This is a genomic window from Geomonas edaphica, from assembly GCF_004917075.1.
In the GTDB taxonomy this organism is placed as follows: Bacteria; Desulfobacterota; Desulfuromonadia; order Geobacterales; family Geobacteraceae; genus Geomonas; species Geomonas edaphica.
Genome location: NZ_SSYB01000008.1, coordinates 1 through 114,296, shown reverse-complemented (window position 1 = coordinate 114,296; position 114,296 = coordinate 1). Strand labels below are relative to the sequence as shown.

Genomic DNA, 114,296 nt, shown 5'->3' with positions numbered 1-114,296 from the left:
TCGAAAACCTCACAGCTATCTGGAATTAGCACATTAACTTACAGAAGATTGAGAATTTAATCGAATCGCCCGCCCATGTCAAGACAAAAAACCGGGCAGGAGATTAAAGGACTGTTAAAAGCCTGTCATTCACCGTCCTGTTGGGGGTAAAAAACCTGCATAAGACAGAGCCCCTGCGGCGGTACCGTCATCCCTGCCTTTTGACGATCTCCCCCATTGAGAAGCCGCGTCACGTCCGCCACGGAGAGTCTTCCCTGCCCAACATCTATGAGCGTACCGGTGATGATGCGGACCATGTTTTTGAGAAAGCCGCTGCCGTTGATGTCCAGGTGAAGCAGGCGCCCATCCTGCAAAAGCTCCATGCTGTAGATGCGGCGCACCGTGGTCTTAGCGGCGCAGTTCGAGCCCCGGAAGGCGGCGAAGTCGTGCTCGCCCACGAAGACCTTGCACGCCGCACGCATCGCCTCGATGTCGAGTTTTCCCTTCACGCGCCAGGCGGTGTGGCGGGCAAGCGGTGAACGGAGGTCGTCAAGCAGCATGGTGTAGCGGTAGTGCTTCGCCTGCGCATCAAAGCGCGGGTGGAAGTCGAGCGGCACCTCGGCGGCGTCGCGCACCGCGATGTCGCTCGGGAGGATCGTGTTCAGCCCCTCACGGAAGGCGCGCAGCGGTATGGTGCGTTCGGTCTTGAAGCAGGCGACCATGCCGCGGGCGTGCACGCCCGCGTCGGTGCGGCCGGAGGCGTGCAGGAGGGTTCGCTCGCCGAGCATCTGCGCGAGTGCCTTCTCCACGACCTCCTGGATGGTGAGCGCGTTTGGCTGCACCTGCCAGCCGGCATAGGCGGTGCCGTCGTATTCGATTATCAGCTTGATGTTGCGCATAATTTTCCGGGGTCGGACCAGTCGGACCAGTCGGACCAGTCGGACCAGTCGGACCAGTCTGACTTTAAAGGCTACTTCAAATAATCTTCGACCAGCAGCTCGGCGATTTGCACGGCGTTGGTGGCGGCACCTTTTCTCAGGTTGTCGGCAACGACCCAGAGGTTCAGGCCGTTCTTGATGGTAGCGTCCTCGCGGATGCGGCCTACCAGGGTGAGATCCTCCCCGGCCACGTCCATCGCCATCGGGTACTCGCCGTTGCCCGGGTTGTCCACCAGCTCCACGCCGGGCGCATCCTCCAGAAGCTCGCGCGCCTTGGCGACGGTGATCTTCTTCTCCGTCTCGATGTTCACCGACTCGGAATGCCCGTAGAAAACCGGCACCCTGACGCAGGTGGCGGTGGTGGCGATGTCCGCCTCCATGATCTTCCGGGTCTCGTTCACCATCTTCATCTCTTCCTTCGTGTAACCGTTGTCACAGAAGGAATCGATCTGCGGCAGACAGTTGAAGGCGATGCGGTGCGGGTAGATCTCGACCTTCGGGGGACGGCCGTTCAAAAGTTCGCCGGTCTGGACGCGCAGCTCGTCGATCGCCTTGTTCCCGGTCCCGGAAACGGCCTGGTAGGTGGAGACGACGATCCTCTTGATGGAGCCGAAGTCGTGCAACGGCTTCAATGCCACCACCATCTGGATGGTGGAGCAGTTCGGGTTCGCGATGATCCCCTTTTTCTTGTAGCCGGCGATAGCGTGCGGGTTCACCTCGGGCACCACGAGCGGCACGTCAGGGTTCATGCGCCAAGCGCTGGAATTGTCGATGCAGACAGCGCCGGCCTTCACGGCTGAGGGGCAAAACTCCTCGGAGCGGGCCCCGCCCGCCGAGAAGAGGGCGATGTCGATCCCATCGAAGGAGTCGTGGGTCAGCTCCTCAACGGTCACCGGCTTGCCGTCGTATTCAAGCACCTGTCCGGCACTTCTCGAGCTCGCCAGGAACTTGACCTTCCCTACCGGGAAGTTCCGCTCCACGAGACACTCGATCATCTGGGTTCCCACGGCGCCGGTCGCGCCCACCACTGCTACGTTCCACGTTTTCTTCATACTTGTTACATCTCCTCAAGACAAAAACGGGAGCGCGCCACCCAAAAAGAAAGGGGCGACGCGCTCCGTTGTAGTTCGACCAGTCGGACAATCGTCAATTGTCCATCGCCAATTGTCCGCTGTTCCTAGCGCTCCTTCAGGATCTGCAGCATGCGGCGCAGCGGCTCGGCGGCACCCCACAGGAGCTGATCGCCACAGGTGAAGGCGGAGAGGTACTGCGGCCCCATCTTCATCTTGCGCACGCGGCCCACCGGTACGGTTAGCGAGCCGGAAACGGCTGCCGGGGTAAGCCCCGCCAGGGAGTCGGCCTTGTTGTTGGGGATGAACTTCACCCACTGGTTGTCATTCTTGATCATGTCCTCGATCTCACCGATCGGGATGTCCTTGGTGAGCTTCATGGTGATCGCCTGGCTGTGGCAGCGCATGGCCCCCACGCGGACGCAGAGTCCGTCCACCGGGATCGGGTTCGTCGCACCGAGGATCTTGTTGGTCTCGGCGTATCCCTTCCACTCCTCGCGGCTCTGCCCGTCCTCGACCTCGCGGTCGATCCACGGGAGCACGCTGCCGGCCAGCGGGAAGCCGAATTCCTTGGTCGGCATCTCGGCGCTTCTCAAGGTGGCGGTAACCTTCCTGTCGATTTCGAGGATCGCGGAGCCCGGGGTGGCGAGCTGATCGGCAACGGCGCCGTGCAGCACGCCCATCTGGGAGAGGAGCTCGCGCATGTTCGGAGCGCCGGCGCCGGAGGCCGCCTGGTAGGTCATCGAGGAGAGCCACTCCACAACGCCCGCCTTGAAGAGGCCGCCCAGGCCCATGAGCATGAGGCTAACGGTGCAGTTGCCGCCGATGTAGTCCTTGACCCCTTTGGAAAGCGCCGCGTCGATGACGTTGCGGTTGATCGGATCGAGGATGATGACCGCGTCGTCCTCCATGCGCAGGGTGCTTGCCGCGTCGATCCAGTAACCGTTCCAGCCGGCCTTCTTCAGCTCGGGACGGACCGCCTTGGTGTAGTCACCCCCCTGGCAGGTGATGATCACGTCCAGTTTCTTCAGCTCGTTGATGTCCGAGGCGTCCTTGAGCGTCCCCGCGTTCATGGGGGCTGCCTGACCTACCTGCGAAGTTGTGAAGAATACCGGCTCGATTCCAGCAAAATCGTTCTCTTCCTGCATGCGCTGCATGAGAACGGAGCCAACCATGCCACGCCAACCGACCATACCGACTTTCATAGGCGATCTTCCTTTCTGATGAATTGTTTTATAGACACCGGCAGGCGTACCTGCCTCCACTGTGATTAAAGGTTCGCGATGATGGCGTCGCCGATCTCCTTCGTGTTGACCAGCTTCTCGCCCGCCTTCTCCTGGTAGATGTCGCGGGTGCGGTACCCTTCGTCGAGCACGCGGGCGACGGCGTTGTCGATGGCGTCGGCCGCCTCGACCATGCCGAAGGAGTAACGCAGCATCATCCCTGCGGAAAGGATCTGGGCGATCGGGTTCGCGATTCCCTGGCCGGCGATGTCCGGGGCGCTGCCGCCGGAGGGCTCGTACATGCCGAAGGTCCCTTCGGCAAGCGAGGCGGAGGGGAGCATCCCGAGCGAGCCGGTGAGCATGGCGGCCTCGTCGGAGAGGATGTCGCCGAACATGTTCTCGCAGAGGATGACGTCAAATTGCTTCGGCCACCTTACCAGCTGCATGGCGGCGTTGTCCACATACATGTGGGAGAGCTCGACGTCCGGGTATTCCTTGGCGATGTTGATCACGATCTCGCGCCAGAGCACCGAGGTGGAAAGGACGTTCGCCTTGTCGATGGAGCAGACCTTCTTGCCGCGCTTTCTCGCCGCCTGGAAGGCGACGTGAGCGATGCGCTCGATCTCCGGCACGCTGTAGCGCATGGTGTCGACGCCGACGCGCTCGCGCCCTTCCCCGTCGATCCCCTTGGGCTGGGAGAAGTAGATGCCGCCGGTCAGTTCGCGGATCACCAGGATATCGAAGCCGCCCGCAATCACCTCTTCCTTAAGGGAGGAGGCGCTCGTGAGCGACGGGAAGATGATGGCGGGACGCAGGTTCGCGTAGAGGCCGAAGATCTTTCTGAGCGGCAAAAGGGCGCCACGCTCCGGCTGCTCGTCCGGCGGCAGGGTTTCCCACTTGGGCCCGCCCACGGAACCAAAGAGAATGGCGTCGGAAGCCTTGCATATATTTACGGTGGTCTCAGGAAGGGCGCGCCCCTCGAGATCGATGCCTGCGCCGCCCACGTTGGCGTGCGTCCGCTCGAATTTCACGTCGTAGCGTTTTTCGATCGCATCGAGTACCTTCAGTGCCTCTGCCATTACCTCCGGACCGATGCCGTCACCCGGCAGTACCGCTACCTTAAAAAGCTGTCCCATTGCACAACCTCCGATATGTATTAAATAGGCGATTCTATTTGCGGGACTGTCATATTGTCAACATAAAAAAGGCCGTCAAACATACGTTTAGCGTCCCAAACCTTGACGAGAGTTAAAACGGCAACGCCTCATCCAGTCGACGCATGAAAAAGAACACTGCGACAACCGTTTTATTAGAGAACGGTAAAACTTTCAGTTTATCTCAATGAAGTGTTGTGGTACATTCTCCGCACCGTTTCAGTAAAGCCGCACTTGCTATGCGGTGCAGCCTCACCCCCTCTTCGCCACCTCTCATGACGAGGGGCTGCTGGACAAGTTCATTAGAGAAGGTATCATTACCTGCGCAACCGAACAGCCTTTTCCGGAGCCGTGACATCATGCCGGCAAAACCGAAACGACTACATCTGATTCAGGAGACGCAATGCCATTCGCAGCTCGCTTGGGGCGGCTCGCCGCCGTCCTCTCCCTTCTTGCCATGACCGCCTGTTCCACGACCTCCGCCGGAAGCCACGTGCTCGGCAACCCTGAGAACCCATACCCGCTCTCCGCCCCTCCAAAGGTCGGCGACATCATCCATCTCCCGACCGGGATACTGGTGACACAGCAGCAGATGAACGCCGTGGTGACCGACGCACGGGTCGTCTATGTCGGGGAGACCCACGACAACCCGGCGGCGCACCGCCTGGAGCTGGACGTCCTGAAGGCGATGGAGGAGCGCAAACCGGGGAAGGTCGCGCTCGGGATGGAGATGTTCACGCGCTCGCAGCAACCGGTGCTGGACCGCTGGGTCGCAGGGGAACTGGACGAGAAGTCCTTCATCAAGCAGTCGCACTGGTTCGACACCTGGAGGATGGACTTCAGCTACTACCGCGATCTGCTCCTTTTCTGCAGGGACAAGCACATCCCGGTGATCGCCCTGAACGCCGAGAAGGAAATCGTGCAGGCGGTGCGCAGCGGCGATCTTTCCGCACTCACCGCCGAGCAGAAGGCCCAGCTCCCGGAGATGGACCTCACCGACCGGTACCAGCACGCCCAGACCGAAAGCATCTTCGCCGACCACAGCCACGGCAAGATGGCCGTCGAGGGGTTCCTGCGGGTCCAGACCCTGTGGGACGAGACCATGGCCGAGACGGCGGCGCGCTACCTTGCGAGCCCCGCCGGCAAGGAGCGCAGCCTCGTCATCATCGCGGGAGGAAACCACATAGGCTACGGCTTCGGCATCCCGCGCCGGGTGTTTCGCCGCGTCCCCACCTCCCACGTCACCATCGGCGGCCGTGAGGTGGTGGTTACCAGAAAGGAAGAGCCGGTGACCATGAACGTCGATCTGCCGGACTTTCCCGCGCCGCCGTACGACTTCCTGGTGCACTACGCCTACGAGGGGCTCCCGCAGCCCGAGGTCCAGCTCGGCGTCATGTTCGAGCCGACCGGCAAGGGCTCCGGCCTTACCGTGAAAATGGTACTCCCGGATTCCAACGCCTCGCGCGCCGGGCTCCAGGAGGGAGACGTGATCCAGGAGATGGACGGGGAGCCGCTGAAGGAATCGTTCGATCTCGTGTGGGCCATCAAGCAGAAGCACCCGGGGGACAAATCCAAACTAAAGGTGGAACGCAAGGGGGAGACGCTCTCCCTAGAGGTGCTCTACAAGGAAGGCAAACAGCATCAGCACGGCAAGCCGTGACCCGGCATGTAATCGCAAAAGCATCCAGGAGGATATGTCATGTACGCCATGAGTAATGTCGGGAACACCATCGCCATGGTGCTTGCCGGAGGCAAGGGGGAAAGGCTGAGCCCCCTCACCATCAGAAGGGCCAAGCCGAGCGTCATGTTCGGCGGCAAATACAAGATCATCGACTTCGTGCTGAGCAACCTCTTCAACTCGGGGATCAAGAAGGTCTACATCCTGACCCAGTACCGCGCCTATTCGCTCAACAAGCACATTCGCGAATCGTGGGGTAAATGGACCGGCCTCGGGGAGTTTTTCGTGGCCATATCGCCAGAGACCAGCACGGAAAACGAGGAGTGGTTCAAGGGAACCGCCGACGCCATCCTGCAGTACCTGCGCTTCGTTGAATCCTCCGACGCCGACTACGTCGCCATCTTCGGCGGAGATCACATCTACAAGATGGACGTAAGCCAGATGATCGACTACCACCGCAGGAACCGGGCCGATCTCACCGTTGCGGCACTCGAGGTGCCGGTGCAGGAGGCCAGCCGGTTCGGCGTTTTCTCCGTGGACGAGGACTACAAGATCACCGATTTCAAGGAAAAGCCGAAACAGCCCGAGAGCATTCCCGGCCGCGACACCTGCTTCGCTTCCATGGGGAACTACATCTTCTCCACTAAGAAGCTGATCGAGGTACTGCTGGAAGGGAAGAAGAGGCACGAGGATCTTGATTTCGGCAAGCACGTCATCCCGATGATGCTGGAAAACCGTGACAAGGTCTTCGCCTACAACTTCAACGACAACATCATTCCGGGCATGAAGGCCGAGGAGAAGGGGTACTGGAAGGACGTAGGGACCATCGAGTCTTATTACGAGGCGAACATGGACCTGATCCACGTCTCGCCACAGCTTAACCTGTACAACTACAAGTGGCCGATCCTGACCAACCAGGGGAACCTGCCCCCCGCAAAGACCGTTTTCGACGAGGAAGGAAGACGCGGCGTCAACATCGACTCCTACGTCTGCGCCGGGTGCATCACGAGCGGCGCCACGGTGACCCGTACCATCCTCGGGCCGCGCTGTAAGGTGAACAGCTACAGCACCGTGGAGGATTCCATCCTCTTCGAGAACGTGACGGTGGGGCGACACGTGAAGATCAAGCGGGCCATCATCGACAAGAACGTAGTAATCCCGGACGGGACGGAGATCGGCTACGATCACGAGAAGGACCAGGCCAAAGGGTATCGGGTGACTGAATCGGGGATAGTCGTCGTCTCGCTGGCTTCCTAGAAGTAAACAACAGAGATCACCTCCGGCCACCGCAGCCAGACGCCTTCCGGCGGGAGCACGCATGCGGGGAGCAATCAAGAAGAGCCAGCAACGCGAGATCCACAAGATCGTGGGGGTCTATGCCCTTTTCGGCAGCGCCTGGATCTACCTTTCCGGGTATGCCCTGATCTGGCTGGTCACCGACCGCCACATCGCCGATAAGATCGAGGTCTACAAGGGGCTACTCTTCATCCTGGTCACCTCGTTCCTGCTCTACCAGTTGATCGGGCGCTTCACCGGACGCCTTGCCGAATCGATGACGAAACTGGAGCAGAGCGAGGCGCGCTTCCAGGCGATCTACCACAACGTCAACGACGCCCTCTTCATACATGACGCCGCGACCGGTGCCCTCGTCGACGTGAACCGGACCATGTGCGACATGTTCGGCTATACGCAAGAGGAGGCCCTAAACCTCACGCTGCAGCAGCTGAGCCTCGGTGAGCCCCCCTACTCCGAAGAGGAGGCGCAGCGCCTGTTGAAGCTCGCGGCCCAGGGGACGGCGCAGACCTTTGAGTGGCGCAGCAGAAAAAAGGACGGCTCCCTGTTCTGGTCCGAGGTGAGCCTGCGCCGCGCCGAGATCGGCGGCATCGACCGGATCATCGTGCTGGTGCGCGACATCACCGCGCGCAAAGAGATCGAGGAGGCGCTCAGACAGAACGAGGAGACCCTCAAGGTGCTCATGGAGGAGATGCCGGCGGGGGTCGCGTGGGCCAACGAGGCGGGCGTCATCGAGTACGTGAACGGTTACGTGAGCGACTGGCTCGGCTTCGTCTCCGCCGACCGCCCCACCCTGGAGGAGCTCATGCAGCGGGCCCTTCCAGATCCCTCCTACCGCGACGAGATCCTCGGGTCCTGGCGCGCCGGGATCGGCGAGACCCTGGAGAGCGGCGTCATCGCCCCCATCGAAGCGAAGATCAGCTGCATCGACGGCACCTTGCGGCACGTCATCCTCAACACCCGCCTGGTTTACCACCGCATCCTTTTCACCTTCACCGACATCACCAAGTGGGAAGCGATGCAAAGCGAGATCCTGAAGGCCCAGAAGCTCGAGTCACTGGGGGTCCTGGCAGGCGGCATCGCACACGACTTCAACAACATCCTCACCGGGATCCTCGGCAACCTATCCTTCGCGGAACTGATGCTGGAGGGAAACCACCCTGCCCTGGCTCCGGTCAAAAACGCCGAGAAGGCGTCGCAGCGCGCCGCCGAGCTCGCGCACCAACTCCTCACTTTTTCCAAGGGGGGACAGCCGATCAAGAAGGTGGTCTCGGTCGTAAAACTGGTGCAGGAATCTCTCTCCCTCGCGCTGCACGGCACCAAGGTGCAGACCAAAGTGAACCTCCCCGCCGACCTGCACGCCATCGAGGCGGACGAGGGGCAGATAAACCAGGCCTTCAGCAACGTGATCATCAACGCCTGCCAGGCCATGCCCGGAGGGGGCGTCCTTTCGGTGCAGGCGGAAAATATCCCGCTACCCGAAGAGAACCCCGTGATGCTGCCGGCGGGGGAGTACGTGAAGGTATCCTTCACCGATGAGGGGTGCGGCATCCCGTACCAGGAGCAGAAGCAGATCTTCGATCCCTACTACAGCACGAAGCCCGGAGGGAGCGGCCTCGGGCTCGCCTCGGTCCACTCCATCGTCAGCAGGCACGGCGGCAAGGTGGAGGTCGATTCCGCACCGGGCGAGGGGACCACGCTCACCTTCTACCTCCCCTCGGCGGGGGAAGCCGCGCCGGAGCAGGAAGCGCAGGCGGAGCCCGCATTGTCTCGCGGCGGGGGCGGGGTAAGCGTACTGGTGATGGACGACGAAGAGCCGATAAGGACCCTGGCGCAGGAGATGCTGCAGTACCTCGGTTATCGCGTGGCGACCTGCGGCACGGGCGAAGAGGCGGTGCGGCTCTATCGGGAAGCGTTCGAGGGGGGAGAGGTGTTCGCGGCGGCCATCATGGACCTGACCATACCTGCGGGGATGGGGGGAAAAGAGGCGGCGCAGCGGATTCTGGAACTCGACCCGAAAGCGAAATTGATCGTATCGAGCGGCTACTCGAACGACCCGGTCATGGCGAGCTACACCGAGTACGGCTTCTGCGCTGCAGTGGTCAAACCGTACCGCTGCAGTGACCTGCAGCAGACGCTTGAAAAGGTGGCCTGCCGCCGGTAGCGCACCGGGAGCGGTTACCCGCCTATCCCTTCTTTTCGCCCCACAATTCCTTCAGGCGCCAGTTGCGGCCGCATCCATCATGGTAGCGCTGGTAGTGGTACGGGTTCTTCTTGTAGTACTGCTGGTGGTACTCCTCGGCCGGGTAGAACTCCGACGCCGGGCGTATTTCCGTCAGCACCGACGCCCCCAGAAGGTTCATCCGTTGCGCCTCGTCGCGCGATTCCTCGGCTTCCCGTCGCTGTTCCTCGTTTAGGTAAAAGACCGCGGTCTGGTACTGGGGGCCGTAGTCGCAGAACTGCCTGTTTTTCGTGGTGGGGTCTATGTTGCGCCAGAAGACCAGCAGCAGCTCCCGGTAACTCACCTGCGAGGGATCGAAGACGATCTCCACCGCCTCGAGGTGGCCCGTTTCACCCTCGCAGACCTGCTGGTAGCTGGGGTCGGGCAGAAAGCCGCCGCTGTAGCCGGGCATCACCGAGAGGACGCCGGGGATGCTGTCGAAGACCGGCTCCATGCACCAAAAGCAACCGCCGGCAAAGATGGCGGTCTGGGTGAGGCTGTTGTTCATGGTTTCTCCTTTGGCGCCAGCGGCACCGCGTCCGACTGGTCCGACGCGGCCAGCCTGGTCAGTGGTCGGCCCTACCCGGTCACCGCGATGACCTCTTCGTAGGTGGTGATCCCCTCCAGCATCTTCCTCACGGCAAGCTCCCGCAGGGTCACCAGGCCGTCTTTGTGGGCGGCCCCCTGCAGCTCGCCCAGGTCCATCCGCTCGGTGATCACAGCCTTGATCGACTCGTTCACGTCGAGCACCTCGAAGATCCCGGTCCTTCCCTTGTAGCCGGTGCCGCGGCACTCAGGACACCCCTCGCCCGCCCAGACCGCGGGGGTGCGCTTGAGCCCCAGGTACTCGGCCTCCTCCGCGCTCAGGTGACGCTCCTTCCTGCAGGCGGGGCAGATCTTCCGCAAAAGCCGCTGCGCGATGATGCCCACCACGGTGGAGGAGATCAAAAAGGAGGGAACGCCGAGATCCAAAAGGCGCGTCACCGAAGACGCGGCGTCGTTCGTGTGCAGCGTGGAGAGCACCAGGTGCCCGGTGAGCGCCGCCTGCACCGCGTTCTCCGCCGTCTCCTTGTCCCTTATCTCGCCGATCATGATGATGTCCGGGTCCTGCCTCAGCACGTTTCTCAGCACCTTGTCGAAGGTCACCCCGATCCCTGACTGCACGCCTACCTGGTTGAACTCCTCCATCACCATCTCGATCGGGTCCTCGACGGTCACGATGTTCACCTCCGGCGAGGAGAGCGTCCTAAGCGACGAGTAGAGCGTCGTTGTCTTGCCGCTGCCGGTGGGACCGGTGACGAGGATGATGCCGTTTGGTCGGCGCAAAAAAGAGCTGTAGAGCTGGTACTCCCTCGGGTAGAAGCCGATGGTGTCCAGTTCCTGCATCAGGACGTCGGGGTCGAATATCCTGATCACCACCTTCTCCCCGAAGGCTACCGGAAGCGTCGAGACGCGCAGTTCGACCTCGCGGCCGTCATGGCTCGTCTTGATCCTGCCGTCCTGCGGGCGCCTCTTCTCGGCCAGATCCATGCGGGAGAGCATCTTGATCCGGGAGACGATCGGGGGATGCAACTGCTTCGGGACCACGTGCACGTTGTGCAGCACCCCGTCCACCCGCAGGCGCACCAGGGACTTCTCCCGCTTGGGCTCGATATGGATGTCGCTCGCCCTCTGGTCGAAGGCGTACTGCAGCAGGAAATCGACCGCCGAGATGATGTTGCGGTCCGTCCCCTCGATCTCGTGCCCGCTTTTCAGGCGCACGAACTGCTCGAGATTGCCGAGATCGACGGAGGCGGCGACCTCGCTCTCGGCGGCCTGCACCGACGCCCTGAAACCGAAGAACTCCCTCAGGATCTTCAGGATGTCGTTACGCGAGGCGAGCACGCGGCGAAACTCCAGCCGCTTAATACTCCTAAGCTCCTCGATCACCTCGTCGTTGAAGGGGTCCGCGACGGCGAGGGTCACCACGCCGTCGGCACTCCCCACCGGGACGATCATGTGCCGCAGGGCGAAGGGTCGCGAGATGTGCGCCGTCACCACGTCCAGGTCGAGCTTCATCGGGTTGATCTTCATGTACGGCATCCCTACCGCGGCGGCCAGCACCTCGGTGATGGCGTCCTCGGTAAGGAGCCTGCCGCCGGAGCCGGGGACCTCCAGGTTGAGCGACGCGATGACCTCGGCGGGAGACGGCTTCTCCGGCCCCTGCTGCAGCCTGCGCGAATACCCCGCCTGCTGCGCCCCGGCCAGCCGACTCGCCTGCGCCTCCCCCTTCTGCATGAGCTCGTCGAACTGCTCGTGGCTGATCAGCTCCCGCTGCAGGAGGATAAGCGCCACGTTCTTTATGGTCACCGCTTTCTTTTTCTGCATAGCTCCACCTTCTAATGGGAATAAGCCTGCGAGTATCCGCGAGAAACATAGTGATGTCAAGGACGTGCAAGTTTGACAATGGAGGCCCCGCCGGTATCATTAATTGGCGCCTATGAGTAAGGCGATCCACTACAGATGCCAGAGGAGGGGTACCATGTTCGAACTGTTCGAGAAGGCAGTGCTGACGGCTCTCGGTGCGGCGGCGATCACCCAGAAAAAGGGCGAGGAGATGATCCAGGAGATGAAGTCGCGCTACAAGATCAGCGAGGAGGAAGGGCGGGCGTTCCTTGAGCGGATCCAGGAGATGGCGCGCACCGGGCAACAAAAGAGCGCCGAGATGGCCGAGACCGAAGTGAAGAAGGCGCTGGACCGGATGGGTATGGTGTCGCGGGAGGAGTTCGAAAAGCTGGAACGGCGCGTGAAGACGCTCGAGGCGCTGCAGGCCGAGGGCGTCAACTCGCAGCCGGAGGATGAGTGTTTAGGATAGTAAACATAAACCGCAACGTCAGGAGCATCAGGCGCTACCGCCAGATCATCACCGTCATCGGGGGGTACGGGCTCGGGCACCTGCTCGAGTACCTGAACCTCGGGCAGGTGGTGGATTTCTCACGCCGGGTCCTCAGGCGGCGCCCCCCGAAGGCGGCCCACCTGTCGGCGCCGGAGCGCCTGCGTCTGGCCCTCGAGGAGCTTGGCACCACTTTCATCAAGTTGGGGCAGCTCCTCTCCACCCGCGCCGACATCATCCCGGCCTCCTTCGTCCAGGAGCTCACCCACCTGCAGGACAAGATCCCGTGCATCCCCTTCGAGGAGATCAAAGAGCAGATCGAGCACGAGCTTGGTGTCCCGCTCGAGCAGCGTTTCCTATACGTGGAGCCGGAGGCGATCGCGGGGGCCTCCATCGCCCAGGTGCACCGCGCCACGCTCGTCACCGGCGAGGACGTGGTAGTAAAGGTACGGCGCCCGGGCGTGGTCGAGGCGGTGGAAACCGACATCGACATCCTCATGGGGGTGGCCCTTCTTTTGGAGCGCCACATGGCCCGCAGCGACATCTACGACCCGGTCGGGGTGGTGCGCGAGTTTTCCTACACCATCAGGCGTGAGCTGGACCTCACCCGCGAGGGGCACGCCATCGAGAAGATCCGGGACAACTTCAAGGGGGACGCGACACTCTACTTCCCGAAGGTCTACTGGGAGGCGACTTCGAAAGGGGTGCTCACCACCGAGTACGTGGAAGGGATCAAGGTGAGCGACACCCTGGCCATCGAGGAGGCGGGACTCGACCACCGCGAGATCGCCGCACGCGGCGCCAGGGTCTTCCTGAAGATGGTGCTCGAGCATGGCTTCTTCCACGGCGATCCCCATCCCGGCAACGTCCTCATCCTGAAGGACAACGTGATCTGCCTCCTCGATTTCGGGATGGTGGGGAGGCTCGACCCCGCCGTGAAGCGTTACCTGACCGACGTCCTCGTGGCGGTAATCAACCGCGACGTCGAGGGGCTTGCCTACGTCATCGTGGAGGCGGGCGACGCCGCGGAGACGGTCAACATGCAGGCGCTCAAGAAGGCGCTCGCCGAATTCATCGACAGCTATTTCGAGATCCCGCTCAAGGAGATCGAGGTCGGACGCATGCTCATGGAGTTCATCGACCTGATCTCCACGCACCGCATCAAGGTGCACCCGGACCTCACCATGCTGGTGAAGGTGCTGGTGGTGGTCGAGGGGATGGGGCGCCGGCTTGACCCGGACTTCGACATGGTGGGGCACCTGCGCCCCTTCCTGGAGCGCGAGTTCCGCCGGCAGCGCTCCCCGGGGCGCCTCTTCCACGAGATGGAGCAGGGGATCGAGGGGTACCTCACCCTCGCCCGCAACCTGCCGCGCGACGTGAAGGAGATCCTAAACAAGGTAAACCGCAACAAGTTCCGCATCGACCTGGAGCACCGCGGCCTGGACCGCTTCTCCAAGGAGCTGGACCGCTCGGCGAACCGGCTCTGCCTCTCCCTCATCATCGCCGCCCTGCTGATCGGCTCGTCCATCGCCATGCAGGGAAACCGCGGCCCCATGCTCTGGGGACTCCCCGCCTTCGCCTTCTTCGGCTACACCTGCGCCGGCCTGGTCGGCATCTGGTGGATGATCGCCATCCTCCGCTCCGGCAGACTGTAGCAAAAAAGCCACACCGCTCGTTGCGCTGACACCACAGGCGCATTTTTACCACACCCGTTTTCCCTCCCCCTCCTCGAAACGATCCCGTCTACAAGAGCGTAGCAGCGTGCTTTTTTCCAATGAGAAGCGCGGCGGCCGATTTGGCGCACAACTTGCTTGATGGTAAGCATACTGATTATCAGGAGCAAGCAGATGATATTCCAACAGACTTTAGGGAACAAGGTAACCTTCAGCGGCATCGGCCTGCACACCGGCAAGACGATCACCATCACGCTGCGTCCGGCAGATCCCGGCACCGGCATCGTCTTCCACAGGGTTGACCTCACCCCGGCAGTTTCCATAGAAGCACACGCGATGAACGTCGTGAACACGAAGCTGAACACCACCATCGGCAACGGCGAGACGACCGTCTCCACCATCGAACACCTCATGGCGGCTCTCTACGGCTGCGGCATCGACAACGCCCACATCGACATCAACGGCCCGGAGGTTCCCATCATGGACGGCTCCGCCGCCCCCTTCGTGGCCGCTATCGCCAAGGCCGGCATCAAGGAGTCGAAGAAGGCACGCAAGTACCTGGTGGTCAAGAAGCCGGTTTCCATCACCGAGGGGGACAAGAAGGCGTCCATCATCCCTTCGCGCCATTACAAGATCTCCTTCGACCTGCACTTCCCGCACCCGGCGGTAAAGAGCCAGGCCCGTTCGCTTGAGTTCACCCAGAGCAACTTCGCCGACGAGTTCGCCTCCGCGCGCACCTTCTGCTTCCTGGCCGAAGTCGAGATGATGAAGGCACACGGCCTGGCGCTCGGCGGCTCGCTGGACAACGCCATCGTCATCGGCGACCAGGGGGTGCTGAACCCCGAGGGGCTCAGGTTCCAGGACGAGTTCGTGCGCCACAAGATCCTTGACTCCGTAGGCGACATGTCGCTCGCCGGTCACCGCCTGATCGGCCACGTGAAGGCGTCCAAGTCCGGACACGACCTGAACCACAAGCTGGTCATGGAGCTTCTGAAGCGTCCGGACTGCTACACCCTGATCGAGTTCACCCCGCAGGCCTTCAACGCCCCCTTCAACATCGCCCTGCCGGAGCTTTCCTGGCTGGAGGCCTAGAGGCTGTCCGAGGGTCGGATCGAGATCGAGATAAAAAAGAAGCAGCTCCTTACGGGGGCTGCTTTTCTCGTTTCCAGTGTCGCGTCGAAGTGCTTGAAATCCCTAGCCCGTTCGTATAGAGTGGCCTGATGCCGATGTCTGCCCAAAAAGGAGGGCTTCCCCCGCACAGCCAGGGAAGCGATCTTTCCCCCAGCGAGATCAGAAAGAGAAAGCGCGAGGCGGTCATCGTCGTCGTTTCGCTCATCTCTATCGTCCTGCTCACCTACTTCGAGATCCACCTGTCGCGCCTCTCCTCCGAGGTGCCGATGGTAAGCAACATCGTCATCTTCGGCATCATCAACGTCATCATCCTCCTTATCATCCTCCTCGTTTATCTCGTGTTCAGGAACATCACGAAGCTGTTCCTCGAGCGACGCAAGAACACCCCCGGTGCCAAGCTGCGTACGAAACTCGTGCTCGCCTTCGTCACCCTGTCGCTCGTGCCGACCATGCTCCTTTTCTTCGTGTCGGCCGGTTTCATAACCAACAGCATCCAGAACTGGTTCAACAAACAGGTGGAGACCTCGCTGAACGAGTCGATGGAGGTGGCGCAGGTCTACTACAAGACCTCTGCGGCCAACTCCCTCTACTACGGCCAGCAGATCAGCGACACCATCAAGGAGAGAAAGCTCCTAAACGACGAGAACCTGCCCCAGTTGAAGGCCCTGGTACGCCAGAAACAGGAGGAATACAACCTGGGCGTCGTCGAGGTCTTCTCGGCGCAGCGCGAGGAGCTCTTCCGTGCCGCGAACCCGAAGCTCCCATTGAGCGAGTTCACCAACCCCTCCTCCGAGGACATCAACGTGGGGCTCGCCGGGCAGAAGCTCACCCGGGTGAACGCGATCGGCAAGGCGGACCTGATCCGCGGCATAGTGCCGATCCGTAGCAATTTCAACGACAAGGACGTCGTCGGCGTCATCGTCGTAAACTACTACGTCCCCTACTCCCTCGTCTCGAAGATGCGTGAGATCTCCGCCTCGTACCACGAGTTCCGTCAGCTGAAGATCCTCAAGCACCCGATCGCCACCGGCTACATCCTCACCCTTTTCCTGATCACCATGGTGATCGTGTTCCTCGCGGTCTGGTTCGGGGTGTACCTCGCCCGCAGCCTCACCATCCCGATCCAGGAACTGGCCGAGGCGACCCGGCAGGTGGCGGAGGGGAACCTGGACGTGCACCTCGGGGAGGGAAGCGGCGACGAGATCGGCATGCTCATCGCTTCCTTCAACCGGATGACCGAGGACCTGCGCGCAAACCAGCTCGCCCTGCAGCACACCAACGAGGAGCTGCAAAAGAGCAACACGGAGCTGGAGCAGCGGCGCCGCTACATGGAGGCGGTTCTCGCCAACGTGACTGCCGGCATCATCTCGGTGGACAAGGACGGGCTCCTCACCACGGTGAACAAGTCGGCTGAGAAGCTCCTGCTCATCAACACCGACAAGGTGAACGGCAAGAACTTCCGCGAGGTGCTGCAGCCGGATCACCTGGACATCGTCAAGGGGCTTTTGCGCGACATGGTGCTCCAAAAGCACGACTCCATCGTGCGCCAGGTGACCATCCCGATGCGCGACGGCGAGCTCACCCTGCTCACCAACCTGACCGTCCTGAAGGACGAGAACGACGCCTTCATGGGGATGGTAGTGGTGCTCGACGACCTCACTTCCCTGATCAAGGCCCAGAGGATGGCGGCCTGGCGCGAGGTGGCAAGAAGGATCGCCCACGAGATCAAGAACCCACTCACCCCGATCCAGCTCTCGGCGCAGCGGCTCAGAAAGCGCTACCTGTCACGCTTCGAGGGGGAGGAGGAGGTCTTCGACCAGTGCACCGCCATGATCATCAAGTCGGTGGACGAGTTGAAGGGGCTGGTGAACGAGTTCTCAAACTTCGCCCGGATGCCCGCATCGGTGCCGAAGCCAAACGACCTAAACGGCATCCTGAAGGAGGCGCTCACCCTCTACGAGGAAGGGCACCGCCACATACGCTTCTCGCTCAACGCCGACGAGAAGATGCCGCCCATCATGCTGGACCGCGACCAGATCAAGCGCGTGGTGATCAACCTCTTGGACAACGCGGTCGCCGCCATCGAGGGGGAGGGAGAGGTCGAACTAGCCACCTGCTACGACAGCACGCTCAAGATGGCCACCTTCACCGTCTCGGACACCGGCCACGGCATCCCCGCCGAGGACAGGCCGCGCCTGTTCGAGCCGTACTTCTCGAGGAAGAAGAGCGGCACCGGCCTCGGGCTTGCCATCGTGAACACCATCATCTCCGACCACCACGGTTTCATCCGTGCCAAGGAGAATTACCCGAAGGGAAGTCGCTTCATCATCGAGCTGCCTGCCGACGCCTGAGCGGCCGGCCGACACAGTTGACAATTACCATTCGGAACCGAGGACGGGGCGGGTATTGCCGCCGCTTCCTGCCACGGAGATATCGATATGACGCTTAAAAAGGTGCGCGCGTGGCTTTTGCCGCTCATCGCTACGATACTCACCATCGCGGTACTTGCGGCGAGCCTTCTCCCACGGCTGCTGGATCTCGACACCTACAAGGCCGACATCCTGGCACAGGTAAAGAGCGCCCTGAAACGTGACCTGCAGTACCAGTCCGGCGCCTTCACTGTCCGCCTCACCCCGGCCTTCACCTTCACCGGCGTCACCATCAAGGAGAAGGACGGTAGCTCCGACTTCGCGAGCGCTGACCGGCTCACCGTGCGCATCGCCATCCTGCCGCTTTTAAGCGGCAAACTCGTGCTCTCCCGTATCCAATTAGAACGCCCCGTTGTCCATCTCTGGCGCGACCGCCAGGGGGTATTCAACATCTCAGATATGCTGACCCCAAGCGGCGGCGAAACCCCGGGCATTCGGCGCGTCGAGCTCAAAAAGGCGAAGATCCGTTTCGCCGACTACGCATTTTCCGATCAGCCGGTGGTGACCGAACTCTCCGACACCGACCTGCAGCTAAGCCGCATCATCCGCGGCAAGGACTGCGACTTCAAGCTCTCCGGGCAGCTCGCCTCGGGGAGATCCATGGTCCCCATCGAGCTTTCCGGGGTCGCGGAGATCCCCGCAGCCGGCGCCTCCCTCGCGGCGATGCCGATCCACGGCAAGATCAAAACCGGCCCGGTCGACGTCGGGCACTTCTGGCCTTATTACAGCCGCTTCGTCCCCTTCAAGAGCCTGGCCGGTGAGCTGGCGCTCGAGGCGAGCATAAAGGGGCGCCTGAACGCCTTCACCGCGAAAACGGAATACCGCTTCACCAGGCTGAACCTCGAGTACCCGAAGGTGTTCCACGCCCGGCTCACCCCGAAGCTCTTCAAAGGCTCCTGTTCCCTAGAGCTTAGTAACCGCGATCTCGCCATCGACCACGTCAAGGTCGACCTGGACGGCTTCAAGGTGAACGGCAAGGTGAAGCTCTCTGACCTTCGTTCGGGCGATATCCGCATCACCGCCGAAGCCACCACGAACAGCTTCAACCTGCGCAACTACCGGCAGTACATCCCCTACGGGATCATCGTCGACGACACCTCGCATTTCATCGAGCAGAAGATCACCGGCGGCGTCTATCGACTGGACCAGGGGCGCCTGGACGGCCGGGTGAGCCAGATCCTGCACATGGAACGAGGACAGAACTACAACGTCCTCTACATCAAGGCGCACGTCGAGGATGGGGTGGTGAACTACGGCTCGGGGATCCCGGTTTTCACCGGTATCAAGGGGCAGTTGGAGCTCTCCGGCAAGGACTTCCTCCTGAAGGGGATGACCGGCCGCTTCGGCACATCCCCGATGTCGCTCGAAGGACGCATCACCGATTACCCACTCGACCACCCCTGCCAATACCCGTTCACCGCCAAGGTGCAGCCCAGACAGCCCGAGGTGGTGTGGCTGCTCGGGAAAGGGATCGCCTCGTTCACCACGAACGGCATGGTGAACCTCAAGGGGGAAGGGACCACCGCGCTGTACCGGCTCTCGGGTGACAGCGACCTCACCACCGCCTCCTACGCCTTCAAGGACCTAGTCGCCAAACCGGCGGGACGCCCGAACAGCATCTCCTTCAGCATGGACTTCGACAAGGAGAAGTTCCGCATAAACGCCCTCAACTACCAGCTCTACCCCGCCGCCCTTTCCGCCACCGCGCTAAGCCGCTACGACGGCCCGGTTAGCTTCGACATCCGGACCAACCAGTTCCAAAGCAACGAGGTGGGGCAGCTCGTCCCCATGGTGAAGAAGTACCACCCGACCGGCCAGGTACAGCTTGCCCTCCACGCCGCCGGCCCCGACATGGAGCGGCTTTTCTGGACCGGCAACGTGGGCCTCGCCGGGGTGACCCTGAAGCCCTGGGACAAGGGGAAATTGCTGACCGGGGTGAACGGGACGGTGAAGATCAACGGCGAGAGCTTCGAGACCTCCCAGCTCCAGGTGCGCCTCGGCAGCACGCTCTTTTCCGGTCGCGGCGTCGTTACCGGGATGCAGAACCCGATCTGGCAGATCACCTTCAGCTCCCCGTCGGTCGACCCGGCCGATCTCGGTTACGCCGGCGGCGCTCCGGCTCTCCGCGTAGAGCGGGTGCACGGCAGCATCACCTACCACAACGACAGCCTGCAGATCGCCTCGCTTTCCGCCATACTGGGCAAAAGTTCGCTGCAGTTGAAGGGGGGCGTGAAGGACCTGCAGCACCCGGCAATTGAGCTCCAAGTGAACGCTGGGTATCTAGACCCGGATGACCTGCTGCCGCTTTTCGGCGGCAACCAGGGGGGTGACAGCCGCGTGACGGTTCGTGCCCATGTAACCGCGACGGAAGGCGTCCTGAACGACTTCCCTTTCCAGCACCTGCGCACCAGCGTCTTCTACGAAAACCGTGTGCTGCAGTTGCTCCCCTTCGAGTGCGCCTCCTTCGAGGGAGAGATGACCGGCAGGCTGCGTACTGAGTTCACCGGCGGGCAACCCCGCCACACCCTGTCTTGCAGCGCGCAGAAGGTCTCCGCAGACCGGTTGCTGCATGCCCTTGGGGTGAAGAAACAACAGGTGACCGGCTCGCTGTCGCTGCAGGCCGAGCTGACCGCACGCGGCGAGACGGGTGCGGAACTGAAAAGAAGCATCCAGGGGAGTGCGAAGGCCCGCATCGAGCGCGGCACGATCCGTAAGTTCTCTACGCTCTCCAAGGTCTTCTCGATCCTGAACGTGTCGCAGCTCTTCAAGGGGGAGCTCCCGGACATGGTCTCGGGAGGGATGCCCTTCAACAGGATCACCGGCGACATTACCTTCAACAACGGCATCGCCTCCACGCAGAACCTGTTTCTGGACAGCAACGCGATGAACATCTCGGCGGTGGGAAAGATGGACCTGGTGAAAAACGAGGTGGACCTGAACATAGGAGTCCAACCGCTGCAGACCGTGGACAAGGTGGTGAGCAAGATCCCTATCGTCGGCTGGATCCTGACCGGCAAGGACAAGAGCCTTATCACCACCTATTTCGAGGCTAAGGGGCGCATCGACGATCCCCAGGTCACTGCGGTCCCGGTGAAGTCCCTGGCTAAGGGTGTCTTCAACATCTTCAAGCGGGTGTTCGAGCTTCCCGCGCGCCTCATAACCGACACCGGAGAGGTTGTCATCGGGCGCTAGCCGGGAACGGACGCCCGGTATACCAGACTTTTTTTAGTTGTAAAGTCAGAGACGGTTATGCTATTTTTTGCAGCGCTGTCCATTTCTTAAATCCATCCAACTTGGAGGAAACTGTGAAGAAGACTTTGGTTGTAATGTTGGCAATCGTTGCTGTGGCAGCTGCCGGCTGCAAGAAAAAAGAAGAGGCACCGCAGGCCCCTGCACAGGCACCGGCTGCAGCTCCCGCAACCCAGATGCCCGCAGTAGCTCCGGGCACCGACCCGCATGCCGGGCTCAAACCTCAGGAAGTCAAACCGGGCGCAGGCCACAAGGGCAAAGTCCTTGAGACCATGGACTCCGGCGGGTACACCTACGCACAGATCGAAGAGAAAGGCGAAAAAATCTGGGTCGCTTCCATGCAGACCCCGGTTAAAGTCGGCGACACCATCGAGTTCCCGGACTCCCCGCCGATGATCAACTTCCAGAGCAAGACTCTGAAGCGCACCTTCGACAAGATCATCTTTGCTCCGGGCCTTGCCGTCAACAAGTAGGCCTTCCGGCACAGCAGATTAAAAAAGGCGCCCCCCGTATGGGAGGCGCCTTTTTTACTGTTTCCGTTTTCCGCTTTTTCCGCCCCGCCCTCGCGCCGCAAGCGCCGCCCCCTCAAGCGCGGCCTCGTCCTCCGGTGCAAGCTCCAAGGCCCGGGCATAGTGCTTGGACGCGGTGTCCCTATCGCCTTTTGCGAGCGCCAGCTCCCCCAGGGCAAGCCAGGCGGGCAGATGCCGGGGGACCAGTTGCGCCAACTTTCCGTAACAACGCAGCGCCCCCTCAAGGTCCCCCTCCCTTCCCTGCAAGGCACCCTGTTGCAGCCACCCCCACGGGCTGTCCGGCTCCTTGCGCACCATGCTGCGGTAGATCCTGAGCGCCCCGTCCCAGTCCCCCTCCTGCTCGAGCGCCTCCGCCTCCAGCATCTCGGTCACGAATGAGTACCCGACCACTTTGCGTTGCGCCGCGAACTCCGCACGGGTAAAGGAAGCCTTTTCCCCGGCCTTTTCCAGCGCCTTCAGCATCGCCTGCCGGGAGCGTTCCACGAAGGGGTCCCGGCGCACCAGGAAGCCTTCCCCTTCCCGCTCCTCGAAGAGGTGTTCAGAGACCTCGCGCTGCCGCACTGCACGCATGAGAAGCTCTGTCCCGGGATAGTAGACGAGCGGGGAGACCTGCCCGTCCTGGGGCTTGATCCGTTCGATAAGCCGCACCGTCTCCTTCAGGTCGGCGTCCCCCTCGCCAGGTATCCCGGTGATGAGGTAGACCGAGAGGTTGATCCCCGCCCGGCGCACCGCCGCCGCGGCACGTTCCACGTCGGCCGGCAGGATCCTTTTCCCGAGCGCCTTCAGCATCTCCGGAGACCCCGATTCCACGCCGAACTGGATGCATTCGCAGCCAGCGCGCTTCATGGCGACGAGCATCTCCTCGTCCACCGCGTTGACCCGCGACTGGCAGTTCCAAAGGATGTGCAGGCGCTCCTCCTCGATGAGCCGACAGATCTCCATAACGCGCGAGCGGTTGGCTGTGAAGGTGTCGTCACGGAAGGAGAAGTAGATGAGGCCGTAACGCTCTTTGACCATGCGCAGCTCGTGCACTACCGACTCAGGGGAGCGAAAGCGCACGCCTCGCCCCCAGAAAAGGGGCGAGGAGCAGAACAGGCAGCTCGCCGGACAGCCACGCGAGGTGATGATGAACTCGAGCTGGCGCCTCAAGTCGACGCCGACCGTTTCCCCCAGCTCTTCCGCGGCAAGAGGGAGCGCGTCCAGGTCGGTAATCGCCCCGCGCGGCGCAGTCCGGACCGGCTTGCCCTCTTCGCACCAGGCAAGTCCGGGGACCAAAGCGAGACTTTTTCCCTCCCGTCGGGCCTCCACAAGCTCGACCAGGGTCTCCTCCCCTTCTCCGAGCACGACGGCGTCGATCTCGGGGTAGCGCTCCAGCTGTTCCTGCCAGGCATGCGTAGCATGTGGTCCGCCGAGCAGGGTGAAACATCCCGGGGCGATCTCCTTCACCAACCGCGCGAGCTCTACCGACTCGCTTCTGTTGTGGGTGAACTGGGAGATACCGACCAGCTCCGGGGCGAGCCGGCGGATCAAGGAGCGGATCGCTTCGGTGGAGAAGGAGGAGAGGTTGGCCAGGGTGACCTGGTGGCCGACACGCTTTAAGAGGGCGCTCAGGGAGAGAAGCCCCACCGGCAGAAGCGAGGTGTACGGGTCGGCTGCCCCTTCCGGATGGCATTTATAGGCGAGGAGTATCTTCATGCTGCGTCCATAAAAAAATCCGGCCCGAGGGCCGGATTCGTTGAATGTTTGTCAGGGACGGGGCTAGTTGCTGGAGAGGCCGTCCTCTTCCATGGCGTTGTCGGAGTTGTCCTCTTCGACACCGAGGATCAGGTCATCGAGCCTGAAGACATCCGGGTTTACCTTGGCGATGCGTTTAGCCCCCAGGAAACGGGAGCGGTAGTAGGAGGTATTGAGAGAGGAGATCACCACCTTGCGGTCGCGCGAGGAGGCATGGATCATCTTGTTGTTGCCGAGGTAGATACCGACATGGGAAGCGTACGAAGCGTAGGTGGCGAAGAAGATCAGGTCCCCCCTCTGCAGGTCCCCCGGCGCCACGGCGTTGCCGACCTCGAACTGCTCGCGCGCGGTGCGCGGCAAAGAGACTTCCAGTTCCTTGAAGACGTGCTGTACGAAGCTGGAACAGTCGATGCCGGAGCGGGAGCTGCCGCCGAAGCGGTAGCGGGTACCGAGGAAGCCGTAGGCCGACTTCTTCAGCTCCTTTATGCTGTCCACCTTCAACTCGGTGTTCTTGGCGAGGTCGACCTGCTGCTCCGGTTCGAGCGAGGCCAGCTCCTGCAGGCTTTGCTCGTAGTCCTTTTCGTTGAAGAGGTCCGGATGACGCAGCTGGAGCTTCTTTGTTACCTTGACCTTCGGCTCGTCCGCAGGTGCACTCTCCCTGAGTACCAGCATCTTCCCCGGCTTTACCCTCACGCTGCTGAGGCCGTTGAGCCTCTTCAGTTCGGCAACGGAAACCCCCGTCTTTTTGGCAATGCGGGTAAGGGTCTCGCCTTTTTTCACCTTGTACGTCTTGGCATCGCCGGCAGATGCGCTCTTACCTTCAGAGACGGAGCGCGGCGGGATGACCAGGAGCACGCGCGGCTTGACGCTGTTGCCCACCAGGTTGTTGGCGGCCTTCAGTTCTTCCACGGTGACGTTGTATTTCTTGGCGAGCGAATATAGGGTTTCGTGCTTTTTTACGCGATGGGTCTTTGCGGCGAAGGCGAGCGAAGGAAGGGAGAGCATGATGATGCACACGGTCAAGAGCTTCAGGCTTCTTATCATGAATCCTCCTTCATTGTTTTAGAAAAAACAGCGGGTGCGTCAATTTATATAACAAACGACACACCCTGTCAACTTTTATGACAACCCTTTCGCTTCATATCGGACAAATGGCCAGAACATTTAGGGAGTTATCGCTTGCGCCCCGACGCTTTCGGCTGTTTCTTCTCGGCCGTCACACGCACCAGTGAGCGGTCGAGGTTCACCACCACGACGCCCGGTGGAAGCTTTATCTGGTCCTTGCTGATCTGCACCGTGTTGGTCCCCTCGTGCACCTTGCCCAGGTCCAGATCGACTACGATATCGAGATTCTTCGGGGAGCCGACGAGGTTGGAGAAGGTCTTCAGTTGCAGGTCGATCTCATCGGGATAGCTGCGGGTGAGGGTCAGGTTCTCCGGGAGGTTGTGGAAGGTTACCGGCGCAGTGACGCTCAGGATCTCTCCCTGCCGATAGGTGATCAAAAGCCAGCTCGCAACCACGAAGCAAAAGATCGCGACCTTGGGCCAGAAGTTGGCAAAGAGCCGCCGCATGATCCCCACCCGCTCCGCCTCGCGCGACAGCGGCTGCAATAACGAAGTAAGCCGTTCATGCAGTTGCGCCTGCGTGTGTATCGCCTCGAGCCTCCCGTCCACGGCAAGAGACACGGCCCCACGCTCCTCGGAAACAACCACTACCGCCGCGTCCGAACGCTCCGACAGCCCCAGAGCGGCGCGGTGCCGCGTCCCCAGGTGCTGCGGCACTTCCGCGCTCACCGAAAGCGGCAGATGGCACGAGGCAAGGGCCACCCTGCCGTCTTTGACGAGTACCGCCCCGTCGTGCAGCGGCGCTCCGGGGATGAAGATACTTGCTACGAGGGAACCGCTCACCAGGGAGTCCATGGGGACGCCGTGCAGGATGAGATCGTCTAAGAGTTCCTCACGCTGAAAAACGACCAGGGCGCCGGTGCGCTGCGAGGCGAGCGAGAAGATGGTGGCGGAGAATTCCAGCAGGTCCAGGCGGACCGTGCTCTCCTGGTGTTCGAACAGGTTGCGCAAAAGGCTCAGGCGGTAAAGGGCCTGCCGGATCTCGGCCTGGAAAACGACGATCAGCAGGACAAGGAGCACGGTCCCCAACTCCTGCAGTATCCAACTGGTCATAAAGAGGCCGAGGCTCTTGGTGACGAAGTAGATCACACCAAGAAACATGAGCCCCATCACGACCTGAAGCGCTTTCGAGTTTTTGAACCAGCTGTAGAGCTGATAGACCAGGAAGGTCATGATCAGAATGTCAGCGATGTCCTGGGGCCTGATTTGCGGGAACAACAGGTGCCTCCTTGGGCGGCGCGGACGGATGGGCGTGCGGCGGCGGGGCGTGGGCGGTGAGGCGATAGCGGCCGCTTTTTGCTGGCATGCCGGTGCGCTTTGTGTTAAGAATCAAGCCTTGCGCTGGGCTCTCCCACAGGGAAGAGGCTAGATTTTATAGCATTTCAAGGACGAAAAAGGTAGGAAAAATGTACGCATTGTCGGAGAAGGGTGAACGAATTCGCGCCATGTTCGGGAGCATCGCCCCGCGCTACGATCTGTTGAACAGACTGCTGTCGCTTGGGATCGACCGGCGCTGGCGTCGCTTCGCAGTGGGCAAGATCGGTGTGAAGGGACCGGGCAAGGTTCTCGACGTTGCCACCGGCACCGGTGACGTCGCCCTGGAGATCGCCTCGCAGACCCCCGCCTCCGTCGAAATCGTCGGCATCGACTTCACCCCGGAGATGATCGAGCTCGGGCGCGTCAAGGTGCAGCAGTCGCGTCACGCGCAGCGCATCCAACTCCAGGTCGCCCCCTGCGAGGACATCCCGTACGAGGACGGCACCTTCGACGCCGCCACCATCTCTTTCGGCATCCGCAACGTCGTGGACCGCATCAAGGGGCTCACGGAGATGCGCCGCGCCCTCAAGGTGGGGGGCAAGATCGTCATCCTAGAGTTCTCCACGCCGACCCTGCCCGTTTTCAAGGACCTGTACCACTTCTACTTCCTTAAGGTGCTCCCGAAGATCGGCGGCGCCTTTTCCCGCTTCAGCGCCTACCAGTACCTCCCCGACTCCGTGCTGGAGTTCCCATCCCGCGACGAGTTCAAGGGGATGATGCGGCAGGTAGGGTTCAAAGACGTGCACCACTTCGACCTGACCGGCGGCATTGCCACGGTCTACGTCGGGACGAAATAACTCGCAAAGCTCCCCTTCCCCATGCGGGAGGGGGAGCCCAGCCCACATCAGCTCCGTTCCGGACCTTCCTTCTGAAACATCACCCGCGCCACCGGCATCTCCGGGGCGTCCACATCCTCCTCAAGGAGCAGCACCCTCCCCGGATACGCACCGAAGATCCTCCCCAACTCTCCCGGCTGCAACAAGAAATCCTTCCGATGTTCTCCCGGCATCCCGGGTGCGTCGAGGATGGTCTCCATCAAAAGCACACCGCCAGGGGCCAGCACCGCCATGAGGCTCGGGATCAGTTCCCGCATGAGAAAGTTGAAGTTGAGGATCAGGTCGTAGCTCTCGCTTGGACGCCACAGGTCAAGGTCCGCCTCGACAAACTCCACCGCAACCCCGACCTCGGCAGCACGACGTGCGCCCCGCTCCAATCCCCTAGGAGAGATGTCCACGCCGCACGCCTGGAAACCGTGCTGCGCGAGGAAGATGGCGTTACGCCCCTCTCCGCAGGCAAGGTCAAGGGCGCGCCTCCCGGGCACCAGGGCAAGGATCTGCTCCAGGCTCTTCGCCAGAAGCCGGGACGGACCGAAAGAAAAGAAATGCTCCGTCCCGCTGTAACGCTCGTCCCACTTGATACGGTCTGACTCCATCGCGCCCCCCCTCCCGAAGATGGCCCAATGTGGCATTTCCCGCGGAATTGTCAAGCTTTTCAACGCCGCGCCACGCCGCTTCCCACTCCCGTCCAACCACACGCCGCCGACTGCGACATATTTTGTCGCACACCCGTGGTTTCCTGTACAAAACAGGAGGTGCACCATGATCTATCTGACCAATGACGCGCTGGACCAGGTCGTGTATTTCGAAATGCGGAGCAAGGAAGCCCTCAGAAGCGGCAGGAGCATCCAGCGGGTCTACCACGGGCTGCTCGGCAACGGCGTGCACGAGGTGGACGTCACCATGAAAAAAAGAAGAGGCTCCGTCGAGATCGCCTTCGGCTCCAGTGCGCTTTTCTGCTTCGTCGAGGAGGATGCCCTGCGCCGCATGCTGGAAGGGATGGTGCGGGAAAAGACGGTGCACTGAGCGCATCGACTCGCAGTCCGTAGAGCTGACCGGAGAACTCGCCCACGAGGCCCGCGCTTCGGCATGGCAGATCCAGGCGGCCTTCCCTTGACTTCCCCCCGACCGGCGTTATCTTTGGCATGCGCTAATTATTTCCGGCCACTCGGGGTTCACATGGGACGACCTTGCCGTCAGATCCAGATCCCCCTCGGCCGTAAAAGGCCGCCTGGCGTGCCGCTGCAGCTTCGCAGTCGTGCGCTGCAGGCGATCGCCGCCAAGGGGGGATCACATGAGAAAGTGGCTTCTGTGTGCTTTGCTACTCTGTACCGGTTTGTCTCATGGCAGGGCATGTCAAGGCGCTGGGTTCAAGGTGAGCGAACAGGGGGCCAGGGCCATGGGGATGGCGAACGCCTTCGCCGCACAGGCAAGCGACCCGAGCGCCCTCTACTTCAACCCGGCGGGGATCGCGTTTCTGCCCGGCGTACAGGTGAACCTGGGAGCCTTGGGCATCATCGTCCCGCAGACCGAGTTCAAGGGGACCACGCCGCTCTCCGGCACCCCGCCCCTCGACACCGGCACCACTTCCGTCACAGAGCGCTCCCGGCGCGACATCTTCATCGCCCCGACCGTCTACGCCACCTACTCCCCGGACAACCTCCCCGTCTCCTTCGGCATCGCCGTCAACTCCATTTATCCGCTATCGAAGACCTGGGATGACTCAAGCGTCTTTAGAAACCAGGTGCAGATCGCGTCGATCAAGCCGATCAACATACAGCCGACCGCAGCGTACCGCTTCGACGACCTGAACCTCGCCGTGGCGGCGGGGCTCGACGTCACCTACGCCGTCGTTTCGCTGCAAAAGGCGCTCTACAGCCCGGTGATCGACCCGTCCTCGCCGGCGCCCCCCTTCGGCGCCTACGAGCTCGGCTCCATGGGGCTCGACGGCACGGCAACCGACCTCGGCTATAACCTGGGCCTTCTCTGGAAGCCGCGGCCCGAGGTGAGCCTGGGAATCGCCTACCGCAGCAAGATCACCCTCCATATCGACGGTGAGGCGAACTTCCTCGCCACCACGCCGACAGGTCTTGGTGCCATTGGCCTTACCGACACCGCCGTCTTCCCCTATACGCGTGCCAGGGCAAGCAGCAGCGCCTCCACAACGATCACCCTCCCCGACACCCTCGACCTCGCCGTCGCCTGGCGCCCCACCGACCGGGTTACCCTCGAGTTCGACGCGACCCGCACCGGCTGGAGCAGTTTCAACCAGCTCCTCATCGATTTTGACTCCTCAGAGTTCGCCGCCTTCAACGACCAGCCTGATCCCAGGAACTGGCGCGACGTATGGAGCTACAAGTTCGGCGGCGAGTACCGCGTCACCCCGCGCCTCGCCCTGCGTGCCGGCTACAGCTTCGACAAATCCCCCGTTCCCGACGCGACCGTAGACCCGCTGCTCCCGGACGCGGACCGGCACAGCTTCTCCATCGGCACCGGCATCGGCAACGCACTCGCCACCCTCGACCTCGCCTACATGTGGGTGCACTTCGTCGACCGCAAGGTGCACAACCAGGACATGGTCAATCTAAGGGGCGCAAACGGCACGTACAAGAGCGATGCCTACCTCCTCGCCGCCAACCTGAACCTTATCTTCTAGGACGGCCCCTTCGGGCCGCGAAGGAGAGCACATGAGAAAGCACCTACTACGCTTGTTTTGCGTCATCTGCCTGCTGTTCACCCTGGCCGGCTGCGGCTCGGACTCCGGCGTCCACCAGGAGGAGAGCCCCAACACCGCCCTTTTCGACCCGGGCGCCGGGGTCGTCCCGCTCCCGAACGTGCTCGCCACGGCTGTGGCGGCCGACCCCATCACCCAGTACGCCGACACGGCAACGGGAGTGGTGGGGCTGCGCCCGGCGAACCGCCCGATGAACCCTCTGGAGGCGCTCGCCTACGTGAACCGGTACGAGGTCGGGGGCACCGGCGCGGTGGCCGGGGTGAACGCCCCCATCTATATCCGTTTCGCACGGCCGCTGCGCCCGGACACGGTGAACGGCGCCAACATCAAGGTCTTCCAGATCGGCGCCGACAGCGCCCTCCCCGACGCCACTGAGAACGCGCCCCTTCGCTTCACCGACGTGACCGCCGGCTTCACCTTCAGCTACCGTCCTGGTGCTAGCGACGTCTCGCTCTTCCCGAGGTTCCCGCTCCTCCCTGCGACCCGGTACCTCTACCTGGTCACCAACCGGGTGAAGGACGCCGCCACCGGCGGCTCGGTGGGAAGTTCCGTCTACTTCTCGGCGCTCAAATCCACTACGGCACTGGGGGGGCCTTTCGCCCCCCTGGAGCGCATCCGGCAGAATACGACCGACGCCGACGGCAAGGTCCTCTTTTCGGGCTACGCAAAGGTCATGAACGACCTGATCGCGGCTCCTACCGAGAGTACGGTGACAAGCCGCAGCCAGATCGCGCTCCTCGGGCGTTTCATCACCACCGCTGCGGGCTTCGTTACCGTCGACCCCGCCGATCCGCTAGGAAGCATCCTCCCCGTGGAAACCGCCCTGAGGTCGTTCGCCGCCGGGAGCGATCTCCCCGGCGGACTTTCGGGCAAGAGCTGGCTCGGCGCCGGACTCAACGCCGCGACGGTCACGGCGACCCTCGCACCCTCCGTCTACTGGGGCGCGGTCCTCGCGGGGACCGGTCTCCCGGTCGTCGTACCGCCGGCGGTCGGGACGGTCGTCACCGGGAGCTTCACCAGCGCTGATCTCTCGATGAACCCGGTGGTCGCACGCGCTAACCCCGCCATGAACCAGAACCTCGCCTTCGGCAGCTACAGCGCGGCAAGCGCGGTGCTCCAGCCGTACCGCGAGCCGGGGACCGGGCGGCTCACCGGTTACTACTACACGGAGCGGCAGGTTCCCTTCGTCTACTTCGCGCCTGCGGGGACGCCCCCCGCCGGAGGATGGCCGCTCGTCATCTTCCAGCACGGCATCAACGGCAGAAAGGAGCAGGCCATCGCCGTGGCGGGTGCGCTCAACGGGGCCGGCTATGCCGTGGTCGCCATCGATCTACCGCTGCATGGCGAGCTCGCCCTGCCGGGGCACGTGACCGGAACGAAATGGGGCGAGGACTTTATAGCCCTGGGCGCGCCACTCGCCGCACGGACCAACATCCAGCAGGCCGCGTTCAACCTGGACCGGCTGGACCTGGTCCTCGCCACCCCGACCTTCGGCGCCCCCTTCGCGGCACAGGGGTTCGCCCCCCTTGGGGCGAACGCCCCCAACCCGGCGGTCAAACCGAAGTACGTAGCGCTTAGCTTGGGCTCCATCGTCGGCGCCTACTACCTGGCCGGCAACACCACCCTGTCCGGCGCCCCAGGCGCCCCCCCCTACACGCAGGGGAGCCTCGACGTAGACATGAAGGGGCTCTTCAGCGTCCCCGGCGGGCGCATCGCCTACCTGCTGCGCGACAGCGCCGACTTCGGCCCGAGCCTGAACGCGGGGCTCGCCGCGCAAGGGGTGATGTCGGGAACCCCGACCTACGAGCAGTTCTTCCAACTCACCCAATCCGTACTCGACCCGGTAGATCCGGCGACGATGACGACGCCCCTCCCGAACCTCACTACGGCGGACCTCCTCCCCTCGCGCCTTTCCGGACGCCTCCTGATGCAGGAGGCGACCACCACGAGCTTCGCCGACGGCCGGCCGCTAAACGGCGATCTGGTGATCCCGAACTCGGCGACCCGATACCTGGGTGACGCCCTCGGCGGACGCGGCGTGATCGGCACTGCCGCGGCGCTCGCCGTGGCGCCCGGCTTCGACCAGTTGAGCTACCTCTCCGGCCGCGTCCCGGCGCCGTTCATGATGACCCTCGCCGACGGCGTACCGGCCTTCAAGACCGCTACGGCGGCGGGGGTGGCCGCCTCGACCGCCCCGCGCGAAGGTTACTTCCAGTTCGACCAGCAGGATGCGACGCACGGCATGCTGATCGACCAGGCGAGCTCCCCGGTCACCTTCCAGCTCGCCCAGCGCCAGATGGTGTATTTCGTCCGCAACGGCATCGTCGTCGACCCGACGGTCACCTCTGCGGCACTGCCGCGCGCGGCAGCCGTCTCCGGGACGACGCTCCCTTACCGGGCGCTCCCCCCGCGCGTGATGAGGCTCTTCACACCGCGCGACTGACGCCCCTCCCCCCCTCCCAGCCTCCCCCTTCCGGGGGGAGGTGCTAAACGGCCTCGCGGCAAGACGCGATTCAACCTGCTCCACGGCCCGTCCGGCATTTCCGGACGGGCCTTTCTTTTTGAGCTTCCTTCGGGCCAACTTACCTCTCGACAAAGTAAGACATTTGCAATATATTCCGGCAGTACTGTATACAATTTTCTGCCGCACTCCCGGCAGGCCCCGATACCAGCCAATCACCATCAATCCCACGCAAAGGAGAACAGAACCGATGGCAACTCCAGAGTTCAAGTACCAGGAAGCTTTCCCGCTCGGGCCGGACACCACCAAGTACCGCCTCATCCCGGACTCCAAGCAGTACGTTTCGGTCGCCAACTTCGATGGCCAGGAGGTCCTCAAAGTCGCTCCCGAGGCCCTCACCGTGGTGGCTAACGCCGCCATGAAGGACCTCTCCTTCCTGCTTCGCCCCGAGCACAACGAGATGGTAGCGAAGATCCTGGCCGATCCGGAAGCTTCCCAGAACGACAAGGGTGTCGCCCTCGCCTTCCTGAGAAACGCCGAGGTTGCCGCCAACTTCGAACTCCCGATCTGCCAGGACACCGGCACCGCCATCGTCATGGGCAAGAAGGGTCAGCAGGTCTGGACCGGTGCTAACGACGAGGAGTACCTCTCCAAGGGGGTCTACAAGACCTATACCGAGGAGAACCTGCGCTACTCGCAGACCGTGGCGCTTGACATGTACAAGGAGGTCAACACCGGCACGAACCTCCCGGCCCAGATCGACCTCTACGCCACCAAAGGTGCCGAGTACAAGTTCCTCTTCATGGCGAAGGGTGGCGGCTCCGCCAACAAGACCTACCTCTACCAGGAGACCAAGGCACTCCTTAACCCGGACAGCCTCGTGAAGTTCCTGGTCGCCAAGATGAAGACGCTCGGCACCGCGGCCTGCCCGCCGTACCATCTGGCCTTCGCCATCGGCGGCACCAGTGCCGAAGCAAACCTTAAGACCGTGAAGCTTGCCAGCGCCAAGTACCTCGACGCGCTCCCCACCAGCGGCAACGAGCACGGCCAGGCCTTCCGCGACCTCGAACTCGAAAAGCTCCTCCTCGAAGAGGCGCAGAAAAGCGGCATCGGCGCCCAGTTCGGCGGCAAGTACTTCGCCCACGACGTGCGCATCGTCCGCCTGCCGCGCCACGGCGCATCCTGCCCGGTCGGCATGGGCGTTTCCTGCTCCGCGGACCGCAACATCAAGGCGAAGATCAACAAGGAAGGGATCTGGGTCGAGCAGATGGACGACAACCCGGGCCGCCTGATCCCCGAGCGTTTCCGCGGCAAGCACGAGCACGGCGTCAGGATCAACCTGAACCAGCCGATGAAAGATATCCTCGCTGAGCTGACCAAGCACCCGGTATCCACTCCGCTGCTGCTCTCTGGCACCATCGTGGTCGGCCGCGACATCGCGCACGCGAAGTTCAAGGAGATCCTCGACTCAGGCAAGCCGCTCCCCGAGTACCTGAAGAACCACCCGATCTACTACGCCGGCCCGGCAAAGACCCCGAAAGGGAAGCCCTCCGGCTCCTTCGGCCCGACCACTGCAGGGCGCATGGACTCCTACGTCGACCTCCTGCAGGCCAACGGCGGCTCCATGGTCATGATCGCCAAGGGTAACCGCTCGCAGCAGGTAACCGACGCGTGCAAGAAGCACGGCGGCTTCTACCTCGGCTCCATCGGCGGCCCGGCCGCAATCCTCGCCGAAGAGAACATCAAGAAGGTCGAGTGCATCGACTTCCCCGAACTCGGCATGGAGGCGGTCTGGAAGATCGAGGTGGAGGACTTCCCGGCGTTCATCCTCGTGGACGACAAGGGGAACGACTTCTTCAAGCAGCTTGGGATCTAGTAAGTAAGACAGACCGTAGGACAAAAAAAGCCCCCGTTGCCGTAATGGCAGCGGGGGCTTTTTCATGTGGATGGTGGAGGAGCCTTTTCAGTCGGCCCGGTGCGGTCCCACTTCCAGGCCTTCTCTTTACATGTAGACCATGACCCGGAAATGGAGCCTGCCGTCCATGGTGGTGAAGGGGATGGTAACCCCTTTACATTGCACGCTCATGCTCCCGTCCGTGGTGCAGGCCTCGGGGGGATCGGTCATAGGACGCAGCCGCCCAGACAGCACCAGGGGAAGCCCCAGGGCAACGCTGCCGTACTGTTCGTGGTACTTGGTCTTGAAGACGCCGGCGATGTTGTTCGCCACCTCGCCGACCGCATCCGAGATGGCTTCGTCATCGGCCTCCTCGATCATCAGCAGGTCCTTGGCGATCTGCTCCGCGGGCCCTTTCTCCGTGGCGAAGATGATGTAGCCGACACGGTCGCCGGCAACCCCCACGATACCGACCACGTCGGAGTGCAGCGGGTTGATCTTCTTCTCTACCTTGCCGGCAAAGATGTCCGTGTTCATGTAGCTCTTGAAGGTGTCCTGGGTGGCCGACATGATGGTGAACATGATCTCTTCGAACGTTATGCTGTTGCTCAAGGCAACCCCCTTTACAACAATTGATGATTGACGATGGACAATTGACAATGAAAAACAGTGAGGGCAATTGCGTCGCTACCTTTGCTATTCGTCATTCACCGAGAAAGCTTTAGCGATGCGTATACATGACACTCATTGCTTGTCATGTGTCTGCCGTGAGGCAACGTTGTCAATGGTCAACGGTCAATTGTCAATTGGTTCAGATCCCTGTAAGCTCCGCCACTTTAAGCTCTATATCGTCTCCGTTTACCCTCACGATCTTCCCGCCTTCTTCCTCGGTGCGGATCACCCCTTCGTCAATCCATACCTTCAGACGCTCCTCTTCCACGCCGAAGTGCTCGCAGGCTTGCGCCACCGTGAACCAGGTCTTCGATGCCAGCATGATATCCCCCTTTAACCTGCTCCGGCCCCAGCTTGGATGCGTTCTCATAGAAGGGCGCGGGCTCGGTTTTAATTACAGATTCCACCGTTGGATGGTACCGCTCTTGCCTGCCTTGTCAAGCACAGCGGCGAGCTAGCACCGCAAAAATACTACGGGTTTGCCGCACGTGCATTTTTTGCTTTTCCAATGAACGTTCCTGCCGATAAGTACAAGGTGGCTGCTTAATGAGCCATCGGAGACCTTGAAGATGCCGACCAGAGAGTTACAACGCGAGACGGTCTTGTTCGTCGATGACGAGAGGAGCTACCTTGCCTACACCAGCGAACTCTTCGAGAACCGGGGCCTCAACATCCTTACGGCCGGGTCGGCGATGGAGGCCCTTGAGATCGTAGAGCACCACTCGGTCGCCGTGGTGGTCTCGGACAACGAGATGCCGGGCATGCGTGGGATCGAGCTGCTGTCGCGGATCAAGGAAATCTCGCCGCACACGGTGAAGATCATGATGACCGGCAGCGCCGATCTCGCAACCACCCTTGCCGCGATCAACAGCGGAGAGGTCTTCCGCTTCGTGCTGAAGCCCTGGAAGAAGGCGGATATGCTGCGCGCGGTGAAGGACGGGCTGCGGCGCTACCGGGTGCTGCAGTCCCTCAAACGGGAAGACGAGTTCATCTTGCACTCCCTCGCGCAGACCATCGAACTAAAAGACGCCTCCACGAAGGGGCACTGCGACCGCGTGGCGACACTTGCGCTGCGCCTGGCGGAGCGCCTGGGGATCCCGGAGGACACCCAGCAGGAGATAAGGTACGGCAGCTGGCTGCACGACTGCGGCAAGATCGGCGTCCCGGAAGCGATCCTCAACGCTGAACGCGCCCTCACCCAGGAGGAGTTCTCCATCGTCATGAAACACCCGGAATGGGGGCGCGAGGTGGTGCGCAAGGCGAACCTCTCGAAGACGGTCCAGGAGATCGTCCTGTACCACCACGAGCGCTACGACGGCAAGGGATACCCCTTTGGGCTTGCCGGAGACAAGATCCCTCTGGAGGCCCAGATCGTCGCCACAGCCGACATCTGCGACGCGCTCACCATGGACCGTCCCTACCGCAAGGGTTTTGACCGAGACGAGCTTCTCTGTACCATGAAGGGGATGAGCGGGTCGAACCTCGATCCGAAGCTGATCGAAGTCCTTTTCGAACTGCTCGCCGAGGAGGAACCGAGCGAGGTGTGACGAGGGGCAATGAGGATTCAGGGCGCCGCCAGATGCAACCAGTAGTCACGGGACCGGCAAAGCCAGGTAGATCAATCATCCGTCGCGGTGCATGACTTCTCCATCGCGTTAGATTAATCATCAATCGTGTTGCACGACTTTTCCAACGCGTTAGATTAATCATCCATTCCGCTGCACGACTTCTCCATCGCGTTAGATTAATCATCCATCGCGCTGCACGACTTCTCCATCGCGTTAGATTAATCATCCATCGCGCTGCACGGCTTCTCCATCGCGTTAGATTAATCATCCATCGCGTTGCACGACTTCTCCATCGCGTTAGATTAATCATCCATCGCGCTGCACGACTTTTCCAACGCGTTAGATTAATCATCCATCGCGCTGCACGGCTTCTCCATCGCGTTAGATTAATCATCCATCGCGCTGCACGACTTCTCCATCGCGTTAGATTAATCAATCGCGGCCCGGGCAAACAAAAAGAGGGGGGAGCATCCTTCATGCTCCCCCCTCTTCGTTTCCGTGCAACCGACGCTATTTCTTCTTGCGCACCTGTTCGACCGCCTTCTCGAAACGTGTCACTTCAAACCCCTTGAGGATCTTGGCGTCGTCACCGATGATGATGACCGGAACGCCCTGGCTCTTGTACTTGCCGGTCACAAGCGCCATCGCCTCAGGCTCGACCTCGACGTCCCGGTTGATGAAGGGGATGTTGTTCTTGGTGAAGTATTCCTTGGCCGCCCTGCAGTGCGGGCACCAGGAAGTGGAGAAGAGGACGATCTTCGGGTATTTCGTTTCCTGTGCACGCGCCCCCAGCGGACTCTGAGGAAGTTGCTCGGCGCCGAAGCCGGAAAGCGGGAGCAGCAGGGATGCAGCCAGGATGGCGGTCAGCAGAATACGCATGTCAATCCCCCTTGGGTTGTGTTTTGTTACCACCGACGGTGAGCTGTCGCCGGATCATCTTGAAACTTAGCGTTTTCGGGTTGCCGGGACGGCGCACCAGGATCAGGACCGGTGTCCCGGCGTGCCCCCTCAGGCGCCGATCTACGATGAACTTGAAGTCGCTTCCAGCGGTGGGCGTGCCGTCCACCTGGACGATGATGTCGCCCGCCTTGATGCCGGCCAGATGCGCGGGGCCTCCCGCCACCAGCTGCCGCACCGCTATGGTGCCGTCGGCCCTTGGGACGCCGTCGATGCCGACCCCACCGAAAGCGGCCCCCTCGCTGGAGAGGGGCAGGGCGAGCAGGAGCAAAAGTTGTAATAGACACATTATCCTGGTCATGGGGCGTCAACTTATACGAAGGGTGCCCCGGCTGTCAACTATGCTTTTGCCGCGCTTTCCCCTCTGTGTTATAAATGATGCGTCCCAATCCACCAACGGAGCTACCTATATGACTCTTCGAACCAAGGTGAAAGAAGCCCTCTCCCAAGGACGCCCCGACAGCACCATCCTCGTGAAGGGGTGGGTGCGCACGATACGGAACAGCAAGGAGGTCACCTTCATCTCCTTGAACGACGGTTCCTGTCTGTCCGGGATCCAGGTGGTCGTCGAGCCGGACCTTGCCAACTACCGTGAGATCACCGGTATCGGAACCGGCAGCGCCCTGGCGATCACCGGTGTGCTGCAGGAGTCACCCGCCGCCGGGCAGGCGCTTGAACTGAAAGCGAGCGCAATCGAGGTGATCGGGGGCGCCGACCAGGATTATCCGATGCAGAAAAAGCGGCACACCTTTGAGTACCTGCGCACCATCGCCCACCTGCGGCTGCGCAGCAACACCTTCGGAGCCGTCTTCCGCGTCCGTTCCGCCCTCGCCCAGGAGGTGCATAGCTTCTTCGCCGAACGCGGCTTCCTCTACGTGCACACCCCGATCATCACCTCGAACGACTGCGAGGGGGCAGGAGAGCTCTTCCGGGTCACCACCCTCGACATGGCTCGCCCCCCGCTGAAAAACGGCGCGGTCGACTTCTCCGGTGACTTCTTCGGCGGGGCCACCGGTCTCACCGTGAGCGGTCAGTTGGAGGGTGAGCTTTTCGCCCAGGCCTTCTCCGACATCTACACCTTCGGCCCGACCTTCCGGGCTGAGAACTCCAACACGGCGCGCCACGCCGCCGAGTTCTGGATGATCGAGCCGGAGATGGCCTTCGCCGACCTATCCGACGACGCCGATCTCGCCGAAGCCTTCCTGAAGAGGCTCTGCCGATTCGCGCTCGACAACTGTCAGGAGGACATGAGCTTCTTCAACGCGCAGATCGACAAGGGGCTCATCGAGCGCATTGAAGGGGTTGCGGATGCCTCGTTTGCCCGCATGGATTATGGCGAGGCGATCGAGCGGCTGAAAAAGGCGCCGGTATCGTTCCAGTTCCCGGTGGAGTGGGGTCTCGACCTGCAGTCTGAGCACGAGCGCTACCTGACCGAACAGGTAGTTCGGGGGCCGGTCTTCATCATGAACTACCCGAAGGAGATCAAGGCGTTCTACATGAGGCAGAACGGCGACGGCAAGACCGTCGCGGCCATGGACCTCCTGGTCCCGAAGGTCGGGGAGATCATCGGGGGGAGCCAACGCGAGGAGCGGCTTGAACTTCTGGAGCAGCGCATGCTGGAGACGGGGATCGCGCCTGAGTCGCTGTGGTGGTACCTCGATACCCGGCGCTGGGGCTCCACGCCGCACGCCGGTTTCGGGCTCGGCTTCGAACGACTGATCATGTACCTGACCGGGATGGAGAACATCAGGGACGTCATCCCCTTCCCGAGGACACCGAGGCACGCGGAATTCTAGGGACGCATCGCATGCAGTGCGGGCATAAAAAGAGGCAAGGGCCGCGTGGCCTTTGCCTCTTTTGTTTCACTATGAGGGCAGCTTCCTAGCGCTGCGCACTCTGCGGCCAGTAACTCCCCCCGACCAGCATCGCCTTGATCCTGCCGATCTTCACCTTGGTGGTGACCATGACCGGGATCTTGAGCGCATCATCGGTGAGCCAGACCTTTATCTCGCCGGACCGGTTGAAAAAACCGTCCGCCTTCATGAGGGGCTGCACCACTATGGTCTTGAAGTGCCCGACCGGCGTGTCTATCTCCTCGCGGTTCAGGACCTTCACCTCGGTGTTCCAGAGTTTCTTGCAGTCATAGATGTCGACGTAAAGCGACTTACCTGGGGTGAGCTGCAGACTACGCACGTAATAGACGACTGAGAGTGGATCAAAGGTGTTCGGGCCGATATCGTCCACTCGCTGCGTCTTCTTAAGGAGATCCCGCGATTCGACCTTCTGTTTCTGCTGGTCGAAATGCGCCTCCTTGTGTTTCCTGTGGCTCCCTTCGCTGATCTTGTTGCGGAAATAGGTGGGGGCACCGAAGCGGTCACCGCTGCCGCGCTGCACGATGGATTCGGCACGGTCATCAACCTTGAAGAAGGTATCAAGCCACGGCATCGATCGGGTGGTGGTGACGATGTGGATCTCGCCCCCCTTGGTGGTCGCCTCCTGCACAGTGGTACCCGCCTTGACGCCGGTCCAGCTGACGTCATAGATCAACTTCTCGTTGGGACTCATGGCACTGGCAGGTATAGCGGACAAGGAAAGGACAAGGACGGTGAAAAAGGACAATAATGCTGAAAGTTTCATATCAACAGATTAGCCCCTCGCTGCTCATTTATTCAAGAGAAAAAACTTAGGGATTACCTAATGTTAGAGCGCTCACACGAAGTCAGCAGACTGCCGCACCGGGATCTCACCTGGACAGGTGGGAAGCTCTACGCGCCGCTGCTCTTGGTGATCATGATGACACCGATGGCAACCAGCACCGTGCCGGCCCAGCGCATGGGGTTCACCACCTCGTGCAGGAGGTACTGTGAAAGGAAGGCAACGAGGATGTAGTTGAGCGCCTGCATGGGGAGGGCGACGGAGAGGTCTTCCCAGGAGAGGACGGCGAGCCAGAGGAAGAAGAAGACGGCGAGCATCGCCGTGCCGAAGACGAGCTTCGGCGTGGTGAGTGCCTGCACGGCGACCCGGAGGATACCCTTCAGGTTCATGGTGGAAATGTCGCCCAGTTCCTTCATGCCGCTGGCAAGAAGCAGGTCGCCGATGGTACCGGCGGTAACCGCGACCAGCATGACCACTACCGTCTTAAACATACGTCTTTTCCTCTCCCCGGTAATTTCTCAGCTGAAGGCCGAGCCGGGCCATTTTCTCTCTCACGAGCGGGCTGGTGAGTGCCGCCAGTTCCGCCTCATGCTGGTAGTCGGGCATGCGCCGTTTGAGGGTGGGACATGGGTGGCAGCCGGGATGGAAGTAGATCTCGGTGAGCCCCTCCCCTACCCCGTCAAGTGCCGAGAGCAGGTATTCCTCGGTCATCTGCCCCGAGTTCAAAAGCCCTTTCACCTCGGCGGCATAGCGGATGCCGAGCCGGTCCAGGCGCGGACGACAGCGGTCGGCGAGCCGGGCGAAGATGAAGGCATCCGCGCACTTGCCGACGAAACGCTTTTTGTCCAGCGCAAGGTTCGCGGGAAGGTTTTCCCTGGTGAGCCGGAAGCTCTTGATGCCGTAGGTGGGGATCAGCTCGCAGAGGATGTCGAACACCACCGGGTGCATGTGGATGTTTAGGTGGCCGTCCACGTGGGTGAGCTCGACTCCTGCGTCCCGGCACTTCGCAAGCTGCGCGTCGATCTCCTGGCGAAGCTTCTTCCTGAGCCCTTTGAGGAAGAAATAGCGCATCCCGGCAAGCACCGGGTCATCGGTGAACTCGCCCCCGGCGTCGGTCAGGGCGGGAAGCCCCTGCTGCTTGAGGACCGCGCTCCCCTGCACTAGGGTGAGGTGCAGCCCCACCTGCAGTGCGGGGTTCGCGCGTGCGAAGGCCGCCGCCTCCTCAAAGGCGTCCCCTCCCACCATGAGGGAGGTGCTGGTCAGCATCCCTTCCTGCCATGCCTTGATGATGCCGCGGTTCGCGCCGGTACTAAGCCCGAAGTCGTCGGCGTTCAGGATCACTTCTTTCATAACCCGTTCTGCGTTCTATGTTCTAGGTTCTACGTAAACTACCCCACTACGCTCAGCAGGCGGCCTTCTTGCGCTTTTTCATGTAGCTTAGGTACTGGGCCCCTTCCTTCAGGAGCTTTCTGCGTACCTTCGCATCGACCAGCATGCTGTAGATGCTGCGCGCGATGTAGCGGGGGCGGAAGTAGAACTTGTTGTAGAAGAGCTCGACGGCGTCGAAGATCTCCTGGTTGGTGAGGTTCGGATAGTTGATAACGCACTTCTGGTGCCCGGTGGCGTCCAGGAAGCTGTCGGAGGCGATCCAGCCGTTCTCCTTGGCCATCTGGTAGAACTCGGTGCCGGGGTACGGCGAGGCAAGGGAGACCTGGATCGAGGTGAGGTCAAGGTCGATGGCGTAGGCGATGGTCTCTTTGATGGTTTCCCGGGTCTCGCCGGGAAGCCCGAGCACGAAGGCGCCGTGCACCGTGATGCCGAGCTTCTTGCAGTTCTTGGTGAACTCGATCGCCTGCGCCTTGGTGACCCCCTTCTTGATGTTCTTGAGGATCTGTTCGTTGCCCGACTCGTACCCGACCACGACGTGGTGCATGCCTGCTTCGGAGAGCTCCTTCAGGGTCTCATAGTCGGTGTTAGCGCGCGCGTTGATCACCCAGGAGACGTTCAACGGCTTGATGGCACGGGCGATGGCGATGGCGTGCTGCTTGTCGGCGGTGAAGGTATCGTCGTCAAAGGAGATGTCCTTCACCTGGGGGAGGTTCTCCTTGATCCACTTCACCTCCTCGTAGACGTTCTCGGGACTTCTCTTTCTGAGGCTTCTCCCTGAGAAGGTCTGCGGCCAGAGGCAATAGATGCAGCGCGACGGGCAGCCGCGGCTCGCGTAGATGGAGACGTAGGGATGCCGGAAGTGCGGGATGACGTACTCCTCGATGGGGAGGTCCCGCTTGTACACCTGGCTTGCGAAGGGGAGTGCGTCGAGGTCCTGAATCGGGGGACGGTCCTTGGTGTGCTGCACCTTGCCGTCCTTTATGAAGCTGATGCCGTCGACCTCTTCCCAGGGTTTCCCTTCGCATAGCTCCGCGGTGGAGTAGTCGAACTCGCCGCGGCAGACGATATCGACCGCGCCGTCGGCAAAGCGCAGGCTCTCCTCGGGTAGTACGCTCACGTGCGGGCCGGTAAGCACGGTCACCGTCTCGGGACGCTGAGCCTTGACCCGGCGCGCCGTTTCCACGTCGATCGCGAGGGTCGGGGTGGAGGTGTACATCACCACCATGTCGAAATCCTTAGCGATCTTCAGGCAGGCGTCGAGATCAAGCCGCTGCACCGGTGCGTCAACGACGCGCGCTCCCGGGATCATGCCCGCGGGGTAGGTTAGCCAGCCGGGAAACCAGAAAGAGGTTACCTCCCGAGAGGCTTGGTAGCGCGCTCCGGCGCCTCCGTCGAAATCCTCGAAGGTGGGCGGGTTCAAAAACAGCGGCTTCATGTACCCTCCAGATTAATGAAGTCAAACAAAAAAGAACCCTGACTATAAGACGGCAGGGGCGGTTTGTCAAGGCGAACCCTGGCCGGGTTCGGAAAGCGTTGCGGCGGTGCCTCCCCTCTGTTAAAGTGGCCGATCGAGAGGAACGAACCGCTATGACTACGGAAAAAAGAAGTCTGGGGGTGGTGGCCGCCATGCCCCAGGAGATCGCGCCGGTCCTGGCGCGTATAAAGGGTTTCCGCCAAGACACACTCGCCGGCCGGAACCTGTACCGCTTCCCGGTGGACGGCAGATTGGTCTTTATGATCGAGTCCGGCATGGGACCTAAGCACGCCGCGGCGGCAACGCGTGCACTCATCGCTCACGCGGCTCCCGAGGCGCTGGTGAACTTCGGGTTCGGTGGCGCCGTGCTCCCTGGGCTGGAGGTCGCGGAACTGGTGCTGGCCGAACGGGTTTTCCACCTGGACGGCGATGCCCTAAGTGAGCTCCCCCCGCCCGACCCGGCCCTTGCCACCCTCGCCTCGGAGCATTGCTGCAAAGTCGGGGTGCAGTTGCGGCGCGGCGGCTTCGTGACCTCGAGCGCCATCAAGAACAAGCGGGAGATGGCAAGCCGCATCGGCGCGGCAACCCCCTTGCCGCTTCTCGAGATGGAAACGGCAGCCGTCCTTCAAGAAGCTCAGCAGGCGGGGATACCGCTTTTCGCGCTTAGGAGCGTGAGCGATGCGGCCGACGAGGAGTTGGGGTTTGCCATCGAGGATTTCTGCGACGCGGAGCTGAACCTGAGCCCTTGGCGCGTGGCCCTTGCCATCGCGAAGCGCCCCTTGTTGGTGCCGCAGTTGATCAGGCTTTCAGGGAATACGCGCAAGGCGGGAAGAACGCTTGCCCTGGCGGTGGAACTCACCCTGCAGGCGCTCGCCAGGGAATCCTGAGCCGTCTCTAGTCGAAGCTCTCCGAGAAGCGCGCCGCGATCTCCCCTTTCAGGTAGGCGTCCGCCTCGGCCGCGGTGGCGAAGTTCAGTGCCTTCTGCGCCACGGCGCGCGCTTCCTCAAGGGTGCAGCGGCGCAGGATCTTCTTCACCCTCGGGATAGAGACCGCGTTCATCGAAAGCTCGTCGTAGCCAAGCCCGAGCAGGATGGGGAGATACTCCGGGTCCCCCGCCATCTCGCCGCAGATGCACGCGTCGATCCCGGCGGCATGGGCCGCGTCGACGATGGTCTTTAGCGACCTGAGCACCGCGGGATGCAGCGGCTGGAACAGCGAGGAGAGGTGCTCGTTGGTGCGGTCGATGGCGAGCGTGTACTGGATGAGGTCGTTGGTGCCGACGCTGAAGAAGTCGACCTCGGCCGCCAGGAGATCGGCGATCACCACCGCAGACGGGATCTCGATCATGATCCCCACCTGCACCTTCTCGTCAAAGGGGTGCCTGCCGCGCAGTTCCTCCTTCACCTCCTCCAAAAGCGCCTTGGCGGCGCGCACCTCGGCCACCCCTGACACCATCGGGAAGAAGAGCTTCACCTCGCCAAAGGCGCTCGCCCTCAGGATCGCTCTCAACTGGGCCTTGAACGACTCGGGCTGGCGCAGGGAAAGCCGTATCGCGCGCAGCCCCAGGGCGGGGTTCATTTCGTCGGAGAGGTCGAGATCGGTGAGGCACTTGTCGCCGCCTATGTCCAGGGTGCGGATGGTGACCGGCAGCGGCGCCATCTTCTTCACCAGGGCCGCGTAGGCCTCGAACTGCTCCTCCTCGGTCGGGAGCGTACTGCGGTTGAAAAAGAGCATCTCGGTACGGTACAGGCCGATCCCGTCGCTGCCGTGCTTCTCCAGGGATGCGGTTTCCTCGATGAACTCCACGTTGCCCTTAAGGCGCATGCGGTGCCCGTCGAGGGTCTGAGCCGGGAGGTCGCGCAGCTTCAGAAGCTCGCGCTCCACATACTCGTAGCGCTGCTTTTTCTGCAGGTATTCCTTAAACTCATCTTGGCTCGGGTTGATGATGACGACGCCGGTAGCTCCGTCGATGATCAGGGTGTCGCCGTCCTGGACCTCTCCCGTGATCCGCTCAAGCCCGACCACCCCCGGGATCTCGAAGGCGCGCGCGAGGATGGAGGAGTGCGAGGTCTTGCCACCCAGGTCGGTGATGAACCCCATCACCTTCTCCTTGTCGATCTGCAGGATGTCGGCCGGGGAGAGGTCGTGGGCCACCACGATCACCTTGCCGTCGATCCTCGTGAGCGGCTCCTGCTTTTCCCCCACCATGTTCCTAAGCACCCGTTCGACGACCGTTTCCACGTCGTTACCGCGCTCGCGCAGGTAGTCGTCCTCGACCCCCTCGAAGAAGGTCTTGAAGCGTCCGAGGGTGCGTTTCAGCGCCCCTTCAGCGTTGATGCCAAGCCGTTCGATGTACTGGGTGGTCTCTCCGACCAGCATGGTGTCGTCGAGGAGCATGAGGTGCGCGTCGATGACGCAAAGGTGCTCGGGGCCGTGGGTGCTGGCGAGCTGGTCCTTGAGGGCGTAGAGCTCCCCCTTCGCCCGCTCGAGGGCGCTCGTGAAGCGCTCCACCTCACAGGGGATCTCTTCCCGGGCCACCACCACCTCGGTCACAGCCACGCGGCGGCGGTCGGTGATGCGCACCTCGCCGATGGCGATGCCGGCGGAGGCGCCGATTCCCTTCAGTTGTCTCGACTCACTCCTCTCCAAATCCATTGCGGATAAGTTCCCCCAGTGCGGCGTAGGCCTCCACCTCGTCCGCTCCTTCACACTTGAGCGTGACGGTGCTCCCCTTTGCCGCCGCGAGCATCATGATCCCCATGATGCTCTTGCCGTTCACCTCGATCCCCTCCCGCTCGATCCTGATTTCGGAGGAGAAACCGCTGGCGGTTTTCACCAAAAGTGCTGAGGCTCTCGCATGCAGCCCCAGCTTGTTGGGTATGACGTATTCGCCTTCTATCATATCTGCCCTCACCCACCTACGCCAAGGCTACGGTGGGTAAACCCTCCTTGTTGTTACTTCTTCAGGAAATCGCCGGCTACGGTGATCCCTTCCTGGGCGCTCTCCTTCAGCTTCAGCGCGAGCTCGGCGACGCCACAGCGCGCACGCTCCTGGGTGAAGCGGATCAGCATGGGAAGGTTCACCCCGGTCAGTACCTCAACCTTCCCCTCCTGCAGGAAAGAGATGCTCATGTTGGAAGGGGTGCCGCCGAACATGTCGGTCATGATGATCGCCCCATCGCCGGAAACACGCCCCACCGCTTCCTTTATCGAGGCCATGACGTCGGTGGCCGACGCGTCAGGTGCGATCCCCACCGCCTCGGCGAGTTCCAGCTTTCCTACTATCATCTCCGCCGCGGCGAGAAGTTCCCCTGCCACGCCGGCGTGTGCTACCAAAAGCAGTCCTATCATCCCTGTCCCTTCTCTATATCCCGGTGGGATACCTTGATGTTCACGTTCCGTTGCCGGAAGTAGTGGTACAACTCTTCTGCTATGGCCACCGAGCGGTGCCTGCCGCCGGTGCAGCCGATTGAGACCGAGAGATACGATTTCCCCTCGCGCCGGTACCCCGGCAGCAAAAACTCCAGCATGTCCCGGAAGCGCTCCAGGAAGACCTCGGTCTCCTTCTGCCCCAAAACGTAGTCGCGCACCGCAGGCTCAAGACCCGAGTAGGGGCGCAGCGCCGCCACGAAATAGGGGTTCGGGAGGAAACGGACGTCCATGACCAGGTCGCTCTCCAAAGGCAGTCCGTAGCGAAAACCGAAGGACTGCAGGTTGACCTGCATCTCGAGCGCCCCCTCGCTCCCCTTCACGAGGCCGATCACCACCTCGCGCAGGCGGTGCACGTTCATCTCCGAGGTGTCGATGATGGCCGTGGCGATGCGCCTAAGCCCCGCGAGCTGGTCGCGCTCGAAGCGAATCCCCTCGGGAACGCTCGCCCCCTCAAGGGCGGGGTGGCGGCGCCGGGTCTCGGAGAAGCGGCGGATGAGCACCTGGTCGGTGGCGTCGAAATAGAGGATCTTGACGCTGTGACCGGCTGTGGCAATGGACTGGAAGACCTGGTCGTATCCCTTGATGAAGTCGCGGCTCCTGATGTCCATCACCAGGGCGACGTCCTTTATGTCCTCACGGGAATGTTCGACGAGCTCTATGAAGGTGGCAACGAGCGAAACCGGGAGGTTGTCCAGGCAGAAAAATCCCTCGTCCTCGAGCGCCTTCACTGCCGTCGATTTTCCCGACCCGGAGAGGCCGGTTATGATGACGATGCGCATCTACTCTACCTCGTTGCCCAAGGGGCGGAACTCCAGGCGTGCCAGGAGCTTCTCGTGGAACTCCCGGGCCGAATGGTATCCCATCCCCTTCAGGAGGAAGTTCCTGGCGGCGACCTCGATGATCGAGGTCAGGTTGCGCCCCGGTCGGACCGGGATCTTCACGTGCGGCAGGTCGACACCCAAAATGGTCTTCATCGGTTCATCGATGCCGAGCCGCTCGTACTCCTGGTTTGCATCCCACTCCACCAACTCCAGCACCATGTCGATGATCTTCTTCTCGCGGATCGAGGAGACCCCGTAGAGGTCCTTGATGTTGATGATGCCAAGGCCGCGGATCTCCATGTGGTACTGGATGGTCTCCCCCGCCTGCCCTACGAGTGCCGCCGGCATCTTCTTCTTGATGTGGATCACGTCATCGGCGACCAACCGGTGGCCGCGGATCACGAGGTCCAGGGCGCACTCGCTCTTGCCTATACCGCTTTTCCCAAGCAAAAGCACCCCCACGCCCAAAACGTCCACGAGCACGCCGTGGATGTGGGTCGAGGGGAGCAGGCTCTCCTCCAGAAATTTCGTGATGAGGCTTATGAAAGTGGAGGACTGGTGATGGGTGACCAGAAGCGGGATCCCAGCTCCTTGCGCCGAGCGCTTCAGGAATTCGGGGGGATCAAGCCCCTTGGTGACGATGAAACAGGCGATGGGGTAGGTGCAGAGCTTCTCGATATGGCGCGAGCCGACCTCCTCGGGGATCTGGCTCAGGTACGAGATCTCGGTGTTGCCCAGCACCTGGACCCGATCCGGGTGCAGATGCTCGGTGTAGCCGGTGAGGGCTAAGCCGGGTTTCTGGATGCGCGAGCTGTAAAGCCGGTTCGTGAGCCCCGCGTCGCCGCATAAAAGCTGCAGGTCGAGGCCGTACGCCTTGTCTTCCAGGAGGTCCTTAATGCTGAGGCTCATGCTTGTCAATGCTGCGACCCTTCCCCCGTGCAAGCGAAAAGCCCCAGAGGGGCCGTTATCGCAACGGGAGGCGCCACGGGGACGCCTCCCCTCGCTTCCTTGTCCCCGGGGCGAACCCCGGGGAGCTATCTAGATATCAGGAAGTTACTACGGGTTCTCCGGAGAGATGAGGCCGTAGTTGCCGTCCTTTCTGCGGTAAACGACGTTGATGGTTTCGGTGGAAGACTCGGTGTAAACCAGGAAGTCCTTGTGCAGAAGTTCCATCTGCATCACCGCCTCCTCGACGGACATGGGCTTCATGGTGAAACTCTTGGTCTTGATGATGACCGGAGCCTGGGTCCCTTCCTCGATCCCCTGGGCCTGAACGATCGCCTTCTGCACCTGGCGCTCGCGCGCGTCGGCAGCCGGTTTATGTGCCTTGATGCGCTCCTTGAAGCGGCGCAGCTGACGCTCGATCTTGTCGGATACCGCGTCGATGGAGGCGTACATGTCGTTGGTCTCTTCTGCGGCCTTGATGGTGATCCCTTTGGCGGTAATGGTCACCTCGGCCAGGTGGCGGATCTTTTCCACGGTCAAAAAGACCTGGACGACGATCGGGTCGTCGATATATTTCTTAACCCTCTCCAGCTTCTCCTCAGCGTAGCTTTTCAGGGCTTCGCTCGGTTCCATGTGCCTGAATGTCGTGGTTATCTGCATACGAAGTACCTCCCTTTATTGTCAATACACGCGACTCGCCCGCCGCCGCCGACGGCGGTGTCCGCGTTAGAAATGCTTCTTGCGCTCCGAGGAGGAGCCGATGCGGAGCATCTCGCGGTACTTGGTGACGGTGCGCCGCGCGATGACGATGTTGTGGTCGGAGAGAAGCTCGGCCAGGCGCTGGTCCGAATAGGGGCGCTTGGGGTCCTCGTTGTCGACGAGTTCCTTGATCTTACTCTTCACGCTCTCCGAGGCGATGAAATCCCCCTCGCCGGTGGAGATCCCCGAGTTGAAGAAGTATTTGAGTTCGAAGAGCCCCTGGGGGGTCTGCATGTACTTGTTGGTGGTGACGCGGCTGATGGTGGACTCGTGCATGCCGATATCCTCGGCGATGTCGCGCAAAACCAGCGGGCGCAGGTGCTCGATGCCGCGGTCCAGGAAGTCGCGCTGGAACTTCACGATGCTCTTCGCCACCTTGAAGATGGTGCGCTGGCGCTGCTGGATGCTCTTGATGAGCCAGATGGCGGAGCGCATCTTCTCGCCGATGTAATCCTCGGCTACCTTGTCGACCGGTCGGCTCGACTTGGCGTCCGGGGCGTAGAGCGGGTTGATCCTCAGGTTCGGCATCCCCTCGTCGTTCAGCATCACCACGTACTCGTCGCCAACCTTGTGCACGAAGATGTCGGCGGAGATGTACTGTACGTCGTCGCTGCCGAAGACGCGCCCCGGTTTCGGGTCGAGCTCCGCGATGATGCGGGTGGCGGCGAGGATGTCATTCACGTCCACCCCAAGCACCTTGGCGGCCTGCTTATACTTGTGGCTCTCCAGGTCCTTCAGGTGGTCGCGCAAGAGCGCCTCAACGAGACTTCCCCCCATACCGAGGCTCGCCACCTGCAAAAGCAGGCACTCACGCAGGTCGCGGGCACCGACGCCGACCGGATCGAACTCCTGGACCCTTTTGAGCACGGCATCGACGAGCGGTACGAGGACGCTCCCGGCGTAGCCGTCCAGCGCGTCGTTCACCTGCTCTTCCGGTGTGTTGCCGGCGACACCGCCCCACTCGAGCGCCTCCTCGCGGAAGGGGGTGGCCTGCACGCAGGCCTGCGCCACGTCGTCGAGCCCGGCCCGCAGGTAGCCGTCCTCGTCGATGTTCCCTATGATCTCGGCCCCTATCGCCATCTCACGGTCGGTGAGGCGGGTGAGGCTTAACTGCCAGATGAGGTGGTCGAAAAGGGTCGATTTCTTGGTGAGGAGATTCTCGAAAGAGGGACGGTCCTCGTCGTCGTAGTACTGCTCGCCGGAGCTGTAGTTGTAGCCGTCGATGTAAGAGTCCCAATCGGCCTCGCGGGTTTCCTCGCCGGCGCGCACCTCCTGGAAGTCGCTTGCGGCAGCCTCCGGTTCGGACTCCTTCTCGCGCAGTTCGAGTTGCTCGGGCTCGCGCACCTCCTCCTGTTCGATCACCTCGTCGAGGATCGGGTTCTCTTCCAGCTCCTGCCGCACCACGTCCTGGAGTTCCAGCCGGGAGAGCTGGAGCAGCTTGATGGCCTGCTGCAACTGGGGGGTCATCACCAGTTGCTGACTCATCTTCATCTGCTGGCGCATCTCAATTGCCATAAATCCTCGCTGCCGAAACCTGAAAACGTTCTACGTTATGTTCTACGTTTAAAAAACCGCCGTTTCCTGCGATTGTTTCCGAATTCCGTGCCGTGTAAGAAATGAAAAGCTTACATGTTCATGGAGTCCCGGCTCTCTTTGTTCTCATTATAGCGCAAGGAAGGAACTTTGGCGACCTGCCTCGCATTTTTAACGTAGAACGTAGAACCTAGAACATAGAACGTGCTTCTTCCTTACAGCCTGAACTTGTCCCCGAGATAGATCTCGCGTGCCTTCTTGCTTTGAGAAATCTGCACCGGATCGCCTACTTCGAGCACCTCACCGGCGTTCATAATGTAGGCCTTATCGCATACACCGAGCGTCTCGCGGACGTTGTGGTCGGAAATAAGAACCCCGAGCCCCTTCTCCTTCAACGCGGTGATGATGCTCTGGATGTCAATCACCGCGATCGGATCGATCCCCGCGAACGGCTCATCCAAGAGGATGAAGGCGGGATCGGTGGCAAGCGCCCGGGCGATCTCGACGCGGCGCCTCTCCCCACCGGAGAGGGCGTAGCCGCGGCTCCCCGCAATGTGACCAATGCGGAACTCGGCGAGAAGCTCCTCGACACGCTCGCGGCGCCTTACCGGGGTGAGATCCATGGTCTCCAAAACGGCCAGGAGGTTGTCCCTCACCGTCAAGCGCCGGAACACGGACGGCTCCTGCGGCAGATAGCTGATGCCGCGCCGCGCCCGCTGGTACATGGGGAGCCCGGTGATCGGATCGCCGTCGAGGAAGACCTCCCCCTCGTCCGGCCTGGTGAGCCCCACCACCATGTAGAAAGTGGTGGTCTTTCCGGCGCCGTTGGGGCCCAAAAGCCCCACCACCTCTCCGGAGTGGAGCTCGAGGTCGACCCCCTTTACCACCATCCGCTTGTTGAAACCCTTGGCAAGCCCTTTCGTGTAGAGGGTGCTACCGCTTCTGCCCGGCATCTTTACCCCCCGGATGGATGACCGCTTCCACCCGCTCCTTCGGACCGCTGGTGACGACGCTTTTCTGCTCGTTCACGTAATATACGATGACCTTTCCGGTGACGACGTCTTCGCCGGACACCACCCTCGGGTTGCCGTCCAAGGTGATGCGCGCCGTCTTCGGGTCGTACACGCCGTGCGCGCCGGTTGCCTGCCGCTCCTGCTGTACGATACGGACGTTACCGAAGGCCTCAACTTGGCTCACCTCGTTACCAGGGCCGCTGTAGGAGACGACGAGACGATCCGCGTAGAGCGTCATATCCCCCTGGCGGGCGACCACTTTACCCTCGAAGGAAGCGGTCTTTTTCTCGTTATCGGTGGTAAGCGTGTCGGACTTTACTTTTAAAGGCTCTTTGCTGCTGCCTGTCACCTGGGCGCCGAAGGCCGCCACCGTGAAAAGCGAGAGAGCGAGGACCAAACTGAAGAGGATACGTCGCATCATTTCCCCTCCTGCCGGTACACTGCGGTGACCTCTTTCATCAATTTGAACTTCCTCGTCTGCGTCTGATACTCCATTCCCGTTCCTTCCAACTGGCTCCCGACATCGGTGAGCCTAACCCGCTCCGCGGTGGTCAACAGGGTGCGCGCCGCGATGTAATCGACACGGGGGGCGGAAAAGCCGTACCCCTTGTCGCTTTTTCCCCGCACGTCTCCGATGAGGGCGATATCCCTGGTGCCGTTATGGTATTCGGCGTGCTGCGCGGTGATCGCGAGATCGCCCACGCCGCCCGCGCCGTGCACCAGCATCCGCACCCCGGTCAGGTAGGAGATGTCGGCTTTCTTATTATACTCGGCCCGGTCCGCGGTGAGTTCCCACCGTTTGACCCCCTGTTTGGTTTCCGTGTAATGGAACTTCTGCAGGGAGACATCCACCTGCAGGGGAAGCTTGCGCACCGCGAGCTTGGGTGCTGCTTCCTGCTGCATTCGGAAAACTATGGTGGCTATCACCAACAGGGAGGCAACTACTGCCAGGATGCCGAGGAATCGCTTGAAATTATTGAAGTTATGCATGATTTCGTGGCAAAGTATAGCATCTAAAAAATTCACTGTAAAGCGCATTTTGCTGCGCTGTGAAAGTTTTGGCACAAAGATTGAAAAAGGCAAAAGAACGTCGGTTCACGGCGCGGAGGATGCGGGGGCAGCGTTCTGGATGAGAGGTACCCGCCCCGGTCAAACCGGGACGGGAAGCAAGGTAGGATGTCGGAAAAGTTGCCAGTTCAGGTACGGTTTTCCAGGTACCACCGGTAGGTGCTCGCGAGTCCCTCATCGAGCTCGATCTCGTGGCGCCAGCCGAGCTCGTGGATCCGACTCACATCGCTTAGTTTTCTTGGTGTGCCGTCGGGTTTTGAGGTATCGAAGAGGATCTTTCCGGTGAAGCCAACGACGGCGGCGATCTTCTTGGCCAGCCCCCCAATAGTGAGCTCCTTGCCGCTCCCGACGTTCACCGGCTCCCACCCCTCGTAGCGCTCCATGAGAAAGAGCGAGGCGCGGGCCACGTCATCCACGTGCACGAACTCGCGGTAGGGGGTGCCGGTCCCCCAGATGGTGACATCTGCGGCGCCAGACGCCTTCGCCTCGTGGAACCTGCGGATAAGGGCCGGGAGCACGTGCGAGGTAGTGAGATCGAAGTTGTCGTTAGGGCCATAGAGGTTGGTCGGCATCGCGCAGATGAACCTGGTGCCGTACTGGCGGTTGTAGGACTGGCACATCTTGATTCCGGCGATCTTCGCAATTGCGTACGGCTCGTTCGTCGGCTCGAGCGGCCCGGTGAGTAGGGCCTCCTCCCGGATTGGCTGCGGCGCGAGCTTCGGATAAATGCAGGTGGAACCAAGTAGAAGCAGCTTCTTCACGCCGAAGCGGTAGCTCGAGTGAATCACGTTGTTCTGAATCATCAGGTTGTCGTAGATGAAGTCGGCCGGGAAGCTGTTGTTGGCAACGATACCCCCCACCTTTGCAGCGGCCAAGAGGACGTAATCCGGGCGTTCAGCCTCGAAGAAGGCCCGTGCCGCCGCCTGGTCCCTCAGGTCGAGTTCCGAGCTCTTGCGCAGCACCAGGTTTGAAAAGCCGCGGCGCTCCAGTTCCCGCACCAGGGCGGAGCCGACCAGGCCGCGATGGCCGGCGACGAAGATTTTCGCGTTATTTTCCATCCGCCCGCTGCTCCCTTTCGGCATAGGCCAGGTCGGCCTGCGTCATCATGCGCACCAGCTCGGCAAAGGAGGTCTTAGGCTCCCACCCTAACTCACGCTTTGCCTTGCTCGCGTCCCCAAGGAGAAGATCCACCTCGGCGGGGCGGAAATAGCGCGGGTCGATCTCGATGACGATCTTGCCGGTGTTCCGGTTGATGCCAACCTCCTTTTCCCCTGCTCCCTCCCAGGAAAGCGGCATGTCGAGACTGCCAAAAACGATTTCAGCGAACTCGCGCACGCTGTGGGTCTCGCCAGTCGCCACCACGTAATCGGCTGGCGTGTCCGACTGGAGCATGCGCCACATCGCCTCCACGTAATCGCCGGCAAAACCCCAGTCCCTCTTCGCATCGAGGTTCCCCAGATAGAGGCGCTCCTGCAGGCCTAGTTTTATGCGTGCCGCTGCGCGGGTGATCTTCCTCGTGACGAAGGTCTCGCCGCGGCGCGGCGACTCGTGGTTGAAGAGGATGCCGTTGCAGGCGAACATACCGTAGCTCTCGCGGTAGTTCATGGTGATATAGAAGGCATAGGCCTTGGCGCAGGCGTACGGTGAGCGTGGGTAGAAGGGGGTCGTTTCACGCTGCGGCGTCTCGACCACCTTGCCATAGAGCTCTGAAGAGGACGCCTGGTAGAAGCGGGTGTTTAGTCCCGCCTCGCGAATCCCCTCCAGAATGCGCACCGTGCCTAGCGCGTCGACTTCTCCGGTGTACTCAGGGACGTCAAAAGAGACGCGTACATGGCTCTGGGCCCCCAGGTTGTAGATCTCGTCCGGGTGGATTTCACGTAACAGGCGGTTGATCGAGCTCGCGTCGTTTAGGTCGCCGTAATGGAGAAAGAGGCGGGTGTCCTCCTCGTGCGGATCGCGGTATATGTGATCGATCCTGCCGGTGTTGAAAGAGGATGAGCGGCGGATCATGCCGTGTACTTCGTACCCCTTAGAGAGCAGAAGTTCCGCCAGATACGATCCATCCTGCCCGGTGATCCCCGTGATGAACGCTTTTTTCATGACCCCTCCGGGAAAATTAATAACTCAAAATGAATAACATAGAAGCGACGCACCTCAAGCCCGTGCGGCCTACTTATCAGTTCGAAGCCAGGATTTTTTCGATGATCCGTGTTGTGGAGCGACCGTCGACGAAGTCGATGAGGGCAACCCGCCCGCCGTTGGCCTCGACGATCTCGCGCCCGACCACGTTCTCGATGCTGTAATCCCCCCCTTTGACCAGCACGGCCGGCCGCAGCGCCTCAATCACGGTAAGCGGCGTGTCCTCGTCGAAGAGTACCACGTAGTCGATGCAGCCTAGCGCCGCTAGGATGTGCGCCCGCTCCGACTCCTGGATGAGCGGTCTCCCCTCCCCTTTAAGGCGGCGCACCGATGCGTCCGTGTTCAGCCCAACGACCAGCAGGTCTCCGAGCTCGCGCGCCTTCTGCAGGTACTTTACGTGCCCCACGTGCAAAAGGTCGAAGCAGCCGTTAGTGAAGACCACCTTCTTGCCCCGCGCGCGCGCCTTAGCAATCACGTGGGTGAGGACGTCGAGGTTCTTGATCTTCGCGTTGCTGTCGCCCGTGCCGTGCCCTGCCTCCGCGACGACCTCCTGCGGCGATACCGTGGAGGTGCCGAGCTTACCCACCGCGATGCCGGCGGCGACGTTGGCGAGCCAGGCCGCGTCCGCTAGGGGCAGGCCGCAGGCGAGCCCCAGGGAGAGGACCGAGATCACCGTGTCGCCAGCCCCGGTCACGTCGAACACCTCGCGGGCCACGGTCGGAATGTGCACCGCCTCGCCGCGGGCCGGGAAGAGCGACATCCCCGCTTCGCTGCGGGTGATGAGGAGTGCGTCCAGCCCGAGCTCGGAGAGGATCGATCCGGCCGCCTTTTCGAGCGACGCCATGTCGGTGATGGCGATCCCCGAGGCGATCTCCGCCTCCTTGCGGTTTGGAGTGAGGATGGTGGCGCCGCGGTATTTGCCGAAGTCGTCCCCCTTCGGGTCGACAACGACCGGTACGCCGAGCTCGCGTCCCTTAGCGCAGATAGCGGTAAGAATCGCCGGGGTGAGCACCCCCTTCATGTAGTCCGAGACGACGATGACATCGAAGCCGTTCAGGTGAGCGTCCACGTAGTCGAGGAGCACCCGCTCGCTCGCGCGGCCGATCGCCGATCTCGTCTCGCGGTCGATCCGCACGATCTGCTGGTGCGCGGCGAGGACGCGGGTTTTCTTGCTGGTCTTTCGTTCCGGGTCCTGGAAGAGCCCGGCAAGGGTCACCCCTTGGTCCTCGAGGGCGCGACGCAGCAGTTCGCCGTTTTCGTCGTTGCCGATTACCGAGCAGACCGCGACCTGGCACCCGAGCGCGATTAGGTTGTTCACCACGTTCCCCGCGCCGCCAAGGCGCAAGTCCTCCCGGGACACCTCGACCACCTGGACCGGCGCCTCCGGCGAGATGCGCTCTGCCTTGCCCCAGAGGTACTCGTCGAGCATCAAGTCGCCGATAACCAGCGCCCGCACTTCCCCGGCGCGCTCGAACAGGGATTCTATTTCTCGTCTTTCCATTGCTTCTCCCAAAAGCCGTTCAACGTTCAACGTTCAACGTTCGCCGTCGGTATTCCTTCGCGCCTATTATGCCTTACGTTGAGACGTCTTCAAAAATCTTATGAACCCATTTAGCATGTTGCTTATCCTGTTGCAGTGATGGATTACGATCTCAAACGAGTCGTGGCTAAAATGACCTATATCCAACCCTGCATAGGCTAGACTCTTTACTTCTGAAACAGATCCCCGCGAAATGATCAGGTACTGTATGAACTCCCGGTTGCTACCCCTATCAAAACCTTCAGCAATGTTGGACATGACAGAAACGGCTGCACGCTGAATCTGATCCCTGTATCCGTGTCTTTACAGGCAGAAAGCAGGCTATACACATCCTTTACCAGCAAGCGAGCTTGCTTCCACGAGTCAACATCTTCAAAACGCTCTATTCTCAAGACGTCACCTCCTATTCGGCCGACAGGTTGCAAATCTTGAACATTGAACGTTGAACGGGTTTACCCCATCCGGTCAAGGATGCCCGCCGCAAGCAGCGGGATCATTATCTCGTGATGGCCGGTGACGGTGTACCCTCGGCTGTCGCCGGCGGTGGGACGCCGGACCACGTTGGTCAACGGACGGTAGTGCTGCTGCATGTCGAAGTTCGCCGTGGTGAACCGGTCCACGTGGTGCCCCAGGTTCTGCGCGATGGAGAGCGCCTTCAAAAACACCTCGGGCAACAAGACGGCACTCCCCACGTTCAGATAGACACCGCCGTCACCTAGCTCAGAGACTACGGAGGTGAAGATCTTGAAGTCGGTGAAGGTCGCAGCCCCTATCACTGCGCCGTCAGCACTGGGATGCTGGTGGATGATGTCGGTCCCGATGGCGACATGCACCGTGACGGGGATCCCCCTTTTGACGCAGGAGGCAAGCAAGCTCTGCTCGTGAAAGGGGAGCTCACGCTCCACGATCATCCTCCCCACGGACTCCCCGTAGCCTAGCCCGTCGGCCACTCCGTTCTTCAGCGCCGCGTTGATATCGGCACCGGTCTCCTCAGCCATCCCGAAATTGCCGGCATGAAGGGCGGCGGCTACGTTCTCACTGGTGGCGCCGATGAGCGCGATCTCGAAGTCGTGGATAGAGCCCGAGCCGTTCATCGCGACCGCGGTTATGACGTCGGCCTCAATGAGCGACTTCAACACGGGCTGCAGCCCGCACTTGATGACGTGCCCGCCGATCCCTATCACCACCGGCTTTCCCTTCTCGCGGGCGGCGACCACTGCGTCGATCACACCGTTTAACGCCTTGGCCCCCAGTTGCGCGGGAAGGGCGGCAAGCAGCCCAGAGACGCTCATGCCGGGGAAAACGCCGGCGGCGAAGTGGTCGGCGACGCGGACCAGATTGCCACGCTCGGCGATCGGATAGGTGGTGATGCCTGAGAAGTCGATCTCTCGGTATGCCATGGTTTCCTCTTTTCGCCTCAGCGGGCGAAGAACCGCCCTGCCTCCTCCATCGCACTCTGGACGATCTTGGGGCGTATCACCGCGCCACTTAGGGGACGGTAGCGCTCGTCCATGATGTCGACTTCACCTGCCGAGAGTGAGACGGTGGTGCGGTCGGACTCGATGATGCTCATGGTGTCCCAGGAGCTCGCCATGAGGTACGGGCGCGGGGCGGAGTCGAACAGGTAGCGCCCGGTGCTGTACTGGGAAGGGGCGTTGGTGCACCCCAATAGCTCGTGCATCAGGGTTGGCACCACGTCGAGATGGCTTGTCGCACGGGACACTGGCACACCCGTCCTCCCCGGCCAGCTCACCACAAGCGGGGTCTGCACCTGATAGCGGGAGAAGTTGCCGTTATGCCCCCAGTAATTCATCTTAAGATCGTTGAACTCCTGACCATGGTCCCCGGTTATCATCACTACGGTGTCGTCCAGATGCCCCTCTTTTCTCAGGGCGGCAAGCACCTCCCCGACCAGGGCATCCACGTAGCGCAGGGAATTGCGGTACTTGTTAAGAAGCGGTACCGGGTCGGTCTCGTTGTTGAGGGTCAGGTAGTTCACCTCGGCGGCCGCCGGTTGGAACGGAACCGCCCCGGCGGGGTGGTCCGCCGCATGAGGAGCATCATAAAACAAGAAACCGAAAAAGGGTTTGCCGTCTTTTGGCCGGGCAAGGAAGCGGAGCATTTTGTCGGTGATAGTCCGATCCCGCTCCTGCGGCGTACGACCCTGCTGGCGCAACTCGATCCTGTCGCGCATCGTAGCGAACACGGTGTGGTCGTGTCTTTACAGGCAGAAAGCAGGCTATACACATCCTTTACCAGCAAGCGAGCTTGCTTCCACGAGTCAACATCTTCAAAACGCTCTATTCTCAAGACGTCACCTCCTATTCGGCCGACAGGTTGCAAATCTTGAACATTGAACGTTGAACGGGTTTACCCCATCCGGTCAAGGATGCCCGCCGCANAGAAACCGAAAAAGGGTTTGCCGTCTTTTGGCCGGGCAAGGAAGCGGAGCATTTTGTCGGTGATAGTCCGATCCCGCTCCTGCGGCGTACGACCCTGCTGGCGCAACTCGATCCTGTCGCGCATCGTAGCGAACACGGTGTGGTCGAATTCCGGGTTGACAAGCGGTGCACTCGCGTAGATCCCACTTACGTAGCACTGCCGCTCCAACTCCTGCATGAGAACCGGCGGCCGCTCCTCGGCGAGCATGGAATGCCAGTAGCTGCCGCTTATCCCGTAGAAGAGCGAGAAGATGCCGAAGCGCGTACAGTTCCCACCGCTGTAGTGGTGCTCGAAGCGGAACTTGTCCCGGGCGAAGCGCGCGATGTTCGGCGTCACCTCAGCCGTGAGGGAGTCAAAACGCCAACTGTCGATGACGATCAGCATGAGGTTCAGCTTCTTGCCCGAGGGGGGCGTGCAGGTGATGGGCTGCACGGGGTAGCGCAGCGCCGTCCCCCCCCTGGCCACCGAAAACCTCGGTCCTTGCTTGGGGTCGGCTAGCCCCAGCTTAACCAGGAGCTTCGTCATGGTGAGCGGCTTATAGCCGGGAAGGTAGCGGACCTGGTTGGTGATGGGGGTGTAGCTGTTGGCGCTCGCCCAGGCGTGCATGACGTGCCCACTAAGGACGACCATGAAGACCAGTACCGCGGTGAACCGTCCATAAGGCCTACCCACACGGCTACTGCAGCGCCAGACAAGCTGGGCTATACCCCACTGCAGGAGCAAGGCCTGGAGCACGGCGCCGGTGAGGATGGCGTAGAGTTTGCCGGTCACCGGGAGGACGTCGCCTGCGGCGCCGCTCGTAAGAAGGTTCCACACCATCCCATTTAGGTGGAACCGGTACTGGGCGAACACGAGCACGTCGACCACGATAAAGAGTAACAGCAGTGTTTCGAGAAGTATCCCCGTTCCAAAGACGAAGGCCCTCCGGGGCCAGACGAGGATGGCAACAGCGATGACAGGGAAGGCGAGTGCGGCGAGGGTGACACTGTGCCCCGGCAAGGAGAGCCCAAGGAAAGCACGCGCCGCGGTCGTTTCCGGGGGCGCCATGCTCTTCAGGTAACTCAAGGAAACCAGCATCAAAAGGGCCGCGTTAACGAGAACGAACCAGAGCGCCCAACGCAACAGGGGGCCACGCCCTTGCCGGGGCAAGGGAAGCGATTCCTTCGTCTTTTCCATACCGCTTACATCTTCAGCCGCCGTCATCAAGCTTTTCGGCCTCACTCTCCGCTAAACGCGGTAATACTCACGGTACCATTTCACGAAACGACCGACACCGTCCTCGATGGAGGTGGCCGGCTTGAAACCCACGTCGTGCATCAAGTCTTCCACGTCGGCGAAGGTGGCCGGGACGTCGCCTGGCTGGATCGGCAGGAGGTTCTTCACAGCCTCCCTCCCCAATTCCTTCTCGAGCACATTGATGAAGTGCATGAGCTCCACCGGGCTGTTGTTACCTATGTTGTAGATCTTGTATGGGGCGTAGCTGGTGCCCGGGTCAGGGCGGGCGCCGCTCCAGGCCGGGTTCCCATCAGGGACCCGATCGATGACGCGGCTCACCCCCTCGACGATGTCGTCTATGTAGGTGAAGTCGCGCTGCATCTTGCCGTTGTTGAAGACATCGATGGGGCGTCCCTCTAAGATGGCCTTCGTAAAAAGGAAAAGCGCCATGTCAGGGCGTCCCCACGGTCCATAGACGGTAAAGAAGCGCAAGCCCGTAGTGGGAAGACCGTAGAGGCTCGAATATGTGTGCGCCATGAGCTCGTTAGCCTTCTTGGTGGCGGCGTACAGCGAGACCGGGTGGTCGACGTTGTGGTGCACCGAGAACGGCATCGTGGTGTTGGCGCCGTAGACGGAGCTGGACGAGGCGTAGACCAGGTGCCCTACTTTGTTGTGCCGGCACCCCTCAAGGATGTTGATGAAACCGCTGATGTTGCTGTCGATGTAGGCGTAGGGGTTCTGGATGGAATACCGGACCCCCGCCTGCGCGGCCAGGTTCACCACACTGTCGAATCGCTCCTCTTGAAAAAGACGGGCGATCCCCTCGCGGTCCTCGAGGTTCATCCGGATGAAGCGAAACCCCTTCTTACCTTCCAGTTGCGCAAGGCGCGCCTCCTTCAGGCTCACCTCGTAATAGTCGTTCACGTTATCGAGGCCGACCACCTCCTGCCCCTGCTCCAGAAGTCTTTGCGCCAGGTTGAAACCGATAAAGCCGGCGGTGCCGGTAACGAGTATCTTGGCCATGTTCACCTCCGATCTTTGTATTTCGAATGTGCCGCTGAAAGCGACTGCTGCGGCCGTTTCAAAGGGTGTGATGGTATCACGGCATCCTCTGTTTTCAAAGCTTTCTCATTTGGGGGAGGCAACTGCCCCGGGGAGTCCGGCGGGGAGCAGCACGAAACCAAGGCGCATGGCGCGATCGGAGGCGTGCCGGTAGGTGGCCTCAACGTAGCGCGGCGGTGACGCCAGTTGTTGCGGCGAAGCGAAGCGTCCAAGCGCAAAGTCTCTCAACCCATCCGGCAGCGCCGCGTCCTTTGTGGCGTCCCATACGAGAAGCCTCGCCTTGTCTTGAGGCACGACGGAGGCCGGTGCCTCTGGGGCCACCACTTGGCTCTCCGGGAAGAAAAGGCGCAGGTTCCCGCCGACGAGTCTTCCTTGTGCAACGATGACTCCGTCCGCGAATCCCGCCTCGCGAAGGGCTGCGGCGAGTCGATCGTAGGGGGCGTTTAATCGCCCGAACTTACCAACCCGCGGCCCCCAGAGCACGTGTCCCGGCATCAGGATGAGGACGGTAACGGCGACGACGAGACAAAAGGAGAGGTAGCCACGGACCCGTGCCTGGGTGAAACGTTCAGGGTGCAAAGTGACGAGCCAGACCGGGGTGAGAAAGAGCAGGGGCTGCATCCACCGGTCCTTGAAGGCAGTGACCTTGAAGCAGATGATCATCACCACGCAGAGCGAAAGCCCCACCGCTAGGGTTCTGCGCACCAGCGCCGCGCCGTCGTCCTGAAGAGCGCTCTCGGTTTCACCGGGTGAGCGGCGAAAGAAGAAGAGGGCGTAGACCGCGACAAGCCCCCCTGCGAAGAAGGCGACAGCGAGGGCGAGGTCCTTGAAGCCCATCCCCAACGCGGCGAGGCGCCCGACGGCATGTGCCATCTTGAACTTCCCTGCATCGGTCATCGCCTTGTGCATATGGTCCAGCATCCAGTAAAGGTGCGGCGTGACCACGAGCAAGAGGCAGAGAAGGCTCAACAGCATTTTGCGGTTGCAAAGTCGCGGACGGAACGCCTTCAGGCTCCCTCCCGCGACTAAAATCGCGACGAGGAAGAAGGCGTAGTTGTACTTGGAGAGTATCCCGACCCCCGCGCACACACCGAAGATCACGTAGTAACGCAGCGCGCCCGTTTTCAGGAGCCTCAGCATAACGAACAGGGTGGCAGCGGCGAGTGTAGTCCCCATGACCGAGTGGGTCAGGTCGCGCTGCGATTCCCACATGATCTGCGGGATGAGCAAGAGCGAGAGCATGGCGACACTCGCCCGGTCCTCGTCGCCGGTCACCTCGAGGGCACTTTTGTAGACGAAGAGGTAGGTGGAGAAGAGCAGGACGTTCTTAACCGCGGCAAGGGTCGCCACCCCCGCTCCGAAGATGGAGAAGAGCCCGGAGAGAAGCCAGGTGTAAAGCGGCGGTTGGGAGCCGTACCCAAGGTCCAGATGCTGGGTAAGAAGCAACTGTTCCGCCTCGTCGAGTTCCGCGCTGTTGGAGACGAGGACGCGGAAAACGAACTGGAGGGCAAAGTAAAGCCCCAAAAATATGAAAAGACGCCTCCTATTAAGGAAGGCTACGGATTGTGATGCCATAAAGCGGCTGCCTTTCAATGTTTTTCATCCGGTGAGACTGCCGCGTGAGGGTGACCGGTGTTACCCCCTGCCAAGGGCGTCCTGAAACACCTCAAAGAGCCTTCGTTCCCAGCGAGGTGCGATGTCATCCCAGTTCCAAGTCTTGGACATGGTAACCCCGTTATCCCCCATGACCCGGACCTTTTCCGGGTTTGCAACGAGGTCCGCAATCCTGTCACAGAGCTCTTGTTGATCCCAAACGACGTGGCCGTTATGTCCATCAATTACAGTAGGAGACTCGTAGTGCCCGAAGATGATGACGGGGAGCCCGCATGCAGAGGCTTCCTGGGCAACCTTGGGCACCCCCTCGGAAAGAGAGGGAAGCACGAAGAGGTTCGCCTCCTTGAGCTTTTCTGCGAGCTTCGCATTGGCAATGGGACCCGGAAAATGCACGTTGTCCAAGCCGAGCTTCTTTGCCTGTTCCACCAATCCCTGGCGCATCTGCCCGTCACCGTACCACACGAAATTCACCGACCGGAATTTTGCACCCAGCTCGAGAAATACCTCCGGGCGCTTGCGTTGGTAGACGGTCCCGGCGGAGATTACGGTAAATTGCTTGCCAGGATTTCTTGCCCCGCCAAATTTGGCAGCGTCGATCCCTAAAGGGAGGACCGACACCTTTGGACCGAACAGCCTCTCGGCAACCTGTCCTAGGAAGTCGCTTATCGCGATGATCTGGTCCGCTTCTTTAAACACGAAGTCGCTACGTCTCAGCCTTTTTCTTGGAGCCATCGCGCAGACGACGGGATGGCCAAAATGCTCGCTCAGCAGGTTCTGGCGCGCCACGTCTCCGTTCAGGCCTTCAAGCGTGGCTATGACCGGCACCCTTTTCCCAAAAAGCTTTCGCAGACGCAGCAACTGGAGCTGGAACCCGCTTAGGTTGGGATAGAAAAGCGCATCGGCCTTCAAGGTATAGTAGAGGGTCTTGTAAAAGCTGTAGGTACGCTTCCGTGTCATCCGGAAGGGCACTACGTTCTGCTTGTTCAAAAGCCTGCGGTCGGGAGCTTTGTAATAGGGAACATACCATTGCATCCTGCTGTCGTTGAAGCGCGACAACAGCTCCTTGGTGTTCAAAGTCTGCGCGTTGTTAGAGTGCTCATCGCACCACTCGCCGACCAAAATCTTGATCCTCTGCATAACATTTCCTTGGTGTTACAGGGCTGCTTTAAAAAGCGATGTATGGGCTACCCCTCAATATCGGCCCAGCGCAGGAGGTCGTCCTCCTCGACATCACAGGCGGCCCTGCGACCGATGATGTCATCCCAGTGGATGGGACTAATGCCGTGCCCCGGCCTCTTAGCGATGAGGTTTTCCGCGCTGAAGGCTTCCCCCCTGGCGATCCTGCGGCTCGCCACCAGGCTACGCCTGGCATGCAGGCGGGCGGCGGCTTCATGCGAGAGGTCTTTCCCCGCCACCCCCACCAGCAGACGATAGGCCTCGACCTTCTCCATAAAGCGGGCGAGATCGTCCTTGTCCATCGCATGGTAGTGGTCGTTGCCAGGAAGGCTCTTGTCATGGGTGAAATGCTTCTCAAGGATGCAGGCCCCAAGCATCAGGGCCGCCTCGAGGGAGCTGATAGTGCGGTCCGGCACCACATGGTCCGAGTAGCCGATCAGGCATTGAGGGAACACGCGGGAAAGGACGGGGATCATACCGAGCTGGGCATGGTCTACCGGGGTGGGGTAATTCAAAACGCAGTGCAGCAGGGCGATTTCGTCAGCCCCATGCCCCCTGAGCTGCTCGACCGCGAACTCCACCTCCGGCATCGTGGCGGCGCCGGTGGAGAGGATGACCGGTTTGCCGGTGGCAGCCACGGCGCGCATAAGCGGGACGTTCGTGATATCCGCCGAGGCGATCTTGAAGACCGGCATGAGGGGGGCGAGGAACTCCACGGCACCCAGGTCGAAAGGGGTCGACAGGAAGTCTATCCCCACCTTCTCGCAGTGGCGGGCGAGCTCTAGATAATCTTCGCTCCCGAACTGGTCGTACTTCTTGAAGAGCTCGAACTGGCTCGTGGTCGGCTCTTTGGAGGTGTCCCAGTAGGCAGGGCTCTTGCGCGACGCGATCAGCTCCGCCTTGTAGCTCTGAAACTTTGCAGCGTGGGCGCCTCCCTCTTTGGCTTCCTCGATGAGACGCTTGGCAAGCTCCATAGAGCCGCCGTGGTTCACGCCGATTTCGGCTATGACGTAAGGTTTCAGGTTGTTTCCGACTTCATGCTTACCGATCTTCACCTTTATCTCCTCTGCGCATGAGGGCGGCGATGCGCCCTATGACCCTTTTCTTGCCGCCGGCCAGATTCAGCTTGGCCATCTTCCGTCTCATGGTCCCCCTAAGCTCCGCATCATCCAGCACCTTGCACACCGCTTCGAGGATCTGGGCGTCCTCCACGTTGTGGCGCAGGCCCAGGTTGATTATGCCGTTTTCACTCGAGGCGAAGGTGTGCGTGGTTTCGCGCTGGTTTTGGCAGATGGCCAGAGTAAGCACCTTCACCGAGGCGAGTTCGAGGACCGTTCTCCCAGCCGAGGTGATGGCCAGATCAGCCGCCAGCATGTAGTCGCTGATGCGCTGCGTCGCCCGTACCACGTGCACTCCGCGGGAGCCCAGCCGCTCCACCGCCGCCTCCAGCTCCTCGTGGTGCGAGAAGCCGGGGCCCAAAACGACGTCGATCTCAATGCCGCGCCGCAGCAGCTCTCCGCCGACGACACCGAGCGTCCTGACGGTGAGGTTCCCCTCGTCGACCCCCCCGAAGGTCACCAGCACCCGCTGCACCCCTTCCTTCTCGTGCCCCTCAGGGAGATACAGGAATTCATCCCTTAGGCAGAAGTAACGGGGACCAGAAAGGATGTGGTCGCTGGGCAACTGGTGCGGGTAGAGCGCGTTGAAAACCAGGTCGGCAACCTCAGCCCCGAGCCCCAGGTCCTCGAAGTTCACCACGGCCACCCCGGCCTTCTTGAGCGCCATCACGTAGTCCGCGCTGGTGTCGAGGATGTCGTTGATCACGAGGTCCGGCTCCAGTGATAGGATGGCCTCGAGCCGCGTCCCGTTCGCGCAGCTATGCACCGGGTAGTTGTGCTGCTCGATATAGCCCCTCGCCAGGGAGTCGTCCTCTTCGCAGACAAAGGAGAGTTCGTACCCCACCAGCTCACTCGCCAGCATGACGGCGCGGAAGGCATGGCCGAGCCCGGTTTCCTTGCTCCCTATGGCGGTGATGACGATCTTCTTCCGGCTAAGGATCTGCTCGCAGAGCCAGAAGTCTTGAAAACTGTCGATGTCGACGCTGCGCTCGGCCGGCATCAGGTAGAGCTTCACCTTAGAGCCGATGCGGGTGCCGGTCTGCAGCATATCCCGGTGGCAGGCGATGATCGCGCCGGTCTCCCGGTACACCGCGGGGAGCTGCTGACGATTCACGCGCGCCTCGTAGTCCGGGACGATCGCGCCGTCCACCTCCCGCCAGCGCAGGTGCCTGTCGTCGACGGCTGTGATCACGGTCTGCAGCGCGGCGTCGCCGGCGAACATGGCGATGACCTGATCGATGTCGTGGCTCGTGACCAGGGGGGACGTGGGCTGGATGGTTATCACCGTCCGGTAATGTTCCCCCCACTGTAGCTCTGCCTGCTCGGTAGTGTGCACGATGACGGGATCGATGGTCACCTTGTCGGTGGCAAGCTCCGCCGGGCGCCGCAGCACGTCGACACCGAGCCTGCGTGAGAAGAGCTCGATCTCATCGTCGTCAGTAGATACTACGACGCGCGCCGATGTGCCCACCCCTTTCGCAGCGGCGATGGAGTAAGCGATGAGCGGTCTGCCGCACATGGGGCGGAGGTTTTTCCTCGGGATACCCTTGGACCCGCCGCGAGCGGGGATGACGATAAGGACTTCAGGATTCATGCGAACCTCGACTGGACGAAGAAACGGCGCGTCCCTCGCGGGAGGCTACCATCTCTACGCCGACTTTCTCAAATACCGACTGAACCTTCGCTTTGCTAACCTGGTCCTTGTAGAAGACCTGGTCAAACCCGAAGGAGATCACCCGGCTGCTCTGAGGGAGAATCATGCGGGCGGTCAAAAGCGCCGTGCTATATATCCCGATCACGATGTCGTAATGGTTGTGCAGCAGGAAGGTCTCCAGGGCCTCGGTGGGAGTGATTTCAGTGTACTGCGCGCCAAGGAACTCCCGCACCGCCTCCCGGGGATGCGCTTTGTAGTCGACATGGGTCATGCCGCAGCGTTTCAGGTACCCCTCAAGAGCGCCGCTCAGTTCCGCGCGCTGCTCCTCGGTGAGACGCCGGTCCCGTTGCAGCGGCTGCCCTATCACCAGGGCCCGTAGCCCCACCCCTCCCGCAGTGCCCCCCGCTTTCTGGTGGAAGGGGGGCATCTCCACCACCTTATCCGGACAGTACTCATGCGGGAAGCCAGGCAACAGGTAGATCCTGTCCACGATAGCAGTCTCAGAGCCGGTGCGGTCACCGCGTAGCATGTAGTAATCGAGCCTACGCGAGTAAAGCCTGCGCACCTTGCGCACGTACTGCAGGGCCTCCTTGACCCGCCCCAGTGGGTGGCGCTGTATGTTGAGGACCCCGTCGGGAATGAGCCTCACCACCACCTGAGCCTGCGGAAAAGAACGGGACAGATGGTTGATGAAATAGTTGATCGCCTCGGTGTCGATGACTGGGGTATGGATGCGGATGGTCTTGAACCCGGAGCAGTAACCCTGCACGATCTCAAGGTTCTTAAGGGTGCGTTGCAGTCGCCCGAACACCCCCTTCTCCGGGTAGAAGCGCGGCCACGGGAGGAACACTGCCTCGGCACAGCAGGTATCCTGCACCATCCCGGCGAACTCTTCCTTGATGTAAAACAGGACGTTCCTTTCATCCCGGCAGAACACCTTGGCTATCTGCTCGCTGCAGATATAGTGCAGCGGTGAATACACAATAAACAGATTGACTGTATCGTTCATTCCACTGCTTTTCCTATGTTAGTTCAGACTTGACTGTGACACAGCGTGTCCAGATTGATCGCCGCGCACAGCGCATAAAGCGGGGCATCATACCATAACCGCAGGCGGCGGCGAAAGTAGATAATCTCCGAATAAGAAGGGGGATCGCGGGGGATAGTTCCCGCTGCGAGAAGGAAAAGCGCCGCCCGGTCGCTGTGCGGATGCTGGGCCGGTTGTAGGATTTCAGGTTTGCAGAAGCTTACGGATGCCGCTCATGATCGCCTCGACTTTAATGCTGTCGCGGCACTGGGCGTCCTTGTCGCAGCGGGTTCTGAAACAGCGGGCGCAGTGCATCGGCGATTGCACGACGACGTGGTGCTCGCCGCGCGGACCACTCCTCTTCCCGTCCGAGGCGCGGTAGAAGGAGACGGTTGGTGTTCCGACCGCGGCGGCAAGCTGCACGGGCCCGGTGTCCCCGCCAACGACGAGGTCGACCTTCTTAAGGACAGCAGTAAGCCCCTTAAGCGTCATACGCTCGAGCACACGGGCTCCGCGCCCGATACCAGCGGCGATGGCGGTGGCCGCTTCACGCTCAGAGTCGTTGCCCCAGGGGAGAAGAATCGAGGCGTCGTGGTAGTGATCTAGCACTTCCTTGCCCAGTTCGACCCAGTGCTCGATGCTCCAGAACTTGGTCTGCCAGGTGGTGCCGTACTGAAACAAGAAGACCAGCCCGTCCGAGAGGGTGGCGAGGAGCGCCTCGGCGTTCGCGTCCTCCTCCGCGGTGGTATGGATGCTGGTGGTGAGCTGCATGGAACGGAAGTCCTTGGCGAAGGGAACACTCACCAGGCGCAGGTACTTGTCGGTGATGTGGTAATCCTGCTTGCGCACCGGGATCTGGCGCGTGGTGAAGAACGCGTTGACCGACTCCTGCAGCTCCGCGCGGTCAAAACCGATACGGTCCGAGCACCCCGAGGCGGCGCAGATAAGTCCGCTCTTCAGGTTTCCCTGGATGTCGAAGACGAGATCGTAGTTGCGCTCGCGCAACGTCTTTCTGAGCGCGGCCACCTCGCGGCGGGTCTGGGCGGCAAAGGGGTGCTTGCGCCAGACCTTGGTCCGCACCAGGTGCAGCTGGCTTATAAGGGGATTCCCCTCCAACATCTGCCTGAAGGGCTCTTCCACCACCCAGTCCACCTCGATCCCCGGCTTGGCCTGGTGCAGGAAGTCGAGGACGGGAAGGGCATGGATGATGTCTCCCAAAGCGGAGGCTTTTATGATAAGGACTCGCATCTATTTACTCACTCTCTCCGGACATCAGCTTGTCGAGGGCCTGCTCCAAGGGACGGGTATCCTCGAAGTCGAGCTCAAGCGCCACGGCGTGGCAGCCGGAAAGTTTCTCGGCATGCGGCAGGAGCTTCACAGCGTCCTTCTGCGTGGTCAAAAGCACCGTGGAGCGCGAAGCGGTCTTGAGCCTCAGGATCGCGGCGAGCTCCGGTTCCTCGTAACGGGTGTGATCGGGGAAGGCCAGGGTGGTCACCGGCCTGATGCCGACCTCTTCAAGACCGTCGAAGAAGGCTCCCGGATTCGCTATCCCGGAGAAGGCCATGACGCGCGCCCCCTGCACCGTTTCGAACCCTGATTGAGCCCCGCCGACGAGCGGGACTATGCCAGAAAGCTTATGTTTTGTCCAGCAGGTAGGCTTTCCTGGCACCGGCGCGATCCGTACGCCATCGCGGGTGCGGGTGCAGAGCACGATGTCCGCCCGCGTGGCAGCGGCCGGAGGTTCCCGCAAAAACCCACCGGGGAGGGTGAAACCCCAACCGAACTGCTCCCGCGCGGCGGAAGAGGGCTCGCACACTGCGGAAGGGGTCTTGCACACTGCGGAAGAGGTCTTGCACACTGCGGAAGGGGTCTCGCGCACTGTGCAAGAGGTCTCGCGCACTGTGCAAGAGGTCTCGCGCACTGCAGAAGAGGTCTTGCGCACCGAGCCAGCCTCCTCCCCTTGAACCGCGAAAGGGTTTGCCGCATCGAGGAGCAGGATGTTGAGGTCGCGCTTGAGTTTCAAATGCTGAAAACCGTCGTCCATGATGAAGACATCCGGGTTCAGCCGTTCCATGGCGTGCAGTCCGGCGCGGTAGCGGTCGGACCCGATCACCACCATGAGCCCGGGAAGCATGCCGGCCAGTTGGCACGGCTCGTCCCCCGCCTGTTCCGGGGCAAGCAGCAGTCGCTCCCCGTCACTCACGATGTTGATCCGCCCCTCTTCGCTCCCCCCATAGCCGCGGGAAAGGACGCACACCTTCTTGCCGCGCGCCATCAAGTACGATGCGACCCAGGCCACCGTCGGTGTCTTTCCGGTACCCCCAAGGGCGATGTTGCCGACCGAGATAACCGGCCGCGGCAGCCGATGCGAGGAAAATATGCCGAGACGGTAGCAGAAGGCGCGCAGCTTCATGACTAGAGCGTACGGGCGTGAGGCGAGGCGCAAAAGTCCCAGGATCACCCTGTCGCCACCCCCCGCGCGCTTCCCGGCCAGCAGGTCCCGGTAGTACTGTTCCAGGTCAGCCACGATCCCCCCCCTGCCCCAGCAGGGACTCCATCACATCCAGGTGCCGGCCGGTAGCTCCGGCACTCCCCAGGAGGATACCGGCACCATGCCGCCCCAGCTCCTCCCGGTGCGCGCTATCGGCCGCCAGACGAAGCAGTTCGGCCTGCAACCCTTTGGCGTCAGGTACCTGGACCTCTGCGCCACAGTGCTTCGCGAAAAGCGCTGCTATCTCGCGGAAGTTCTCCATGTGAGGCCCAAAGAGGACCGGAACCATGCAGGCGGCGGGCTCGAGCGGGTTGTGGCCGCCGGTGGGGACGAGGCTCCCCCCCACAAAGACGAGATCGGAAGCGCGGTACAGCCCGGCGAGTTCCCCAACCGTGTCCAAAAGAAGGATGCCGCCGGCCGGAATCTCCGTGTCTCTCTCAAGGGCAGAACGGAACCAGAAGGAGAACCCCTCCCTCTTGATCAGTTCGGCGACACCGGGGGCGCGCTCGGGATGGCGCGGAGCGAGGATCAGGAAGCTTGCCGGGTCGCGGCGCACCAACTCACGGTAGGCGGCCAGGACCTCCCCCTCCTCCCCCTCGTGCGTGCTCGCCGCAGCGAAGACAAAGCAGTCCGCCGGGATGCGGTACTTCTCCTTGATCATGGCTATCTCTTCCGGGGCGGCCTTGGTCACTGGCACGTCGTACTTCAGGTTCCCGCCGACGAAAACCGCCGCGGCCGGTGCGCCGATCGCCTCGATGCGGGAGGCGTCGACCGGGGTCTGCATGCAGAGTGCGGAGAGGTGCCGAAGCACCGGGCGAAAGAACCAGGAGAAGCGCAGGTAGCGTGAAAAGGAGCGGTCCGAGATGCGACCGTTGGCGAGGAGGACCGGGATCCCCATGCGCCTCGCCTCTTTTATGAAGTTGGGCCAGATCTCCGTTTCCATGATCACGACCAGCTCGGGCCTGATGCTCTCCAGCACGGAGCGGACGGCGAAGGGGTAGTCGAAGGGGAAGTAGATGCAGAGGTCGGCCGCCCCGCTCTTGAGGGCGACGCTACGGCCAGTTTCGGTGACGTTGGAGATGACGATCTTTTTGCCGGGGAAGCGGGTGCGGATCCCCTTCAAAAGCGGTAGCGCGGCGTTGGTCTCGCCGACCGAAACGGCATGGACGAGGATGGTTCCCGCGCCGGCGATCTGCGCGAGATCCTCAGCTGGGATACGGCCGAAACGCTCCAGGAACGCGGTTCTTCTGCCGCGCGACAGCGAACGGTAGGCGTGGTACGGGACCAAAAGCGGCAATAGGCCCCATAGGAGCAGGTTGTAGAAGAAGTTGATCATTTAAGCGAAGACCTCAAGAGCGGGCTCGATACTCATCGGGACGATGCCTCAAAGAAGAGGCGGCCATTTCCCTCTTTGTGGACGTTCTTCGAAGCATCCAGGGGAAGGTCGGTACAGCTCCCACGAAGCGCGGCACGAGACCTGACGTCCCCCCCTTTGCGAAGGGGGGACAGGGGGGATTTGCTTCAGACGAACCAACTGCAAATCCCCCTAAATCCCCCTTCGCAAAGGGGGACTTTCAAAGGCGTTAGGACAACGGCGGGCGAATGATGATTCGTCCCTACGGTGCGCCGCCGTCCGCGGGAAGGGGGTGCGCGGCGGGTGCGCGTTTCCAGCGGTTGTGTACCCAGTACCACTGGGTGGGGTGCTGGATCACGTACTCCTCGATGTAGTGCGTGAGTCCTTTCGCGTCCTCGGCGGCGGCGACTTCCGGGTCGGAGGCGCTCGACACCTGGTACTCCGGGTGAATGGTGATGATGCTTTTGTCCCCCTCGCGGTGGATGAATGCGGGAACAAGCGGGGTGCCGATCTTTCTTGCGACCTGGGCCGGCATCTGGATGGTCCAGGCGGGACGACCAAGGAAGTCGATTAGGACGCCGTTAACCGGGGTCACCGCCTGGTCGATGAGAAGGCCTACGATCTCCTGCTTTCTGAATGCGGAGAACATCGCCCGGAGGGCCCCTTCCTTGTAAAGGATGCCGTTGCCGTAGCGCTTGCGGATGCGCTCGATCATGGCGTTCAGATAGGGGTTATCCTGGCGTCTCGCCACCACGGAGATCTCGTGTTTGCGCACCCCGAAGGCGATGGCGAGAAGCTCCCAGTTGCCGCTGTGTGCGGTGATGAAGGCGACCCCTTTCCCCTTGGCGTACGCCTTTTCGTAGTTCTCGATACCGCGGAACTCAACCTTCTCGATGAGATCCTTGCCGCGCCCCTGGTAGATCTTGCAGACTTCCACCACGCAGCACCCCAGGTTCTCGAATACGCCACGGGCGATCTCCTCGGCACTGCCACCGCCCCAACCTGGCTGCCGCGTCAGGAAGGGGAGACTCGCCCTGAGGTTCTCAATCACGACGCGGCGACGCCGCGAAAGAAGCAAGAACGCGGCACGCCCAAGGCTTCGTCCCACCGACAGCGCTATGCCGTTCGGCAGGATCGAAACGCTCCAGGAAATCGCCAGGAAGAGAGCGGTTTCAAGATGCCAGCGCAGTTTCTTCAGCATCTCACCGGGCCCCTTACGCCTTAAACTGCATGCCGTGCAGGCGGCTGTAGATGCCTTCGCTCCGCAGCAAGGCATCGTGGGTGCCGGTCTCGGCGACAATCCCCTTTTCCAGCACCACGATGCGATCGGCATGGGTGATGGTGGAAAGTCGGTGCGCGATGACGAAGGTGGTGCGATTCTTCATGAGGTTGTTTAGCGCCTTCTGCACCATCTGCTCGCTCTCGGTGTCCAGCGCGCTGGTCGCCTCATCGAGGATCAGGATAGGCGCGTCCTTTAGGATGGCCCGGGCGATGCAAAGCCTCTGGCGCTGCCCGCCGGAAAGGCGCACCCCTCGGTCACCGATGTTGGTCTGGTATCCCTCGGGGAGCTCTGCGATGAAGTCGTGCGCAAAGGCGGCCCGCGCGGCGGCCTCGACCTCTGCATCGGTTGCCTGCGAGCGCCCGTAGCGGATGTTGTTGGCGATGGTGTCGTTGAAAAGGATGGTCTCCTGGTCGACGAGGGCGATCTGCTCCAAGAGGTTCTGCATGGTCCGTTTGCGTATGTCTACGCCGTCCATGAGCACGGCGCCGTCGGTCGGGTCGTAGAAGCGGGTGATCAGTGAAACGAGGGTGGTCTTGCCGCCGCCGGAGGGGCCGACCAGGGCGATGACCTCGCCCTTTTTCGCCTTAAGGTTCACCCCCTGCAGCACGTAGTCGTCTTCATACCTGAAACGGACGTCGCGGAACTCCACCTCTCCGTTCACCTTGCCGAGGTCGCTGGCATCGGGGGCGTCGACGATCTCGGGCCTCTCGTCCATCACCTCGAAGACACGCTCCGCCGCGCCGATGGAGCGCTGCAGGTTGTTGTAGGCGGTAAGAAGCCTCTTGATCGGGTTGAAGACCAGCACCATACCGGTGATGAAGGAGAAGAACTCGGAGGCGCTTTTCGTGCCGTGCATGACGTTGCTGCCGCCGACCCAGATAACGGCGGCGACGCCGAAGGAGGTGATGAACTCCATGATCGGGGTCGAGAGCCCATCGTATTTGATGTTTTTCCTGGTGAAGTAATAGAAGTCCCGGTTGCGCGCCCGGAATCGTTCAACCTCGCGCCCTTCCAGGCCGAAGGCCTTCACCACCTTAATGCCGGAGTAGGTCTCCTGGAGAATGCTGGCCAGATCCCCCATCTTCTCCTGCCCCTGGCGCGCCGCGCGCTTGATCCGCTTGCCGATCTTCGTCGCCGGGATCACGGTGAGCGGGATCACCACGAAGGAGATCAAGGCGAGTTGCCAGTCGCGGTAGAAGATGACGCAGAGAAGGGCGACGGCAGATAGCCCATCACGGAAGACGCCGCTGATGACGTTGGCAACTCCCTCCTGCATCATCCCGACGTCGGCCAGGACGCGCGACATGAGCGTCCCGGTCTCGTGGCGGTGGAAGTAACCGACGCTCAGACGCATGTTCTTCTCGTAGAGGTCGTTTCTCACATCTTGGACCGCGAGCTGCCCGGCGCTCCTGATGAAGTAGTCGTTGGTGTAACGGCAGACGCCGCGCAAGGCGTAGAGCAAGACGATGCCGACCGGCAGCAGCATGAAGATGGAGGTGTCCTTGCCGGAGAAGATCTTCCGCAAGACCGGTTCAACGAGGTACGCCATGGCGCCGTCCATCCCGCCCACCCCGAGCGATCCCACCGCGGCCAGCATGATGCGCCACCAGTAGGGTCGGCTGTAACCGACCAGCCGCATGAAAACGTTCACTTTTTTCGGGGGTGCTGCACTCATTTCATCATCTCCATGGCGAGCCGGGCCACACGGCCCAGGGCCCCGCCGTTGCCCAGCTTCACTCTCATCGCGGCGAAATCTTCCCGCATGGTGGCCGCGTAACCGGGGTTGTTCAGGAGCGCGTCGATCTCATCTGCGATCGGCAGCGGCTCAGCTTCGTCTTGCAACAATTCCTTCACCATGCGCTTTTCGGCGACGATGTTGCTGATACCTATGTGCGGCACGTTGATGACGCGTTTCCCCACCTCGTAGGTGAACTTGGACATCTTGTAGATGATCACGTGGGGAACGCCGACCAGGGCGAGTTCCATGACCACGGTGCCCGACGCCGCGATCACCGCGTCACAGGCGGTCATCACGTCGTGGTTTCTTCCAGCGATCACGGAAACCTCAAGCCCCGAGCCGGAAAGGTAGTGGGCCAAATCCTCCTCCTTGAGCGAAGAGGCGCGCGGCAACACGAACTGCAGGTCCGGCATGCGCTCCCTGAGGATGCGCGCCGCATCAAGGATGATGGGAAGGAGCTTCTTCAGTTCCGAGAGGCGGCTCCCGGGAAAAAGACCTACGCAGCGTCTTTGCGGATCGAGCCCCAACGACGCGAGCGCTTCGTCACGCCCCATGGTCGGCTTGACCAGGTCGAGCAGCGGGTGACCTACGAAGGTGACAGGGACGCCGGCCTTCTGGTAGAAGGGGACCTCAAAGGGGAAAAGGACCGCCATCATGTCGACCACGCGCCCTATGCCGTGCACGCGATGGCTTCTCCAGGCCCAGACCTGCGGGGAGATGAAATAGAGCACCTTGATGCCCGCCTTCTTCGCCACCTTGGCGAGCCTCAGGTTGAAATCCGGGTAATCGATCAGGATCAGCAGGTCGGGAGGATCGATGTGGAGTTTGTTCTTGAGGGTGTTGAAGCCGCTTATGATGGTCGGCAGGTGCGCCACGACTTCCACGAGCCCCATCACCGCCATCACATTTGCGTCGACCAGAGTTTCCACCCCGGCCTCGCGCATGCAGTTCCCCCCCATGCCGAAGAAGCGGGTGTCTGGGGTCAGGGCGCGTATCGCAGAGGCGATCTGGGCGCCGTACATCTCGCCGGAAGCCTCGCCGGCGACGATCATCACTGAGTGTTGCTTTTCTTGCAAATAGAACCTCTAAAAGCAGGTCAAGGTCGAGGCACGGACGGAGCATAAACCACCATCTCGGACTTCGACCTTGATTTGCCCTTTTTACCTTGTGACGCCCCGCTTCGCGGTCTCGATAAACTCGATAAAATGATCCACCTCGGGGCATTTCGGCACCTCGGTCTTCATCTTCTCGATCGCCTCGGCAAGCTTCAGTCCCGACATGGAGAGGAGCTTGTACGCCTTCTTCAAGCTGGAGATGCTCTCGTCGGGGAACCCGCGACGTTTGAGCCCGACCAGGTTCAGGCCGCGCAGCCGGCTTTCGGAACGATCACCGGTAACGATGGTGTAGGGTGGTACATCGAGGGTTATCGAGGTCATCCCCCCCACCATGACGTGCGCTCCGATGCGCATGAATTGCAGCACCGCAGAGAGCCCTCCCATGATGGCGTAGTCTTCGACGGTGACATGCCCAGCCAGGGTGGCCGAATTGGCCATGATGACGTTGTTGCCGATGTGGCAGTCATGCGCGACGTGGGAGTAGGCCATGAAGAGGTTGTTGTCTCCGACCGTGGTTTCACCGTCGCCGGTCACGGTCCCAAGGTGCAGGCTCGCGAACTCGCGGATGGTGTTGCCGTTGCCGATCTTGAGCCAGGTCTTCTCGCCGCGGTATTTGAGGTCCTGCGGGATCGCCCCGACCGAGGCCATCTGGAAGATGGTGTTGTTCTCACCGATCTCGGTCCAGCCGTCGATGACGGCGTGCGGCCCCACCTTAGTCCCCTTGCCAATGCTCACGTTCTCGCCGATCACGGCGTACGGGCCGATCTCGACCCCATCGGATATCTTGGCTCCGGGATGGATGATTGCGGTGCTGTGGATCATAGATGTTCTCCGTGCTTACTTGTCGGCGAGCGTTGCCTTCAGTTCCGCTTCGGTCATGAGGGTCTCACCGACGTAAGCCTTGGCGGCGCAGCTCCAGATGCCGCGCTTGTTGAAGAGGGTCTCCACCTCGAGCCTCAAGGTGTCCCCGGGTTTCACCGGCTTCCTGAAGCGCGCGTTGTCGATTGCCATGAAGTAGCTCACTTTATCCTTCGCATCACCACCCACGCTGAGATACGCCATGGTGGCTGCGGCCTGAGCCATCGCCTCGATGATCAGGACACCCGGCATCACCGGGAAACCGGGGAAGTGCCCCTGGAAGAAGGGCTCATTCATAGTCACGTTCTTGATGGCCACGATCCGCTTACCCGGCACCAGCTCGGTGACCTTGTCGATGAGCAGAAACGGGTAACGGTGCGGCAGAATTTCCATTATCTGGACGATATCAAGCATTGCCTGTCCTCTCCTTGCATCGGCCCGAAACCCGCTGGGCTTGAGCCGAGGTATTCATTTCAGTGTTACGGGGGGCTATTCCCCTTTTCCCGCGAGCTTCGCCTCCAGCTCGGCCACGCGTTTCTCGAGGGTGTTCAGGGTCTTCCTGAACTCGGGAAGCTTCGGGAGCAGGTTGGAGGATTTGAGCCACTCGCGATGCGGCATGACCGGTATCCCGGAAAGCACCTGGTTCGGCTCGAGGTTCCCCGCCACGCCCGATTTGGCGCCGATCATCACATTGTCGCCGATCTTGATGTGCCCGGCGACGCCTACCTGCCCCCCAAGGATCACGTGGTTACCTAGCTGGGTGCTGCCAGAGATCCCGACCTGAGAGACGACCATGCAGTCCTCGCCGATGACGCAGTTGTGGCCGATCTGCACGAGGTTGTCGATCTTCGTGCCGCGCCTGATGCGGGTCACCTCAAGGGCGGCGCGATCGATGACCGTGTTAGAGCCGATCTCCACGTCGTCCTCGACGACGACGATGCCTATCTGCGGGATCTTGTACCAGGAGCTGCCGTCCGGCGCGTAGCCGAAGCCGTCCGAGCCGATCACCGTGCCGTCGTGGATGATGACGCGATTGCCGATGCGGCAACGCTCACGGATGCTCACATTGGCATAGAGGGTGACGTCGTCGCCGACGCTCGAGCCGGGGTAGAGGACCACGCCGGGGTAGAGGGTCACGCGGTCGCCAACGGTAACGCCGGGGCCGACGGTCGCCCCCGGGTAGACGGTGACCTCCTGGCCGATCTTTGCCCCCGGGGCAACGAAGGCACCGGGGAGCACGCCAAGGCGGGGCGCCGGCTGGGTATAGAACAGGGTCAAAAGCTTGGCGAAGGCGAGGTAGGGGTTCGCGTGGAAGATCGCATTTTTGCCGTGGGTGTTCCCTCCGGCTCCCATAAGCACCGCGGAGGCGTTGGTGGTGGCCACCTTGCTTGCGTACTTAGGGTTGGCGAGAAAGGTAAGCTGCCCTTCGCCCGCGTCGTCCAGGGTCCCCAGTCCGCCGATCAGCACATCACCGTCGCCGGAAACCGTCCCCCCTAGATGCTCGGCTATTTCACGAAGCGTTTTTTTCATATCAACCTCAAGAAACGTTCAACGTTCATCGTTCAACGTTCGTAAAGAGTGTGCGCCATTAAAGACGCGTAACACCTACTTGTCGCCTCTCAAAAACGACAATTCCCCCTCCGGCCTTTAAGGAGCAGTCAGGGAACCTACACCCGCAATAGCAAAGGGGTCGGCCCCGGCCTGCCCCCTCGGGCAGGAGGGGGGAGTGGTCGTAACGTTGAACGTTGAACGTCGAACGTTGAACTGGGTTTACTTCTTCCTGTTCTCGTTGAACGCCTTCAGCACCGAGTCGGTCACGTCGGCGGAGGGATCGAGGAAGATCATGGTCTCGTTCTTTACGAAGATAGCGGTGAAGCCGTTCTTCTTACCAAAGTCCTGCGCCACCTTCACGATCTCGTCCACGATCTTTCCGGTGAACTCGTCGTTCTTCGCCTGCAGGTCGTCCTGGGCATCCTTGAGGAAACGCTGGTACTCTTTCAGGCGCTGCTGGTAGTCACGCTCCTTCGCGCCGCGGGCGGAATCATTCAGAAGTGCACCCTGACTCTCCAACTCGCCTTTCAGCTTCTTCAGCTCACCTTCCTTACTTGCTTTTTCTGCCTCGTACTTGCTGGCTTTCTGGGCAAGTTGCTCCTTTGCCTCTTTCCCTGCGTCGGAGGTCAGCAGCACCTTCTGCACATCGACCGAACCGATCTTTGAACCATCGGCGGCCATCACGGACAGCGGAAGTGCCAGAACCAGCGATAATGCGATGATGAAACGTTTCATGACTTGCTCCTTGCAGTGCATCGATTTAGAACATGCTCCCTATGGAGAACTCTAACTTGCCGCCTTTGCTGTCAATCCCTTCCCTCGGGTTGATCGGAATGCCGTACTCGAGCCGCAGCGGACCGATCGGGGAGAACCACCTGATGCCCCCACCGTAACTGGTGAGGACGTTGGAGAAAGTGGACTTGAACGTGTCCTCGCAGTTGCCGGCGTCGAAGAAGAGGACCCCCTTGAGCCCAGCCTCCTTCAACAGCGGGAAGGTGTACTCGGCGTTGGCCACCGCTTCGACTGCACCCCCGAGATAGACACGCTTGTCGTCGATACCGTGAGCGCCGTTCACGTCGATGACGTCGATCGGCGTCGTTTTGTAAGGGCTCACCGTCCTGGAGGAGAAGCCGCGCAGGGAGCTGATGCCACCGAGATAGAACTTCTCGTCGATAGGGACTTCCTTGCCGCCGTAGGACTGCACGTACCCCAGCGTGCCGCGCAGCGACCCCACGCCCCACAGAAGCGGGTGGAAAACGGTGTGCTCGGTCAGGTACTTGATGTACCTGTTGCTCCCGCCAAGGCCGGCGAACTCTATGGAGATCGTGTTGATCATGCCGTTCGAGGGGTCGGGACGGTAATCGGTGGTGTTGCTGGTGAGGCTAGCTACGATGGCGCTCGTGGTGGAGGTAGCCTCCGGCGCAAGCACCGAGCCATTGTGGATGTTCTGCAGCAGTTCCTCGGACTCGTCGAAGATCTCTTTCTGCTCGTACTTGTAAAGCCAGAAAGTCCCGAGCGTGTCGGAGAGGGAGTATCCGGCCTTGATGTCACCGCCAGTGGCCCTGCGGGTGTAGTCGAGGTACTGCCGCTCGGTGCGGTAGATGTCGCCACCCACGGTCCACTTGGTGTCCATGAAGTAAGGGTCGGTGAGCCCCAGGTTGTAGGTCTGCGACTTGCTCCCGAGGCTGGCGGCCGCGTTCATCTTGAGGCCGAGACCTAAGAAGTTCGCCTGCTGGATCGACCCCTGGCCGATGATGCCGTCGAGGGAGCTGTAGCCGGCGCCGATGCTGAAGGTTCCGGTCGGCTTCTCCTTTACCTCGACGTTCATGTCGAGCTTGTCCGGAGCACTCCCCTTCACCGTGGCGATGTTAGCCTCCTCGAAGAAGCCGGTGTTCATCAGGTTCTGCTTGCTGCGCTTGAGCCCGGTGGAGCTGTACTGCTCTCCCTCGTCGAGCCTCAGTTCGCGGCGCACAACCTTGTCGCGCGTCTTCGTGTTACCGGAGATGTTGATCCGGTCGATGGTAACCTTCTGCCCCTTCTCCATGTCGAAGGTGATGTCGATGGTGTGGGTATCCGCGTTCAGTTTGGTGAGCGGCGAGGCGTTGGTGAAGGCGTATCCCTTGTCGGCGTAGAGGTCGGTGAGGGCGAAGACGTCGGTGCGCAAGTCGGCGCGGCTGAAGAGCTGGCCAGTCTTCTCCTTGAGCTTACCGGCGAGCACACTCTCGCTCTCAAGCAGGTCCCCCTTGAAGGCGAGCTTGCCGAGGCGGTACTGTTCCCCCTCGGTGATGCCGATGCTGACCTTGAGACCGGTGCGATCCGGCAGGAGCTCGACTTTGGGCTCGCCCACCTTCACGTTGACGTAGCCGTTGTTCATGTAGAGCTCGGTAAGGAGGTTAACGTCGTTTTTGAGCACCTCCTCCTTATAGGTACCGGCCCCGGTGAGCCAGGAGAGGAACCACTTCTCGTCGGTTTCCATGGTCTTCTTCAGCTTCTTCGCGGGGAAGGCATGATTACCGTCGAACTCGATGTTCCGGATCAGCACCTTCTCCCCTTCCTTAATGCGGAAGATAACGTGGATATCTGTGTCGGAGCGCAGGCTGATGTCGCCGGAGACCTCGGCCAAGTAGTATCCCTCGTCCGCGTACAGCTTCTTCACTTTCTTGACGCTTTTTTGCAGCGCCTTGGCGGAAAACACGGAATTGGGCTTGATCTCGACGGCCTCGCGCACCTTGTCGGTGGTGATCTCCTTGGCCCCCTCTATCTTTATCTCCCTGACAATCGGCTTCTCGGTCACGACGTATTCAAGGACGAGCGCCCCGTCCTTAACCTCGGACTGTGCCTTTACGTCGGTGAAATGCCCGAGCTTGAAGATGGCACGGATGTCAGCATCCACCTTTTCCGGGTCGAGGACGTCCCCCGCCTTGATCCGGACCGCCTGCGTGATGGCCGCAGTCTCGATGCGGTGGTTGCCGCTTATCCGGACCGTAGCTATCTTGTCGCTTGCCGGCTTCTCTTCGGCGGGCTTTGCGGCGGCAGCCTTGTCAGCCGCGCTCTTGTCCGTCGAGGTGGTGTCCGGTGCGGCCTTTCCGGCAGCGGGCGGTTCGGCCAGGGCGTAGGAAGCCCCGAAAAGCTGAACGACAAGCAGAGCTGATAACGATTTACGCAGCAAAGGGTCCCCCCGAAAAAGCCAAAAGAAAATATGCGGCTACAAAAGAGCCGTCGCCAAAGCGGCCTTACGCCGACTCGACGACCTTGCCATCCACCATCCTGATGGTGCGGGCCATCCCCGCGGCCAGTTGTTCGTTGTGCGTCACGATGACCAGGGCGATGCCGGTCTGCCGCTGGATTTCGTACAAAAGCGCGTGCACCTCTTCGCTGGTCTTCATGTCCAAGTTGCCGGTCGGCTCGTCGGCAAGAAGCAGCTTCGGCTCGCGCACGAGGGCCCGCGCGATGGCCACCCGCTGCTGTTCCCCCCCGGAGAGCTCCCCCGGCCGGTGCGTCACACGGTGCGAGAGCCCAACACCCTTTAGAAGCTCGAGCGCACGCGCTTCGGCACGGGAGCGTCTCTCACCGCCGATGAGAAGCGGCATCATCACGTTCTCCAGCGCCGAGAACTCCGGCAGGAGGTGATGGAACTGGAAGACGAAGCCTATGGAGCGGTTGCGGAAGGCGGCGAGCGGCTGGTCCGCGAGGTTGAAGATCTTCTCCCCTTCGAAGAGCACCTCGCCAGAGGTGGGACGATCGATGGTCCCCATCACGTGCAAAAGCGTGCTCTTACCGGCACCCGAGGGGCCGACGAGCGCGATGGTGTCGCCGGCCACGACGTCGAGGTCGATCCCCTTCAGCACCTCAACCTTGGTGCCGTTGCCGCCATAGGACTTGAAGAGCCCTCTTACCTCGAGGAGGTTACTCATAGCGCAGCGCCTCCGCGGGGGCCATGCGCGAGGCCGCCCAGGAAGGGTAGAGCGTCGCGGCGAAGGAGATGATCACGGCGGTCACGCTGATCAGCACGACGTCGGACGGGATCACCTGGGACGGGAAGTGATCCAGGTAATAGATGTCCTTGCTGAAAAGCTCGAAGCCGGTCACCTTCTGGATCGCACCGACGATCGGCTCCAGGTTGAGCGCGACCAAAAGCCCCCCAAGCACACCGATGATGGTGCCTAAGATCCCGATGATTACCCCTTCGAAGACGAAGATGCGCATGATGCTCCGGCTGGTCGCCCCCATCGACTTAAGGATGGCGATGTCGCGCGTCTTCTCCATGACCACCATGAAGAGCGTCGAGGCGATGCCGAAGGCGGCCACGAGCACGATCAGGGTCAGGATGATAAACATGACGCTCTTCTCGGTCTTCAGCGCGAAGAGGATGTTCTTGTTCATCTGCATCCAGTCGCGGGCGTGGTACGGGGGACCGAGCTCCTTGTCGATCGCCTGGGCGAGCTCGCCCGTCTTGTACACGTCGCGCACCTTGAGCTGGATCCCGGTCACCACGTCGCCTAGCCCCAGAAACTGCTGGGCTTCTTTGAGGGAGACGTAGGCGAGCGTCGAGTCGTACTCGAACATCCCAGTGTTGAAGATGCCGGTGATACGGAAGCGGTTCAGCTTGGGCATCATGCCAAGCGGCGTGATGTTGCCCATCGGAGAGATGACGTCCACCGTATCGCCGAGGATGAGCCCCAGGTTCTTAGCGAGCTCCTTGCCGATCACCACCCCCGGCGTCTTGCCGACCTCCGAGTCGAGCGAGTCGAGGCTCCCCTCCACCATCGACTTGTGCAGGTTGGTCACCTTGGCGTCTGTCTGCACCTCGATGCCGCGCAGCACCACACCGGAGACGGTCCTGCCGGTGGAGAGCATCACCTGGTTGTAGATGAACGGGGTGGCGGCGACAACGCCGTCCATCCCCTCGAGTTTCTTCACAACCTGCGGGTAGTCCTGCACCGCGCCAAGGCCGTTTAAGACCACGATATGCGCGTTGGTCCCGAGGATCTTGTCCTTTAAGTCTTCCTCGAAGCCGGTCATTACCGCCAGCACGATGATGAGGGCCATGACGCCGAGCGCCACACCGGCGACGGAGATCAGGGTGATCAGCGAGATGAAGGTCGATTTCCGCTTCGCCTTCAGGTAGCGCAGCCCTATGAGGAGCTCAAAGGGCATTACTTGCCCTCTTTACGCAGTTGCGGGAAGAGGATGACGTCGCGGATCGACGGGGAATCGGTGAGCAACATGACCAGGCGGTCGATGCCGATCCCTTCCCCCGCGGTCGGAGGCAGACCGTACTCCAGGGCGCGGATGTAATCCTCGTCCATGTAGTGCGCCTCCTCATCACCTTTTGCCTTGGCAGCGACCTGGGCCAGGAACCGCTCCTTCTGGTCGCGCGGGTCGTTCAGCTCGGAGAAGGCGTTGGCCATCTCGCGCCCGGCGCAGAAGAATTCGAAGCGGTCGACGTAGTCGGGGTCGTGGTCATTTTTCCTGGAAAGGGGAGAGACCTCGGTCGGGTAGTTGGTGATGAAGGTCGGCTGGATCAGCTTGGTCTCGGCGACCTCCTCGAAGATCTCGGTGATGAGCTTGCCGTACCCGACGTCCTCAGGGAGTTCCAGGCCGATTTTCTGGGCATAGGCGTAGGCCAAGTCGCGGTCCTCGAGGCTCTTCGCGTCGATGTCGCCGTACTCGAGGATCGCTTCCTTCACGGTGAAGCGCTTCCAGGGGCGCTGGAAGCTGATCGGCTCGCCGCCGTATGTGAAGTCGAGCGTCCCGAGGAGTTCCTGGGTCACATGGCACAAAAGCTCTTCGGTGAAGTTCATCAGGTCTTCGAAGGTGGCGTAGGCCTGATAGAACTCCATCATGGTGAACTCGGGGTTGTGACGCACCGAGATCCCTTCGTTTCTGAAGTTGCGGTTGATCTCGAAGACGCGATCGAAGCCGCCGACCACCAGGCGCTTCAGGTAGAGCTCGGGGGCGATGCGCAGGAAGAGCTCCATGTCGAGCGCGTTATGGTGCGTGACGAACGGCTTCGCGGTGGCGCCGCCAGGGATCGGCTGCATCATCGGAGTCTCGACTTCGAGGAAATCGTTCTTCGTCATGAACTCGCGGATGAGATGCACAATGCGGGAGCGCTTGTGGAACACCTCACGCACCTCGGGGGAGACGATCAGGTCGACGTAGCGCTGGCGGTAACGGGTCTCCACGTCGGTCAGGCCGTGGAACTTCTCGGGAAGCGGCAAAAGCGACTTGGTGAGCAGACGCACCGTGGAGACGGCCAGGGAGAGCTCGCCGGTCTTGGTGCGAAACGGGGTCCCGGTGGCGCCGATGATGTCGCCGATGTCGTAGTTCTCGAACTCGGCGAAGAGCTCCTCGCCCAGGGTGTCCTTCTTCATGTAAAGCTGCATGCGCCCCTTGCGGTCCTGCACCTGCACGAAGGCGGCCTTGCCGAAGGAACGGCGCATGATGATGCGGCCGGCGACCACGAAGGTCTGCGGGTCCTCCTCGATGACCTCCTTGTCACCGTAGGCGGCGCGCACGTCGGCCGAGGTATGCTGAGGCTTGTAATCGTTCGGGTACGGGTTGATCCCCGCCTCCCACAATGCATCTACCTTACGTCTTCTCTGCAGCAGCAGTTCGCTCAACTCTTCCATGTTATCTGCAACCTTTCTTTACCGCTTTGGGCTGTGAAACAATCCGTCAAACTAAACTATTTGCGCCAATCAAGTCAAGGCTTAAAACCCCATCCCCGCGGGCGATTTACCCCTACTGGAACTTCACCGTTACCGGGAGTTCGTAGAAGGCGATTGTGTCCTTCTGGACCGGGTTGCCGAGTTGTCCGAGGCTGTTGTTGCCCCAGCCGTACCAGACGCCGCCGATCAGGGCGAAAGAGCTCTTGCCGTAGGCCGCGATGTCGGAGACGTTGGTCATGAGGGCGCCGCCCGAGTCGAGGGTGCGGATGAACTCGATGCTGCTCGTGGTGGTGTCGTTGCCAAGCTGGCCGGCGGAGTTTAGGCCGATCGCCTGGACGTACCAGGAACCGTCGTTCGCGACGGTGTCGCGCGGTCCCACGAGGAGCAGGATATGGTTCATGCCGGTCGCGATCTTCTTGACCACGAAGCCGGACGCGTCGGCGATGGCTGGGGTCTGGAAGACCTTGACCGGGGTAGCGCTGCTCTTCTGCAGCGCGATGTCCGCACCGAGCTCGCCGGAGTTATTGAAGCCCCACCCCCACAGAGTCTGGCCAATGATGTTGTTGTCGACGTCCCGCTGCACCTCGAGGGCGAGGCTTGCGCTGGAGAGCGCGGCGATCTGGTCGATCTTTCCGGTTGCGCCGGAGATGGTCACCTTCCTCGGGCTCGAATAAGCCGACGAGTAGGTGCTGAAACCCGGCTCGCTGAAGCCAACCTGGGCGTACTTGTTGTTACCCCATGCATAGACGTCACCGTTGTCGAAGAGGGCCAGGGAGTGGGTTCCTCCCGCCGCGACCTCTTTGACGGAAAGCAGGGAGAGATCCTCCCCCTCGTGCCCCACGGCCACATGGACCGGCGTCTTCGCGTTGGTCGTGCTGCTGTTGCCGAGTTGGCGGTTGCCGTTGTACCCCCAGGCGTAGAGCTTCCCGTCTGCCGCGGCCAGGGAGTGATACCCCCCAGCGGCGATGTCCGTCACCGACGTGATGGTCTCAGGGAAGTTCACCTGTACCGGCGAGCTCTTGTAGGCGTCGGGATAGCTGGTCGAGGCCTCAGAATTGCCAAGCTGCCCGAAGAGGTTGTAGCCCCAGGAGTAGACGGCGCTGCCATTGGTAACCATGGTGTGCTCGTTCCCCGCGACCCCCTTGACCATACCGGTCATCCCCGGCACCGGCGTTGCGATCTCGCGCCGCGTCAGTGTCCCGTCACCCAGCTGCCCGAAGGCGTTGTACCCCATGGTGAAGGTGGTGTGGTTTCTGAAGATGAGGCTGTGCTCGTAGAAGATGGAGACCGTGGAAGGGATGGTGTCTTTGGAGGATGAGCCGCCGCAGCCGTGGAGGGCGGCAGAGAGAAGCCCGGCGCAGATAAAGAACCCGAAACGCCTGCTGATTTGCATGAGGGGACCCCTTGTGAGTTAGTACAATCCGGCGGATTTAACTATACATAAACTAGAATGTCAAGGACGGACTCCAGGCCGATCGCGGTTGACACGCCGCGGTCGTTGCATGTAATAATGGCCGCTTAACAAAAGCTACAAATGCAGACAAATCCATACGGAGGTGACGATAAAATGGCGATCGACCCGAACAAGGTCATCTACTCCATGATCGGGGTAAGCAAGTTCTACGACAAGAAACCGGTGCTGAAGGACATCTACCTCTCCTACTTCTACGGCGCGAAGATAGGCGTGCTCGGTCTTAACGGCTCGGGCAAGAGCTCCCTTTTGAAGATCCTCGCCGGCGTGGACAAGGAGTTCAACGGCAAGACCATTCTCTCCCCGGGCTACACAGTAGGCTACTTGGCGCAGGAGCCGCAGCTCGACCCGACCAAGACGGTGCGCCAGTGCGTCGAGGAAGGGGTGCAGGAAATCGTTGACCTTGTGAACGAATTCAACGAGATCAACATGAAGTTCGGCGAGGAGATGAGCGACGCCGACATGGAAAAGCTCTGCGACCGTCAGGCGAAGGTGCAGGAGAAACTCGACCACCTGGACGCCTGGGACCTGGACAGCCGCCTGGAGCTCGCCATGGACGCCCTGCGCTGCCCCCCGCCGGAAACCAACGTTGCGAACCTCTCAGGCGGTGAGAAGCGCCGCGTCGCCCTTTGCCGCCTGCTTTTGCAGAAGCCCGACATCCTGCTTCTGGACGAGCCGACGAACCACCTGGACGCCGAAAGCGTCGCCTGGCTCGAGCAGCACCTGCAGCGCTACGCCGGCACCGTCATCGCGGTGACCCACGACCGTTACTTCTTAGACAACGTGGCAGGGTGGATCCTCGAGCTCGACCGCGGCCAGGGGATCCCGTGGCAGGGTAACTATTCTTCCTGGCTCGAGCAGAAGGAGAAGCGCCTGGCCCAGGAGGAAAAGACCGAGAGCGAGCGCCAGAAGACCTTGAAGCGCGAGCTGGAGTGGATCAGGATGTCTCCGAAGGGGCGTCACGCCAAGGGTAAGGCGCGCATCAGCTCCTACGAGGACATGCTGAACACCGAGAGCGAGCAGCGTGCGAAGGACCTCGAGATCTTCATCCCGCCCGGGCCGCGTCTTGGCGGCGTGGTGGTCGAGGCCGAAAACGTCAGCAAGGGGTACGGCGACAAGCTCCTCATCGAGGGGATGGAGTTCCGCCTCCCGCCGGGCGGCATCGTCGGCGTCATCGGCCCCAACGGCGCCGGCAAGACCACCCTCTTCCGGATGATCACCGGCGACGAGAAACCGGACTCCGGCAGCTTCAAGACCGGTGAGACGGTGAAACTCGCCTACGTGGACCAAAGCAGAGACGCGCTCGATCCGGACAAGACCATCTGGGAGGTGATCTCCGAGGGGCAGGAGCAGCTGCAGCTCGGCAAGCAGTTGGTGAACTCCCGCGCCTACGTGGCCCGCTTCAACTTCTCCGGCGCCGACCAGCAGAAGAAGGTCGGGATGCTTTCCGGCGGGGAGAGAAACCGCGTGCACCTGGCGAAGACGCTGAAAGACGGCGGCAACGTCATCCTTCTGGACGAACCGACCAACGACCTGGACGTGAACACGATGCGTGCGCTCGAGGAAGCGCTCGAGAACTTTGCCGGTTGCGCCGTGGTAATCTCCCACGACCGCTGGTTCCTGGACAGGATCGCCACCCACATCCTCGCCTTCGAGGGGGACAGCAAGGTGGTCTGGTTCGAGGGGAACTACTCCGAGTACGAGGAAGACCGCCATGCCCGCCTGGGGACCGCGGCCGACCAGCCGCACCGCATCAGGTACCGCCAGCTCACCAGGGCGTAGAGCTTTGGAGAGCCCGTGCGAAGCAAAGAGGGGCGGCCAATTGGCCGCCCCTCTTTTTTTGTCTGACTGGTCCGAGCCGCCAAGCTAGCCGAGCTACCCGCTCTTGCGCACCACGCCGTACACCACGTCGTAGGTGGCGGGTATTCCCTCTTCGCCGCCGAAGTGCTCGCGGTAGCTCCGCATCATGTCCAGCATGACCCGCCGTTCGGCAAGCCCCTTCCCGCTTGCCGGCGCGGTGCTCCCGGCGCCTATCTTCTTGAGCGAGCGCAGAAGCTCCGGCACGTCGGGGTGCAGCTCCACCTCCAGCTCGGAACTCACACGCGCGCCGCTGAACCCCGCGCGTTCGAGCGCCTCCAGCACCTCTGCGCAGGAAAAGAAACTGTGCGTGCGGTCGAACGCCCCCTGCAGGACGCTCCGGTAGGAATCGCGCAGTTCGAAAAGGGTCCTCTCGCCGAAGAGCGCGAAACAGAAGATACCTCCGGGCGCCAGCACACGGCGCGCCTCGGCGAAGGCCCGGTCGAGACAGGGAAGCCACTGGTAGGTCGAGGTGGAAACGACGACGTCGAAGGATTCAGCCTCAAAGGGAAGCGCCTCGGCGTCGGCGGGCATCACCTGCACCCGCCGCCCGGCTAAGTTATCCGCCGCCGTGGCACACATCCCGGGGGCAAGATCTACCCCAACCGCGTCCATCTCCGGGTAGAGCTCGGTCAGCCGCGCAAGCAGCCGCCCGGTCCCGGCCCCGATGTCCAAAAGCCGCACCGGCGCAACCCGCTCCGCCTGCAAAAGCCCGACGACCTTCTCGATCACCCGCCCCTGCACCACGGCGTGACTGTCGTAATCGGCGGCCTGCCGGTGAAACGAATCCCGCACCCTCTCTCTGTCTATCTCTGCCGCCATAACCACCTTTCCGAATAAATCGAACTAACTAGAGCCCCGCGATGAATTCCCTGAGCTGCTCATTGAAGCGCTCCGGCCTGCTCATGAAGGGAGCGTGGCCGCACCCAGGATAGATCTTCACCCGCGCCGACGGGAGCCGCTCCCCCATGTAGCGCGACGCCGAGGCGGGACAGACGGTGTCGAGCTCACCGTGCACGAGGAGGACGGGGCGGTCCACCTCGGGAAGCCTTTCCCTCAGGTCGGCGCTCGACAGGATGTCCAACGAGCGTAGCGCCGCCTCGGAGTCCGGGGCACGCCCCCCCATCACGATCTCGTGGACGATGCGCTGGTACAGCGCGTGGTCAAGCTCCCCCTCGGCGAACATCCCCTTGAAAAAGTCCCCCATGGTCTTCTGGCGGTCGCGCCGCAGCCTGAGCCCCATCCCCTTCACCTCGACGGGGGGCTTGCCGTGCGGGTAGTCGTCGGTGCTTGCGTACCTCGGGTTACCGCCGACCAGCACCATCCCGGCCAGGCGTTCCCTGAGCGCGGGGAAGGCGTGCAGCGCCACCTGCGTCCCCATAGACCAGCCGACGAGGACCGCACCCGTGAGCGCGTGCCCCTCGAAAAAGGAGACGAGATCGGAGGCGTAGTCGTCCAGGGTGTAAGAGTCGGCAGGAGCCGACTGGCCGTGCCCGCGCAGGTCGAGGAAGATGAGGCGACCCGCGTCGGCAAGCTCTCGCTGGAAACTCCAGGCCTTTCCGGACATGGCCCAGCCGTGCACGAATACCACCGGCCTTCCGGCCCCAATTTCCTGAAAATGCATCATCGCAAAAACCTCTAAAGCTCGACACAGAGGACTCTGAGGTCCACAGAGGGCACGGAGAAAGACCTTCCGCTGTGATCAAGCGTTCTGATTTAAATCACGTCCAGCTTCTTACCCACGCGGGCGATGGTGTCGGCGGCGGCCTCGAGATCCGCGGACTCGTGGGTGGCCATGATCGTGCAACGCAAGCGACAACTCCCAGCCGGAACGGTCGGGGGGCGGATCCCCTGCAGGAAGATCCCCTCCTCGAGGAGTTCCTGGCTGAAGCGCATGGTGGTTTCGGCCGGACCGACGAAGATCGGGACGATCTGGGTCTCACTTCCCATGGTGTCGAAGCCGACTCCGGCCAGCCGCTCCTTGAACAGGGCGACGTTTGCCGCCAGCCGGTCGCGCAGCCCCTTTCCTTCTGCGGAGTCGACCAGGTCGAGCGCAGCGATGGACGGGGCGAGCACCGCAGGTGGCATCGAGGTGGAAAAGATGAAGCTCCTCGCCTTGTTGACGAGGTAGTCGCAGATCGTTTCCGACGCCGCGGCGTAGGCGCCGAAGCTCCCCAGCCCCTTCCCCAGCGTTCCCATGTGGATGTCGATATCGTCCATGACACCCAAGAGTTCGGCGGTGCCGCGACCGGTGGCGCCGAGGACGCCGGTGCCGTGGGCGTCGTCGACCATGAGGAGCGCGTCGTAGCGCTTGGCGAGCCGTGCCATCTCCTTGAGCGGAGCGATGTCGCCGTCCATGCTGAACACGCCATCGGTCACGATGAGGCGCCGGCCGCTATCTCCCTTCTCCTCAAGTAGCCGCTCCAGCGAGGCGACGTCACGGTGACCGAAGCGATGGAAGTTGGCACGGGAAAGAAGGGCGCCGTCCACGATGCTTGCGTGGTTCAATTTGTCGGAGAAGATGGCGTCGCCGCGGCCGACCAGGGCCGAGATGATCCCTGTGTTGGCGGCATAACCGGAGTTGAAGACGAGAGCCCGCTCGGTCTTTTTGAACTGGGCGATGCGCTCCTCGAGACGCGCGTGCAACTCCATGGTGCCGGAGACCAGGCGCGACGCACCGCTGCCTACCCCGAACGCCACCCCCATCACCGCCGCGCTGCGCAACGCCGGGTGGTCGGCAAGCCCCAGGTAGTTGTTGGAGCAGAGCATGAGCACCCGTCTCCCTTCCAACTCCACGTGGCTTCCCTGCGCACCGCTGATCACCCTCATGCTGCGGTACAGCCCCTCTTCACGCAATTTATCCAGTTCTTCTGCGAATGTCGGCACGGTCTCTCCTTTCCACTCAGGGTCAGAGTCGAGCCTCTGTTATTAGCACAGCGGCCGGGACACGTCAACCTGACAACCCGCGCTGGTTGACAACTGCATGCGATTATTCAAATATCGCGGCGCACCCGGCGGGACCCGCACGCCGGGACGTTTGCACTCATCATGACGATGTGCTACCTTCGCCGTCGGGCAAGCGATAGGTAAATGTGAAAGGGAAGAAGTGATGCGTGGACTCAAATATTTAGTCGGCTATTCGGAGCAGGTGACCTCAAAGGTGCAGCGGCTCCTCGACGCGAACGAGCTCGGCGGCGTGCTCCTTTCCAAGTACCCCACCCCGCACGGCTTCACCACGGACCGGTCGCTCTACGACTTCACCATGGGCATCAAGAACGAGTACCTTCGCAAGTCGCAGCCGCTCAGCAAGGTCGTCTATGACCCGAAGATAAGCGTGATCAACCACGCCCTCGGGCTCCACAGCTTCGTGTCACGGGTGCAGGGCGCGAAGCTCACGGCTAAAAACGAGATCAGGGTCGCGAGCATGTTCCGGGTCGCCCCGGTAGAGTTCCTGAGGATGATCGTCGTGCACGAGCTCGCCCACCTGAAGGAGAAGGAGCACAACAAGGCCTTCTACCAGCTCTGCGAGTACATGGAACCCGACTACCACCAGCTCGAGTTCGACACCAGGCTGTACCTGACCCACCTGGAAACAGCCGGGGCGCTCTACAAGGAAACTTCCCCCGCATAATCCCCGCGTCCCCCCCCGCCGCCCTCTTCCTGACTTCCTCCCGCGCATTGACAACGGAAGCCCTCCCGCTAGCATTGAGCTGTCGCAAGGTTGGAAAATGCCAACACGACTGTTCACGGAGGTAGCCATGTCATTTGCGCTCTACATCATCGGCTTCATCCTCATCATCTCCGGGGTCGCCTGGGCCCTGGTCACCGCCGGCATCGCCGTCTTCAAGATCGCCATCGTCTGCATCATCCTCCTTGGCATCGGCATCCTGACCGGCGTGGTGCACACCCGTCCGAAGGACCCGCCGCGGGGCCCACTCGCTTGATCCGATGCATCCCAACCGCAAAAAAAGAGACTCGCCGGGTGCCCGACGGGTCTCTTCGCGTTTTTGCCTAGCGACTCCCTAGACTGCCAGCACCGTCGGTGGTATCGGCAGCACTTCCCTTTTCGGCCCCTCCACCTCCACCTGTCTAACAAAGGGCATGCCGAGGGTCTTCCAGAGGGTGAGCTGCGCCGGGTCCTGGAAGCCGGCGACACCGATGGCCACCGAGTCCTGAAGGACATTCAGCTTCAGGGTGCGATGCAGGTGATCGGGCCAGGAGAAGATGGTGCTCCAGTTGGAGTCGGTCTCACCCCTCACCACGGAATGGTGGATACCGTGCATCCTCGGGGTAACGATCAGGTGGCACAGACGCCGCTCGACACGGTGCGGGAGTCTCACATTCGAGTGATGGAACAGAATCGCCATGAGTGTAAGGGTCTGCCACATGGCAAGGGCGAAGGGGGAGACGCCGATCATGCGGACCTGGGCCGCCCGCCACGGTACGGACAGGAGCAGTTCGCCGAAGTGGAAGCGAAGCGCAGTACTCGCGTCGAGATCGAGGTCGACGTGGTGCGGCTTGTGAAAGCGCCAAAGGAGCGGGATCTTGTGGGTCAGCACGTGCCAGATGAACAGCGTGTAGTCGAGCAGGAGCACCGACAGCGCCACCTCGGCCCATGGGGGGAGCCCGAGTAGCTTGACCGCGCCCAAACCCTTTTTCTGCACATGGTGTGCGAGGGGAACCACCGCCGGCTTCTCGGCGAGGCCGACCGTGGTTGCCGCGATGAGTGCGAAGGCGGCGTTTCGCCCGTTTCTCCCCAGTTTGTCTTCGCGCTCCTTCCTGAGCGGACGTCTGAGCTCCATGACGGCGACGGTTGCCACGGTGCCGACGATCAGCACCGTGTTCAGCCACCGGGGAAGCTCCTGTCTCATCGGATCAACGGTCCTTGCCATGCACGCCCCTCCTCTGCAAACTCATTCAACGCCCTTTTCCCACCACACGATGCACCAGTTCAGCGGTCACCGTCCATGCGACGTGATTTCCCATTTCCTTCACGCTTGGTTGCCACGGGATACGGTTCAGCCCCGGCGACATGCCGAGCGCCGGAGCGATCACGCCGTCGCAGACGAAGAAGAAGGGGATCGCGAAGGGAAGCCCGCCCCAGCGGGAAAGCACCGGGAACTTCCTCCGCAGCCCGCCATGGATCGCTCCCCACCCAAGCCCGTAGAGCACACCGAACACCGCCTTGGCGCGCTCCTTCTCCTTCCTGTTCAGCCTGCGTCCCGCGATCTTCGCGGCGAAGCGGGGCCCTGCCACCTGGTGCGCCGGCGCCTCGCGCACACGCCGGTCGCGCCTTTTCTGCCTCTCGCTCACCAGCCGGTCCAGGAGTTCGTCTGAAGCGCTCGCCGCCGCACCGGCGATCAAGCCGGCGGCCATCGCGATGAGGACCTGATGTCGCTGCGTCATCGAGCCGGTATTTCCCGTTGCCATGGCATACCTCCTACGATCTCGCTGTTTTATTTCTAGCGTCCGGCGGGGCCACGCCCATTGTAACGATGCCGGAGCGCCTGTCAATTTTCCCCGCCCCCCTTTCTTGCCGCATGGTTTCAACATCGCGGTCGGCTTGACCGCATGAGAGGGCGTTTTATAATTGGCTAGTTCAAGAAATCCAGCAGGTACGATACGCACAAGGAGGCTCCCATGCTCATCCGCACCCTTCAGGTGGTGGTTCATTGCGAGCACAAGACGCTGTGGGACATGCTGGTCGACCGGTTGCACCACCCGGAGCGCTACGCGCTGGGGATCGCCGACGTCCGGCTCTCCGAGGAAGCACCGGATACCTTCATGTCCGAGATGACGGTGCACGGCGATCCGGTGCGGGAGCGGGTGATTTTGCGCCCCTACGACGGGGAGATGCGCCATGAACTGCTGGAACACCCGCAGTTCACCGGGTTCATCGTCCGCAAGATCCTGAAATCGGCTCGACAGAGCCCGGTGGCGCCGCTCTACCTTGAGTACGACCTGGATCTCTTGCGCAAGTCCCTCAAGGTTCACGGGCTGGTGCGGGAGGAAGAGGAGATCATCACCGACCTGGAGACGGAGATGCAGAAGATACGTTCGCGGGCTGAGGAATTGGATGCAAGGGGGTGAGAGATGCGGGTAAAACTTTTTCTGCTGAGCATGGTTGCGGTGGGGATGCTGGCTGCGTCGGCCTTTGCGGCGTCGCCTGACTGGTTCAAGCTGGACGAAAACGAGGACTCGAGCTTCTTCTTCGACCGAAGCGGCGTGACCCCGCTGCGGGAAGGGGTCATCCAGGTGAGGACGCGGGTGGTGTACAGTGACCAAGGAAGAAAGGACGCCCTCAAGGTCCTCGCGGAACTGCCGGACTCCACGCCGCTGTACGAAACCCTCTACAGCTACGAGATCAACTGCGCGGAGCGGGAGGGGCATCTCCTCGCCGCGACCCATCTCGACAAGAAGGGCGGCACGCTGAGAAGCACCGACCTCTCCGCCGTCACCGAATGGGAGGAGTTCCCCCCCGATACCAGGATGGGGCTAGTCATCGTGCAGGCCTGCACCCGCTAGCCTTTAACGCTTCCGGTATTCCTGCCTGAGCACGAGGTCCATGAGCACCAGGGCGGCCATCGCCTCGACGACGGGGACGGCGCGCGGCACGATGCACGGGTCGTGGCGCCCCTTCGCCTCGAGGACGGCCTCGCTGCCGTCGAAGCGCGCCGTCTTCTGCGGCAGTGCAACCGTCGCCGGCGGCTTGAAGCCCACCCGGAAGTAGACCGGCTCCCCGTTGGAAATCCCCCCCTGCACGCCGCCAGAGTAGTTGCTCGAGGTCCCAAGCCTCCCCCCCTTGCTGACGAATGGGTCGTTGTGGGCGCTCCCCAGCATGCGGCTGCCGCTGAAGCCCGAGCCGATCTCGAACCCCTTGGATGCGGGGATGGAGAGCATGGCGTGGGCCAAAAGGGCGTCCAGCTTGTCGAACACCGGCTCGCCGAGTCCGGCAGGGATGTTACGGCAGACGCAGGAGACCATCCCCCCGACCGAGTCGTTTTTGTCGCGCACCTGGGCGATCAGGTCGGCCATCGCCTGCGCCATGGCGGGGTTGCCGCAGCGGACCGGGTGTGCGTCCACCTCCTTGCGGGTGATCCCCGTGAGGTCGACCGGCCCGGCATCGATCGCCCCGACGGCGTCCACCCAGGCGACGATCTCGATCCCGTAACGTTCGAAGAGGTACTTCTCGGCGATGGCACCCGCCGCGACCCGGCCGATGGTTTCCCGTGCGGAGGAACGTCCGCCGCCACTCGAGGCCCGCACGCCGTACTTCATCTGGTAGGTGTAGTCGGCATGGGAGGGGCGCGGCACCTCCGCCATCTCCTCGTAGTCCCCCGGGCGCTGGTCGCGGTTATGCACCATGAGACCGATGGGGGTCCCGAGGGTGACGCCGAGCTCGACGCCGGAGAGGATGGTGACGATGTCCTCCTCCGCGCGGGGGGTACTGAGCTCGCTTTGCCCGGGACGGCGGCGGTCCAGTTGCGGCTGGATGTCCGCCTCGGACAGTTGTATCCCGGCCGGTGCCCCGTCGATAACAGCGCCGACCGCCTTGCAGTGGCTCTCGCCGAAGGTGGAAACCCTGAAGATCGTTCCGAATACCGATGACATGTTCAGCTCCTTGTCCGGCTCGCCGTGCGGTTTTTAGCCACGACCACGACGAGGCTGCGGGGGGGAAGACGGTAACTCTCACCCTCGACTAGCGGCAACTCGTCCCACGAGGCGATGTCGTCGGGGGAGTCGAGCGAGGTGTCGATCCAGCGGTGCCATCTCCCTCCTGGAAGCTTCCTGGGCGAGGGGAGCATGAAAGAGAGCGGCTCCCAATAGGCGTTCACCATGTAATGGAACACGAGGCTCTTCGTGTTGCTACGGACGGTGAGGGCGATGCTGTGCGACTCGTGGCTCCAGTCCGGCGTCCCGAGGCGGACGCCGTGCCACTCAAGGCGCGCCTGCCCAAGCAGCTGGCTGAGCGTGATGGAATCCGCCGACGCCTCGCTCTGCCTGAGGCGTGCCCGAATCAGTTCCTTCGTGAAGCGGTGGATGTCGGCATGCTCCTCGACCTTGTTCCAGTCGAACCAGCCGATTTCGTTGTCCTGGCAGTAGGCGTTGTTGTTTCCAAGCTGGGTGCGCCGCGCCTCGTCACCCATCAGGATCATCGGCGTTCCGAGGGCGAGCAGGGTGACCGCGACGAAGTTCTTCACCTGGCGCTTGCGCAGTGCCTCGATGGCGGGATTGTCCGTCGGCCCCTCCGTCCCGCAGTTCCAGCTTGCGTTCGCGTCGGAGCCGTCACGGTTCCCTTCCCCGTTCGCCTCGTTGTGCTTTTTGTTGTACGAGACGAGGTCGCTCAGGGTGAAGCCGTCGTGGCAAGTGACGAAGTTGATGCTCTGTTCCGGCTCGCGCTCCTGGTGCCCATAAATATCCGGACTCGCCAGGATACGCGCCGCAAAGCGGGACACCATCCCCTCGTCCCCCTTTAGGAAGCGGCGCACGTCGTCGCGGAACTCGCCGTTCCACTCCTTCCAACTGTCCCCGATGAAGCTCCCCACCTGGTAGAGCCCACCCGCGTCCCACGCCTCTGCGATGAGCTTTATGCCGGCTAACGCTGGGTCGGACTCGATGTCCCAGAGGATGGGGGGATCCTTCAGTGGACGCCCCTGGCCATCGCGGGAAAGTATGGAGGCAAGGTCGAAACGGAAGCCGTCGACGTGCATCTCTTTTACCCAGTAATGCAGGGAGTCGATGATGAGCCGGCGCACCACGTGGTGGTTCGCGTTCAGCGTGTTGCCGCAGCCGGTATGGTTCAGGTAGCTGCCGTCGGGGGCGAGTGAGTAATAGACGTCGTTGGCGAAGCCGCGGAAGCAGAAGGTGGGGCCGTTGTGGTCTCCTTCGGAGGTGTGGTTGTAGACCACGTCGAGGATCACCTCGATCCCCGCCTTGTGCAGCGCCTTCACCATGTCCCGAAACTCGTCCAGGGGGCCGAGCGCTCCCTGCTTTGAGCTGTAGGCGGCGTGGGGTGCGAAGAAGGAGACCGGGCTGTAGCCCCAGTAGTTGCGAAGCCCCAGGGGAGCGTCGAGCGGGTCGAACTGGAACACCGGGAGCAGCTCCACCGCAGTGATGCCCAGCTCCTTCAGGTAGGGGATCTTCTCGATGAGCCCCGCGTAGGTGCCGCGCTTGTCGTTGGAGACTCCCGAAGATGGGTGCCTGGTGAACCCGGCCACGTGCATCTCGTAGATGACGGTGCTGGAATAGGGGCGCTTGAGCGGCAGGTCACCCTCCCAGTTGTAGCCGCGGGGGTCGGCCACCACGCTCTTCATGGCGCTTGCCGCGTTGTCGCCGGGAAGGCACGCATCCCCCCGGCAGTAGCCATCAGGGACCGCGACGGCGCGACCGTAGGGGTCGATGAGGACCTTGCCGGGGTCGAAGCGGCGTCCGCGCTGCGGCTCGAAGGGACCGGCGACGCGGTAGCCGTAGAGCTGCCCCGCGCCGATGCCGGGGACGAAGACGTGCCAGTAGTGGTAGGTGCGGTTCTGTTTGGGGTCGAGGGTGATGACCCGGGAGGGGACGGCGTCGTCGGCGCGGTCGAAGAGGAGCAGTTCGACGCCGCTGCAGTCCCTGGCGAAGACGCTGAAGTTCACCCCGCCGGGGGTGACGGTCGCACCCAGTGGGGAGGTATTCCCCTTCAACTGCTCCGCGTTCTTTCTGCCCGATCTTCCGCTCGAATTGGCCATGGTACCTTCTGTCCCGTGGGACCGTCTCTAGTTGGGAGGCTGTGAGACCCGCTTTTTCCCTGTCAGACTATAAAGCATTCTGTTTCCCAGTCAAATCGCGCCTGTTTGATACAGTCACCAAGACTATGGCACCGAGCGAGATGACTGCGCAGAGCCAGCCGATCCAGTCGCCGATAGCACCGTACGCCGTCTTACCTTCCAGAAGCGGCACCCGGTCCACAAGGACCTCCCTGGTCCAGACGCCGGTGCGGCTCGTGATGCGCCCAGCCGGGTCGACGAAGGCGGAGATCCCCGTGTTGGTGACCCGCACCAGGGAGCGGCGGTTTTCGATGGAACGGAAGCTCGCCAGGGCGAGGTGCTCCATGGGTTCGGTGGAGTTGCCGTACCAAGAGTCGTTGGTCAGGTTGAACATGACAGCCGGGGTCCGCCCCTCACTCCCCCCGCGCATCAGCTTCCTGATATGGGTGGGGAAAATGTCCTCGTAGCAGATGCTCACCGATAGGAGATGCGGTCCGAGCTTGAGCGGCTCGACGCTTTTCCCCGAGAAGAACTTGCTGCTGTACGGGGACCACGCGTACAGGACCGGGAAGAGGTCCCCGAAAGGGATGTACTCGCCGAAAGGAACGAGAACGGTCTTGTCGTAGGTACCGAGGATCTTACCCGAGGCGTCGGCGAGAAGGGCGCTGTTGTAGAAGCGGGTCTCCCCCTCCTCGTTCAGTTGGAGGCAGGCCCCGAAGAGCAGCGGGACCTTGAGGTCGCCGAGGGCCCAGGTCGGGATGGTCCCCTCGCGAGAGGGAAGCCCCACGCTCAGCACCCCCTCCGGCCAGACCACGAGGTCTGCCTTCCTTGCCGCGAGCAGTGCCTTCGACATATCGCGGTGTTCTTGCTGTATCGCTCCGGCCGAGAGATGGAGGTCGGCCGCGCCGCGGTTGCTCTGCACGAGCCCGACGGTGAGGTGCTGCGCCGCGGCGACCTTGCCGTCCACCTCGCGGATGCGGAACTCGCCGTAAGCGACAACAAGGACCAGGGTACACCCGAGCGCCGCCGCAGCGCGCCACGGCACCCCTTTACCTTCGAGCCGGCAGGCGAGGATCCGATAAAGCGTCGCGTTGATGTAGACCACGAGGAAAGAGACGCCGAGGACACCGGCGAAATCGGCGATCTGGGTCAGGTGCGGGACCTTGTACTGGCTCGCGCCCAAGTAGTTTGGGAACACCTCGGGCCAGACCTTCTCGATGGCGGTCCATAGTACCGGGGCGATCCATACCAGATGGCGCTCCCGTCCGCGGGTGAGCAGGCTTACCCCCCAGGCCCAGACCGCCAGCACGACCCCGTTGGCCGCCGCCAAAAGAACGAGTCCAACGATGCCGACCGGTAACGGAGCACCGGCGAACTGCTGGAACATCTGGATGATCCAGTAGAAGCCGCCGCCGTGTCCCACGATGCCGGCGACCCAGCCGAGCAGGAAGGCGCGTCGCGGACGCACGTCGCGGATGGCCCAGAGAAGTGGGAGGAGAAAGATCCACTCAAGGTAGAACTGGTCGAAGCCGGCGTAGCCAAGGAACAGCAGGACGCCGGTTAGTATGGCGGCGCCCCAGGGAGCAAGGGGGTGGGAGTTGCTGGAAGTATTCAAGACGACCTCTAATTTTTGGTGATGGCGCCTCGCGCCACCGCACGATACCACAACGGCATGACAACCACAATCCGGCAGGGCAACGACGCCGGTCGATAGCCATGACTGCACCTCCGGCCACTAAGCCCACTAGCTCCTAGCCTCCAGTCTACAGCCTCCAGCATTCCCATTACTCCCAGGCTTTCCCCATATAAGAAAAGGGCGCCCTCACAGGCGCCCTTTTCTCAGTAACGCTCCGGATAGTAATCCGGCGGCACCGAGTACACCCCCGGAGGCGGAGGAGGAACATAGGTCCTCACGCGGCGCGTCTTGCGTACGTTCCCCGGAATCTGGTTCCCCTTGGCGTACATGCACTGCACGTAGGTGTTGTCGTAGAGCCGCTGTGCCTCGTAGCCGTAGACCCGGCCCGACTCTGAGCCGCTCGCCGCGCCGAAGAGAAGACCGGTGCCACCGCCGATGGCTGCCCCCGCCCCTGCATTGCCGCTCGCCGCGCCAAGAACCGCCCCGACCCCGGCACCGATGGCGGTCCCCACCACGGCGCTCGTCGCGGTGTTCTGGTTCGCCGTATCCTGCGGGCTCATACCGAGTTGCTGCTCGGCATACCTGCGGCAGACGGCGTCCTCAGCCATGAACTGCTCGAAGGTCTTCCCCGGCGCGGGGAGCACGCGGACGCTCGGTCCCGTCGGCATAGTGACGCACCCCCCCAGAACCAGTAAGGCAAGCAGCGAGCAAACGTTGGTCAAAGTCCTTGTCATGATCATTCCTCCTTGTCTTCCTGTTCCTGACTGGGCGGCGTCGTGTCCGGCACCACTTTCAACCACCCTCCCGGGCAGCGCTCCACGTAGGGATAGTACCCCTGCGGTTTGCGGCAGTAGTACCAGTACTGCCCACCCTCTTGCTCCTGCTGCGTGTCGGGGGAGATGTACTCCTGCGGTTCCTGCGGTGCGACCACCGTCGGGGGGGAGTAGTAGTACGGATAGGCTGGGTAGTTGTAATAGTACGGGTAGAAGAAGGGGTCATAGTATCCCCACCCCGGTCCGATCCAGACACTCCCCGAGAAGTGAGAGTCGTGCCGCGGCCCGACGTACCGCGTATAGCTCCCACGGCTGCCATAGCTCCCACGGCCGCCATAGGTAACTGATCCGCCGGAGCGCCCTACCGAGCGAGCGACAGCCCTGTCACCTCGTCCGCCGGAATCAGCATGACTGGTCACGACGGTAGAAGTTATTGACGCTGCGACAAGAAACAGTGGAAGAAGCAGGGTGCAAATACGGTGGTTCCTCATGACGTGCCCTCCTTTTTCGTGGGCTTTTATGACTAACTCATTGTACAACGCGGCCGCTATATCTGCAAAAACTAAGAAAGGAACCATGGCACACGGCAACAGATCCTATCAGCGCGACATGAAAAGGCACCGCGTCCTTCACTCTGCCTGTCTTACCTGAAGGCGCGGGAGTCCGCAGTACGGTTTGACTTCCCCGGCGACCGTGGAAAAATTAGCGGGTTCCAATATTACACCTCAAAAGGAGCCTGGTATGAGAAAAGACGCCACCGTTGTATCATCACTGTTTATTGCAGCCGCTCTCATCCTCCCCGCCGTCAACTCGTGGACCGCGGAGGGGCAGCCTTCCCGCAAGGCGCCGCCGGACGCGGTGATGGAAGCCCAGATGCCAAGGGATGTGCCGGCTACTCGCCCTGAACAGCAAAGGGGGAGCCACGACCAGTCCGACGTCTTCCATACGACCAAGGCGGAGCCTTCCTCCACCGCGTTCAAGAACCAACCGGACGAAGGAAAGATCCTGGGGTTCGACTTCTACCGCGACCCGCTGGACGCGAAAAAACCGATGATGACCTTCCAGGAGGTTTATCAGAAGGATACCGGTGAAAAGCCCAAGGTAATGGAGACGCAGAGGCGGCTTCTGGAATCGCGCTACGACCTGCGTCCGCGTCTTGCACCGGATGTGAAGATGTCGCGCGGCAAGCCGATCGCCGTCGGCCCGACGGCGCGGCTGGCAAAGGGAGCGACTTGGGAGAGCCTAACCGCGATGAACCCGGCAGAGGTGAGATCGAAGAACCTCTTCCCTTACCCGCCGCTGCCCCATCCCAAGCAGGTGAACGGCGGCCAGGTCTTCCCGCAGATACAGATCGACATGTTCCCGAGGCTGCAGCGCTTCGACGTCGACTTCGACCTCCCCGACGCCTTCCTTCCCGAGTTTCCGCCCGCGATATTTCTGCAAAGCCGCCCGGAGCTTGGCGATGTCTCCCGCGGCGAGGTGGTGTCCATCAACAACTACTACCGCCTCTTCAAGGACCTCCTCACCCCGGTGCAGCTCGACGGCCTGCGCATGCTGGTCACCCCCTTCCCCCAGGAGGAGTTCAACCCGACCGATGACCGTAAGTCGCCCCAGCCAAGCCTCGGGGTCGCCTGCCTTGACTGCCATGTGAACGGCCACACCACGGCGCAGTTCCACTTAAGCCCCGACATCCGTCCGCAGGAGCGTCGCTTCCGCCTCGACACGGTGAGCCTTCGTGGTCTTTTCAACCAGCAGGTCCACTCCTCCAAACGGAGCCTCCGTTCGGTGGAAGACTTCTCCGAGTTCGAGCAGCGCACCGCCTACTTCAACGGCGACGAGATCCACGCCGCCAAGAAGGGGATGAACATCATCAGCCGGGTGCAGGTGTCGCACATGGCCCAGATGCAGAACATGTTCGACGTCCCCCCCGCCCCGAAACTCGACCCCGCCGGCTTCCTCGACCCGGCGAAAGCGACCCAGTCGGAAATGGCAGGTCAGCAGGTCTTCTTCGACAAGGGGAGGTGCGGCGTCTGCCATCCCGCTCCGTTCTACCTCGACCAGATGATGCATGATCTGCAGCTTGATCGCTTCACCAGGGAGCCCGGCGACGGCCCCATCAAGACCTTCACCCTGCGAGGCATCAAGGAGAGCCCCCCCTACATGCACGACGGCCGCTGCCTCACCCTTGAGGACACGGTGAAGTTTTTCGACCTGGTGCTTGGTTTGCGACTCACCCAGCAGGAGCAAAACGACTTAGTTGCCTTCCTCAGGGTGCTCTAGCCTTTAAAGAGGAACCGCCGCTCCCAGTATCACACCCGAGGCCCCACTTGTCTTGAAGGGGACAGGCACCTGATCCCCCTTGAAACAGGTGGGGCCTTTTTCGGAGGCACCATGAAAAGACGCGCCAGCGGCGTGCTCTGTCACGTCACCTCACTCCCTTCCCCCTTCGGCATCGGCGACCTCGGTCCCGGTGCCTACCGTTTCGCCGAATTTCTCCACGAGGCAAAGCAGAGTTACTGGCAGGTGCTGCCGCTCAACCCGACCAACAAGAGGTTCCTCGATTCGCCCTTCATCAGCGTCTCTTCCTGCGCCGGCAACACGGCCCTCATCAGTCCGCAACTCCTGGTCGCCGACGGGCTCCTGACCCAGGCGGAGGTGGAAGACCATCACCCCTTCGACCCGCTGTGCGTCACCTACCAATCGGTCTCGCGCTTCAAGGATCACCTTTTCCTGCGCGCACACCACCGCTTCAAAGAGGGGCAGGCGGCAGACCAGGAGTACACCTCTTTCTGCCGCGACAACGCGCAATGGCTCGACGACCACGCCCTGCACAACGCGATGACCGTACACCTGAACGGCCTCCCCCTCGCCGAGTGGCCCGAGGCGTTGAGGCGTCGCACAAGCGATGAGGTGCGGCAGATGAGCGACGAACTCTCGGACTCCGTGGAGCGGGAGAAGTTCCTGCAGTACGTCTTCAACCGCCAGTGGCAAGCCCTGAAGCAGCACTGCAACGACAAGGGGATCAGCGTGATCGGCGACTTCCCCATGTTCATGAGCTGTGACGCCGCCGATATCTGGGTACACCCTGAGTTTTTCAAGGTGGACGAGAACAAGAGGCCGTACGTACAGGCGGGGAGCCCGCCCGACAGCTTCAGCGAGAAGGGGCAGCTCTTCGACTGCGCCGCCTATAACTGGGATGCCCTGCAGGAAAGCGGGTTCTCCTGGTGGGTCGCCCGTTTTCACCACCTCTTCAGACGCTTCGACGTGGTGCGCATCGACCACTTCCGCGGGCTCATATCGTACTGGGAAGTTCCGGCGGGTGCTGAGAACGCACTTAAGGGGAGCTGGCAGCCGGTCCCATCCAACGAGTTCCTCGACACCATGGTGCGGTACGTCCCCACCTTCCCGGTGATCGCGGAGGATCTCGGCGTCATCACCGCCGAGGTGCGGGAGAAGATGGCGCAGTTCGGCATACCGGGGATGAAGGTGCTCGTTGTCGCCTTCCAGGATGACGCCAAGATCTACCTCCCCCACAACCACCCGGAAAACAGCGTCGCCTACACCGGGACGCACGACACCAACACGGCGCGTGGTTGGTTTGATGAGGCGGGAAATGATGAGAAAAGGCGCCTGTCGGATTACCTCGGTCGCGACCTTGTGGACGAGGCTGGCTGGGAACTGACCAGGCTCGCGCAGATGTCGGTCGCGCGCACCGCCATGATCCAACTGCAGGATCTCGTCGGCGGCGGAGCCGACACCAGGATGAACACACCGGGAGGAAGCGAAGGCAACTGGCAGTGGCGCCTTTCCCCATCGGTCGATCTCACCGGGGCGGCGCATCGCCTGGCGGAGATGACGCTTCGCTACGACAGGGCGCGCTGAACGAAAAAGAGGGGCTCCGCCTCGTGGCAGAGCCCCTCTCCTTTTGCCCGTCTGTCACCCCGACTACTTCTTCGCGGCGCCCACCTTCTGGGCCATATCCTTCGCGTGCTGCAGGTGCTGCTCCAGGGTCGGCAAGGTCTTGTCGATCCACGCCTTGATCTCGGGGTCTTTCACCTTCTTGCTAGCCTTTTTGAAGTCCTCGACGTCCTTCTTGTGGTCTTTTACCATCGCTTCCGCGTACTTCTTGTCGAACTCGTCGGCTGAGGTCTTCTGGAGTTTCTCGACCATCGCCTTGTGCTTCAGTTCCATCTTCGCGGGAAGTTTGTACTTGTTTCCCACCGCCGTCTTCAGCTCGTCGTTCGCCTTGCCGTGATCAGTCACCATGAGTTGGGCGAAATCCTTCACTTCCTGTGACTTTGCCTTTTCCTTAGCCAACTGTCCCAGTTCGACCTCCATCATGCCGCCGCTCGCCGCCTTCTTGACGAAGGACTTCTCGGACATGGTCAGCTTGTCAGCTGCCAGTGCCGGAAGAAGCATGCTGCAGAATGCGAACAGGGAAACCACCGCCATCCATACCAATCTCCTTTTCATGTTGCCTCCTTTTTGTGGCCTTAGCCGTGGGGTTTGTCAGATTAGCAAAATCTAACCGTCAAAAGGTATCCGGCTTTGGCTTCTTGTCAACCGGTCCGGCACCTTCGCCCGCTTCGCGAAGGACAATAAAAAAGCGCCCCATGGGGGCGCTTCAGGCGATGACTCGGTAACAGCGGGTCCGGAGGACGCAAGATGCTACTGGTACAGCAGCTGTTCCTCGGTGTAGTAGGTCCGCTTGGACTGGACGTTCTCCTTGATGATCTTGGCACCGGTGGGGGAGGTCTTAAGCTCGGGGCGGTGCACCTTCAGAAACTCGCGATATTCGCCGGAAACCATGTCCGGGTGGCGCTTTCTCAACTCCGCGATGGCGTCGTTCAAGACCGCTGGAATCGCCTCGGCGAGGGCCTGTACCGCCTCCGGGGGGAGCTTGCCGGCAGGGGATTTCGGGGAGATGCGCGCGGCCCAGAGGATCTCGTCGGCATAGGCGTTACCGATGCCCCCGATCAGCGCCTGGTCGAGAAGCAAAGGCTTGATCATGGTGCGGGTCTTCCTGGCGCACAACCGCTGCAACTCCTCCTCGGTGAGCTCCAGCGCGTCAGGCGCTTCCTTCTCGGCGCCGGGGTTCAGGGTGACGCTCGCCCATCCCTTCTCGTCTGCCACGGCAAGGGCGGTACCGTCGGCAAAGAGCAGGGTGAGCACCGGGTAGCGGACCTCCTTCACCGCGGTAGAACCGGTGAGGACGAACCCGCCGGTAAGCATCAGGTGGATTTTCAGCGTGGCGCCGTTGCCGAGCCGGAAGGTTACCTGTTTGCCGGTGCGCTCCACAGCGGTCACCTCGGCACCCGCGACGGCGGTGGCAAGCTCGCCGGCGGCAACGTTGAGGCGTCCCCTCCCGTGGTACTCGCCTTTCTCGATCCTCTTCCCCACGAGGGCCTTCCCAAGGTTTTCGGCATAGACGGTAAGATCAGGAAGCTCAGGCATGGCTCCTCCTCGTGCCGCAGGCGGCGCTTTGATGTGCTTGCAGCGTAGTCGATGATATCCCTGGTGTCAAAGCGAGGGGCGGCTAGTCGGCGGCAGCCCCTTCGGCCTCGCAACCGATGCCGGAGTAGCGCTCACGCAGGCGCTTCACCCCTAGGGGGAGCACTACCGCGGCGAAGATGAGGGCGCAACCGGTCCATTCCTCGGCGGTGAGCCTCTCCCCCAGAAGGAGCGTCCCCCCCAGCATGCTCCAGACCGGGTCCATGGTGTAGATGAGCCCGGCCTTGGTGGGGGTCGTGTAACGCTGATAGGCGTTTTGCAGGGTGAAGCAGACGACTGTCGGGAAGACGGCGCAGTAAACGAGCGCCCCCACCGAAACCCAGGTGACCGTGAAGGGAGGGGATGGAAGGGCGACGTTCAGCACGCCCCCGACCGCCGCCACGGTCGCGAACTGGATCAGGCTCAAAAGGTAGACGTCCTCCTCGCCGACAAGCCTGGAGACGGCGATGATCTGCAGCGCGATGAAGAGGGCACACAGGGTGGAGAGGAGGTCCCCCTGGTTGAAGCCGTCCACGCCCCCCTTGGCGAGAAGCCAGAGACCGGCCAGGGCGAGGAAGAGCCCACCCGCGCTCCAGCGATCCAGGCGCTCGCGCCAGAAGACGAAGCACAGAAGCGGAATGAGCAGCACGAACAGGTTGTTCAGGAACCCCGCCCGGGACACGCTGGTGCCGCTCACCCCGAGAACGAAGGAGAGGTTCGTCGCCGCGAGCGGCAGACCGACCAGAACCCCGGTCTTCAAGGTGCCACGGTCGAGCTTTTTCAGGCGCGGCAGGCAGAGCACCGCCATGAGGAGCGTAGCCAGCGCGAACCTGTAGAAGAAGAAATCGAGCGGCGGGATCTCGCGGAAGCCGATCTTGTTGAAGATGAAGCTGCCACCCCAGAACACGGTGGTAACTATCAGCCAGAAGGTGGCTCTGGCAGAGCGCGGGTCGTCTTGTGTCGTCGTATGCATCGGCATATTAAAGACAGGGGCAGGTCCATATGTCAACAGCTGTTGTGAGACAATTTCTCTCTCGTCGCGCCGCTCTTATTGGAGGCTCTCTTTTAAACGCACCAGGTGCTAAAGAATTTTCGAGCAGAACCGATACATGGGGCAGACACCATAAGAACTGGTGCCAGCGCAGAGGAGGATCTATTTTGGCAGTGGTTCACATCGACAACCTCGCACCGGGCATGGTCCTCAGCCGCAACGTCTGCGACCGCAGCGGACGGCTCCTTTTGCCGTCGGGTGCCGAACTCACCGACAAGCATTTCTCCATCTTCCGCATGTGGGGTGTCCTCGAGGTCGAAATCGTCGGGGAGACCATCGCGGAAGACCCGGAAGCCCCTCCCTCCCCCAACACGGAGATCGATCCGGAGCTTCTGGCCGAGGCGCGTACCGAGGTGGAGCACCTTTTCGTCTACAACGACCCCGAGCATCCCGCGATAAAGGAGCTGATGCGCATCTGCACTGAGAGGAGGGCGACCCGTGCTGCGTAAACCCCAGCTCTCCGTCGAGCACATGGTTGAGGATGTCTCCACCATACATTCGCTCCCGCTTTTCTACTCTCAGCTTTCCGAGGCGATCGACCACCCCCGCAGCTCGATAGGGGACATCGCCAAGATCATCTCTGAGGACCAGGGGCTCACCGCGAGGATCCTCAAACTCGCCAACAGCCCCCTCTTCGGTTACTTCTCAAAGATCGACACCATCACCCAGGCGGTCACCATCATAGGCGTCCTGCAGGTCCGCGACCTGGCTCTCGCTCTTTCCGTCATGGACGTCTTCAAGGGGATACCGGAAGACCTGGTCAATATGGAGCAGTTCTGGAAGCACAGCATCGCCACCGGCCTGGCTGCCAGGACTCTCGCCACCAGCCAGCGGGAGGCGAACCTAGAGCGCTTCTTCGTCGCCGGAATCCTGCACGACGTAGGGAGGCTCGTCATGTACGTAAGGGTCCCGGAGATCTGCCTCGAACTCCTCGAGGAATGCCGGAGTACGGGCATGATCCTGCAGCGAGCCGAGCGCGAGCGCTTCGGCTTCGACCACGCCGACGTCGGCGGAGCACTCTTGAAGCGCTGGAAGATCCCGCCGCGCGTGGCCGAACCGGTGGGGACGCATCACAACTGCAGCAAGGCGGACCAGTATCCCCGTGAGGCCTCCATCCTGCATTTCGCCGACATCATCGCCCACGCCATGCAGATCGGCAACAGCGGCGAGATCTTCGTGCCGCAGCTGGACCATGCGGTCTGGGAGCGGCTGCAGATCTCCTGTTACTTCCTCCCCACGCTTATCAAGCAGGTGGACACGACCTACGAGCAGACGGTCTCGGTCCTTTTCGGGGGTGAAGATGGCGCCCGATGACCCCAGGGATTTCCAGATCAGGAACCTCCAGGAGCGGGTGAGCTTCCTAGAAGAGACGAACCTGAACTACGTCCGCACCCTCGACGTCCTCACAGCCTGCAGTGATCTGCAGTCAGACATCTACCGGGTGAAGGAATCGTCCTTCGTGATCCGGGCCGTCTTCGGGCAGTTGAAGCGCCTGATTCCCTTCGCCACCCTCTCCATGTTCGGCATCGACGACGATTCCTCTTTCGACCTCACGGTTTGTGAACCCGAACGGTCCGGAGCGACGATCAGGAAGGAAGTAGAGGCGCGGGTCCAGGACGGCACCTTCGCGTGGGCCCTGAACCAGAACCATCCGGTGGTGGTCCCCACCGTCGCCGGGACCGACACCCTCGTCTTGCACGTACTTGCCACCAACAGCCGCATCAGGGGGATGTTCGCCGGCATCATGCGGGGAAGCCACCTGAGCGCCGAGGTCTCGACCTTAAACGCCCTGAGCAGCATCCTGATCAACACCGCCTATGCGGTGGAGAACTCTGAGCTTTACGAAATGCTCCAGGAGCACATGCAGAACCTGGAGCTCAAGGTGCAGCAGCGGACCACCGAGCTTGAGCACGCCCTGGTTCGCGCCGAGGCAGCCACCGCCGCGAAGAGCGTCTTTCTTGCCAACATGAGCCACGAGATCAGGACGCCCATGAACGGTGTCATCGGTCTGGCGAGACTCCTCATGGAAACCCCGCTCGACAAGGTGCAGCGCAACTATCTCGAGTCGCTTTCCGACTGTGCCGAAAGCCTTCTCACCATCATCAACGAAATACTCGACATCTCCAAGGTGGAGGCAGGGATGATCACCCTCGAGGCGATCGTCTTCGACCTGCACCGTTTCCTCGACCGCTGCCTCCAACCGTTCATGCTGCGCGGGCAGGAAAAGGGGGTGCAGGTGCTTCTCGACGCCAGCCCCGACCTGCCGCAGTTCGCAGTCGGCGACCCGGTCAGGATAGGGCAGGTGCTTGGCAACCTGGTAGGCAACGCGCTCAAGTTCACCCACAAGGGGTCGATCACCGTGAAGTGCCTGCTCCTGGGCGCGAACGACGGTGAGGTCCAGCTCAAGTTCGCCGTTGCCGATACCGGTATAGGTATCGCCCCGCACGCCCTGGACGTCATCTTCGAGAAGTTCTCCCAGGCTGACAGCTCGACTACCCGTCTCTACGGTGGGACCGGACTCGGACTCTCCATAAGCAGGAGCCTCGTGGAATTGATGGGGGGTAAGATCGTCGTGGAGAGCCGCCTCGGAGAGGGAAGTGTCTTCAGCTTCACCCTAAAGAGCAGGCTTCCCCAGCCCGGGGAGTTTCCCGCCGTCGACGAAGGCGATGAACAGCCGGTACAGACGGCACGACCGCTGCGCATCCTGCTGGTCGACGACGTCCCCATCAACCAGCTCATATCGCTCAAGCTGATCGGCAAGACGGGCAACCACGAGGTCGACTGCGCCGAGAACGGCAAGGAGGCGCTGGAAAAGTGGGAACAGGGGGAGTACGACCTCATCTTCATGGACGTACAGATGCCGGTGATGGACGGACTGGAGGCTACGCGGACCATCCGCGAGCGGGAACACGGCACGGGGCGACGGATTCACATCTGCGCCATGACCGCCAACGCCATGAAGGAAGACGTCGCCATCTGCCGGGAGGCTGGCATGGACAGCCACATTTCCAAGCCGGTGCGGGAGCGGGACCTGAAGTCGGTGATTCGCAGGATCACGGCAGAGGTTGCGTCGGAGTCTCCCCCCGCGGGCGCTCCGACTAGCGAGGTGGACGTTCCGCCTCCTTCTGCCGCCCCCCTTGACTTTGACGTTGAGGATCTGCTTGACCGCCTGGGCGGCGACCAGGAGATGGTAGGTGTATTCGTCGACAAATTCGTGAGTGCAGTTTCGGAGCACCTTCGTCTGCTCGGCGAAGCGCTGCAAAATGGCGATCACGAAACCTGTTATTTCAAGTCCCACACCATCGCCGGAACGGCCGGCAACATGGGCGCGGTACGCATGCGAAACCTTGCTGCCGAGATGGAAGCCCTCGCCAAAGTGCAGCAACTAGGGCCACTCCCCGCACTGTACCATCAGCTGCAGGAGGCGTACGCAGCTTTCGTAGTGGTTGCCTGCGGCAGCGATGGTTCGCCAACAAAAATGGAGGCTTGAACCACAGCCTCCATTTTTTGACCGAGCTTGATACCAATTAGATAACCGTCAAGCCCCTCCCCGCGTCAGGACCTCCATGGTGCTTATCGCATCCTTAAGCTGGGATTCCAGGCTCCTCAACTCGTCATTCGTGTACACGCTGTTGCCTTTACTGATCTCACGGTGCAGCCGGTCGATTCTCTGCTGCAATGAGTCTACACTGTCTTTGCATGTCTGAGCGACCAGCAGGCACTGGTCTTTGTTCGTGCTGTTGTCAGGGCTCATCCCCATCCCGGTGTCGGCTGCCAGTACGGAAATTACTGACATGAGAGAGACAGTCGTAACGACAGCAAATGTTCTCACAAGTCGTTTCATGGCAAACCTCCTTTTCTTTCAACTCCATATTGAGAGTATAGAAGAGACCTCTCAGACTTTGCAACTAAAAATCATTATCACTCAATGCCTCGTTTTTATACTTATAAATGACAGCTTCATTGTCCCGATCCTTTACCCTGTGACAGTGGGCCTCGCCCCCGTCTCTGCTTCCCCTCCGGCCACAAACTGTATACAATTTTTGTCATACATTTTCTAAAGATTCTCGACAGTAAGCCGATAGAGCTTCAAAAGCGTAATGGTTTTAACAACACCCATTTGCAACAAGAGGTCTTACCAATGAATATCAGCAAAAAGATCTTCATCGCTAACGTAGCCATCGTCCTGATCGCTACCATAACGACGTCGGCGATCACCCTGTACGTAATCAAGAAGGAGATAACCCGGCAAGTCACCGTCGGGCTTACCTCTCGCACTAAAGCGTTCAAGGAACTCGTCGCGCCCAACGGTGCATCGTTCACCCTTGCCGACGGGAAGCTGCAGGCAAACGGCGTGCCCCTTGACGGCCGCAACGATGTGACCGACAAAATGAAGGAAATCTTCGGCGGTGAAGCCACCATTTTCCGGGGCGACACGCGGGTTGCGACCACCATAAAGAAGGACGACGGCACCCGCGCGGTCGGTACGAGTCTCCAGGGCCCAGCCCGTGATGCTGTCATCGACCGGGCCTCCAGCTACCTAGGAGAAGCAAAGATCCTCGGGACCCCTCACTTCGCCTCATACCTGCCGCTGCAGGACGGCAGCGGCAAGGTAATCGGTGCGCTGTTCGTGGGTGAGAAAAAATCGCAGTTCCTCGCCGTCTTCGACCAACTGAAATACCTGAGTTTCGGTATATCCGCGCTGCTCGCCGGCCTTCTTGCCCTGGTCGCCTACCTGGTCATGCACCGGGCTTTAGAGCCGATGCGTGCCCTGATCGCGACCCTGAAGGACGTCGCCGAAGGGGATGGCAACCTCACCCACCGCCTGAGGGAATCAAATGACGAGATCGGCACGGCAAGCCGCTACTTCAACAGGTTCATTGAACAGGTTCATGCTATCGTCGAGTCGGTGGCCGATAATGCCAACGCTGTCGCCAACGCGAGTTCCGAACTGCACGGCAGCACCCAGAAACTTGCACAAACCTCGGAAGACGTCGCCGGGCAGACCGAAACGGTCTCCACCGCCGGTGAAGAGATGGCCGCAACATCGGCGGACATATCGCAGAACTGCCTCCAGGCAGTAGAGAGCGCCCAGCGCGCATGCGATCTAGCCACGATCGGTTCGGCCGATGTGCAGCGCAGCATTCGCGGCATGCAGCTCATCAATGAAAAGGTCCATCTCACCTCGGAGAGCGTGAGTTCCCTTGGCGCGAAATCCGAGCAGATCGGCGACATAATTAGTACCATCCAGGACATCGCGGACCAGACCAACCTGCTGGCGCTCAACGCAGCGATAGAGGCTGCGCGGGCTGGAGAACAGGGACGCGGCTTCGCCGTCGTGGCCGACGAAGTGCGCCGACTCGCAGAGCGAACAACCAACGCGACGAAACAGATCGAAGTTAACATCCACTCCATTCAAGAAGAGACCACCAGGGCGGTGCAGGTGATGCAGGAAAGCGCAAGCGAGGCGGCCAAGGGGGCCGAGGATTCGGTCAAGTCGGGTCAGAGCCTGGAGGAGATTCAAAGGCAGATAAACGAGGTCACCCAGCAGATAGGCCAGATTGCCACCGCTGCCGAGGAGCAGAGCGCGACCAGCCGGGAAATAAGCAACAACGTGCACCAGATCACCGGCATCATACAGGGGGCGGCCAGGGCGAACCGCGAATCTATGGCCACGGCAAACCAGCTGAACAGCCTGTCGGAAAACCTTAAGGGGCAGATCAAAAAATTCAGGTTCTAGCAGCAGTGACGTTGGCACATACGCAAAAGGCCCGGGGGTGAATCACCCGGGCCTTTCATTTATGGTATCCAGTCAATCGGATCAAGACCATGCCGGACGAGGTAGGCGTTGGCCTTGGAGAAATGCCGACACCCCAGGAAACCGCGATGGGCGGAGAGCGGCGAGGGGTGCGGAGCCCGCAGCACCAGATGCCTCCTTTCGTCGATGACGGCCCCCTTCTTATGGGCATAAGCCCCCCACAGCAGGAACACCACGTGGTCCTTCTTCTCGTTGAGAACGGAGATGACCCGGTCTGTGAAGGTCTCCCACCCCTTTCCCTGGTGGGACGCCGCCCTGCCCGCCTCCACCGTCAACACGCTGTTCAGAAGCAATACTCCCTGCTCAGCCCATGAAACCAGATGCCCATGGCTGAATTCCGAAGCGGGCAGCCCGAGGTCGCTCTGGATCTCCTTATATATATTCACGAGCGACGGCGGGATATCGACGCCTTTAGGGACCGAGAAACACAGGCCGTGGGCTTGATCCGGTCCGTGGTAAGGATCCTGTCCGAGGATGACAACTTTTATCCTGTCGAAGGAGGTGGAGTTGAGGGCATTGAAGTACTCACTTCCTTTTGGATAAATGACCTTCCGCTTCAAGATCTCCTGCCTTAAAAAGCCCTTCAAGGCGCACATGTATGGCTTTTCGAACTCTTCAAGAAGGTGTGATTTCCAGCTCTCTTCAAGCCGTATCTGTGCTTCGGTCGACATGGCAAAATGCTCCGAATGTTGGTATGACGCAGCCAGAAATTAGCACACCTATCGGCCACGATCCAAGAAATTCTTGCCAAGAACGCGTGCGATGGAAGGAAGTGGTGTTGTGATGCCCCACTTCGTTGGCGCTGAGTGACCCCGCAACAAACATTGACAGGTTTTAATGCCGAAGTAGACTGGTGTGGTTGCAAAATCGGGGAATCGACTCTCCAAGGAGGAGCAATCAAATGCCACTAGAGTGTGCTGTTCTAGGAAAGGACGTCGCCATAACAGAAACCACCATCCCGGTCATTTCCCCTTATTGGCGCCTGAAGCGGAACGGTCACTGGACACTTTTGTGTCGTTACGATCACGAGAGGCCCCGGTACTGTGTTCTGTCTCCAAAGGCTGGTGCCGCCTTGGCACTTATGGACGGGCGTCTAACAGTCAGACACCTGACCATGATCGCACAGTACGCATTTAACCTGGAGTCGCAGGAAAAGTCACAGGAGTTTATTACTAGGATAATAAGTGAAGCGAACCGAGAAGACGATGCCGTCGTTAACATGACTCCCGAGTTAGAGGCGTACGTAAAACGCATCGACCCCTTTGATTTCGTGGTAAAAGCCTCCAGGTGGAAGGAGCAGCAGCGCCTCGCCACCCCGATCTCGCTCAACGTAATGTTTAGCAACGACTGTCAGCCCAACTGTGCTTTCTGCTTTGCCAAGGGGCACTGTGTCCCCGAAGGGAAGTTGTTGTCAACCGAGCGCTGGAAAGAACTGTTGCGGGAGGCGAAGGGACTTGGCATCGATCAAGTGACGCTTTCCGGCGGCGATCCTCTTTTGAGAAAGGACTCGCTGCAGTTGATAGAGGAAATGATAGCACTGGAGATGCTGTTCACCCTGTCGACGAAATGCCATATTACCGAAGAAATTGCAGACAGCCTCGTCGCAATCGGCATGACACAGCCAGTGAACCAATACGTGCGAGAGATCCAACTCAGCATGGATCCCGATGAACCTACTGCCGACACACTCGCCGGCAGCCCGGGGTACTATAACAGGGCCGTGCGCAGTATCAGAAACCTTCTCAAGAGAGGGTTCAATCTCAGAGTGAAATCAGTTGTGACCGCATTGACCGCTCCATACGTTTACGAATGGGTCGAGGGACTTCAGGACATGGGGGTACGCCAGATATCTATCGCGGCCTACAATAGAAGCTTAACAGGCAACACAGACAAGATGTTCCTCGGAACGGAATGGCTGAACTCCATCCTGGAGCAATGCCGTCAGGCAAGGATCGATTTCCCGGAAATAGATCTCTCCACAGCGGGACTGGAGCAAGGTGAGCAGTCCTGGGACAGGTACAGTGAACCTTTCGGGCCACTGCCGGGAGAGGACAAGGGAATCGCGGAAAAGATAACACTCTGCCGGGAGGAAGGGCGCTACGGAGCACACAGCAGCATGACCATAACGCCGGACGGCAAGGTGATGCTGTACGACACGGTGCCACGAGACGAGATGCTGTTCGTGGGCGATGTGTCAAAGGACTCGATAGCTGAGGTTTGGAACAGCGATGCGCTGCGGAACTTCACCCATCCAAGATCAGAGCAGTTCAAGGGCGCGGCCTGCTACGACTGTAAGGATCTGGCGAAATGCCAGAGCAAGGCAGGGTACTGCTTCCGCGAAGCGTATTTCAAATCAGGAACGGTCTTCGTGCCGCCGGCTGAATGTCCCATGATCCAGGCTGAGGCGTGAGCCATGACAGGTTGGTAGAAGGCAGAAAAGCGAAAAAGCCCCACTGGGATTCCAGTGGGGCTTCTCTATTAAATTCCCTGCGGCGACCTACTCTCCCACATCGTTACCAATGCAGTACCATCGGCCCAGAGAGGCTTAACTTCCGTGTTCGGGATGGGAACGGGTGTG

At 61.4% G+C, this 114,296-nt stretch carries 101 protein-coding genes and 1 rRNA gene (1 of these 102 running past the window's edge); 29 read left to right on the top strand and 73 right to left on the bottom strand.

Features of this window, described 5'->3' with window-relative positions; all coding sequences use genetic code 11:
- The 5 genes from rplM to leuB form a co-directional block, all read right to left on the bottom strand.
- Window position 1, bottom strand: a 1-nt sliver of a protein-coding gene (gene rplM, locus E8K79_RS20430; RefSeq protein WP_135872901.1) for a 50S ribosomal protein L13. Its footprint begins 428 nt before the window's first position; only 1 of the gene's 429 nt is visible here; only part of the start codon is in view: it crosses the left edge, with 1 base visible at window position 1; its stop codon lies beyond the left edge, outside the window.
- 124 nt (window positions 2-125) lie between these two features.
- Window positions 126-878, bottom strand: coding sequence for a tRNA pseudouridine(38-40) synthase TruA (truA, locus tag E8K79_RS20425; RefSeq protein ID WP_136516370.1), 753 nt, complete (start codon window positions 876-878; stop codon window positions 126-128).
- A gap of 71 nt (window positions 879-949) precedes the next feature.
- Window positions 950-1,969, bottom strand: coding sequence for an aspartate-semialdehyde dehydrogenase (locus E8K79_RS20420; RefSeq protein WP_136516369.1), 1,020 nt, complete (start codon window positions 1,967-1,969; stop codon window positions 950-952).
- A gap of 125 nt (window positions 1,970-2,094) precedes the next feature.
- Window positions 2,095-3,192: an aspartate-semialdehyde dehydrogenase gene (asd, locus tag E8K79_RS20415; protein ID WP_135872907.1), complete on the bottom strand. Its 1,098-nt coding sequence runs from the start codon at window positions 3,190-3,192 to the stop codon at window positions 2,095-2,097.
- Between the two features lie 65 nt (window positions 3,193-3,257).
- A complete protein-coding gene (gene leuB, locus E8K79_RS20410; RefSeq protein WP_135872910.1) occupies window positions 3,258-4,346 on the bottom strand; it encodes a 3-isopropylmalate dehydrogenase in 1,089 nt (362 codons plus the stop codon).
- A 421-nt stretch (window positions 4,347-4,767) separates the two neighbouring features.
- Between leuB and E8K79_RS20405 the strand changes: the two genes are divergently transcribed.
- The 3 genes from E8K79_RS20405 (at window position 4,768) to E8K79_RS20395 (ending at window position 9,499) form a co-directional block, all read left to right on the top strand.
- Window positions 4,768-6,024 (top strand): ChaN family lipoprotein, encoded by a 1,257-nt coding sequence (locus tag E8K79_RS20405; RefSeq protein ID WP_136516368.1) that lies wholly within the window; start codon window positions 4,768-4,770, stop codon window positions 6,022-6,024.
- 39 nt (window positions 6,025-6,063) lie between these two features.
- Window positions 6,064-7,299, top strand: coding sequence for a glucose-1-phosphate adenylyltransferase (glgC, locus tag E8K79_RS20400; protein ID WP_136516367.1), 1,236 nt, complete (start codon window positions 6,064-6,066; stop codon window positions 7,297-7,299).
- 61 nt (window positions 7,300-7,360) lie between these two features.
- Complete coding sequence (locus E8K79_RS20395; protein ID WP_136516366.1) at window positions 7,361-9,499, top strand: hybrid sensor histidine kinase/response regulator; 2,139 nt, start codon at window positions 7,361-7,363, stop codon at window positions 9,497-9,499.
- Between the two features lie 22 nt (window positions 9,500-9,521).
- On the opposite strand, the gene msrA is transcribed toward E8K79_RS20395, so the two are convergent.
- A complete protein-coding gene (msrA, locus tag E8K79_RS20390) occupies window positions 9,522-10,064 on the bottom strand; it encodes a peptide-methionine (S)-S-oxide reductase MsrA (RefSeq protein ID WP_136516365.1) in 543 nt (180 codons plus the stop codon).
- Between the two features lie 71 nt (window positions 10,065-10,135).
- Window positions 10,136-11,923: a GspE/PulE family protein gene (locus tag E8K79_RS20385; RefSeq protein WP_136516364.1), complete on the bottom strand. Its 1,788-nt coding sequence runs from the start codon at window positions 11,921-11,923 to the stop codon at window positions 10,136-10,138.
- Between the two features lie 154 nt (window positions 11,924-12,077).
- Here E8K79_RS20385 and E8K79_RS20380 point away from each other — a divergent pair, with 154 nt between their 5' ends.
- The 6 genes from E8K79_RS20380 to E8K79_RS20355 all read left to right on the top strand — a co-directional run bounded on the left by E8K79_RS20380 (window position 12,078) and on the right by E8K79_RS20355 (window position 21,383).
- Complete coding sequence (locus E8K79_RS20380; protein WP_136516363.1) at window positions 12,078-12,410, top strand: phasin family protein; 333 nt, start codon at window positions 12,078-12,080, stop codon at window positions 12,408-12,410.
- Window positions 12,398-14,083 carry an ABC1 kinase family protein gene (locus E8K79_RS20375; protein ID WP_136516362.1) on the top strand — a complete coding sequence of 562 codons (1,686 nt, stop codon included), beginning with the start codon at window positions 12,398-12,400 and terminating at the stop codon, window positions 14,081-14,083. Before E8K79_RS20380 ends, E8K79_RS20375 begins: the two co-directional genes overlap by 13 nt.
- 192 nt (window positions 14,084-14,275) lie before the next feature.
- The gene (lpxC, locus tag E8K79_RS20370; RefSeq protein ID WP_136516361.1) at window positions 14,276-15,193 is read left to right on the top strand and encodes a UDP-3-O-acyl-N-acetylglucosamine deacetylase; all 918 of its coding nucleotides are present in this window, start codon (window positions 14,276-14,278) and stop codon (window positions 15,191-15,193) included.
- Window positions 15,194-15,321: 128 nt separating this feature from the next.
- Window positions 15,322-17,583, top strand: a complete 2,262-nt coding sequence (locus E8K79_RS20365; protein ID WP_136516360.1) for a sensor histidine kinase — start codon at window positions 15,322-15,324, stop codon at window positions 17,581-17,583.
- 87 nt (window positions 17,584-17,670) lie between these two features.
- Window positions 17,671-20,853: a DUF3971 domain-containing protein gene (locus tag E8K79_RS20360; protein ID WP_136516359.1), complete on the top strand. Its 3,183-nt coding sequence runs from the start codon at window positions 17,671-17,673 to the stop codon at window positions 20,851-20,853.
- 113 nt (window positions 20,854-20,966) lie between these two features.
- A complete protein-coding gene (locus tag E8K79_RS20355; protein WP_136516358.1) occupies window positions 20,967-21,383 on the top strand; it encodes a hypothetical protein in 417 nt (138 codons plus the stop codon).
- A 54-nt stretch (window positions 21,384-21,437) separates the two neighbouring features.
- Here the strand turns inward: E8K79_RS20355 and E8K79_RS20350 are convergent, their stop codons facing one another.
- The 3 genes from E8K79_RS20350 to cdaA all read right to left on the bottom strand — a co-directional run bounded on the left by E8K79_RS20350 (window position 21,438) and on the right by cdaA (window position 25,516).
- Window positions 21,438-23,135, bottom strand: coding sequence for a B12-binding domain-containing radical SAM protein (locus E8K79_RS20350; protein WP_136516357.1), 1,698 nt, complete (start codon window positions 23,133-23,135; stop codon window positions 21,438-21,440).
- 63 nt (window positions 23,136-23,198) lie between these two features.
- Window positions 23,199-24,218: a C40 family peptidase gene (locus E8K79_RS20345; RefSeq protein ID WP_136516356.1), complete on the bottom strand. Its 1,020-nt coding sequence runs from the start codon at window positions 24,216-24,218 to the stop codon at window positions 23,199-23,201.
- 128 nt (window positions 24,219-24,346) lie between these two features.
- Entirely contained in the window at window positions 24,347-25,516 is a 1,170-nt protein-coding gene (gene cdaA / locus E8K79_RS20340; protein ID WP_136516355.1) for a diadenylate cyclase CdaA, read from the bottom strand.
- Window positions 25,517-25,704: 188 nt separating this feature from the next.
- Between cdaA and ubiE the strand changes: the two genes are divergently transcribed.
- On the top strand, window positions 25,705-26,412 hold the full coding sequence (gene ubiE, locus E8K79_RS20335) for a bifunctional demethylmenaquinone methyltransferase/2-methoxy-6-polyprenyl-1,4-benzoquinol methylase UbiE (RefSeq protein ID WP_136516354.1): 708 nt from the start codon (window positions 25,705-25,707) through the stop codon (window positions 26,410-26,412).
- A 47-nt stretch (window positions 26,413-26,459) separates the two neighbouring features.
- Here ubiE and E8K79_RS20330 read toward each other — a convergent pair whose 3' ends face one another.
- Window positions 26,460-27,047, bottom strand: coding sequence for a class I SAM-dependent methyltransferase (locus E8K79_RS20330; RefSeq protein ID WP_136516353.1), 588 nt, complete (start codon window positions 27,045-27,047; stop codon window positions 26,460-26,462).
- 166 nt (window positions 27,048-27,213) lie between these two features.
- Here E8K79_RS20330 and E8K79_RS20325 point away from each other — a divergent pair, with 166 nt between their 5' ends.
- The 4 genes from E8K79_RS20325 to E8K79_RS20310 all read left to right on the top strand — a co-directional run bounded on the left by E8K79_RS20325 (window position 27,214) and on the right by E8K79_RS20310 (window position 33,522).
- Complete coding sequence (locus tag E8K79_RS20325; protein ID WP_136516352.1) at window positions 27,214-27,477, top strand: hypothetical protein; 264 nt, start codon at window positions 27,214-27,216, stop codon at window positions 27,475-27,477.
- A 268-nt stretch (window positions 27,478-27,745) separates the two neighbouring features.
- Entirely contained in the window at window positions 27,746-29,107 is a 1,362-nt protein-coding gene (locus tag E8K79_RS20320; protein ID WP_136516351.1) for an OmpP1/FadL family transporter, read from the top strand.
- Between the two features lie 31 nt (window positions 29,108-29,138).
- Window positions 29,139-31,628, top strand: coding sequence for a hypothetical protein (locus E8K79_RS20315; protein ID WP_136516350.1), 2,490 nt, complete (start codon window positions 29,139-29,141; stop codon window positions 31,626-31,628).
- A 268-nt stretch (window positions 31,629-31,896) separates the two neighbouring features.
- Window positions 31,897-33,522: a fumarate hydratase gene (locus E8K79_RS20310; RefSeq protein ID WP_136516349.1), complete on the top strand. Its 1,626-nt coding sequence runs from the start codon at window positions 31,897-31,899 to the stop codon at window positions 33,520-33,522.
- Window positions 33,523-33,648: 126 nt separating this feature from the next.
- Here the strand turns inward: E8K79_RS20310 and E8K79_RS20305 are convergent, their stop codons facing one another.
- Entirely contained in the window at window positions 33,649-34,152 is a 504-nt protein-coding gene (locus tag E8K79_RS20305) for a chemotaxis protein CheX (RefSeq protein WP_246014742.1), read from the bottom strand.
- A gap of 199 nt (window positions 34,153-34,351) precedes the next feature.
- The gene (locus E8K79_RS20300) at window positions 34,352-34,534 is read right to left on the bottom strand and encodes a MerR family transcriptional regulator (protein ID WP_136516348.1); all 183 of its coding nucleotides are present in this window, start codon (window positions 34,532-34,534) and stop codon (window positions 34,352-34,354) included.
- Between the two features lie 247 nt (window positions 34,535-34,781).
- On the opposite strand from E8K79_RS20300, the gene E8K79_RS20295 reads away from it, so the two are divergent.
- Window positions 34,782-35,759, top strand: coding sequence for an HD domain-containing phosphohydrolase (locus tag E8K79_RS20295; protein WP_136516347.1), 978 nt, complete (start codon window positions 34,782-34,784; stop codon window positions 35,757-35,759).
- 531 nt (window positions 35,760-36,290) lie between these two features.
- Here E8K79_RS20295 and E8K79_RS20290 read toward each other — a convergent pair.
- Complete coding sequence (locus E8K79_RS20290) at window positions 36,291-36,659, bottom strand: glutaredoxin domain-containing protein (RefSeq protein ID WP_136516346.1); 369 nt, start codon at window positions 36,657-36,659, stop codon at window positions 36,291-36,293.
- Window position 36,660: 1 nt separating this feature from the next.
- Complete coding sequence (locus E8K79_RS20285) at window positions 36,661-37,038, bottom strand: S41 family peptidase (RefSeq protein WP_136516345.1); 378 nt, start codon at window positions 37,036-37,038, stop codon at window positions 36,661-36,663.
- A gap of 109 nt (window positions 37,039-37,147) precedes the next feature.
- On the opposite strand from E8K79_RS20285, the gene asnS reads away from it, so the two are divergent.
- Complete coding sequence (gene asnS / locus E8K79_RS20280; RefSeq protein ID WP_136516344.1) at window positions 37,148-38,533, top strand: asparagine--tRNA ligase; 1,386 nt, start codon at window positions 37,148-37,150, stop codon at window positions 38,531-38,533.
- A gap of 85 nt (window positions 38,534-38,618) precedes the next feature.
- Here asnS and E8K79_RS20275 read toward each other — a convergent pair whose 3' ends face one another.
- From E8K79_RS20275 to hpnJ, 4 genes are all read right to left on the bottom strand, one after another.
- A complete protein-coding gene (locus E8K79_RS20275) occupies window positions 38,619-39,302 on the bottom strand; it encodes a DUF3108 domain-containing protein (RefSeq protein ID WP_246043927.1) in 684 nt (227 codons plus the stop codon).
- A gap of 200 nt (window positions 39,303-39,502) precedes the next feature.
- Complete coding sequence (locus E8K79_RS20270; RefSeq protein ID WP_136516342.1) at window positions 39,503-39,883, bottom strand: EamA family transporter; 381 nt, start codon at window positions 39,881-39,883, stop codon at window positions 39,503-39,505.
- The gene (gene hpnK, locus E8K79_RS20265; protein WP_136516341.1) at window positions 39,876-40,742 is read right to left on the bottom strand and encodes a hopanoid biosynthesis-associated protein HpnK; all 867 of its coding nucleotides are present in this window, start codon (window positions 40,740-40,742) and stop codon (window positions 39,876-39,878) included. The genes E8K79_RS20270 and hpnK overlap by 8 nt, the downstream gene beginning before the upstream one ends.
- Before the next feature lie 52 nt (window positions 40,743-40,794).
- Complete coding sequence (gene hpnJ, locus E8K79_RS20260; RefSeq protein ID WP_136516340.1) at window positions 40,795-42,216, bottom strand: hopanoid biosynthesis associated radical SAM protein HpnJ; 1,422 nt, start codon at window positions 42,214-42,216, stop codon at window positions 40,795-40,797.
- A 152-nt stretch (window positions 42,217-42,368) separates the two neighbouring features.
- On the opposite strand from hpnJ, the gene E8K79_RS20255 reads away from it, so the two are divergent.
- Window positions 42,369-43,142 (top strand): phosphorylase family protein, encoded by a 774-nt coding sequence (locus E8K79_RS20255; RefSeq protein ID WP_136516339.1) that lies wholly within the window; start codon window positions 42,369-42,371, stop codon window positions 43,140-43,142.
- A 7-nt stretch (window positions 43,143-43,149) separates the two neighbouring features.
- Here the strand turns inward: E8K79_RS20255 and ptsP are convergent, their stop codons facing one another.
- The 38 genes from ptsP to E8K79_RS20060 all read right to left on the bottom strand — a co-directional run bounded on the left by ptsP (window position 43,150) and on the right by E8K79_RS20060 (window position 85,269).
- Entirely contained in the window at window positions 43,150-44,910 is a 1,761-nt protein-coding gene (gene ptsP, locus E8K79_RS20250) for a phosphoenolpyruvate--protein phosphotransferase (protein WP_136516338.1), read from the bottom strand.
- Window positions 44,891-45,157, bottom strand: a complete 267-nt coding sequence (locus E8K79_RS20245; protein ID WP_129128392.1) for an HPr family phosphocarrier protein — start codon at window positions 45,155-45,157, stop codon at window positions 44,891-44,893. Before E8K79_RS20245 ends, ptsP begins: the two co-directional genes overlap by 20 nt.
- A 53-nt stretch (window positions 45,158-45,210) precedes the next feature.
- Complete coding sequence (locus E8K79_RS20240) at window positions 45,211-45,606, bottom strand: PTS sugar transporter subunit IIA (protein WP_136516337.1); 396 nt, start codon at window positions 45,604-45,606, stop codon at window positions 45,211-45,213.
- Complete coding sequence (rapZ, locus tag E8K79_RS20235; RefSeq protein ID WP_136516336.1) at window positions 45,603-46,466, bottom strand: RNase adapter RapZ; 864 nt, start codon at window positions 46,464-46,466, stop codon at window positions 45,603-45,605. The genes E8K79_RS20240 and rapZ overlap by 4 nt, the downstream gene beginning before the upstream one ends.
- Complete coding sequence (gene hprK / locus E8K79_RS20230) at window positions 46,467-47,417, bottom strand: HPr(Ser) kinase/phosphatase (protein WP_162604741.1); 951 nt, start codon at window positions 47,415-47,417, stop codon at window positions 46,467-46,469. It lies immediately after the preceding gene.
- A gap of 147 nt (window positions 47,418-47,564) precedes the next feature.
- The gene (gene hpf / locus E8K79_RS20225; protein ID WP_129128396.1) at window positions 47,565-48,113 is read right to left on the bottom strand and encodes a ribosome hibernation-promoting factor, HPF/YfiA family; all 549 of its coding nucleotides are present in this window, start codon (window positions 48,111-48,113) and stop codon (window positions 47,565-47,567) included.
- A 66-nt stretch (window positions 48,114-48,179) separates the two neighbouring features.
- The gene (gene rpoN, locus E8K79_RS20220; RefSeq protein ID WP_136516335.1) at window positions 48,180-49,727 is read right to left on the bottom strand and encodes an RNA polymerase factor sigma-54; all 1,548 of its coding nucleotides are present in this window, start codon (window positions 49,725-49,727) and stop codon (window positions 48,180-48,182) included.
- Window positions 49,728-49,960: 233 nt separating this feature from the next.
- A complete protein-coding gene (lptB, locus tag E8K79_RS20215; RefSeq protein WP_135872974.1) occupies window positions 49,961-50,698 on the bottom strand; it encodes an LPS export ABC transporter ATP-binding protein in 738 nt (245 codons plus the stop codon).
- Window positions 50,679-51,179, bottom strand: coding sequence for a lipopolysaccharide transport periplasmic protein LptA (lptA, locus tag E8K79_RS20210; RefSeq protein ID WP_246043925.1), 501 nt, complete (start codon window positions 51,177-51,179; stop codon window positions 50,679-50,681). Before lptA ends, lptB begins: the two co-directional genes overlap by 20 nt.
- Entirely contained in the window at window positions 51,176-51,748 is a 573-nt protein-coding gene (gene lptC, locus E8K79_RS20205) for an LPS export ABC transporter periplasmic protein LptC (protein ID WP_246043924.1), read from the bottom strand. Before lptC ends, lptA begins: the two co-directional genes overlap by 4 nt.
- A gap of 206 nt (window positions 51,749-51,954) precedes the next feature.
- The gene (gene fcl / locus E8K79_RS20200; RefSeq protein ID WP_136516333.1) at window positions 51,955-52,884 is read right to left on the bottom strand and encodes a GDP-L-fucose synthase; all 930 of its coding nucleotides are present in this window, start codon (window positions 52,882-52,884) and stop codon (window positions 51,955-51,957) included.
- Entirely contained in the window at window positions 52,874-53,926 is a 1,053-nt protein-coding gene (gmd, locus tag E8K79_RS20195) for a GDP-mannose 4,6-dehydratase (RefSeq protein WP_136516332.1), read from the bottom strand. The genes fcl and gmd overlap by 11 nt, the downstream gene beginning before the upstream one ends.
- Window positions 53,927-54,002: 76 nt before the next feature.
- The gene (hldE, locus tag E8K79_RS20190) at window positions 54,003-55,466 is read right to left on the bottom strand and encodes a bifunctional D-glycero-beta-D-manno-heptose-7-phosphate kinase/D-glycero-beta-D-manno-heptose 1-phosphate adenylyltransferase HldE (RefSeq protein WP_136516331.1); all 1,464 of its coding nucleotides are present in this window, start codon (window positions 55,464-55,466) and stop codon (window positions 54,003-54,005) included.
- Window positions 55,467-55,532: 66 nt separating this feature from the next.
- Window positions 55,533-55,763, bottom strand: coding sequence for a four helix bundle protein (locus E8K79_RS21560; protein ID WP_246043922.1), 231 nt, complete (start codon window positions 55,761-55,763; stop codon window positions 55,533-55,535).
- A 194-nt stretch (window positions 55,764-55,957) separates the two neighbouring features.
- On the bottom strand, window positions 55,958-56,905 hold the full coding sequence (locus tag E8K79_RS20180) for a hypothetical protein (RefSeq protein ID WP_136516330.1): 948 nt from the start codon (window positions 56,903-56,905) through the stop codon (window positions 55,958-55,960).
- A gap of 17 nt (window positions 56,906-56,922) precedes the next feature.
- Window positions 56,923-57,711, bottom strand: a complete 789-nt coding sequence (locus E8K79_RS20175) for a sulfatase-like hydrolase/transferase (protein WP_162604740.1) — start codon at window positions 57,709-57,711, stop codon at window positions 56,923-56,925.
- A 164-nt stretch (window positions 57,712-57,875) separates the two neighbouring features.
- Window positions 57,876-59,123 (bottom strand): DUF3413 domain-containing protein, encoded by a 1,248-nt coding sequence (locus tag E8K79_RS20165; RefSeq protein ID WP_162604739.1) that lies wholly within the window; start codon window positions 59,121-59,123, stop codon window positions 57,876-57,878.
- A 51-nt stretch (window positions 59,124-59,174) separates the two neighbouring features.
- Window positions 59,175-60,185 (bottom strand): NAD-dependent epimerase, encoded by a 1,011-nt coding sequence (locus tag E8K79_RS20160; RefSeq protein ID WP_136516327.1) that lies wholly within the window; start codon window positions 60,183-60,185, stop codon window positions 59,175-59,177.
- Window positions 60,186-60,290: 105 nt separating this feature from the next.
- Window positions 60,291-61,748, bottom strand: coding sequence for a glycosyltransferase family 39 protein (locus E8K79_RS20155; RefSeq protein WP_162604738.1), 1,458 nt, complete (start codon window positions 61,746-61,748; stop codon window positions 60,291-60,293).
- A 111-nt stretch (window positions 61,749-61,859) separates the two neighbouring features.
- A complete protein-coding gene (locus E8K79_RS20150) occupies window positions 61,860-62,975 on the bottom strand; it encodes a glycosyltransferase family 4 protein (protein WP_136516325.1) in 1,116 nt (371 codons plus the stop codon).
- 47 nt (window positions 62,976-63,022) lie between these two features.
- The gene (locus tag E8K79_RS20145) at window positions 63,023-64,069 is read right to left on the bottom strand and encodes an N-acetylneuraminate synthase family protein (protein WP_246043920.1); all 1,047 of its coding nucleotides are present in this window, start codon (window positions 64,067-64,069) and stop codon (window positions 63,023-63,025) included.
- Entirely contained in the window at window positions 64,056-65,726 is a 1,671-nt protein-coding gene (locus E8K79_RS20140; protein WP_136516324.1) for a cytidylyltransferase domain-containing protein, read from the bottom strand. The genes E8K79_RS20145 and E8K79_RS20140 overlap by 14 nt, the downstream gene beginning before the upstream one ends.
- A complete protein-coding gene (locus E8K79_RS20135; RefSeq protein ID WP_162604737.1) occupies window positions 65,716-66,795 on the bottom strand; it encodes a polysialyltransferase family glycosyltransferase in 1,080 nt (359 codons plus the stop codon). Before E8K79_RS20135 ends, E8K79_RS20140 begins: the two co-directional genes overlap by 11 nt.
- A gap of 222 nt (window positions 66,796-67,017) precedes the next feature.
- A complete protein-coding gene (gene waaC / locus E8K79_RS20130) occupies window positions 67,018-68,061 on the bottom strand; it encodes a lipopolysaccharide heptosyltransferase I (protein WP_136516322.1) in 1,044 nt (347 codons plus the stop codon).
- Between the two features lie 4 nt (window positions 68,062-68,065).
- Window positions 68,066-69,340, bottom strand: a complete 1,275-nt coding sequence (gene lpxK / locus E8K79_RS21555) for a tetraacyldisaccharide 4'-kinase (protein ID WP_246043918.1) — start codon at window positions 69,338-69,340, stop codon at window positions 68,066-68,068.
- Complete coding sequence (locus E8K79_RS20120) at window positions 69,333-70,640, bottom strand: 3-deoxy-D-manno-octulosonic acid transferase (protein WP_136516321.1); 1,308 nt, start codon at window positions 70,638-70,640, stop codon at window positions 69,333-69,335. Before E8K79_RS20120 ends, lpxK begins: the two co-directional genes overlap by 8 nt.
- A 280-nt stretch (window positions 70,641-70,920) precedes the next feature.
- Entirely contained in the window at window positions 70,921-71,859 is a 939-nt protein-coding gene (locus E8K79_RS20115) for a lysophospholipid acyltransferase family protein (protein ID WP_136516320.1), read from the bottom strand.
- Between the two features lie 13 nt (window positions 71,860-71,872).
- Window positions 71,873-73,615: a lipid A export permease/ATP-binding protein MsbA gene (msbA, locus tag E8K79_RS20110; protein ID WP_136516319.1), complete on the bottom strand. Its 1,743-nt coding sequence runs from the start codon at window positions 73,613-73,615 to the stop codon at window positions 71,873-71,875.
- Window positions 73,612-74,730: a lipid-A-disaccharide synthase gene (gene lpxB, locus E8K79_RS20105; RefSeq protein WP_162604742.1), complete on the bottom strand. Its 1,119-nt coding sequence runs from the start codon at window positions 74,728-74,730 to the stop codon at window positions 73,612-73,614. Before lpxB ends, msbA begins: the two co-directional genes overlap by 4 nt.
- 108 nt (window positions 74,731-74,838) lie before the next feature.
- Window positions 74,839-75,615 carry an acyl-ACP--UDP-N-acetylglucosamine O-acyltransferase gene (lpxA, locus tag E8K79_RS20100; RefSeq protein WP_136516317.1) on the bottom strand — a complete coding sequence of 259 codons (777 nt, stop codon included), beginning with the start codon at window positions 75,613-75,615 and terminating at the stop codon, window positions 74,839-74,841.
- Between the two features lie 15 nt (window positions 75,616-75,630).
- Window positions 75,631-76,065 carry a 3-hydroxyacyl-ACP dehydratase FabZ gene (gene fabZ, locus E8K79_RS20095; protein ID WP_136516316.1) on the bottom strand — a complete coding sequence of 145 codons (435 nt, stop codon included), beginning with the start codon at window positions 76,063-76,065 and terminating at the stop codon, window positions 75,631-75,633.
- A 75-nt stretch (window positions 76,066-76,140) separates the two neighbouring features.
- On the bottom strand, window positions 76,141-77,181 hold the full coding sequence (lpxD, locus tag E8K79_RS20090; RefSeq protein WP_136516315.1) for a UDP-3-O-(3-hydroxymyristoyl)glucosamine N-acyltransferase: 1,041 nt from the start codon (window positions 77,179-77,181) through the stop codon (window positions 76,141-76,143).
- A 240-nt stretch (window positions 77,182-77,421) separates the two neighbouring features.
- Window positions 77,422-77,937: an OmpH family outer membrane protein gene (locus E8K79_RS20085; RefSeq protein WP_136516314.1), complete on the bottom strand. Its 516-nt coding sequence runs from the start codon at window positions 77,935-77,937 to the stop codon at window positions 77,422-77,424.
- A gap of 25 nt (window positions 77,938-77,962) precedes the next feature.
- Window positions 77,963-80,371 carry an outer membrane protein assembly factor BamA gene (gene bamA / locus E8K79_RS20080; RefSeq protein WP_136516313.1) on the bottom strand — a complete coding sequence of 803 codons (2,409 nt, stop codon included), beginning with the start codon at window positions 80,369-80,371 and terminating at the stop codon, window positions 77,963-77,965.
- 64 nt (window positions 80,372-80,435) lie between these two features.
- A complete protein-coding gene (locus E8K79_RS20075) occupies window positions 80,436-81,116 on the bottom strand; it encodes an ABC transporter ATP-binding protein (protein ID WP_136516312.1) in 681 nt (226 codons plus the stop codon).
- Complete coding sequence (locus E8K79_RS20070) at window positions 81,109-82,359, bottom strand: lipoprotein-releasing ABC transporter permease subunit (protein WP_136516311.1); 1,251 nt, start codon at window positions 82,357-82,359, stop codon at window positions 81,109-81,111. The genes E8K79_RS20075 and E8K79_RS20070 overlap by 8 nt, the downstream gene beginning before the upstream one ends.
- Entirely contained in the window at window positions 82,359-83,837 is a 1,479-nt protein-coding gene (gene lysS / locus E8K79_RS20065; protein ID WP_136516310.1) for a lysine--tRNA ligase, read from the bottom strand. Before lysS ends, E8K79_RS20070 begins: the two co-directional genes overlap by 1 nt.
- A 112-nt stretch (window positions 83,838-83,949) precedes the next feature.
- Window positions 83,950-85,269: an RCC1 domain-containing protein gene (locus E8K79_RS20060; protein ID WP_136516309.1), complete on the bottom strand. Its 1,320-nt coding sequence runs from the start codon at window positions 85,267-85,269 to the stop codon at window positions 83,950-83,952.
- Window positions 85,270-85,443: 174 nt separating this feature from the next.
- On the opposite strand from E8K79_RS20060, the gene ettA reads away from it, so the two are divergent.
- The gene (gene ettA / locus E8K79_RS20055; protein WP_135873047.1) at window positions 85,444-87,129 is read left to right on the top strand and encodes an energy-dependent translational throttle protein EttA; all 1,686 of its coding nucleotides are present in this window, start codon (window positions 85,444-85,446) and stop codon (window positions 87,127-87,129) included.
- 93 nt (window positions 87,130-87,222) lie between these two features.
- On the opposite strand, the gene E8K79_RS20050 is transcribed toward ettA, so the two are convergent.
- From E8K79_RS20050 to bioF, 3 genes are all read right to left on the bottom strand, one after another.
- Window positions 87,223-88,026, bottom strand: a complete 804-nt coding sequence (locus E8K79_RS20050) for a methyltransferase domain-containing protein (RefSeq protein WP_136516308.1) — start codon at window positions 88,024-88,026, stop codon at window positions 87,223-87,225.
- Window positions 88,027-88,054: 28 nt separating this feature from the next.
- A complete protein-coding gene (locus E8K79_RS20045; RefSeq protein ID WP_136516307.1) occupies window positions 88,055-88,831 on the bottom strand; it encodes an alpha/beta fold hydrolase in 777 nt (258 codons plus the stop codon).
- Window positions 88,832-88,920: 89 nt separating this feature from the next.
- Complete coding sequence (bioF, locus tag E8K79_RS20040) at window positions 88,921-90,090, bottom strand: 8-amino-7-oxononanoate synthase (protein ID WP_136516306.1); 1,170 nt, start codon at window positions 90,088-90,090, stop codon at window positions 88,921-88,923.
- Window positions 90,091-90,313: 223 nt separating this feature from the next.
- Between bioF and E8K79_RS20035 the strand changes: the two genes are divergently transcribed.
- Window positions 90,314-90,835, top strand: coding sequence for a M48 metallopeptidase family protein (locus tag E8K79_RS20035; protein ID WP_136516305.1), 522 nt, complete (start codon window positions 90,314-90,316; stop codon window positions 90,833-90,835).
- A gap of 127 nt (window positions 90,836-90,962) precedes the next feature.
- Window positions 90,963-91,148, top strand: a complete 186-nt coding sequence (locus E8K79_RS20030) for a hypothetical protein (RefSeq protein WP_129128442.1) — start codon at window positions 90,963-90,965, stop codon at window positions 91,146-91,148.
- Window positions 91,149-91,226: 78 nt separating this feature from the next.
- Here E8K79_RS20030 and E8K79_RS20025 read toward each other — a convergent pair whose 3' ends face one another.
- Complete coding sequence (locus E8K79_RS20025; RefSeq protein ID WP_136516304.1) at window positions 91,227-92,096, bottom strand: sterol desaturase family protein; 870 nt, start codon at window positions 92,094-92,096, stop codon at window positions 91,227-91,229.
- Between the two features lie 25 nt (window positions 92,097-92,121).
- On the bottom strand, window positions 92,122-92,634 hold the full coding sequence (locus E8K79_RS20020) for a DUF1440 domain-containing protein (RefSeq protein ID WP_136516303.1): 513 nt from the start codon (window positions 92,632-92,634) through the stop codon (window positions 92,122-92,124).
- A 210-nt stretch (window positions 92,635-92,844) separates the two neighbouring features.
- Here E8K79_RS20020 and E8K79_RS20015 point away from each other — a divergent pair, with 210 nt between their 5' ends.
- Window positions 92,845-93,294: a hypothetical protein gene (locus E8K79_RS20015; protein WP_136516302.1), complete on the top strand. Its 450-nt coding sequence runs from the start codon at window positions 92,845-92,847 to the stop codon at window positions 93,292-93,294.
- Between the two features lie 3 nt (window positions 93,295-93,297).
- Window positions 93,298-93,729 carry a surface-adhesin E family protein gene (locus E8K79_RS20010; RefSeq protein WP_136516301.1) on the top strand — a complete coding sequence of 144 codons (432 nt, stop codon included), beginning with the start codon at window positions 93,298-93,300 and terminating at the stop codon, window positions 93,727-93,729.
- A 3-nt stretch (window positions 93,730-93,732) separates the two neighbouring features.
- On the opposite strand, the gene aroC is transcribed toward E8K79_RS20010, so the two are convergent.
- From aroC to E8K79_RS19985, 5 genes are all read right to left on the bottom strand, one after another.
- On the bottom strand, window positions 93,733-94,815 hold the full coding sequence (gene aroC / locus E8K79_RS20005; protein WP_136516300.1) for a chorismate synthase: 1,083 nt from the start codon (window positions 94,813-94,815) through the stop codon (window positions 93,733-93,735).
- Window positions 94,816-94,817: 2 nt separating this feature from the next.
- A complete protein-coding gene (glgX, locus tag E8K79_RS20000; protein WP_136516299.1) occupies window positions 94,818-96,932 on the bottom strand; it encodes a glycogen debranching protein GlgX in 2,115 nt (704 codons plus the stop codon).
- A gap of 67 nt (window positions 96,933-96,999) precedes the next feature.
- Complete coding sequence (lnt, locus tag E8K79_RS19995) at window positions 97,000-98,565, bottom strand: apolipoprotein N-acyltransferase (protein ID WP_136516298.1); 1,566 nt, start codon at window positions 98,563-98,565, stop codon at window positions 97,000-97,002.
- A gap of 224 nt (window positions 98,566-98,789) precedes the next feature.
- Entirely contained in the window at window positions 98,790-99,320 is a 531-nt protein-coding gene (locus tag E8K79_RS19990; protein ID WP_136516297.1) for a YMGG-like glycine zipper-containing protein, read from the bottom strand.
- Between the two features lie 2 nt (window positions 99,321-99,322).
- Window positions 99,323-99,850, bottom strand: coding sequence for a hypothetical protein (locus E8K79_RS19985; protein WP_136516296.1), 528 nt, complete (start codon window positions 99,848-99,850; stop codon window positions 99,323-99,325).
- Window positions 99,851-100,100: 250 nt separating this feature from the next.
- Here E8K79_RS19985 and E8K79_RS19980 point away from each other — a divergent pair, with 250 nt between their 5' ends.
- Together E8K79_RS19980 and malQ are read left to right on the top strand one after the other, a co-directional pair.
- Entirely contained in the window at window positions 100,101-101,639 is a 1,539-nt protein-coding gene (locus E8K79_RS19980; protein WP_136516295.1) for a cytochrome B6, read from the top strand.
- A 111-nt stretch (window positions 101,640-101,750) separates the two neighbouring features.
- Window positions 101,751-103,241: a 4-alpha-glucanotransferase gene (malQ, locus tag E8K79_RS19975; RefSeq protein ID WP_136516294.1), complete on the top strand. Its 1,491-nt coding sequence runs from the start codon at window positions 101,751-101,753 to the stop codon at window positions 103,239-103,241.
- A 63-nt stretch (window positions 103,242-103,304) separates the two neighbouring features.
- Here the strand turns inward: malQ and E8K79_RS19970 are convergent, their stop codons facing one another.
- The 3 genes from E8K79_RS19970 to E8K79_RS19960 form a co-directional block, all read right to left on the bottom strand.
- Window positions 103,305-103,832: a DUF4142 domain-containing protein gene (locus E8K79_RS19970; protein WP_135873075.1), complete on the bottom strand. Its 528-nt coding sequence runs from the start codon at window positions 103,830-103,832 to the stop codon at window positions 103,305-103,307.
- 195 nt (window positions 103,833-104,027) lie between these two features.
- Window positions 104,028-104,813 (bottom strand): Fpg/Nei family DNA glycosylase, encoded by a 786-nt coding sequence (locus E8K79_RS19965; protein WP_136516293.1) that lies wholly within the window; start codon window positions 104,811-104,813, stop codon window positions 104,028-104,030.
- Window positions 104,814-104,895: 82 nt separating this feature from the next.
- On the bottom strand, window positions 104,896-105,822 hold the full coding sequence (locus E8K79_RS19960; RefSeq protein WP_135873096.1) for a DMT family transporter: 927 nt from the start codon (window positions 105,820-105,822) through the stop codon (window positions 104,896-104,898).
- 191 nt (window positions 105,823-106,013) lie between these two features.
- Here E8K79_RS19960 and E8K79_RS19955 point away from each other — a divergent pair, with 191 nt between their 5' ends.
- From E8K79_RS19955 to E8K79_RS19945, 3 genes are read left to right on the top strand one after another with little or no spacing between them, the layout of a single operon-like run.
- On the top strand, window positions 106,014-106,349 hold the full coding sequence (locus E8K79_RS19955; protein WP_246038272.1) for a hypothetical protein: 336 nt from the start codon (window positions 106,014-106,016) through the stop codon (window positions 106,347-106,349).
- Window positions 106,339-107,214 carry an HDOD domain-containing protein gene (locus tag E8K79_RS19950; RefSeq protein ID WP_135873080.1) on the top strand — a complete coding sequence of 292 codons (876 nt, stop codon included), beginning with the start codon at window positions 106,339-106,341 and terminating at the stop codon, window positions 107,212-107,214. The genes E8K79_RS19955 and E8K79_RS19950 overlap by 11 nt, the downstream gene beginning before the upstream one ends.
- Window positions 107,201-109,390, top strand: coding sequence for an ATP-binding protein (locus E8K79_RS19945; protein WP_136516292.1), 2,190 nt, complete (start codon window positions 107,201-107,203; stop codon window positions 109,388-109,390). The genes E8K79_RS19950 and E8K79_RS19945 overlap by 14 nt, the downstream gene beginning before the upstream one ends.
- A gap of 48 nt (window positions 109,391-109,438) precedes the next feature.
- On the opposite strand, the gene E8K79_RS19940 is transcribed toward E8K79_RS19945, so the two are convergent.
- Window positions 109,439-109,744 carry a hypothetical protein gene (locus E8K79_RS19940; RefSeq protein ID WP_136516291.1) on the bottom strand — a complete coding sequence of 102 codons (306 nt, stop codon included), beginning with the start codon at window positions 109,742-109,744 and terminating at the stop codon, window positions 109,439-109,441.
- Between the two features lie 297 nt (window positions 109,745-110,041).
- Between E8K79_RS19940 and E8K79_RS19935 the strand changes: the two genes are divergently transcribed.
- A complete protein-coding gene (locus E8K79_RS19935; protein WP_136516290.1) occupies window positions 110,042-111,640 on the top strand; it encodes a methyl-accepting chemotaxis protein in 1,599 nt (532 codons plus the stop codon).
- Window positions 111,641-111,699: 59 nt separating this feature from the next.
- Here E8K79_RS19935 and ung read toward each other — a convergent pair whose 3' ends face one another.
- Window positions 111,700-112,389 (bottom strand): uracil-DNA glycosylase, encoded by a 690-nt coding sequence (gene ung, locus E8K79_RS19930; RefSeq protein WP_136516289.1) that lies wholly within the window; start codon window positions 112,387-112,389, stop codon window positions 111,700-111,702.
- A gap of 410 nt (window positions 112,390-112,799) precedes the next feature.
- On the opposite strand from ung, the gene E8K79_RS19925 reads away from it, so the two are divergent.
- Window positions 112,800-114,128: a radical SAM protein gene (locus E8K79_RS19925; RefSeq protein ID WP_246043933.1), complete on the top strand. Its 1,329-nt coding sequence runs from the start codon at window positions 112,800-112,802 to the stop codon at window positions 114,126-114,128.
- Between the two features lie 74 nt (window positions 114,129-114,202).
- Here the strand turns inward: E8K79_RS19925 and rrf are convergent.
- Window positions 114,203-114,296 (bottom strand): 5S ribosomal RNA (gene rrf / locus E8K79_RS19920); the annotation flags it as partial.

Excerpts from the sequence above, each read along its gene's own strand:
- lpxA (WP_136516317.1), bottom strand. The coding sequence starts at position 75,615 with ATGATCCACAGCACCGCAATCATCCATCCCGGAGCCAAGATATCCGAT.
- E8K79_RS20085 (WP_136516314.1), bottom strand. The coding sequence starts at position 77,937 with ATGAAACGTTTCATCATCGCATTATCGCTGGTTCTGGCACTTCCGCTG.
- ung (WP_136516289.1), bottom strand. The coding sequence starts at position 112,389 with ATGTCGACCGAAGCACAGATACGGCTTGAAGAGAGCTGGAAATCACAC.
- lpxB (WP_162604742.1), bottom strand. The coding sequence starts at position 74,730 with ATGATCGTCGCCGGCGAGGCTTCCGGCGAGATGTACGGCGCCCAGATC.
- E8K79_RS20325 (WP_136516352.1), top strand. The coding sequence starts at position 27,214 with ATGATCTATCTGACCAATGACGCGCTGGACCAGGTCGTGTATTTCGAA.
- E8K79_RS19935 (WP_136516290.1), top strand. The coding sequence starts at position 110,042 with ATGAATATCAGCAAAAAGATCTTCATCGCTAACGTAGCCATCGTCCTG.
- hpf (WP_129128396.1), bottom strand. The coding sequence starts at position 48,113 with ATGCAGATAACCACGACATTCAGGCACATGGAACCGAGCGAAGCCCTG.
- msrA (WP_136516365.1), bottom strand. The coding sequence starts at position 10,064 with ATGAACAACAGCCTCACCCAGACCGCCATCTTTGCCGGCGGTTGCTTT.
- E8K79_RS20405 (WP_136516368.1), top strand. The coding sequence starts at position 4,768 with ATGCCATTCGCAGCTCGCTTGGGGCGGCTCGCCGCCGTCCTCTCCCTT.
- lptA (WP_246043925.1), bottom strand. The coding sequence starts at position 51,179 with ATGATGCGACGTATCCTCTTCAGTTTGGTCCTCGCTCTCTCGCTTTTC.
- E8K79_RS20045 (WP_136516307.1), bottom strand. The coding sequence starts at position 88,831 with ATGATGCATTTTCAGGAAATTGGGGCCGGAAGGCCGGTGGTATTCGTG.
- E8K79_RS20015 (WP_136516302.1), top strand. The coding sequence starts at position 92,845 with ATGCTCATCCGCACCCTTCAGGTGGTGGTTCATTGCGAGCACAAGACG.
- msbA (WP_136516319.1), bottom strand. The coding sequence starts at position 73,615 with ATGAGTGCAGCACCCCCGAAAAAAGTGAACGTTTTCATGCGGCTGGTC.
- E8K79_RS20025 (WP_136516304.1), bottom strand. The coding sequence starts at position 92,096 with ATGGCAAGGACCGTTGATCCGATGAGACAGGAGCTTCCCCGGTGGCTG.
- E8K79_RS19990 (WP_136516297.1), bottom strand. The coding sequence starts at position 99,320 with ATGACAAGGACTTTGACCAACGTTTGCTCGCTGCTTGCCTTACTGGTT.
- E8K79_RS20070 (WP_136516311.1), bottom strand. The coding sequence starts at position 82,359 with ATGCCCTTTGAGCTCCTCATAGGGCTGCGCTACCTGAAGGCGAAGCGG.
- E8K79_RS19945 (WP_136516292.1), top strand. The coding sequence starts at position 107,201 with ATGGCGCCCGATGACCCCAGGGATTTCCAGATCAGGAACCTCCAGGAG.
- E8K79_RS20150 (WP_136516325.1), bottom strand. The coding sequence starts at position 62,975 with ATGCAGAGGATCAAGATTTTGGTCGGCGAGTGGTGCGATGAGCACTCT.
- E8K79_RS20380 (WP_136516363.1), top strand. The coding sequence starts at position 12,078 with ATGTTCGAACTGTTCGAGAAGGCAGTGCTGACGGCTCTCGGTGCGGCG.
- E8K79_RS20285 (WP_136516345.1), bottom strand. The coding sequence starts at position 37,038 with ATGACCAGGATAATGTGTCTATTACAACTTTTGCTCCTGCTCGCCCTG.
- lptC (WP_246043924.1), bottom strand. The coding sequence starts at position 51,748 with ATGCATAACTTCAATAATTTCAAGCGATTCCTCGGCATCCTGGCAGTA.
- ettA (WP_135873047.1), top strand. The coding sequence starts at position 85,444 with ATGGCGATCGACCCGAACAAGGTCATCTACTCCATGATCGGGGTAAGC.
- E8K79_RS20135 (WP_162604737.1), bottom strand. The coding sequence starts at position 66,795 with ATGAACGATACAGTCAATCTGTTTATTGTGTATTCACCGCTGCACTAT.
- gmd (WP_136516332.1), bottom strand. The coding sequence starts at position 53,926 with ATGAAAAAAGCGTTCATCACGGGGATCACCGGGCAGGATGGATCGTAT.
- E8K79_RS20020 (WP_136516303.1), bottom strand. The coding sequence starts at position 92,634 with ATGGCAACGGGAAATACCGGCTCGATGACGCAGCGACATCAGGTCCTC.
- E8K79_RS20360 (WP_136516359.1), top strand. The coding sequence starts at position 17,671 with ATGACGCTTAAAAAGGTGCGCGCGTGGCTTTTGCCGCTCATCGCTACG.
- E8K79_RS20115 (WP_136516320.1), bottom strand. The coding sequence starts at position 71,859 with ATGCTGAAGAAACTGCGCTGGCATCTTGAAACCGCTCTCTTCCTGGCG.
- ubiE (WP_136516354.1), top strand. The coding sequence starts at position 25,705 with ATGTACGCATTGTCGGAGAAGGGTGAACGAATTCGCGCCATGTTCGGG.
- E8K79_RS20275 (WP_246043927.1), bottom strand. The coding sequence starts at position 39,302 with ATGAGTCCCAACGAGAAGTTGATCTATGACGTCAGCTGGACCGGCGTC.
- hpnJ (WP_136516340.1), bottom strand. The coding sequence starts at position 42,216 with ATGAAGCCGCTGTTTTTGAACCCGCCCACCTTCGAGGATTTCGACGGA.
- E8K79_RS19940 (WP_136516291.1), bottom strand. The coding sequence starts at position 109,744 with ATGAAACGACTTGTGAGAACATTTGCTGTCGTTACGACTGTCTCTCTC.
- E8K79_RS20315 (WP_136516350.1), top strand. The coding sequence starts at position 29,139 with ATGAGAAAGCACCTACTACGCTTGTTTTGCGTCATCTGCCTGCTGTTC.
- E8K79_RS21560 (WP_246043922.1), bottom strand. The coding sequence starts at position 55,763 with ATGTCCAACATTGCTGAAGGTTTTGATAGGGGTAGCAACCGGGAGTTC.
- fcl (WP_136516333.1), bottom strand. The coding sequence starts at position 52,884 with ATGGAAAATAACGCGAAAATCTTCGTCGCCGGCCATCGCGGCCTGGTC.
- E8K79_RS20320 (WP_136516351.1), top strand. The coding sequence starts at position 27,746 with ATGAGAAAGTGGCTTCTGTGTGCTTTGCTACTCTGTACCGGTTTGTCT.
- E8K79_RS19960 (WP_135873096.1), bottom strand. The coding sequence starts at position 105,822 with ATGCATACGACGACACAAGACGACCCGCGCTCTGCCAGAGCCACCTTC.
- E8K79_RS20140 (WP_136516324.1), bottom strand. The coding sequence starts at position 65,726 with ATGAATCCTGAAGTCCTTATCGTCATCCCCGCTCGCGGCGGGTCCAAG.
- E8K79_RS19965 (WP_136516293.1), bottom strand. The coding sequence starts at position 104,813 with ATGCCTGAGCTTCCTGATCTTACCGTCTATGCCGAAAACCTTGGGAAG.
- E8K79_RS20245 (WP_129128392.1), bottom strand. The coding sequence starts at position 45,157 with ATGATAGAAGGCGAATACGTCATACCCAACAAGCTGGGGCTGCATGCG.
- rpoN (WP_136516335.1), bottom strand. The coding sequence starts at position 49,727 with ATGGCAATTGAGATGCGCCAGCAGATGAAGATGAGTCAGCAACTGGTG.
- E8K79_RS20310 (WP_136516349.1), top strand. The coding sequence starts at position 31,897 with ATGGCAACTCCAGAGTTCAAGTACCAGGAAGCTTTCCCGCTCGGGCCG.
- hpnK (WP_136516341.1), bottom strand. The coding sequence starts at position 40,742 with ATGAAAGAAGTGATCCTGAACGCCGACGACTTCGGGCTTAGTACCGGC.
- waaC (WP_136516322.1), bottom strand. The coding sequence starts at position 68,061 with ATGCGAGTCCTTATCATAAAAGCCTCCGCTTTGGGAGACATCATCCAT.
- ptsP (WP_136516338.1), bottom strand. The coding sequence starts at position 44,910 with ATGGATTTGGAGAGGAGTGAGTCGAGACAACTGAAGGGAATCGGCGCC.
- E8K79_RS20240 (WP_136516337.1), bottom strand. The coding sequence starts at position 45,606 with ATGATAGGACTGCTTTTGGTAGCACACGCCGGCGTGGCAGGGGAACTT.
- lptB (WP_135872974.1), bottom strand. The coding sequence starts at position 50,698 with ATGCCGGGCAGAAGCGGTAGCACCCTCTACACGAAAGGGCTTGCCAAG.
- glgC (WP_136516367.1), top strand. The coding sequence starts at position 6,064 with ATGTACGCCATGAGTAATGTCGGGAACACCATCGCCATGGTGCTTGCC.
- truA (WP_136516370.1), bottom strand. The coding sequence starts at position 878 with ATGCGCAACATCAAGCTGATAATCGAATACGACGGCACCGCCTATGCC.
- fabZ (WP_136516316.1), bottom strand. The coding sequence starts at position 76,065 with ATGCTTGATATCGTCCAGATAATGGAAATTCTGCCGCACCGTTACCCG.
- E8K79_RS20330 (WP_136516353.1), bottom strand. The coding sequence starts at position 27,047 with ATGGAGTCAGACCGTATCAAGTGGGACGAGCGTTACAGCGGGACGGAG.
- lysS (WP_136516310.1), bottom strand. The coding sequence starts at position 83,837 with ATGGAAGAGTTGAGCGAACTGCTGCTGCAGAGAAGACGTAAGGTAGAT.
- E8K79_RS19985 (WP_136516296.1), bottom strand. The coding sequence starts at position 99,850 with ATGAGGAACCACCGTATTTGCACCCTGCTTCTTCCACTGTTTCTTGTC.
- asd (WP_135872907.1), bottom strand. The coding sequence starts at position 3,192 with ATGAAAGTCGGTATGGTCGGTTGGCGTGGCATGGTTGGCTCCGTTCTC.
- E8K79_RS20120 (WP_136516321.1), bottom strand. The coding sequence starts at position 70,640 with ATGATCAACTTCTTCTACAACCTGCTCCTATGGGGCCTATTGCCGCTT.
- E8K79_RS19970 (WP_135873075.1), bottom strand. The coding sequence starts at position 103,832 with ATGAAAAGGAGATTGGTATGGATGGCGGTGGTTTCCCTGTTCGCATTC.
- E8K79_RS20385 (WP_136516364.1), bottom strand. The coding sequence starts at position 11,923 with ATGCAGAAAAAGAAAGCGGTGACCATAAAGAACGTGGCGCTTATCCTC.
- leuB (WP_135872910.1), bottom strand. The coding sequence starts at position 4,346 with ATGGGACAGCTTTTTAAGGTAGCGGTACTGCCGGGTGACGGCATCGGT.
- aroC (WP_136516300.1), bottom strand. The coding sequence starts at position 94,815 with ATGTCATCGGTATTCGGAACGATCTTCAGGGTTTCCACCTTCGGCGAG.
- E8K79_RS20350 (WP_136516357.1), bottom strand. The coding sequence starts at position 23,135 with ATGAAGATACTCCTCGCCTATAAATGCCATCCGGAAGGGGCAGCCGAC.
- E8K79_RS20030 (WP_129128442.1), top strand. The coding sequence starts at position 90,963 with ATGTCATTTGCGCTCTACATCATCGGCTTCATCCTCATCATCTCCGGG.
- E8K79_RS20365 (WP_136516360.1), top strand. The coding sequence starts at position 15,322 with ATGCCGATGTCTGCCCAAAAAGGAGGGCTTCCCCCGCACAGCCAGGGA.
- E8K79_RS20180 (WP_136516330.1), bottom strand. The coding sequence starts at position 56,905 with ATGGCATACCGAGAGATCGACTTCTCAGGCATCACCACCTATCCGATC.
- E8K79_RS20270 (WP_136516342.1), bottom strand. The coding sequence starts at position 39,883 with ATGTTTAAGACGGTAGTGGTCATGCTGGTCGCGGTTACCGCCGGTACC.
- E8K79_RS19925 (WP_246043933.1), top strand. The coding sequence starts at position 112,800 with ATGGACGGGCGTCTAACAGTCAGACACCTGACCATGATCGCACAGTAC.
- E8K79_RS19980 (WP_136516295.1), top strand. The coding sequence starts at position 100,101 with ATGAGAAAAGACGCCACCGTTGTATCATCACTGTTTATTGCAGCCGCT.
- lpxC (WP_136516361.1), top strand. The coding sequence starts at position 14,276 with ATGATATTCCAACAGACTTTAGGGAACAAGGTAACCTTCAGCGGCATC.
- E8K79_RS20035 (WP_136516305.1), top strand. The coding sequence starts at position 90,314 with ATGCGTGGACTCAAATATTTAGTCGGCTATTCGGAGCAGGTGACCTCA.
- asnS (WP_136516344.1), top strand. The coding sequence starts at position 37,148 with ATGACTCTTCGAACCAAGGTGAAAGAAGCCCTCTCCCAAGGACGCCCC.
- E8K79_RS20295 (WP_136516347.1), top strand. The coding sequence starts at position 34,782 with ATGCCGACCAGAGAGTTACAACGCGAGACGGTCTTGTTCGTCGATGAC.
- E8K79_RS20345 (WP_136516356.1), bottom strand. The coding sequence starts at position 24,218 with ATGATAAGAAGCCTGAAGCTCTTGACCGTGTGCATCATCATGCTCTCC.
- hldE (WP_136516331.1), bottom strand. The coding sequence starts at position 55,466 with ATGGAAAGACGAGAAATAGAATCCCTGTTCGAGCGCGCCGGGGAAGTG.
- lpxD (WP_136516315.1), bottom strand. The coding sequence starts at position 77,181 with ATGAAAAAAACGCTTCGTGAAATAGCCGAGCATCTAGGGGGGACGGTT.
- E8K79_RS20290 (WP_136516346.1), bottom strand. The coding sequence starts at position 36,659 with ATGCGTATTCTGCTGACCGCCATCCTGGCTGCATCCCTGCTGCTCCCG.
- rapZ (WP_136516336.1), bottom strand. The coding sequence starts at position 46,466 with ATGCGCATCGTCATCATAACCGGCCTCTCCGGGTCGGGAAAATCGACG.
- glgX (WP_136516299.1), bottom strand. The coding sequence starts at position 96,932 with ATGGCCAATTCGAGCGGAAGATCGGGCAGAAAGAACGCGGAGCAGTTG.
- malQ (WP_136516294.1), top strand. The coding sequence starts at position 101,751 with ATGAAAAGACGCGCCAGCGGCGTGCTCTGTCACGTCACCTCACTCCCT.
- hprK (WP_162604741.1), bottom strand. The coding sequence starts at position 47,417 with ATGAGCCTCAGCATTAAGGACCTCCTGGAAGACAAGGCGTACGGCCTC.
- E8K79_RS20420 (WP_136516369.1), bottom strand. The coding sequence starts at position 1,969 with ATGAAGAAAACGTGGAACGTAGCAGTGGTGGGCGCGACCGGCGCCGTG.
- E8K79_RS20075 (WP_136516312.1), bottom strand. The coding sequence starts at position 81,116 with ATGAGTAACCTCCTCGAGGTAAGAGGGCTCTTCAAGTCCTATGGCGGC.
- E8K79_RS20300 (WP_136516348.1), bottom strand. The coding sequence starts at position 34,534 with ATGCTGGCATCGAAGACCTGGTTCACGGTGGCGCAAGCCTGCGAGCAC.
- E8K79_RS20010 (WP_136516301.1), top strand. The coding sequence starts at position 93,298 with ATGCGGGTAAAACTTTTTCTGCTGAGCATGGTTGCGGTGGGGATGCTG.
- E8K79_RS20060 (WP_136516309.1), bottom strand. The coding sequence starts at position 85,269 with ATGCAAATCAGCAGGCGTTTCGGGTTCTTTATCTGCGCCGGGCTTCTC.
- E8K79_RS20395 (WP_136516366.1), top strand. The coding sequence starts at position 7,361 with ATGCGGGGAGCAATCAAGAAGAGCCAGCAACGCGAGATCCACAAGATC.
- E8K79_RS20255 (WP_136516339.1), top strand. The coding sequence starts at position 42,369 with ATGACTACGGAAAAAAGAAGTCTGGGGGTGGTGGCCGCCATGCCCCAG.
- E8K79_RS20160 (WP_136516327.1), bottom strand. The coding sequence starts at position 60,185 with ATGGCCAAGATACTCGTTACCGGCACCGCCGGCTTTATCGGTTTCAAC.
- E8K79_RS20050 (WP_136516308.1), bottom strand. The coding sequence starts at position 88,026 with ATGGCGGCAGAGATAGACAGAGAGAGGGTGCGGGATTCGTTTCACCGG.